This window comes from Streptomyces sp. M41 (assembly GCF_043673425.1).
In the GTDB taxonomy this organism is placed as follows: Bacteria; Actinomycetota; Actinomycetes; order Streptomycetales; family Streptomycetaceae; genus Streptomyces.
In genome coordinates, this window is sequence record NZ_JBIMKE010000030.1 from 1 (window position 1) to 94,269 (window position 94,269).

The 94,269-nt window shown below is 71.4% G+C and carries 96 protein-coding genes, 1 pseudogene and 1 riboswitch; of the genes and pseudogenes, 44 read left to right on the forward strand and 53 right to left on the reverse strand.

The window, feature by feature from the left end:
* Both ACHBTE_RS28780 and ACHBTE_RS28785 read right to left on the reverse strand, forming a co-directional pair.
* Window positions 1-103: pseudogene (locus ACHBTE_RS28780) on the reverse strand (ABC transporter); the annotation flags it as partial.
* 20 nt (window positions 104-123) lie between these two features.
* Window positions 124-795, reverse strand: a complete 672-nt coding sequence (locus ACHBTE_RS28785; RefSeq protein ID WP_394727302.1) for a DUF4097 family beta strand repeat-containing protein — start codon at window positions 793-795, stop codon at window positions 124-126.
* A gap of 221 nt (window positions 796-1,016) precedes the next feature.
* Here ACHBTE_RS28785 and ACHBTE_RS28790 point away from each other — a divergent pair, with 221 nt between their 5' ends.
* The 4 genes from ACHBTE_RS28790 (at window position 1,017) to ACHBTE_RS28805 (ending at window position 4,556) form a co-directional block, all read left to right on the forward strand.
* Window positions 1,017-1,724, forward strand: a complete 708-nt coding sequence (locus ACHBTE_RS28790; RefSeq protein WP_394727304.1) for a helix-turn-helix domain-containing protein — start codon at window positions 1,017-1,019, stop codon at window positions 1,722-1,724.
* 139 nt (window positions 1,725-1,863) lie between these two features.
* Window positions 1,864-2,457, forward strand: coding sequence for a TIGR03086 family metal-binding protein (locus tag ACHBTE_RS28795; RefSeq protein ID WP_394727306.1), 594 nt, complete (start codon window positions 1,864-1,866; stop codon window positions 2,455-2,457).
* A gap of 39 nt (window positions 2,458-2,496) precedes the next feature.
* The gene (locus ACHBTE_RS28800; RefSeq protein WP_394727308.1) at window positions 2,497-2,775 is read left to right on the forward strand and encodes a DUF6368 family protein; all 279 of its coding nucleotides are present in this window, start codon (window positions 2,497-2,499) and stop codon (window positions 2,773-2,775) included.
* A gap of 329 nt (window positions 2,776-3,104) precedes the next feature.
* Entirely contained in the window at window positions 3,105-4,556 is a 1,452-nt protein-coding gene (locus ACHBTE_RS28805; protein ID WP_394727310.1) for an NCS2 family permease, read from the forward strand.
* Between the two features lie 15 nt (window positions 4,557-4,571).
* Here ACHBTE_RS28805 and ACHBTE_RS28810 read toward each other — a convergent pair whose 3' ends face one another.
* The 6 genes from ACHBTE_RS28810 to ACHBTE_RS28835 form a co-directional block, all read right to left on the reverse strand.
* Window positions 4,572-6,017, reverse strand: a complete 1,446-nt coding sequence (locus ACHBTE_RS28810; RefSeq protein ID WP_394727312.1) for a penicillin-binding transpeptidase domain-containing protein — start codon at window positions 6,015-6,017, stop codon at window positions 4,572-4,574.
* Window positions 6,018-6,072: 55 nt separating this feature from the next.
* On the reverse strand, window positions 6,073-6,723 hold the full coding sequence (locus ACHBTE_RS28815; protein ID WP_394727314.1) for a response regulator: 651 nt from the start codon (window positions 6,721-6,723) through the stop codon (window positions 6,073-6,075).
* Window positions 6,720-7,973, reverse strand: a complete 1,254-nt coding sequence (locus ACHBTE_RS28820; protein WP_394727316.1) for a sensor histidine kinase — start codon at window positions 7,971-7,973, stop codon at window positions 6,720-6,722. The genes ACHBTE_RS28815 and ACHBTE_RS28820 overlap by 4 nt, the downstream gene beginning before the upstream one ends.
* Window positions 7,970-8,974 carry a hypothetical protein gene (locus ACHBTE_RS28825; RefSeq protein WP_394727318.1) on the reverse strand — a complete coding sequence of 335 codons (1,005 nt, stop codon included), beginning with the start codon at window positions 8,972-8,974 and terminating at the stop codon, window positions 7,970-7,972. The genes ACHBTE_RS28820 and ACHBTE_RS28825 overlap by 4 nt, the downstream gene beginning before the upstream one ends.
* 80 nt (window positions 8,975-9,054) lie before the next feature.
* A complete protein-coding gene (locus ACHBTE_RS28830; RefSeq protein ID WP_394727320.1) occupies window positions 9,055-9,525 on the reverse strand; it encodes a GNAT family N-acetyltransferase in 471 nt (156 codons plus the stop codon).
* A 40-nt stretch (window positions 9,526-9,565) separates the two neighbouring features.
* Complete coding sequence (locus ACHBTE_RS28835) at window positions 9,566-10,339, reverse strand: IclR family transcriptional regulator (RefSeq protein WP_037743746.1); 774 nt, start codon at window positions 10,337-10,339, stop codon at window positions 9,566-9,568.
* Between the two features lie 132 nt (window positions 10,340-10,471).
* Between ACHBTE_RS28835 and ACHBTE_RS28840 the strand changes: the two genes are divergently transcribed.
* Window positions 10,472-12,001 (forward strand): aldehyde dehydrogenase (NADP(+)), encoded by a 1,530-nt coding sequence (locus ACHBTE_RS28840; protein WP_394727323.1) that lies wholly within the window; start codon window positions 10,472-10,474, stop codon window positions 11,999-12,001.
* 81 nt (window positions 12,002-12,082) lie between these two features.
* On the opposite strand, the gene ACHBTE_RS28845 is transcribed toward ACHBTE_RS28840, so the two are convergent.
* The gene (locus ACHBTE_RS28845) at window positions 12,083-12,745 is read right to left on the reverse strand and encodes a response regulator (RefSeq protein WP_394727325.1); all 663 of its coding nucleotides are present in this window, start codon (window positions 12,743-12,745) and stop codon (window positions 12,083-12,085) included.
* Window positions 12,746-12,838: 93 nt separating this feature from the next.
* On the reverse strand, window positions 12,839-14,584 hold the full coding sequence (locus tag ACHBTE_RS28850) for a sensor histidine kinase (RefSeq protein ID WP_394727328.1): 1,746 nt from the start codon (window positions 14,582-14,584) through the stop codon (window positions 12,839-12,841).
* 211 nt (window positions 14,585-14,795) lie between these two features.
* Between ACHBTE_RS28850 and ACHBTE_RS28855 the strand changes: the two genes are divergently transcribed.
* The 3 genes from ACHBTE_RS28855 to ACHBTE_RS28865 all read left to right on the forward strand — a co-directional run bounded on the left by ACHBTE_RS28855 (window position 14,796) and on the right by ACHBTE_RS28865 (window position 17,621).
* Window positions 14,796-15,392: a hypothetical protein gene (locus tag ACHBTE_RS28855; RefSeq protein ID WP_394727330.1), complete on the forward strand. Its 597-nt coding sequence runs from the start codon at window positions 14,796-14,798 to the stop codon at window positions 15,390-15,392.
* Window positions 15,393-15,445: 53 nt separating this feature from the next.
* Entirely contained in the window at window positions 15,446-16,054 is a 609-nt protein-coding gene (locus ACHBTE_RS28860) for a DUF1349 domain-containing protein (RefSeq protein WP_394727332.1), read from the forward strand.
* Between the two features lie 511 nt (window positions 16,055-16,565).
* Window positions 16,566-17,621 carry an aminotransferase class V-fold PLP-dependent enzyme gene (locus tag ACHBTE_RS28865; protein ID WP_394727334.1) on the forward strand — a complete coding sequence of 352 codons (1,056 nt, stop codon included), beginning with the start codon at window positions 16,566-16,568 and terminating at the stop codon, window positions 17,619-17,621.
* Between the two features lie 102 nt (window positions 17,622-17,723).
* Here ACHBTE_RS28865 and thpD read toward each other — a convergent pair whose 3' ends face one another.
* From thpD to ACHBTE_RS28890, 5 genes are all read right to left on the reverse strand, one after another.
* Window positions 17,724-18,611, reverse strand: a complete 888-nt coding sequence (gene thpD, locus ACHBTE_RS28870; RefSeq protein WP_394727336.1) for an ectoine hydroxylase — start codon at window positions 18,609-18,611, stop codon at window positions 17,724-17,726.
* Between the two features lie 7 nt (window positions 18,612-18,618).
* Window positions 18,619-19,023, reverse strand: a complete 405-nt coding sequence (locus ACHBTE_RS28875) for an ectoine synthase (RefSeq protein ID WP_394727338.1) — start codon at window positions 19,021-19,023, stop codon at window positions 18,619-18,621.
* Window positions 19,024-19,052: 29 nt separating this feature from the next.
* Complete coding sequence (gene ectB, locus ACHBTE_RS28880) at window positions 19,053-20,324, reverse strand: diaminobutyrate--2-oxoglutarate transaminase (RefSeq protein ID WP_394727340.1); 1,272 nt, start codon at window positions 20,322-20,324, stop codon at window positions 19,053-19,055.
* Between the two features lie 35 nt (window positions 20,325-20,359).
* Window positions 20,360-20,866, reverse strand: a complete 507-nt coding sequence (gene ectA / locus ACHBTE_RS28885) for a diaminobutyrate acetyltransferase (protein ID WP_394727342.1) — start codon at window positions 20,864-20,866, stop codon at window positions 20,360-20,362.
* 381 nt (window positions 20,867-21,247) lie between these two features.
* On the reverse strand, window positions 21,248-22,342 hold the full coding sequence (locus ACHBTE_RS28890) for a pyridoxal-phosphate-dependent aminotransferase family protein (RefSeq protein ID WP_394727344.1): 1,095 nt from the start codon (window positions 22,340-22,342) through the stop codon (window positions 21,248-21,250).
* Between the two features lie 200 nt (window positions 22,343-22,542).
* Between ACHBTE_RS28890 and ACHBTE_RS28895 the strand changes: the two genes are divergently transcribed.
* The 5 genes from ACHBTE_RS28895 (at window position 22,543) to ACHBTE_RS28915 (ending at window position 27,397) form a co-directional block, all read left to right on the forward strand.
* Window positions 22,543-23,391 carry a basic amino acid ABC transporter substrate-binding protein gene (locus ACHBTE_RS28895; RefSeq protein WP_394727346.1) on the forward strand — a complete coding sequence of 283 codons (849 nt, stop codon included), beginning with the start codon at window positions 22,543-22,545 and terminating at the stop codon, window positions 23,389-23,391.
* Between the two features lie 5 nt (window positions 23,392-23,396).
* Window positions 23,397-24,239, forward strand: a complete 843-nt coding sequence (locus ACHBTE_RS28900; RefSeq protein ID WP_394727348.1) for an amino acid ABC transporter permease — start codon at window positions 23,397-23,399, stop codon at window positions 24,237-24,239.
* A gap of 8 nt (window positions 24,240-24,247) precedes the next feature.
* Window positions 24,248-25,039: an amino acid ABC transporter ATP-binding protein gene (locus tag ACHBTE_RS28905; protein ID WP_394727489.1), complete on the forward strand. Its 792-nt coding sequence runs from the start codon at window positions 24,248-24,250 to the stop codon at window positions 25,037-25,039.
* Between the two features lie 90 nt (window positions 25,040-25,129).
* A complete protein-coding gene (locus ACHBTE_RS28910) occupies window positions 25,130-26,221 on the forward strand; it encodes an amidohydrolase family protein (protein WP_394727352.1) in 1,092 nt (363 codons plus the stop codon).
* A 267-nt stretch (window positions 26,222-26,488) separates the two neighbouring features.
* Entirely contained in the window at window positions 26,489-27,397 is a 909-nt protein-coding gene (locus tag ACHBTE_RS28915) for an SCO1860 family LAETG-anchored protein (RefSeq protein ID WP_394727354.1), read from the forward strand.
* 171 nt (window positions 27,398-27,568) lie between these two features.
* Here the strand turns inward: ACHBTE_RS28915 and cobC are convergent, their stop codons facing one another.
* The 11 genes from cobC to ACHBTE_RS28970 all read right to left on the reverse strand — a co-directional run bounded on the left by cobC (window position 27,569) and on the right by ACHBTE_RS28970 (window position 39,363).
* A complete protein-coding gene (gene cobC, locus ACHBTE_RS28920) occupies window positions 27,569-28,684 on the reverse strand; it encodes an Rv2231c family pyridoxal phosphate-dependent protein CobC (RefSeq protein ID WP_394727356.1) in 1,116 nt (371 codons plus the stop codon).
* The gene (locus tag ACHBTE_RS28925) at window positions 28,659-29,909 is read right to left on the reverse strand and encodes a cobalamin biosynthesis protein (RefSeq protein ID WP_394727359.1); all 1,251 of its coding nucleotides are present in this window, start codon (window positions 29,907-29,909) and stop codon (window positions 28,659-28,661) included. The genes cobC and ACHBTE_RS28925 overlap by 26 nt, the downstream gene beginning before the upstream one ends.
* Window positions 29,906-31,285 (reverse strand): cobyrinate a,c-diamide synthase, encoded by a 1,380-nt coding sequence (locus ACHBTE_RS28930; RefSeq protein ID WP_394727361.1) that lies wholly within the window; start codon window positions 31,283-31,285, stop codon window positions 29,906-29,908. The genes ACHBTE_RS28925 and ACHBTE_RS28930 overlap by 4 nt, the downstream gene beginning before the upstream one ends.
* Window positions 31,279-31,887: a cob(I)yrinic acid a,c-diamide adenosyltransferase gene (gene cobO, locus ACHBTE_RS28935; RefSeq protein WP_394727363.1), complete on the reverse strand. Its 609-nt coding sequence runs from the start codon at window positions 31,885-31,887 to the stop codon at window positions 31,279-31,281. Before cobO ends, ACHBTE_RS28930 begins: the two co-directional genes overlap by 7 nt.
* Window positions 31,887-33,899: a putative cobaltochelatase gene (locus tag ACHBTE_RS28940; protein WP_394727365.1), complete on the reverse strand. Its 2,013-nt coding sequence runs from the start codon at window positions 33,897-33,899 to the stop codon at window positions 31,887-31,889. Before ACHBTE_RS28940 ends, cobO begins: the two co-directional genes overlap by 1 nt.
* Window positions 33,896-34,057 carry a hypothetical protein gene (locus ACHBTE_RS28945; RefSeq protein ID WP_394727367.1) on the reverse strand — a complete coding sequence of 54 codons (162 nt, stop codon included), beginning with the start codon at window positions 34,055-34,057 and terminating at the stop codon, window positions 33,896-33,898. Before ACHBTE_RS28945 ends, ACHBTE_RS28940 begins: the two co-directional genes overlap by 4 nt.
* Window positions 34,054-35,562 (reverse strand): cobyric acid synthase, encoded by a 1,509-nt coding sequence (locus ACHBTE_RS28950; protein WP_394727369.1) that lies wholly within the window; start codon window positions 35,560-35,562, stop codon window positions 34,054-34,056. The genes ACHBTE_RS28945 and ACHBTE_RS28950 overlap by 4 nt, the downstream gene beginning before the upstream one ends.
* Window positions 35,559-36,518: a cobalamin biosynthesis protein gene (locus ACHBTE_RS28955; RefSeq protein ID WP_394727371.1), complete on the reverse strand. Its 960-nt coding sequence runs from the start codon at window positions 36,516-36,518 to the stop codon at window positions 35,559-35,561. Before ACHBTE_RS28955 ends, ACHBTE_RS28950 begins: the two co-directional genes overlap by 4 nt.
* A 106-nt stretch (window positions 36,519-36,624) precedes the next feature.
* Window positions 36,625-36,768: riboswitch (cobalamin riboswitch) on the reverse strand.
* 129 nt (window positions 36,769-36,897) lie between these two features.
* On the reverse strand, window positions 36,898-37,119 hold the full coding sequence (locus ACHBTE_RS28960; protein WP_394727373.1) for a hypothetical protein: 222 nt from the start codon (window positions 37,117-37,119) through the stop codon (window positions 36,898-36,900).
* A 43-nt stretch (window positions 37,120-37,162) separates the two neighbouring features.
* Window positions 37,163-38,404, reverse strand: coding sequence for an inorganic phosphate transporter (locus tag ACHBTE_RS28965; protein ID WP_394727375.1), 1,242 nt, complete (start codon window positions 38,402-38,404; stop codon window positions 37,163-37,165).
* 164 nt (window positions 38,405-38,568) lie between these two features.
* Window positions 38,569-39,363, reverse strand: a complete 795-nt coding sequence (locus ACHBTE_RS28970) for a lysozyme (protein ID WP_394727377.1) — start codon at window positions 39,361-39,363, stop codon at window positions 38,569-38,571.
* A gap of 208 nt (window positions 39,364-39,571) precedes the next feature.
* Here ACHBTE_RS28970 and ACHBTE_RS28975 point away from each other — a divergent pair, with 208 nt between their 5' ends.
* The 3 genes from ACHBTE_RS28975 to ACHBTE_RS28985 all read left to right on the forward strand — a co-directional run bounded on the left by ACHBTE_RS28975 (window position 39,572) and on the right by ACHBTE_RS28985 (window position 43,189).
* A complete protein-coding gene (locus ACHBTE_RS28975; protein WP_394727379.1) occupies window positions 39,572-40,273 on the forward strand; it encodes a class II aldolase/adducin family protein in 702 nt (233 codons plus the stop codon).
* Window positions 40,274-40,466: 193 nt separating this feature from the next.
* Window positions 40,467-41,594: an alpha/beta hydrolase gene (locus ACHBTE_RS28980; protein ID WP_394727381.1), complete on the forward strand. Its 1,128-nt coding sequence runs from the start codon at window positions 40,467-40,469 to the stop codon at window positions 41,592-41,594.
* Window positions 41,595-41,785: 191 nt separating this feature from the next.
* Window positions 41,786-43,189 carry a hypothetical protein gene (locus tag ACHBTE_RS28985; RefSeq protein ID WP_394727383.1) on the forward strand — a complete coding sequence of 468 codons (1,404 nt, stop codon included), beginning with the start codon at window positions 41,786-41,788 and terminating at the stop codon, window positions 43,187-43,189.
* Between the two features lie 9 nt (window positions 43,190-43,198).
* Here ACHBTE_RS28985 and ACHBTE_RS28990 read toward each other — a convergent pair whose 3' ends face one another.
* A complete protein-coding gene (locus ACHBTE_RS28990; RefSeq protein ID WP_394727385.1) occupies window positions 43,199-43,612 on the reverse strand; it encodes a VOC family protein in 414 nt (137 codons plus the stop codon).
* Window positions 43,613-43,900: 288 nt separating this feature from the next.
* On the opposite strand from ACHBTE_RS28990, the gene ACHBTE_RS28995 reads away from it, so the two are divergent.
* The 3 genes from ACHBTE_RS28995 to ACHBTE_RS29005 all read left to right on the forward strand — a co-directional run bounded on the left by ACHBTE_RS28995 (window position 43,901) and on the right by ACHBTE_RS29005 (window position 46,988).
* Entirely contained in the window at window positions 43,901-45,499 is a 1,599-nt protein-coding gene (locus ACHBTE_RS28995; RefSeq protein ID WP_394727386.1) for an ABC-F family ATP-binding cassette domain-containing protein, read from the forward strand.
* Window positions 45,500-45,834: 335 nt separating this feature from the next.
* Window positions 45,835-46,053: a helix-turn-helix domain-containing protein gene (locus ACHBTE_RS29000; protein WP_019758351.1), complete on the forward strand. Its 219-nt coding sequence runs from the start codon at window positions 45,835-45,837 to the stop codon at window positions 46,051-46,053.
* 131 nt (window positions 46,054-46,184) lie between these two features.
* Window positions 46,185-46,988: an enoyl-CoA hydratase/isomerase family protein gene (locus ACHBTE_RS29005; RefSeq protein ID WP_394727388.1), complete on the forward strand. Its 804-nt coding sequence runs from the start codon at window positions 46,185-46,187 to the stop codon at window positions 46,986-46,988.
* 112 nt (window positions 46,989-47,100) lie between these two features.
* On the opposite strand, the gene ACHBTE_RS29010 is transcribed toward ACHBTE_RS29005, so the two are convergent.
* Window positions 47,101-47,859, reverse strand: a complete 759-nt coding sequence (locus ACHBTE_RS29010) for a nucleopolyhedrovirus P10 family protein (RefSeq protein ID WP_394727390.1) — start codon at window positions 47,857-47,859, stop codon at window positions 47,101-47,103.
* 87 nt (window positions 47,860-47,946) lie between these two features.
* Here ACHBTE_RS29010 and ACHBTE_RS29015 point away from each other — a divergent pair, with 87 nt between their 5' ends.
* Genes ACHBTE_RS29015 through amaP form a run of 5 tightly spaced genes read left to right on the forward strand, consistent with a single transcriptional unit; the run spans window position 47,947 to window position 50,319 of the window.
* Window positions 47,947-48,429 carry an Asp23/Gls24 family envelope stress response protein gene (locus ACHBTE_RS29015; protein ID WP_394727392.1) on the forward strand — a complete coding sequence of 161 codons (483 nt, stop codon included), beginning with the start codon at window positions 47,947-47,949 and terminating at the stop codon, window positions 48,427-48,429.
* 60 nt (window positions 48,430-48,489) lie between these two features.
* Complete coding sequence (locus ACHBTE_RS29020; RefSeq protein WP_394727394.1) at window positions 48,490-48,675, forward strand: hypothetical protein; 186 nt, start codon at window positions 48,490-48,492, stop codon at window positions 48,673-48,675.
* Window positions 48,672-49,058, forward strand: a complete 387-nt coding sequence (locus tag ACHBTE_RS29025) for a hypothetical protein (protein WP_394727396.1) — start codon at window positions 48,672-48,674, stop codon at window positions 49,056-49,058. Before ACHBTE_RS29020 ends, ACHBTE_RS29025 begins: the two co-directional genes overlap by 4 nt.
* A complete protein-coding gene (locus ACHBTE_RS29030) occupies window positions 49,055-49,735 on the forward strand; it encodes a DUF6286 domain-containing protein (protein WP_394727397.1) in 681 nt (226 codons plus the stop codon). Before ACHBTE_RS29025 ends, ACHBTE_RS29030 begins: the two co-directional genes overlap by 4 nt.
* On the forward strand, window positions 49,732-50,319 hold the full coding sequence (gene amaP / locus ACHBTE_RS29035) for an alkaline shock response membrane anchor protein AmaP (RefSeq protein WP_394727398.1): 588 nt from the start codon (window positions 49,732-49,734) through the stop codon (window positions 50,317-50,319). Before ACHBTE_RS29030 ends, amaP begins: the two co-directional genes overlap by 4 nt.
* 96 nt (window positions 50,320-50,415) lie before the next feature.
* Here the strand turns inward: amaP and ACHBTE_RS29040 are convergent, their stop codons facing one another.
* The 5 genes from ACHBTE_RS29040 to ACHBTE_RS29060 form a co-directional block, all read right to left on the reverse strand.
* Window positions 50,416-51,171: an SDR family oxidoreductase gene (locus tag ACHBTE_RS29040; protein WP_394727400.1), complete on the reverse strand. Its 756-nt coding sequence runs from the start codon at window positions 51,169-51,171 to the stop codon at window positions 50,416-50,418.
* Window positions 51,172-51,176: 5 nt separating this feature from the next.
* The gene (locus ACHBTE_RS29045; protein ID WP_394727402.1) at window positions 51,177-52,964 is read right to left on the reverse strand and encodes a glycoside hydrolase family 15 protein; all 1,788 of its coding nucleotides are present in this window, start codon (window positions 52,962-52,964) and stop codon (window positions 51,177-51,179) included.
* 402 nt (window positions 52,965-53,366) lie between these two features.
* A complete protein-coding gene (locus ACHBTE_RS29050) occupies window positions 53,367-54,161 on the reverse strand; it encodes an SURF1 family protein (protein ID WP_394727404.1) in 795 nt (264 codons plus the stop codon).
* Window positions 54,162-54,219: 58 nt separating this feature from the next.
* A complete protein-coding gene (locus ACHBTE_RS29055) occupies window positions 54,220-54,453 on the reverse strand; it encodes a hypothetical protein (protein WP_361343434.1) in 234 nt (77 codons plus the stop codon).
* A gap of 79 nt (window positions 54,454-54,532) precedes the next feature.
* Entirely contained in the window at window positions 54,533-55,543 is a 1,011-nt protein-coding gene (locus ACHBTE_RS29060) for a DEDDh family exonuclease (protein WP_394727406.1), read from the reverse strand.
* A gap of 195 nt (window positions 55,544-55,738) precedes the next feature.
* Between ACHBTE_RS29060 and ACHBTE_RS29065 the strand changes: the two genes are divergently transcribed.
* Window positions 55,739-56,449, forward strand: coding sequence for a VIT family protein (locus ACHBTE_RS29065; RefSeq protein ID WP_394727408.1), 711 nt, complete (start codon window positions 55,739-55,741; stop codon window positions 56,447-56,449).
* A gap of 19 nt (window positions 56,450-56,468) precedes the next feature.
* Here the strand turns inward: ACHBTE_RS29065 and ACHBTE_RS29070 are convergent, their stop codons facing one another.
* The 5 genes from ACHBTE_RS29070 to ACHBTE_RS29090 form a co-directional block, all read right to left on the reverse strand.
* Complete coding sequence (locus tag ACHBTE_RS29070) at window positions 56,469-57,479, reverse strand: CopD family protein (protein ID WP_394727410.1); 1,011 nt, start codon at window positions 57,477-57,479, stop codon at window positions 56,469-56,471.
* A gap of 349 nt (window positions 57,480-57,828) precedes the next feature.
* The gene (locus ACHBTE_RS29075) at window positions 57,829-58,038 is read right to left on the reverse strand and encodes a hypothetical protein (RefSeq protein ID WP_394727412.1); all 210 of its coding nucleotides are present in this window, start codon (window positions 58,036-58,038) and stop codon (window positions 57,829-57,831) included.
* A gap of 45 nt (window positions 58,039-58,083) precedes the next feature.
* Window positions 58,084-58,305 (reverse strand): hypothetical protein, encoded by a 222-nt coding sequence (locus tag ACHBTE_RS29080; protein ID WP_394727414.1) that lies wholly within the window; start codon window positions 58,303-58,305, stop codon window positions 58,084-58,086.
* Complete coding sequence (locus ACHBTE_RS29085) at window positions 58,269-58,610, reverse strand: hypothetical protein (RefSeq protein WP_394727416.1); 342 nt, start codon at window positions 58,608-58,610, stop codon at window positions 58,269-58,271. The genes ACHBTE_RS29080 and ACHBTE_RS29085 overlap by 37 nt, the downstream gene beginning before the upstream one ends.
* A 370-nt stretch (window positions 58,611-58,980) precedes the next feature.
* Window positions 58,981-60,519 carry a S8 family serine peptidase gene (locus tag ACHBTE_RS29090; protein WP_394727418.1) on the reverse strand — a complete coding sequence of 513 codons (1,539 nt, stop codon included), beginning with the start codon at window positions 60,517-60,519 and terminating at the stop codon, window positions 58,981-58,983.
* 465 nt (window positions 60,520-60,984) lie between these two features.
* Between ACHBTE_RS29090 and ACHBTE_RS29095 the strand changes: the two genes are divergently transcribed.
* From ACHBTE_RS29095 to moaA, 3 genes are all read left to right on the forward strand, one after another.
* On the forward strand, window positions 60,985-61,341 hold the full coding sequence (locus tag ACHBTE_RS29095; protein WP_394727420.1) for a DUF485 domain-containing protein: 357 nt from the start codon (window positions 60,985-60,987) through the stop codon (window positions 61,339-61,341).
* A complete protein-coding gene (locus ACHBTE_RS29100) occupies window positions 61,338-62,966 on the forward strand; it encodes a cation acetate symporter (protein WP_394727422.1) in 1,629 nt (542 codons plus the stop codon). The genes ACHBTE_RS29095 and ACHBTE_RS29100 overlap by 4 nt, the downstream gene beginning before the upstream one ends.
* Window positions 62,967-63,169: 203 nt before the next feature.
* Complete coding sequence (moaA, locus tag ACHBTE_RS29105; protein WP_394727424.1) at window positions 63,170-64,159, forward strand: GTP 3',8-cyclase MoaA; 990 nt, start codon at window positions 63,170-63,172, stop codon at window positions 64,157-64,159.
* On the opposite strand, the gene ACHBTE_RS29110 is transcribed toward moaA, so the two are convergent.
* Window positions 64,142-64,369 carry a hypothetical protein gene (locus ACHBTE_RS29110; RefSeq protein WP_394727426.1) on the reverse strand — a complete coding sequence of 76 codons (228 nt, stop codon included), beginning with the start codon at window positions 64,367-64,369 and terminating at the stop codon, window positions 64,142-64,144. The two genes, moaA and ACHBTE_RS29110, sit on opposite strands and share 18 nt — an antisense overlap.
* Window positions 64,370-64,581: 212 nt before the next feature.
* Window positions 64,582-64,980, reverse strand: coding sequence for a DUF3099 domain-containing protein (locus ACHBTE_RS29115; protein ID WP_394727428.1), 399 nt, complete (start codon window positions 64,978-64,980; stop codon window positions 64,582-64,584).
* Between the two features lie 245 nt (window positions 64,981-65,225).
* On the opposite strand from ACHBTE_RS29115, the gene ACHBTE_RS29120 reads away from it, so the two are divergent.
* The gene (locus ACHBTE_RS29120; RefSeq protein WP_394727430.1) at window positions 65,226-65,504 is read left to right on the forward strand and encodes a GlsB/YeaQ/YmgE family stress response membrane protein; all 279 of its coding nucleotides are present in this window, start codon (window positions 65,226-65,228) and stop codon (window positions 65,502-65,504) included.
* Between the two features lie 95 nt (window positions 65,505-65,599).
* Here the strand turns inward: ACHBTE_RS29120 and tyrS are convergent, their stop codons facing one another.
* From tyrS to ACHBTE_RS29135, 3 genes are read right to left on the reverse strand one after another with little or no spacing between them, the layout of a single operon-like run.
* A complete protein-coding gene (tyrS, locus tag ACHBTE_RS29125; protein WP_394727432.1) occupies window positions 65,600-66,868 on the reverse strand; it encodes a tyrosine--tRNA ligase in 1,269 nt (422 codons plus the stop codon).
* A 56-nt stretch (window positions 66,869-66,924) separates the two neighbouring features.
* Window positions 66,925-68,319 carry a metallopeptidase TldD-related protein gene (locus tag ACHBTE_RS29130; protein ID WP_394727434.1) on the reverse strand — a complete coding sequence of 465 codons (1,395 nt, stop codon included), beginning with the start codon at window positions 68,317-68,319 and terminating at the stop codon, window positions 66,925-66,927.
* The gene (locus ACHBTE_RS29135) at window positions 68,316-69,839 is read right to left on the reverse strand and encodes a TldD/PmbA family protein (protein WP_394727436.1); all 1,524 of its coding nucleotides are present in this window, start codon (window positions 69,837-69,839) and stop codon (window positions 68,316-68,318) included. The genes ACHBTE_RS29130 and ACHBTE_RS29135 overlap by 4 nt, the downstream gene beginning before the upstream one ends.
* Before the next feature lie 239 nt (window positions 69,840-70,078).
* Here ACHBTE_RS29135 and fabG point away from each other — a divergent pair, with 239 nt between their 5' ends.
* The 3 genes from fabG (at window position 70,079) to ACHBTE_RS29150 (ending at window position 72,069) form a co-directional block, all read left to right on the forward strand.
* A complete protein-coding gene (fabG, locus tag ACHBTE_RS29140; protein WP_394727438.1) occupies window positions 70,079-70,783 on the forward strand; it encodes a 3-oxoacyl-[acyl-carrier-protein] reductase in 705 nt (234 codons plus the stop codon).
* Between the two features lie 5 nt (window positions 70,784-70,788).
* Window positions 70,789-71,556 carry an enoyl-ACP reductase FabI gene (gene fabI, locus ACHBTE_RS29145; RefSeq protein ID WP_394727440.1) on the forward strand — a complete coding sequence of 256 codons (768 nt, stop codon included), beginning with the start codon at window positions 70,789-70,791 and terminating at the stop codon, window positions 71,554-71,556.
* Window positions 71,557-71,718: 162 nt separating this feature from the next.
* Window positions 71,719-72,069 carry a hypothetical protein gene (locus ACHBTE_RS29150; protein WP_394727442.1) on the forward strand — a complete coding sequence of 117 codons (351 nt, stop codon included), beginning with the start codon at window positions 71,719-71,721 and terminating at the stop codon, window positions 72,067-72,069.
* On the opposite strand, the gene ACHBTE_RS29155 is transcribed toward ACHBTE_RS29150, so the two are convergent.
* Window positions 72,047-72,739 (reverse strand): FadR/GntR family transcriptional regulator, encoded by a 693-nt coding sequence (locus ACHBTE_RS29155; protein WP_394727444.1) that lies wholly within the window; start codon window positions 72,737-72,739, stop codon window positions 72,047-72,049. The two genes, ACHBTE_RS29150 and ACHBTE_RS29155, sit on opposite strands and share 23 nt — an antisense overlap.
* A gap of 70 nt (window positions 72,740-72,809) precedes the next feature.
* Between ACHBTE_RS29155 and ACHBTE_RS29160 the strand changes: the two genes are divergently transcribed.
* The 4 genes from ACHBTE_RS29160 to ACHBTE_RS29175 all read left to right on the forward strand — a co-directional run bounded on the left by ACHBTE_RS29160 (window position 72,810) and on the right by ACHBTE_RS29175 (window position 75,408).
* Window positions 72,810-74,186: a CynX/NimT family MFS transporter gene (locus ACHBTE_RS29160; RefSeq protein WP_394727447.1), complete on the forward strand. Its 1,377-nt coding sequence runs from the start codon at window positions 72,810-72,812 to the stop codon at window positions 74,184-74,186.
* Window positions 74,187-74,269: 83 nt separating this feature from the next.
* Entirely contained in the window at window positions 74,270-74,386 is a 117-nt protein-coding gene (locus tag ACHBTE_RS29165; RefSeq protein ID WP_086021381.1) for an SGM_5486 family transporter-associated protein, read from the forward strand.
* A 231-nt stretch (window positions 74,387-74,617) separates the two neighbouring features.
* A complete protein-coding gene (locus ACHBTE_RS29170) occupies window positions 74,618-74,824 on the forward strand; it encodes a hypothetical protein (protein ID WP_394727450.1) in 207 nt (68 codons plus the stop codon).
* Window positions 74,825-74,889: 65 nt separating this feature from the next.
* Window positions 74,890-75,408, forward strand: coding sequence for a SixA phosphatase family protein (locus ACHBTE_RS29175; RefSeq protein WP_394727452.1), 519 nt, complete (start codon window positions 74,890-74,892; stop codon window positions 75,406-75,408).
* A 144-nt stretch (window positions 75,409-75,552) separates the two neighbouring features.
* On the opposite strand, the gene serB is transcribed toward ACHBTE_RS29175, so the two are convergent.
* A complete protein-coding gene (gene serB, locus ACHBTE_RS29180; RefSeq protein WP_394727454.1) occupies window positions 75,553-76,761 on the reverse strand; it encodes a phosphoserine phosphatase SerB in 1,209 nt (402 codons plus the stop codon).
* A gap of 146 nt (window positions 76,762-76,907) precedes the next feature.
* Complete coding sequence (locus ACHBTE_RS29185; RefSeq protein ID WP_394727456.1) at window positions 76,908-79,094, reverse strand: streptophobe family protein; 2,187 nt, start codon at window positions 79,092-79,094, stop codon at window positions 76,908-76,910.
* Window positions 79,095-79,345: 251 nt separating this feature from the next.
* Here ACHBTE_RS29185 and ACHBTE_RS29190 point away from each other — a divergent pair, with 251 nt between their 5' ends.
* Complete coding sequence (locus ACHBTE_RS29190; RefSeq protein WP_394727458.1) at window positions 79,346-81,913, forward strand: FHA domain-containing protein; 2,568 nt, start codon at window positions 79,346-79,348, stop codon at window positions 81,911-81,913.
* Window positions 81,914-82,046: 133 nt separating this feature from the next.
* On the opposite strand, the gene ACHBTE_RS29195 is transcribed toward ACHBTE_RS29190, so the two are convergent.
* The 3 genes from ACHBTE_RS29195 to ACHBTE_RS29205 form a co-directional block, all read right to left on the reverse strand.
* Window positions 82,047-82,823, reverse strand: coding sequence for a transglycosylase SLT domain-containing protein (locus tag ACHBTE_RS29195; protein ID WP_394727460.1), 777 nt, complete (start codon window positions 82,821-82,823; stop codon window positions 82,047-82,049).
* Between the two features lie 298 nt (window positions 82,824-83,121).
* Window positions 83,122-84,336 (reverse strand): S-adenosylmethionine:tRNA ribosyltransferase-isomerase, encoded by a 1,215-nt coding sequence (locus tag ACHBTE_RS29200; protein ID WP_394727463.1) that lies wholly within the window; start codon window positions 84,334-84,336, stop codon window positions 83,122-83,124.
* The gene (locus ACHBTE_RS29205) at window positions 84,333-85,031 is read right to left on the reverse strand and encodes an SDR family NAD(P)-dependent oxidoreductase (protein WP_394727465.1); all 699 of its coding nucleotides are present in this window, start codon (window positions 85,029-85,031) and stop codon (window positions 84,333-84,335) included. The genes ACHBTE_RS29200 and ACHBTE_RS29205 overlap by 4 nt, the downstream gene beginning before the upstream one ends.
* Before the next feature lie 274 nt (window positions 85,032-85,305).
* On the opposite strand from ACHBTE_RS29205, the gene ACHBTE_RS29210 reads away from it, so the two are divergent.
* From ACHBTE_RS29210 to chpE, 3 genes are all read left to right on the forward strand, one after another.
* Window positions 85,306-86,451 carry a GAF domain-containing sensor histidine kinase gene (locus tag ACHBTE_RS29210; protein WP_394727467.1) on the forward strand — a complete coding sequence of 382 codons (1,146 nt, stop codon included), beginning with the start codon at window positions 85,306-85,308 and terminating at the stop codon, window positions 86,449-86,451.
* Window positions 86,444-87,085 (forward strand): response regulator, encoded by a 642-nt coding sequence (locus ACHBTE_RS29215; protein ID WP_394727469.1) that lies wholly within the window; start codon window positions 86,444-86,446, stop codon window positions 87,083-87,085. The genes ACHBTE_RS29210 and ACHBTE_RS29215 overlap by 8 nt, the downstream gene beginning before the upstream one ends.
* Before the next feature lie 168 nt (window positions 87,086-87,253).
* On the forward strand, window positions 87,254-87,499 hold the full coding sequence (chpE, locus tag ACHBTE_RS29220; RefSeq protein ID WP_394727471.1) for a chaplin ChpE: 246 nt from the start codon (window positions 87,254-87,256) through the stop codon (window positions 87,497-87,499).
* A 197-nt stretch (window positions 87,500-87,696) separates the two neighbouring features.
* Here the strand turns inward: chpE and ACHBTE_RS29225 are convergent, their stop codons facing one another.
* Entirely contained in the window at window positions 87,697-88,485 is a 789-nt protein-coding gene (locus tag ACHBTE_RS29225; RefSeq protein ID WP_394727473.1) for a hypothetical protein, read from the reverse strand.
* A 136-nt stretch (window positions 88,486-88,621) separates the two neighbouring features.
* Between ACHBTE_RS29225 and ACHBTE_RS29230 the strand changes: the two genes are divergently transcribed.
* From ACHBTE_RS29230 to ACHBTE_RS29240, 3 genes are all read left to right on the forward strand, one after another.
* Window positions 88,622-89,419: an ABC transporter ATP-binding protein gene (locus ACHBTE_RS29230; RefSeq protein WP_394727475.1), complete on the forward strand. Its 798-nt coding sequence runs from the start codon at window positions 88,622-88,624 to the stop codon at window positions 89,417-89,419.
* Between the two features lie 57 nt (window positions 89,420-89,476).
* Complete coding sequence (locus ACHBTE_RS29235) at window positions 89,477-89,908, forward strand: NfeD family protein (protein ID WP_394727477.1); 432 nt, start codon at window positions 89,477-89,479, stop codon at window positions 89,906-89,908.
* A 133-nt stretch (window positions 89,909-90,041) separates the two neighbouring features.
* A complete protein-coding gene (locus tag ACHBTE_RS29240) occupies window positions 90,042-90,986 on the forward strand; it encodes an SPFH domain-containing protein (protein ID WP_394727479.1) in 945 nt (314 codons plus the stop codon).
* Window positions 90,987-91,122: 136 nt separating this feature from the next.
* Here the strand turns inward: ACHBTE_RS29240 and ACHBTE_RS29245 are convergent, their stop codons facing one another.
* From ACHBTE_RS29245 to ACHBTE_RS29255, 3 genes are all read right to left on the reverse strand, one after another.
* A complete protein-coding gene (locus ACHBTE_RS29245; RefSeq protein WP_394727481.1) occupies window positions 91,123-91,629 on the reverse strand; it encodes an HNH endonuclease in 507 nt (168 codons plus the stop codon).
* Between the two features lie 145 nt (window positions 91,630-91,774).
* Window positions 91,775-92,311, reverse strand: coding sequence for a YbhB/YbcL family Raf kinase inhibitor-like protein (locus ACHBTE_RS29250; protein ID WP_394727483.1), 537 nt, complete (start codon window positions 92,309-92,311; stop codon window positions 91,775-91,777).
* A gap of 43 nt (window positions 92,312-92,354) precedes the next feature.
* Window positions 92,355-93,137 (reverse strand): sporulation protein, encoded by a 783-nt coding sequence (locus tag ACHBTE_RS29255; protein ID WP_394727485.1) that lies wholly within the window; start codon window positions 93,135-93,137, stop codon window positions 92,355-92,357.
* A 141-nt stretch (window positions 93,138-93,278) separates the two neighbouring features.
* On the opposite strand from ACHBTE_RS29255, the gene ACHBTE_RS29260 reads away from it, so the two are divergent.
* A complete protein-coding gene (locus ACHBTE_RS29260) occupies window positions 93,279-93,929 on the forward strand; it encodes a DNA-3-methyladenine glycosylase (protein ID WP_394727487.1) in 651 nt (216 codons plus the stop codon).
* The last annotated feature ends 340 nt before the right edge of the window (window positions 93,930-94,269 follow it).

A 94,269-nucleotide genomic window follows, 5' to 3' on the forward strand; every position in this document is an offset into this window, starting at 1 on the left:
CGAACACGGACCCGCCCGGGATGCGCAGGTCGATACCGTCCAGCACGCTCTGCTCGCCATAGGACTTGCGCAGGCCGTTCGCCGCGATGGCCAGGTCGGTCATGAGGAGTTCTCCTTGTCGGGTCACAGGCTGCGGGCGGTGATGTCGCCGTAGGACGTGGTCGCGTGGAAGGCCAGCTCGGCGTCGGCGCCGTCGGCGTTCCTGAGGGCGTTGTGGATCCGGCCGTAGGAGGTGCCGGCGTCCAGGGAGGCGGAGACCCCGCGGGCGGCGCCGACCGAGATGTCACCGTGCTCGGTGCGCAGGGTGACCGTGCCGCGGACGGCCTCGGTGATGTCGATGTCGCCCTTCTGGGTGCTGATCTCTGCCGGCCCGCCCAGGCGGCCGACCATGACGTCGCCGGCCTGGAGGGCGAGACGGGTGCTCGCGGTCTCGTCGAGCTTGACCGCGGCCTGGGCGGCCTCGAAGTCGACGTCGCCGAGGCGTCCTACGCCCCGGAACTCGCCGGCGGCCACCCTCCCCTCGACGCGGGAGCCGGCGGGCAGCTGGACCGTCACCTCGACGGACCCCGGGTGGCCGAGCATCCGGTTCGGTGCCGCGGGGGCCGCGATCCGCAGGACGCCGTCGCTGTAGGCGACCTCGATCTGCTCCACGGCCTTCAGGTCGCGGCCCTTCGAGGCGTCGGCGGGCAGGACCTCGACCGTGACATCGGCCCGGTCGGAGGCGATGAGCTGGATGCGTCCGACAGGGATGTCGACGACGGCGGAGACGGGGGCGGTGGTGTCGAACGTGTGCATCGTGCGCTCCTTCGATCCGTTGTTTCTGATGGACGAAACGCTACGTTGCATTTACAAAACGAGCAACAGCATCGTTGCACCTGTACGGCATATCTGCAGCTCAAAGCATCAATTTCATTGCAATGGGATGAGGGCTAATGCAACACCCGCCCGCCATCTCATTGCAATGAGTTGACCGTGAACGCTATGCTGCGGGCAGCACGGACGCGAAGGAGGCCGCGATGCCGGGAGGCAGGCTCACTCAGCAGGAACGTCAGCAGATCGCGCTGGGGCTGGCCGACGGCCACGCCTATGCGGAGATCGCCAGACGGCTCGACCGCCCGACCTCGACGGTGACCCGCGAAGTCATGCGCAACGGCGGCCCCACCGCCTACCGCGCCGACCTGGCCCACCGTGCCACCGAACACCGGGCCCACCGGCGCAGGCAGGCCGCGCCCCGTGGAGCGCAGACGCCGCCGCGGGCCGACGGGCGTGACGCCCAGGCCGTACGGGAGTACGAGGAGACGTTGACCACCGTCTTCATGCAGTCGGGCATGTCCAAGATGACGGCCCGGGTGATGGCCTGCTTCACGGTCAGCGACACGGGCAGCCTGACCGCGTCCGAACTCGTCCAGCGCCTCCAGGTCAGCCCGGCGTCCGTCTCCAAGGCGATCGCGTTCCTCGAGAGTCAGGAGTTCGTCCGCCGGGAACGCGACGAGCGCCGCCGCGACCGCTACTTCATCGACGACGACATCATGTACGACTCGATGATGGCCAGCGCCCGAGCCACCGCCCACGTCGCCGAGACCGCCCGGCAGGGCGTCGGTGTCCTCGGCCCCGGCACCCCGGCCGCCGTGCGCCTGGAGAACATGGGCCGCTTCATGGACTTCGTGTCCGAGAGCATCGCCCGCGCCGCGGACCAGGCTCGCGCGATCCTCCACACGAAGTGAGGGGGGTGCAAGGGCGCGCAAGGGGGCAGGAGCGACGCGGACCGGCGGCAGGGAGCGGAGTTGCAGTCCCACCCCGCCGATGATTTCCGCCGCCCCCGCGAGTCCACCCTCCAGGACCAGATCTGTGAGGAGCCGGCTCATGACCGAAGAGACCCTCGACCTCGGACCGCAGGCCCGTATCGTGGCCCGCCTCGCGGACGGCGTCACGGACGACCAGCTCGCCGCGCCCACGCCCTGCCCGGACATGGCGGTGCGCAATCTGCTCGGCCACCTGCTCGGACTGTCCGTCGCCTTCCGCGACGCCGGTCGCAAGGACCTGGGTCCCACGACCGACACCAGCCCGGAGGCGGTGGTGCCCGACATCGGGCCCGGCTGGCGCGAGGAGCTGCCGAAGGTGCTCGACGAGATGGCCCAGGCATGGCGCGACCCGGCCGCGTGGACCGGCGACACCCGTGCGGGCGGGGTGCCGCTGACGGGCGCGGAGGCGGGCACCGTCGCCACGGACGAGCTGGTGATCCACGCCTGGGACCTGGCCCGCGCGACCGGTCAGGAGTACGAGCCCGACCCGTCCGCGCTCCAGCTGTCGTACGGCATGCTGCTCGCGGCTGCCGACGACCCCACCCGTGGCGGCGGTATCTTCGGCCCGGTCGTGCCCGTCCCTCAGGACGCCCCCCTGCTGGACCGAGCGGTGGGCCTCAGTGGACGCAACCCGGGGTGGACACCCGGGACATGAGGACGTGCCCGGCGCGGCACAGGAGGAGGGGGAGGCGTCATGACGGGGCCGGCCGTCGGGCTGTGGCTGTTCGGTGAGCGCAGGACGACCGAGGAGGTCAGGAGCGGGGTGGTCCCATGGCTTGCCAAGGTCGTCGAAATCTCGTACGACACGGGCGGCGGCGGGCGGTGGGTGCGGCACGTGGGCGACGCCGTTTTCCTCCAAGTCTGGCTACGTCACCCGCAGTTCGGTTGGCCAAGTAACCCTCGCTCGTCCCGACTGACAAGAGCGAACGCCCCGTCGGTCGTCACCGGCGGGGCGTTCGGTGCTGCCGGCTGAGGGGGGCTCTGGCCGGCAGGTCAGGGGAGTGCGGTCACTGCTTCGTGCTGTCAGATGCCGAGAACGGGCGGGAGGTTCCGCCCAGGGGATCAACAGGTGTGCCGGGCGGGGCGATTCGGCGTCGTGGGACGCGATGAGGCTGATTCCGTAACACGGGGAAAACCCTGAAACGGGTTCGACGGGGGAACAATCCAGCCAGCGTCCGCACATCAAGCACGCCGCGAACACCAAGCACGCCGCGCACGCCGCGAACACCAAGCACGCCGCGCACACCGAGCACACCAAGCACCCCGCGCACACCACACACAGGCACCGAGGAGCGAGCGAACATGTCCGAAGCGCAGAAGGTGACCGACCGGCCGAGCGCCACGCCACCCGGCGTGAACAGCCTCGACCGGTTCTTCAAGATCTCCGCACGGGGATCCACCTTCGCCCGGGAGATACGCGGCGGCTTCGCCACGTTCTTCACGATGGCCTACATCCTTGTCCTGAATCCCATCATCCTGGGCAGCGCCAAGGACAAGTTCGGCCACCAGCTCGACGCCGTCCAACTCACCACGGCCACCGCCCTGGTGGCCGCGGTCATGACGATCATCATGGGCGTCGGCGGCAATCTGCCGCTCGCGCTCGCCGCGGGCCTCGGCCTGAACGCCGTCGTCGCCTTCCAGATCGCCCCGCTCATGTCCTGGGACGACGCGATGGGTCTGATCGTCCTCGAAGGACTGCTCATCTGCGTACTCGTGGTCACCGGTCTGCGCGAGGCGGTCATGCACGCCATCCCGCAACCGCTCAAGCAGGCGATCAGCGTCGGCATCGGCCTGTTCATCGCCTTCATCGGCTTCGTCGACGCCGGATTCGTCAGCCGGATCCCGGACGCCGCGAACACCACCGTGCCCGTTCAGCTGGGCGGCGCCGGCACCCTCGCCGGGTGGCCGATCCTCGTGTTCTGCCTCGGCGTTCTGCTGACCGTCGCCCTGCTCGCCCGCAAGGTGAAGGGCGCCATCCTGATCAGCATCGTCACCATGACGGTCGTCGCGATGATCATCAACTCGATCGCCGACATCAAGGCATGGGGCCTGACCACACCCGCCTGGCCGGACCAGGTGGTCGACACCCCCGACTTCGGACTCGTCGGCGACTTCAGCCTGTTCGGCGCGTTCGGTGAGACCACCGCCCTCACCGTCGTCCTGCTGATCTTCACGCTGGTCCTGTCCGACTTCTTCGACACCATGGGCACGGTCGTCGGGGTCAGCGCGGAAGCCGGTCTCCTCGACGAGCAGGGCAAGGTACCGGGCCTCGGCCGGGTGCTGCTGATCGACGGTGCCGCGGCGGCAGCAGGCGGCGCTGCGTCGGCCTCCTCGGCCACCTCCTACATCGAGTCGGCGGCGGGCGTCGGCGAGGGCGCGCGCACCGGCTTCGCCAACCTGGTCACCGGAGGGCTGTTCGGACTCGCCCTGTTCCTGACCCCGCTGCTCACCATCGTCCCGCTCCAGGCGGCGGCCCCCGCCCTGGTCGCCGTGGGCTTCCTGATGATGACCCAGGTCAAGAACATCGACTGGGACAAGTACGAGATCGCCGTCCCGGCGTTCCTTACCATCGCCGTCATGCCGTTCACCTACTCGATAACCAATGGCATCGGGGCCGGGTTCGCCGCCTACGTCCTCATCAAGACGGTGCTGGGGAGGGCCAAGGAGATCCACTGGCTGCTGTGGGGGGCTTCGGCGCTGTTCCTCGTGTACTTCGCCATCGACCCGATCGAGCAGATCCTGGGCGTGAAGTGACCGTGAAGTGACCCCTCACCCCTGGAGCGCCGCCTCCATCACCTTCCGGGCGACGGGGGCGGCCAGCCCGTTGCCGCTGACCTCCGAGCGGGCCGCGTCCGACTGCTCGACGACCACCGCCACGGCGACCTCCTTGCCGTCGGCCTTCCCGTAGGAGGTGAACCAGGCGTACGGCGTCTTGCTGTTGTTCTCGCCGTGCTGGGCGGTGCCCGTCTTGCCGCCCACCGTCGCGCCCGGGATCTGCGCGTTCGTGCCCGTGCCCTTCTCGACGACCGTCTGCATCGCCGACTGGAGCTGCTCGGCGGTGTCGGAACTGACGATCTCCTCGCTCCCGGCGCTGTCGTCGTAGTTCTCCAGGACGTCCCCGCCGCCGTCGGTGATCTGGGACACCATGTGCGGGGAGACCAGCTTGCCGTCGTTGGCGATCGCCGCCGACACCATGGCCATCTGGAGCGGCGTGGCGGTGACGTCGAACTGGCCGATGCCGGACAGCGCGGTCTGCGCCCCGTCCATGCCCGTCGGGTACACGCTCTCGTACGCCCGCACCGGCACGTCCTGCTCGTCGTCGTTGAACCCGAACTTCTCCGCCGTCGCGCGGACCTTGTCCTGGCCCAGGTCGACGGCCAGGCTCGCGAAGACGTTGTTGCAGGAGTACTGGAGAGCCACCCGGATCGAGGCGTTCTCGCACGGCGCGGACGGGTTCTCGTTCGTCAGCTTGCTGCTCGACTGCGGCAGCGGAAACGGGTCGGGGCTGTCCGTCTTCTCGTCCACGGACGAGTACAGCCCGTCCTCCAGCGCCGCCGCCGCGACGACCAGCTTGAACGTCGAGCCCGGCGGCAGCGGCTGGCGCAGCGCGCGGTTCGTCATCGGCTTGTCGCTGTCCCCGGTCAGCTGCTTCCAGGCGTCGGAGTCACCGGTGGTGATCCGCGACGGGTCGTAGGACGGAGTGGAGACGACCGCGAGGATCTTCCCGGTCGCGGGGTCGATCGCGACGGCGGCGCCCTTGTTGTCGCCGAGCGCGTCGTAGGCCGCCTTCTGCACCGACGGGTCGATCGTCGTGATCACATTGCCCGGGTCGGACCGCTTGTTGGTGACGGTGTCCAGCACGCTCTTCAGGCGGTTGTCGGTGCCGTCGAGCAGGTCGCGGTAGACGCCCTCCAGCTGTGTCGCCCCGAACGCCTGTGAGCTGTAGCCGGTGACGGCCGCGTACAGCGAGCCGTCCGTGTACGTGCGCTTGTACGCGAGGTCGCCGCTCTTCATCGGCGCCGAGCCGGTGACGGCCTTGCCGCCCACGACGATGTTGCCGAGCGGCTCGCTGTACAGCTCGATCGTGTTCCGCCGGTTGTCCTTGTCGTCCGCGAGTGCCTGGCCGTCGTAGAACTGCACCCAGGTCGCCCTGACCAGCAGGGCGAGAACCAGGAGCAGTGCGAAGACGGACGCCCGCCTGATCGTCTTGTTCATCCCACTCCCAAGGACGAGCGGGATGGACCGGATCGTTCCCCTGCGCCCCGTTTTCTCATCGAGCGTTCATGAAGCCCGCCTCGTACGCGGCGATCACCGCCTGGGTGCGGTCGCGGGTGCCTGTTTTCGCCAGGACCGCCGCGACGTGCGACTTCACGGTGGCCGGCCCGACCTCCATGCGCCTAGCGATCTCCGCGTTGGTCAGCCCCTGCCCCATCAGCCGCAGCACATCGCTCTCCCGTCCTGTGAGCCTCGCCACCCAGGGCGCGGGCGCGGGACACGCGCGCGCGTGCTCGGCCGCGAGACTGCGCACCGCCGACGGGAACAGCACGGTGTCACTGTGCGCGAGAAGCCGTACGGCCTGCACCAGCGACTCGGCCTCCGCCCGCTTCAGCAGAAACCCGGCGGCCCCGACGCGCAGGGCGTCGTACACATAGGCGTCGTTCTCGAAGGTGGTCACGACGACGATCCTGGGCGGGTCGGCGAGCGTGGCCAGGATCTGCTCGGTGGCCCGGATGCCGTCGATCTCGGGCATCCGGACATCCATGAGGACCACGTCCGGCCGCTGCTCGCGCACCACGGACACCGCCTCGGCGCCGGTCGCCGCCTCCCCGACCACCTCCAGGTCCGGCTCGGCGGAGAGGATGGCGCGCAGTGCGGTGCGCACCATGCGTTCGTCGTCGGCGAGGACGATCCGGATCGTCATGCGGGCCCCTTCATGGGAAGTCGTACGTGCAGCCGCCAGGTCCCCCGGGCGGGGCCGGCCTGTGTCGTTCCGCCCAGCAGCCGGGCCCGGTCGGCGATGCCGCGCAGACCGTGGCCGCCGCCGGGGCGGCAGACGGGGGTGTGCTCCAGGGGGTTCTCGACGGTGATCTCCAGATGGCCGTCGGCGATCGCGATCCGCAGGGTCACGGTCACCCGTTCACCGGCGTGTTTGAGGGCGTTGCTGAGCCCCTCCTGCACGATGCGGTAGGCCTCACGGGAGAGGACGGGCGGCAGGGAGTCCGGGTCGGCGTCGACGGTGGCGGTCACCCGCAGCCCGCCCGCGCGGGTGCGGCGCAGCAGGCTGTCGAGGTCGCCGGCGAGGGTGGGCGCGGGGGCCGTGCCCGGCGCGTCGCCCTCGCGCAGCACGCCGAGGACGGCGTCGAGTTCACCGACCGTGCGCCGGGTGGTGTCCTCGATGGCGGCGAGGGCCTCACGGACGAACTGGGGGTCGGTGTCGAGGAGCCGGCGGGCCGCGCTCGCCTGGAGGGTGACGGCGCTGAGGGCATGGCCGACGGAGTCGTGCAGTTCGCGCGCGAGCCGGTTGCGCACGGCCAGGTCGGCGGCGCGTGCCTCGGCCGCGGCCAGCCGGTCCTCCCGGGTGGGCCCGAGCAGGAGGGGCGCCCACCGGGCGAGCAGCGCACCGCAGGCGGCGGCGCACAGGGCCAGCAGAACCAGCATCACCACGCCCGCGACCGGCGCGAGCGCCGTCACCCAGGCGTGGTCCAGGGCCGCGGGCAGCTCCAGCGGGTCGTGCCCCAGCCACTGGACGACCGGCAGCGCGACGAGGAACCCGGAGAACGGCGGAACCGCCAGCGACATCCCGGCGATGATCCCGCCGAACCCCAGATGCAGCGTGAACCAGGCCGCCGTACGCCCCTTCGCGCCCCGCGTCCGGGCCGGCCCGCCGGCCAGCCGGTCCCCGTCGACCCCGCACAGCCATCCCACGGCACCAGCCTCCAGCGGCCGGGTCAGCGGGAACAGCACGGAGGTGAGCGCGGCGAGGGGCAGGCCCACAGCGAAGGAGAGCAGCTGGAGGGAGAGGTCGGCGAACATGTACCGGGCGTCCGTGGCGGGCCCGATGATGATCTGGCCGACGAAGACGTACGGCATGGAGAGCGCGCCGCCGATGATCAGATGCAGCCATCGGCGCCGCGCCTGCCGGCCGAACAGAAAACGGATGAACCGGCTCATGCCGTACGACGGTTGCACCTGGCGGAGCGCTCCGCGAGGAAGTGGACGCCGAGGCAGGCGACGAGGATGCCGACGATCATCTGGCCAGCGTAGGCGAGGTTCGTCAGCGGTGCCGGGCCGTCGCCCACGTCGGTGAGCGGCGCGAGCGACAGCCAGCCCGCCCAGCAGGCGGTCGCGGCGGACCCGACCCAGGCCAGGGCGAGCGGGAGCGCGACGGGCAGGACCCGCCCGCGCCGGAAGGCGAGCAGCAGGCCGCCGGTCACGGCCATGGCGAGGAACGCGACGGACAGCGCCTCCATGATGTAGAAGCCGGTCGTCCGGTCGGCGGCCTGACTGCCGTCCAGCCCCGCGGTGCCGCCGCACGCCCACACGGCATGGGCGGACAGGGGCAGCAGCGCGAGTACTCCGGCCGCGACGGCGGCGGCGCGCTGGGCCGCCCCGATGACGCCGGTCGGCAACTCCCATACCCGGCCCGCCCACAGCCCGCCCCAGCGGTCACGGGCGTACAGCACGAACAGGGCGCCGAGGGCGAGCCCCTGCACGATGAACCCGGTGTAGACGACGCCGAAGACCCAGGCGTCGAGGAACGGCTCCCCGCTGCCGCCGGTGGTCTCCATGCTGCCGCCGAGCAGATCGGCGATCAGCTGGACCGGGAAGCCGGCCATGATCGGCGCCAGCAGCCCGGTGGCCACCCACGCCGGAACGGCGAGCAGCCATGCGGGCACCCGCAGCCCCCAGGGCCGGGTCAGCAGCAGCGCCAGCACGATCACGGCCCCGTCCATGAGGACGGTGACGCTGTTGGCGACGGCCATGGTCGCCCGGTGCTCCAGCAGCGAGCTCCCGTCCGGGATCCCGAGCCGACTGCCCGCGATCCAGGCGACCTTGAGCGACAGATACGGCACGCACGCGAGGACGGCGACGGCACGCAGGAGCCGGCGGGACCGGCCGGCGGCGACGGCGGCGGGGCCGGTTTCGGGGACGTGGGCGAGTGTCTGCGTCATGCGTCCACGCTCCCGCGAGGGCGGCCCCTCGCACCTCCTGCGCGCCGACGATCCGTCTCCGCCGGGCGGGGGAGAGCCCCTCACCCCTCCAGATGCAGCACGACCTCGTCGATCTCCTCACCCCGCGCGTTGGCGAAGCCCCGCGCCTGCGCGGTCACCCGGAACCCGCACTTGCGCAGCACCCGGATCGAGCCCTCGTTGTCGGCCGCCGCCCGTGCGTACAGCGGGCGTTCGGGAACCTCGGTGAGCAGCACCCGCAGCGCGGCCGTGGCGACACCCCGGCCCCAGTACGCGCGGTCCACCCAGTACGTCACCTCGCGCTCGCCCGGGTCCCCGTACACGGCGGCGCTGCCCACCACGTCACCGTCGGCCAGGATCGTGCGCAGGACGTCCGGCGAGGACCGGATCCGTTTCCAGTGGGCGTCGAAGGCGTCCCGGTCGGCCGGGTCCTTGGGGGTGAAGGCCGCCATGTGCAGGGCCTGCGGGTCGTTCATCTGCCGGTAGAAGACCGGCAGATCGCTGTCGTGCACCTCGCGCAGTTCCACATCCATGGCGTCAGAGCCTACGAGCATGTCAGAGCCGGCGAGCATGTCAGAGCCGGCGGGTGGCCAGCGTCAGCCTGTCCCGTGCGTCGAACAGCGCGTCCTTCACCATCTGTTCGTGCGCGGGCGTCAGCCGGGCCACCGGCACCGAGCAGCTGATCGCGTCCCGCGCCGGAGTGCGGTACGGGATCGCCACGCCGAAGCAGCGCAGGCCGAGGGTGTTCTCCTCGCGGTCCACGGCGAAGCCCTGCTCGCGGACCTGGTGGAGCTCCTCGATGAGCTTCTCCCGGTCGGTGATGGTGTTCTCGGTCAGCGCCGGCAGCGTCTCCGGCAGCATCTTGCGGACCTGCTCGTCGGTGTACGTGCTCAGCAGCGCCTTGCCGAGGGAGGTCGAGTGCGCGGGCAGGCGGCGGCCGACCCGGGTGAACGGCCGCAGATAGTGCTGGGACTGGCGGGTGGCCAGGTAGACGACGTTCGTGCCGTCCAGGCGGGCCAGGTGGATCGTCTCCGTCGTGTCGTCCGAGAGGCGGTCCAGGGTCGGGCGGGCGGCGGCGACCACCTCGTCGCCGTCGATGTACGAGGTGCCGACCAGCAGCGCCCGTACGCCGATGCCGTACCGCGTGCCCGTGGCGTCCGTCTCCACCCAGCCGAGCTCCACGAGCGTGCGCAGCAGCATGTACAGACTGGACTTGGGGTAACCGACGGCCTCCTGGACCGCTGCGAGGGAGTGCATGCCGGGGCGTCCGGCGAAGTATTCGAGCAGTTCAACCGTCCGCACCGCGGACTTGACCTGCGCCCCGCCGCCCGTCTCGCCAGCCGACATCGCCCTTGACCCCTTCGTTCGACGGGAAATAGTCTCCACAGCGCATTCATCATCGGAGACAGTGTTCAGTATATCGAACATCCCTGGTGGATGACCCCGTACTGCGGCATGACATGTGTGGAGGGACCCGCGGTGGCAGCAGCACCAGTCTGGAGTGTCGACCCCCGAACCGGGAAGCAGCGCGAACAGGTTGCGGTGGAGGCCACAGCCCAGGAGGTGGACGCCGCGGTCCGCGCCGCGCACGAGGCGCGCGGCTCCCTCGCCGACCGCCCGGTCCGCGCCGCTTTCCTGCGCACCGCCGCCGACAGACTGCGGGCCGCCGAGGACCTGCTCGTCGAGGCCGCCGACGCCGAGACCGCGCTCGGCCCGGTCCGCCTCACCGGCGAACTCGCCCGCACCTGCTACCAGCTGAGGGCGTTCGCGGACATCGTCGACGAGGGCGCCTTCCTCGACGTCGTCATCGACCACCCCGACGACACCGCCACCCCGCCGATCCCGGACCTGCGCCGCTACAAGGTGTCCCTCGGCGTCGTCGCCGTCTACGCGGCCTCCAACTTCCCCTTCGCCTTCTCCGTCGCCGGCGGCGACACCGCGAGCGCGCTGGCCGCGGGCTGCCCCGTCGTCGTCAAGGCCCACCCGGACCACCCGGGACTGTCGGAACTGGTCGCGCGGGTGCTCCGTACGGCCGCCGCCGAGCACGGCATCCCGGCGGGCGTCGTCGGTCTGGTGCACGGCTTCGAGGCGGGCATCGAGCTGATCGGGCACCCGCTGCTCGCGGCAGCCGGGTTCACCGGTTCCGTACGCGGCGGCCGTGCCCTCTTCGACGCGGCTGCCGCGCGTGCGGTCCCGATCCCGTTCCACGGTGAGCTGGGCTCGCTGAACCCCGTCGTCGTCACCGAGGCCGCGGCGGCGGAGCGGGCCGAGGCGATCGGCGCCGGCCTCGCCGGGTCCATGACGCTGGGCGTGGGCCAGTTCTGTGTGAAGCCCGGGCTCGTCCTGGTGCCGTCCGGCTCGGCGGGCGACGGCCTGGTCAAGTCCCTCACCGACGCCGTGAGCCGCACCGAGGCCGGGGTCCTGCTCGACCACCGGATGCGCGACAACTTCGTCGCCGGTGTGGCCGAGCGCGTGGCACTGCCCGACGTGGAGTCGCCGGTGACGCCGGGCGCGGGCGGTGAGCACACGGTCAGCGCCGGATTCCTCACGGTCGCCGCGAGCAAGCTGGCGCGGGAGGGCGCCCACGACCTGCTCCTGGAGGAGTGCTTCGGGCCGGTCACGGTGGTGGTCCGCTACGAGGACGAGGCCGAGGCGACGGGCGTGCTGTCGCGGTTGCCGGGCAACCTGACGGCGACCGTCCATCTGTCGGCCGAGGAGGCCGCCGGTGCGGGGCGCGGTGCGCGGCTGCTCCAGGAGCTGACGCCGCTCGCCGGACGCGTGCTGGTCAACGGGTGGCCGACGGGGGTGGCCGTGGCGCCGGCCCAGCATCACGGCGGGCCCTACCCCGCGACGACCTCGACCTCCACCTCCGTCGGCGGCACGGCCATCGAGCGGTGGCTGCGGCCGGTCGTGTACCAGGGGGCGCCCGAGGCGCTGCTCCCCGCGGAGTTGCGGGACGACAACCCGCTGGGGCTGCCCCGCAGGTTCAACGGCACGCTGGAGCGCTGAGGCGCGCCGCACCCCCCGCTCGACCCGAGCTCACCCCCACGCGATCCGTGCGATCCGTGCTCACGGCCGCTCGACCCGCGCTCACCCCGCGTCCGACTCCAGGCCCGCGTCCCGGGCCAGGAGCGCCGCCTGGACGCGGTTCTCGCAGCCGAGCTTGGTCAGGATCCGGCTGACGTACGTCTTCACCGTGGCCTCGCTCATGTGCAGCCGGGCGCCGGCGTCCGCGTTGGACAGGCCCTCGCCCAGCAGGGCCAGGACGTCACGTTCCCGTCCGGTCAGGCCGGCCAGACGGCGCCGGGCCTCCTCACCGCGCGCGGTGGCGGCTGGGGAGGCGAGGATGTCCACGACGTGCCGGGTGGCGGCCGGGGAGAGATAGGCGTTGCCGGCAGCCGCCGCGCGCACCGCGTGGATCAGCTCCTGCGGCGCGGAGTCCTTCAGCAGAAAGCCGGCGCCGCCGTGGCCGAGCGCCCGCAGGACGTTCTCCCGCTCACCGAACGTCGTCAGGATCAGTGCCCGGACGTCCGGCGCCGCCCGGCCGAGCTCGGCCAGCGCGGTCAGCCCGTCCATCACCGGCATCTGGATGTCCAGCAGGGCCACGTCCACCGCGGTGCGCCGGGCGGTCTCCACGGCCTCCCGGCCGTCCGCCGCCTCGGCCACGACGTCGATGTCGTCGGCCGAGGTGAGGATCATCCTGATGCCGGCCCTGATGAGCGGCTCGTCGTCGGCGACGAGGACCCGGATCACGCGGCCTCCTGCGCGGTGTGGGGGTGATGAACGGATGGCAAAGCCCCGCCATCATGCCCGATCCGGTCAGATGTGCGACCGCGTCGCCGTGGGTCAGACCTCGTCCTTGTAGGACTCCTTCGCGACGAGCTTGCCGTCGCGGAAGCAGAACCGGTAGACGATGTCGTCGTCGATGTCCAGGTAGTGACGGCACGTCGCACCCTCGGGGAGCGGCGGGCCGTGCTTGTCCTGGCCGCTGCTCAGCAGGGAACTGCCTTCCGGCAGCTTGGCCTTGACGTCCTTCTCGGCGTCGCCGACCTTGACCGACTTGTACTGGTTCGCCGATATGGTGCCGCTCTCCACCTCGTCGAACAACGCCATCAGCCCCCAGGCCCCTAGCCCGAGAACGCCCACGACGAGGACGACGGCGGTCACGGCACAGCCGAGGGCGACTTTCTTCTTGCTGCTCATGATGGCGGCGAACTCCCTTTGCGGATCCGAACGGTCGGTGACCGCTCCACCGTCACCCGCCGCGCCCGCCTCGATCTGCCCCCGAAAGTCGTCGTGCGGGGCGACGGAGGTCGCGCCGTCCGGGCGGGGCACGACCTCGCCACCGCTGTAGGGCAGCACACCGGCGAGCCGGAAACCGCCGTCCGCGGTGGGGCCGGTGTGCACCATGCCGCCGACCAGCCGGGCCCGCTCCCGCAGACCCGCCAGTCCCTGACCGCCGCTGACCGCGGGCGGCGCCGCCGGTGCCCCGGCCGGCACCGGCCCGTTGGCCACCTCGACCACCAGGCTGTCCGGCTCGTACCGCAGCGCCACCGAGATCGGCGCGCCCGGCGCGTGCTTGTGCGCGTTGGTCAGACCCTCCTGGGCGATGCGGTACGCCGCGTGGTCGGCGGCGGGCGCGAGGGACCGTACGGCTCCCGAGCGATGCAGCTCCACGGCCGCGCCCGCCGCCCGCGACGACTCCACGAGCCCGTCGACCGTCGCCGCCCCCCGGGCCGCCGGGGCCTCGGGGTCGGCCGGGTCCGGCCGCTGCCCGTCGGACGCCGCGACACCGTCGCGCAGGATGCCCACGGCCTCGCGCAGCTCCCGCATCGCCGTCCTGGACGCCTCCCGCAGGATGCCCACGCCTTCCCGCTGGCGGTCGCTGAGATCCGGGTCCACCTCCAGCGCCCCGGTGTGCACCGCGATCAGGGCGAGCTGGTGGCCGAGGCTGTCGTGCATGTCCTGGGCGATGCGCTGCCGCTCGAGGAGCCGGGCCTGTCCCGCCACCATCGCCTGCTCGCGCACCAGTTGGGCGTTGTGCCGGCGCAGGGCGTCGAGCAGCGCGTGGCGCTGGGCGCGGTAGCGGGAGGCGAGACCCGGCACGACCGCCAGCGCCAGGAACGAGCCCCCGGCGAGCACGGCCGTCATGACCAGCGACAACTCGACCGGCTGGTCGACCATGCCGTGGGCGGCGAAGGCGATGTGCAGCGCCAGCCCGGCGGCGTACGCGGCCAGTGCGCGGCCGGGCCGCATGATGCGGCTGCCCGCCGACCAGCTGGCGTAGATCAGCAGCGGAGTCACGCCGCCCAGCGTCCCGGCCATGGCCGCCGACACCACCAGCACGGTCGCCGGCAGCGAGCGGCGGACGAGCGTCAGCACCACCACGGCCAAGGCCACGGCGCCGGCCCGGGCCCCCGATGCGTCCTCCCCACCGTCGACGACCTCGGCGAGCCCGGCGAGCCCGGCCAGCCCGGCGAGCACGAGGGTGAGCACGACCTCCCCGACGATCCGCCTGCGCGGCCACGGGGAGGCGGCGGCGAGCCGGGACAGGAGCGGCCGGTGGGGGCGGGGTGTCTCACTTGGGTCCACGCGCAGACGATAGACAGCGGCCCCCGGGCGCCCGCATCCACCCTTCGGTGCACCCCCGAACGACGAAAGTCGACACGCCCCGACCGCCGCGCCCGTCATCTTTGGTCGCGGCGCTCGTCGACTTACGGAGACTGCCCCGGGCCGCGGCGCACGGCGACGATGGTCCCGTCGGACTCACCGGCAACAACTCACCGTCAGGGGGAGCGGCACGATGGACAGTGCACGGCAGCAGGCGAACGAGCGTTTCAGCATCCGGCAGAAGACGACGCTCATGATCAACCGCTACGTCGTGACCGAGACGCTGCCGGACGGATCCGACGGCAGGGTAGTCGCCTTCGCCGAGCAGAAGCGGATGACGCTCAAGGAGCAGATGACCTTCTACACCGACGAGTCCAAGAGCCAGGTCCTGTTCACCGCCAAGGCCCGGCAGGTCCTCGACGTCGGGGCCGTCTACGACGTCCGGGACGCGACGGACAACGTCATCGGCACGTTCCGCAAGAAGTTCGCGGCCTCCCTGCTGCGCTCGACCTGGGAACTGGACCAGCCGGACTCGGTCTCGGCCGTGGGGCGGGAGCGCAACCGGCTGGTGGCAGTCCTGCGCCGGGTCTGGGAGCTGCTGCCGCTCGACCTGGTGCCGTTCCTGTGGCCGTACCACTTCGACTTCACCTCGGACGACAAGCCGGTGATGCGGGTCGACAAGAAGATCGGGCTGCGCGACCGCTATCTGGTCGACGTGTCCTCGCCGGCTCTGGACCTGCGTCTCGCCCTCGCCCAGGCCGTCGCTCTGGACGCGCTTCAGTCCCGCTGACCCGATCGTCCGCGGGAGCCCCGGCGCCGGGCCCCGCCTGGAAGAATCCCCCCATGGATGTGGAACTCCCCGAACTGCCCTTCCTGCTGCGCACCTACGGCCCCGACGGCCACTGGTCCTACGAGGACGGCATGCTCTCCGGCTGGGCGGGTCCCCGGCAGGACCGCTTCGTGCCGCCCACCGGCGAGGCCCTGGACCCTGCCTCCGACGCGCCGCGGCTGCTCGGCGCGCCCGAGGGCGACTTCCAGCTGATCGCCCGGGTCACCGTCGGCTTCGCCGGGGCCTTCGACGCGGGTGTCCTCTACGTCCACGTCGGGGAACGGGCCTGGGCCAAGCTGTGCCTGGAGTACTCCCCGGACGTGCCCACCGTGTGCACCGTCGTCACCCGCGGCCACTCCGACGACGCCAACTCCTTCACCGTGGAGGGGAGTTCGGTGTGGCTGAGGGTGAGCCGCACCGGCCGTGCCTTCGCTTTCCACGCCTCCCGCGACGGCAAGCGCTGGACCTTCGTCCGGCTGTTCACCCTCGGCGACGAGAAGGAGACCGACGCCGCCCTCGTGGGCTTCATGACCCAGTCGCCGATGGGGGAGGGGTGCGTGGTGACGTACGACCACCTCGAGTTCCGGCCGACCTGGATGAAGGACCTGCGCGACGGAAGCTGACGGGCACGTCGCCACGGCGCGCGGCCCGGAGGCCGGGCCCGGGGTCTGACCTGCTCGGTCCACCCGCGTGGGGTGCAGACGGGGCCAGGCTGGGGCGCTATCCGGGATAGTCGGGATCGTCCTCAGCAGTTGGCAGCGCGGTGTGCCCTTCAGACCAGTTGTTGACCCATCCGCACACACCGCACGCGTACCTGCCATTGAGACCACTCACCATGGCGCCACAGCCACGGCATTCGGTCGTCGTGATCTCCGAACCGTTCAGCGCTGTAGCGGGGCTGCTCGACACGGGTTCCGGTCGTTTCTGAGGCATGTGCGCACAGTACCGGCGGAATCGGAACGAAGCCCGACGACCAGCCGCACTGGTTCGAACAGTGTGAGCCAAGGGTGTCTTTCTTCTTGCGGCGCGGGACGAGTGAACGCGCAGGTCGGAGAAGACGTATAAGAATTCCTTGGGGAGCATGCGCGAAGAATGACGATGGACTAATAGGTCGTCAGGGCTCACAGTGGAGCCATGGAGACCTTCGAGAGCCTCGTCCGCGCAGAGTTCGCCCCGAAGCACGTCTATCTCAACACCGCGAGCAACGGCCTGTTGCCGGCCCGCACCGTGGCCGCCCTGGACCGGGCGGTGCGGATGCGGGCCGAGGGCACACCGCTGGGCCCGCTGTACGAGGACGTGGAGGCCGTCCGCGCCTCGTTCGCCCGGCTGGCCGGCGTGCCCGTCGAGCGGGTCGCCACGGGAGCGTCGGTCGCCGAGTACGGCGGGCTGATCGCCGCCTCCCTGCCCGCCGGCGCCGAAGTCCTCACCGCCGAGGCCGACTTCTCCTCCCTCGTGAACCCCTTCCACATGCGCGGCGACCTCAAGGTGCGTGCCGTCCCGCTGGACCGGCTCGCGGAGTCCGTCCGCCTGGACACCGCGCTCGTCGCGGTCAGCGCGGCGCAGTCCGCCGACGGCCGGCTCGCCGATCTGCCCGCGGTGCGCGCCGCGGCCCGCGCGCACGGCGCCCGCACCTACCTCGACGCCTCCCAGTCGGCCGGCTGGCTGTCCATGGCCGCCGGAGAGTACGACTTCCTCGCCGCCGTCGGCTTCAAGTGGCTTCTGGGCCCGCACGGCGCCGCCTTCTGCGTCCTCCCCGAGGACTTCGGCGGACTGACGCCGCTGCTCGCGGGCTGGGTCGCCGGAGAGATCCCCTGGGACAGCTGCTACGGCCCCGTCCAGAACCTCGCCCGCTCCGCCCGCCGCTTCGACATCAGCCCCAGCCTGTTCAGCCACGCCGGCCTGCGCGCCTCCCTGGAACTGATCGAGGAGCTCGGCGTGGACGCGGTCCGGGCGCACAACCTCACCCTCGCCGACCGGTTCCGCGCGGGACTGGCGAGCCTCGGCCACGCACCCGTGCCCGCACCCGGCTCGGCGATCGTGTCCGTGCCCGGACTCGGCGACCGCCAGCCCGAGTTGAGCCGCGCCGGCATCGAGGTCTCCGACCGGGCGGGCAATCTGCGCGCCGCGTTCCACCTCTACAACACCACCGAGGACGTCGACCGGCTGCTGGACGCCCTGGTTCAGGAATGAGAACGGCGACGCGGCCCGCCGTACGAAACGTACTGGAGCGGGCCGCGTCGCTGCCGCGGCTGCGAGGTCCCCACCGAAGCGAGGCCCCTCAGCGCGGTGAGGTCACCTCACCGGCGTGAAGTCCCTCGCGCCGATGAACTCCGGCCGCCGGATGGGAGCCGCGAAGGGCTCGACGGCCTTGTTCTCCACGCTGTTGAACACGATGAACACATTGCTGCGCGGGAACGGCGTGATGTTGTCCCCGGAGCCGTGCATGCAGTTGCAGTCGAACCAGGTCGCCGAACCGGCCTTGCCCGTGAAGAGCTTGATGCCGTACTCGGAGGCCATCTTGGTCAGCGCCTCGTCGGACGGCGTGCCCGCGTCCTGCATCTGGAGCGACTTCTTGTAGTTGTCCTTCGGCGTGGCCCCCGCACACCCGAGGAAGGTCCGGTGCGAGCCGGGCATGATCATGAGCCCGCCGTTGGTGTCGTGGTTCTCGGTCAGCGCGATCGAGACGGACACCGTGCGCATGTTGGGCAGACCGTCCTCGGCGTGCCAGGTCTCGAAGTCGGAGTGCCAGTAGAACCCGCTCGCCCCGAAGCCCGGCTTGACGTTGATCCGCGACTGGTGGACGTACACGTCCGAGCCGAGGATCTGCCGCGCCCGGCCGACGACCCGCTCGTCGCGCACCAGGGAGGCGAACACCTCACTGATCTTGTGCACCTCGAAGACGGACCGGATCTCCTTGGACTTCGGCTCGATGATCGACCGCTCGTCCGCACGGATCTCCGGGTCGCTGACCAGCCGCTCCAGCTCCTGTGCGTAGACCGCGACCTCGTCCTCGGTGATGAGCTGGTCGATGGCGAGGAAGCCGTCGCGCTCGAAGGACTGCAGGTCGGCCGACGCGATCGGGCCGGGGGTGTCGGGGGCGCCCCACAGGACGGGGTCCTGACGCGGGGTCGACACCTCGGTGGCGCCGCGGCTGGGGTAGAGATCGGTGACGGTGGTCATGGGTTTCTCACACCTCCTCGGGCTCGGTGAGCAGCGGGTACACGCCGTTCTCGTCGTGGTCCTCCCGGCCGGTCACGGGCGGGTTGAACACACAGATGCAGCGGAAGTCCTCCTTGATCCGCATCGTGTGCCGCTCATGACCGTCGAGGAGGTACATGGTTCCGGGCGTGATGGTGTACTTCTGCCCGGTCTCGTCGTCGGTGAGCTCGGCCTCGCCCTCGACGCAGATGACGGCCTCGATGTGGTTCGCGTACCACATCGACGTCTCCGTACCCGCGTACAGAATCGTCTCGTGGAGCGAGAAGCCGACCCGCTCCTTGGCGAGGACGATGCGCTTGCTCTCCCAGGTGCCCGACGCGCCCTTCACATGCCGGTCGGTGCCTTCGATGTCCTTGAACGAACGGACGATCACGGTGCTGCGATGCCTCCTAGGCAGGTGTTTCAGATGGTTTCCCGGACGGACCGGGCGAGGATGCGAAGCCCCTCGTCCAGCTCCTCCGGGGTGATCGTGAGCGCCGGAAGCAGCTTCACGACCTCGCTCTCGGGGCCCGACGTCTCGATGAGCAGCCCGAGCTGGAAGGCGCGCTGCGCCACCCGTCCGGCGCGCTCCTTGTCGTGGAACTCCATACCCCACACGAGCCCGCGTCCGCGGTACTCCTTCACATCGGCGAGGTTCTCCTCGGTGATGGAGATGAGCGCCTGCTCGATCTGCTCGCCGCGCGTGCGGGTCTGCTTCTCCATCGCGGACCCGTCCGCCCAGTACGTCTCCAGGGCGGCGGTGGCCGTGACGAAGGCGGGGTTGTTGCCGCGGAAGGTGCCGTTGTGCTCACCCGGCTCCCAGATGTCCAGCTCGGGCTTGAACAGGCACAGCGACATGGGCAGCCCGTAGCCACTGATGGACTTGGACACCGTGACGATGTCCGGCGTGATGCCCGCCTCCTCGAAGGAGAAGAAGGCACCGGTACGGCCGCAGCCCATCTGGATGTCGTCGACGATGAGCAGCATGTCCTGCCGCTCGCACAGCTCGGCGAGCGCCCGCAGCCACTCCGGGCGGGCCACGTTGATGCCGCCCTCGCCCTGCACGGTCTCCACGATCACGGCGGCCGGCTTGTTGAGTCCGGAGCCCTGGTCCTCCAGGAGCCGCTCGAACCACAGGAAGTCCTCGACCGCGCCGTCGAAGTAGTTGTCGAACGGCATGGGCGTCCCGTGCACCAGCGGTATGCCGGCGCCGGCCCGCTTGAAGGCGTTGCCGGTGACGGCCAGCGAGCCCAGGGACATGCCGTGGAAGGCGTTGGTGAACGAGACGATGGCCTCGCGCCCCTTCACCTTCCGGGCGAGCTTGAGGGCCGACTCGACGGCGTTGGTGCCGGTGGGGCCGGGGAACATGACCTTGTACGGCAGGTCACGGGGCCGCAGCACGAGGTTCTGGAAGGACTCCAGGAAGGCGCGCTTGGCGCTGGTGGACATGTCGAGCCCGTGCGTGACGCCGTCACGCTCCAGGTAGTCGATCAGCGCGCGTTTCAGGACCGGGTTGTTGTGCCCGTAGTTCAGTGAGCCGGCCCCGGCGAAGAAGTCCAGATACTCGTGGCCGTCCTCGTCGTACATGCGGCTGCCGCGCGCCCGGTCGAAGACGGTGGGCCAGCCGCGGCAGTAGCTGCGTACCTCGGACTCCAGGGTCTCGAAGACGCTGAGGTCGGGCTGGGTGATGGTCACGACGAATCGCTCCTCGATGCGTGTGGGGGGGGAGGTCAGAGGGAGAGGGGACCGATGCGGTACAGGACTTCGGGGTCGTGCGGTCCGTCCGGGAACAGGCCCGCGGGGAACAGCACCTCGCGTTCCAGGGCGGCTCCGTGCCGCTCGGCGAACGAGCCGAACAGCCGCTCGGAGGCGGTGTTGCCGGGGGTGATCGTGGTCTCGACGCTGGTGACGCCGTACTCGGCACCGACGCGCGCGACGAGCCCGTCGAGCAGCGCGGCGGCGACGCCGCGTCCGCGCTGGGCGTCGTCGACGGCCACCTGCCAGACGAGCAGGGTGTGCGGACGCTCGGGCCGTACGTATCCGGTGACGAAGCCGACCGGCTCGCCGCGCTCGTCGCGGGCGACGGCCGATGTGCCGGCGAAGTCACGGCACCACAGCAGATAGCTGTACGACGAGTTGAGGTCGAGGGCCTTGGAGTCCCGGGCAATACGCCACAGCGCGGCCCCGTCGGCCACCGCCGGACGGTCGATTTGCAGGTCTGCTTGTGCGGCAGTCATGCGAATTGAATTTACCGAGGGAAAATTGAAATTGCATGGCCGTGAGGGGTTACGTATCTGGCCGAGGTGTGTTATCACGCGGGCGTGAAGGTCATGGCAAAGTGGCAGTGATTCGCCCGACTCTGTCCGGTTAATCCCCTACAAAACGGACGCGATGTGGAACGCGTCACAGCCATGTAACTCCCACACGGCCTGCCCGAATTACTCCGGTTGGTGTTCGCGGAATCTTTGCGTTTAGGACCGGCGAAACCGGGCAGAAGAGAATGGGAAGCTGCCACCGAAAGGAATTCGAGAATTACGTCGAATTTAGACCCGGGTAACTCCGTCGATGTGTTCTCGCAGCTATTTCGGGCTCCCGGGGCGCCCCGAGGCGGGGCCCTCTCACGCGGTGTCGACGGCCCGCAGCGCCCCCGCCACGTCCACGGCCAGCCCCTGCCCCGCCAGCACCGCACCCAGCGCGGCCACACACCCGCGCACCACCCCCACAGACGCATCGGCCCCGTAGTGATTGACCCGGATCATCTCCCCGGCCAGCCCCCCGCCCCCCGCGGCCAGCGGCAACCCGGGCTCGTCGGCCAGGGCCCGCGCCACCACCTCCGACGCCACGACCCCCGACGGCACCCGCAGCGTCGTGGCGACCGGGGCGGCGTCCCGCGCCTCGTACACATACGGCTCCAGCCCGCCGCCGAGCGCCCGCGCCCCGGCCCGCGTCGCCCGCGCCGCGCCCCGGTGCCGGGCCATCACCGCGTCCGGCCCGTCCGCCTCGATCCGCTCCACACACGCCTCAAGTGCCAGCATCTCCAGCTGTGCCGGAGCGTGCAGCAGGGCCCGGCGCCCGCCGTCGATCCACCGCTCCTTCCAGTCGAGCAGCGACAGATACGACCGCCGCGGCGCCCTGGGATTCGCCGCCATCCGCCCCCACGCCCGCTCGCTCACCGACACCGCGGACACCCCGGCCGGACCGCCCATCGCCTTCTGCGCCCCGATCACGCACAGGTCCACGCCCCACTCGTCCGGCAGCACCGGCTCGGCCGCGATCGACGCCACCGCGTCCAGGTAGAACAGCGCCCCGTGCGCCCGGACCACCTCGCCGATCTCCGCGACGGGGTTGGTGTTGCCGGTCGCGGCCTCCGCGTGCACCAGCGAGACGAAGTCGATCTCCGGGTGCTCGGCGAAGGCCGCCCGGATCTGCTCCGCCGTGACCGCCGTGTGGAAGGGCACCGCCAGATCGATCACGCTCGCCCCGCAGTCCCGCAGCCAGTCCCCGAAGGTCTGTCCGTACGGCCCGGTGATCACGTTCAGTGCCGTCGTGCCCGGCCCCGCCGCCCCCCGGATCGCCCCCTCCAGCGGCAGCAGCGCCTCACCCTGCATGATCACGACGTCCTGCCGGGTCCCCAGCAGCCGCGCCACCCGGTCCTCGATGGCGGCGAAACGGGCTGCGCCCAGCGGGGCCAGGTCCAGGAGGGGGTGGGTCACGACGCGGCTCTCTTCGTTCTGTGCGCCCCGATAGCTCCGGTCGCTCCGGGGCCGACGATCACGAGCGTAGCCGGGCGGCCCCCGCCCCCGCCCCCTCCCGACTTCTTAGGTCCAGCGGCCCGCTTACCATCGGTTTGGTTTGAGGATCCCAAACCTGTCCTTATAATCGGAACCCACAGTTCCCCTCAGGAGGCTCCCCCGTGAAGACGACCCTCGGGCGCCGGACCCGCGTCCTGGCCGCCACCACCGCGACGGCCGGGCTGGTGCTCGTGGCCGGCTGCTCCTCCGACGACAGCGGCGGCGGTGCGGCGAAGACCGCGGCCGGCGGCGTCGAAGTCGTCGAGGCGGGCCGGCTCACCACCTGCACCCACCTGCCCTACCCGCCCTTCCAGTCGGAGATCGACGGCAAGGTGCAGGGCTTCGACGTCGCGCTCGTCGACCTCGTCGCCCGGGACCTGGGCGTGAAGCAGGCGATCGTCGACCAGCCCTTCGAGAACTTCAAGACCGGTGGCTCCCTCAACGCCGGACAGTGCGACCTCGCCGCGGCCGGCATGACCATCACCGACGAGCGCAAGAAGAACGTCGACTTCTCCGACCCGTACTTCGAGGCCACCCAGGCCGTCCTCGTCGACAAGAAGAGCGGCATCTCCTCCTTCGCCGACCTCAAGGGCAAGAAGGTCGGCGCCCAGGCGCAGACCACCGGCGAGGACTACGCCAAGAGCAAGGGCCTCGACCCGGTCTCCTTCGAGTCCTCCGACGCCGTCCTCAACGGCCTGCGCACCGGCCAGGTCCAGGCGGTCGTCATCGACTACCCGGTCGTCCAGGGCTGGCTGAAGGACAAGGCCAACGCCGACGCCTTCCAGGTCGCCGAGCAGATCAACACCGGTGAGCAGTACGGCTTCACGGTGAAGAAGGGCAACACCAAGCTCCGCGAGGCCATCAACAAGGCGCTCGCGGACGCCAAGGCCGACGGCACGTACAAGAAGCTGTACGAGAAGTGGATCGGCCCGTACGACGAGTCCGCCGCCTCCGCGTCCCCCGCCGCCTGACCCCCATGAGCGGCTCTGACGTACCACTGCAGTCGAAGCAGCCCAAGAAGAAGGGCCTGACCCGGCGCCAGAAGCGCAGCCTGTCGCGCGGCATCCAGTACGTCGTCTTCGTCGCGGCCGTGATCGCCTTCGCGGTCGCGGCCGACTGGGGGCAGCTGAAGAACCAGTTCGCGCAAGGGGAGATCGCCCGGGAGATGTTCCCGGACGTCATCACCCTCGCACTGAAGAACACCGTGCTGTACACCTTGTCCGGCTTCGCGGTCGGACTGGTCCTCGGCATGGTGATCGCGCTGATGCGGCTGTCGTCCGTGGGCCCGTACCGCTGGCTCGCCGGTGTCTACATCGAGATCTTCCGCGGACTGCCCGCGCTGCTGATCTTCATCTTCATCGGCGTGGCCGTGCCGCTCGCCTTCCCGGGCACGGAGATCCCCGGCGGCACCTACGGCAAGGTCGCGCTCGCGCTCGGCCTGGTCGCCGCCGCGTACATGGCGGAGACGATCCGCGCCGGCATCCAGGCGGTGCCCAAGGGACAGATGGAGGCGGCGCGTTCGCTGGGGTTCTCGCCCGCCCGCGCCATGATCTCGATCATCATCCCGCAGGCGTTCCGGATCATCCTCCCGCCGCTCACCAACGAGCTCGTCCTGCTCTTCAAGGACTCCTCGCTGGTGCTGTTCCTCGGTGTGACGCTGGAGGAGCGCGAGCTGTCCAAGTTCGGCCGGGACCTGGCCAGCCAGACCGCCAACTCCACGCCGATCCTGGTCGCCGGCCTGTGCTACCTGCTGGTGACCATCCCGCTCGGCTTCGTCGTACGCCGCATGGAGGCGAAGGCCCAGGAGGCCGTGAAGTGACTGACCGAGTGACTGACAAGACCCTTGGCTCCCGACGTGAGATCGACGTCCGCGGCCTGCACAAGTCCTTCGGCGACAACGAGGTGCTGCGCGGCATCGACCTGGAGATCCAGCAGGGCGAGGTCGTGTGCGTGATCGGCCCGTCCGGCTCGGGCAAGTCGACGCTGCTGCGCTGTGTGAACCTGCTCGAGGAGCCCACCAAGGGGCAGGTCTTCGTCGGCGGCACCGAGCTCACCGACCCGGACGTCGACATCGACGCCGTACGCCGCCGGATCGGCATGGTCTTCCAGCAGTTCAACCTGTTCCCGCACCTCACGGTGACCGAGAACCTCACCCTGCCGCAGCGCCGGGTGCTGGGCCGGGACAAGGCCGCCGCCGCGAAGGTCGCCGCCGAGAACCTGGAGCGGGTCGGCCTCGCGGAGAAGGCGTCGGCCTACCCGGCGTCCCTCTCCGGCGGCCAGCAGCAGCGCGTCGCCATCGCCCGCGCGCTCGCCATGGGCCCCGAGGTGATGCTCTTCGACGAGCCCACGTCCGCGCTCGACCCCGAGCTGGTGGGGGACGTTCTCGCGGTCATGCGCATGCTCGCGAACGAGGGCATGACGATGATGGTCGTCACCCATGAGATGACCTTCGCCCGCGAGGTCGCCGACCGGGTCGTCTTCATGGACGGCGGAGTGATCGTCGAGGACGGCACCCCCGACCAGGTCATCGCGAACCCTCGGCACGAACGCACCCGCCACTTCCTCGCGCGGCTCCTGGACCCCGCCATGGCCGACGTGGAGGAGGACAACACCCCCTGAGGGGCACGGGGCGTTGTCGATGTGCGGCTACCGCCGCGCGGACGCGACCAGCCCTCACCGGCCCGCGGCCGACGAACTATCGTGCGTGGCATGAGCAATCATGCGGTGCTGCATGTGAAGGGCCGGGTCCTGGCCGGGCCCGACGACGTCCGGGACGAACTGTGGGTCGTGGACGGCCGGATCTCCTACGACCGTCCTGTCGGCGCCCGGGACGTCCGCCGGGTCACCGGCTGGGCCCTGCCCGGCCTGGTCGACGCGCACTGCCATGTGGGCCTCGGCGCGCACGGCCCGGTCGACGACGACATCGCGGAGAAGCAGGCGCTGACCGACCGCGACGCGGGCACCCTGCTGATCCGTGACGCCGGTTCGCCCTCCGACACACGCTGGGTCGACGACCGCGAGGACCTGCCGAAGATCATCCGGGCCGGCCGGCACATCGCCCGCACCCGGCGTTACATCCGCGGCTACGCGCACGAGATCGAACCGGAGGACCTCGTCGCCTATGTCGCCCAGGAGGCCCGGCGCGGCGACGGCTGGGTGAAGCTGGTCGGCGACTGGATCGACCGCGACCTCGGGGACCTCGCGCCCACCTGGCCGCGCGAGGCGGTCGAGGCGGGCATCGCCGAGGCCCACCGGCTGGGCGCCCGGGTCACCGCGCACTGCTTCTCGGAGGACTCCCTCCAGGACCTGGTCGAGGCGGGCATCGACTGCATCGAGCACGCCACGGGCCTGACCGAGGAGCTGATCCCGCTGTTCGCCGAGCGCGGGGTGGCGATCGTGCCCACCCTCGTGAACATCGCGACCTTCCCGAAGCTGGCCGACGGCGGCGAGTCCAGGTTCCCGCGCTGGTCGGCCCATATGCGCCGGCTCCACGAACGCCGCTACGACACCGTCCGCTCCGCCTACGACGCCGGGATCCCGGTCTTCGTGGGCACCGACGCCGGTGGCACCCTGCCGCACGGGCTGGTCGCCGCCGAGGTGGCGGAACTGGTCACCGCCGGCCTCCCCGCGGTGCAGGCGCTCGCGGCGACCACCTGGGCGGCACGCGAGTGGCTCGGCCGACCCGGGCTGGAGGAGGGCGCGGCGGCGGACCTAGTCGTGTACGAGTCCGATCCGCGGGACGACGTACGTGTGCTGGCGGCGCCTCGCCGGGTGGTGCTGAACGGGCGCGTCGTCGGCTGACGGCAACGGAGTGTGACGGCAACGGAGTGTGACGGTCCGTCGCCACCTGGGGCGTTGCGCACTCCGTCGCGCGCGCCGGGGCGCCGCCCCGCGTATGCGGAAAGATGCCGGCGCGACGGTGAAAGCATGGAACAGCCGTGCCGCACGATTCGAAAAGGTTCACGGAAACCCCACGTTGGAGTGAAGTCCCGGCGGATTGCTGACTGTTCACTCTGAGTGCGCGATTCTTGCCGGGTCCCGAGCAAGTCTCTTCTGGGGGTCCCCACCTTGAACGGCAAGAACTTCCGCCTGCCCGCACGCCGTCTCGCCGCCGTGGCGACGGCCACGGCCCTGACCGCCGCTCCCGCGGTGCTGGCCGCCGCCGGTCCCGCGCACGCGACCGGTGACGAGGGCCGCGCGAGCGCCGTCGTACTGCGCACCGGGCTCGACGTCTCCCTGCTCAACAAGACCGTGAACGTCCCGCTCGCGGTCTCGCTCAACGAGGTCGAGGCGCCCAGAAGCGCCGAGAAGGCGACGCTGACGGCACAGCTCGACGGCGTCGACGGCGGAAAGCCGTTCAGCGTGCTGAGCGCGAAGGTCGCCTCGGCCAAGGCGACGGTCGCCGACGGCAGGGCCGAGGGGTACACGAACCTCGCCGACGCCGAGGTCCATGTCCCCGGACTGCGGCTCCTGTCACTGATCGAGGTCGGCCAGGTCACCTCCAGGGCGACCTGCGAGGCCGGGAAGAAGCCGACCGCCACCTCCAACCTGCTCGGCGACGTCACCGTCCTCGGCAAGAAGGTCACCCTGACCGCAGGCGGCACCACGAACGTCCAGGTGCCGGGCGTGGGCGAGGTGCGGCTGGACTACTCCAGGACGCAGACCACTTCGGACACGGCCGCCGCCACCGCCCTCGAACTCAAGGTCGCTGTCGACCCGTTGAAGCTGAACGTCGCCGAGGTCGAGGGCACCCTGACCCTGGCGAAGGCGACCTGCGAGACCCCGGCCGAGCCCGAGCGGGAAGCCGCCCCGAGCACCGCCCCGGCCGGCGAGGTGGAGCCCCAGGGCGGGTCCTCCGACGAGGGTCTCGCCGAGACCGGCGGCAACTCCATGACGCCGTACATCGCGGGCGGTGCGGTCGCGCTGCTCCTCGCGGGTGGGGGAGCGGTGGCATTGGCGCGCCGCGACCGCGGCTGACGACGGAACCGGTCACCTCGGGCCGGGGTCCCCCTCGACCGGCTGACCTGGGCCCGTGCACGCCAGGGCGATCGCCTGCTCCAGCCGCGAGAAGCGATTCGGCCGTCGGGCGGTCCCGTACCGCCGGCGGTGGCATTGGCGCGCCGCGACCGCGGCTGACGACGGAACCGGTCACCTCGGGCCGGGGTCCCCCTCGACCGGCTGACCCGGGCCCGTGCACGCCAGGGCGATCGCCCGCTCCAGCGCCGAGAGAAGCGAGTCGGCCGTCCGGCGGTCCCGCACCGCCAGCCGCAGCCAGCCCTCGCCCAGCCCGGGGAAGGTGTCGCCGCGCCGAACCGCGAACCCGAGGTCGCGCAGGTGCCGGCGTACGGCGGTCGCCCGCGGCAGGCGTACGAGGACGAACGGGCCCTCGGCGGGCTCGGCGACCCGGAGTCCGGCCGACGCGAACGCGCCCAGCCCGGCGACGAGATGGGCCCGGTCGGCGGCGATGCGATGGGCCGCGTGGGCCGCCTCCGCCAGGGCCCGCGGGGACACACATGCCTCCGCGGCGGCCAAGGCGGGCGTGGAGACCGGCCACAGGGGCTGGGCGCGCTCCAGATCGGCGATGGTCTCCGGGGCGGCCAGGACGTAGCCGATCCGCAGACCGGCCAGCCCCCAGGTCTTCGTCAGGCTGCGCAGCACCACCAGACCCGGCACGTCCGTCCGATCTGCCAGCGCCTCCCGCTCACCCGGCACCGCGTCCATGAACGCCTCGTCCACCACCAACGTCCGCCCGGGACGCGCGAGTGCGGCCACGGCCCCGGCCGGGTGCAGCACCGACGTCGGGTTGGTGGGGTTGCCGATCACCACCAGTTCGGCGTCCTCGGGGACGGCCGCCGGATCGAGCCGGAAGCCGTCCTCCTCCCGCAACAGCACCCGGTCCACCGTGTGCCCGGCGTCCCGCAGCGCCGCCTCCGGCTCCGTGAACTGCGGGTGCACCACGACCGGCCGGCGCACCTTCAGGGCGCGGGCCAGCAGCACGAACGCCTCCGCCGCGCCCGCCGTCAGCAGCACCCGCTCCACCGGCAGCCCGTGCCGCGCCGCCACCGCCGCCCGTGCCGCCCGCCCGTCCGGGTAGGCCGCGAGCCCGCCCAGCGAGGCCGCGATGCGCTCCCGCAGCCAAACCGGCGGTGTGTCGGCACGGACGTTCACGGCGAGGTCGACGAGCGCCGCCCCGTCGTCGCGGACCTCGGCGTCGCCGTGATGCCGAAGGTCGTGCGGCTCAGCGGGCATGGGGGTGAGTGCCATGGCGTGGCCACCGTTCTTTCTCGCGGTCCGACGCCCCGGGGAGGCCACCTTGGGCGCGCTCGGTGTGCCTGGTGTGTCTGGTGTGCTCGGTTTGTCCGGCGTCCTCGGCGTCCTCGGAGTGCTCGGCGTGCTCGGCGTGCTCGTCGCCCTCGGCGTGCCCAGCCTGCCCAGTCTGCGCGGCGTGCCCAGACGGCGCGGCGTCCCCGGCGGACATCGGCACCAGTCGCCCCGCGCCGGAGGCGACCCCGGCGGGCACCGGCACCAGTCGCCCCGCGCCGGAGGCGACCCCGGCCGCCGTGAGCCATCCGTCCACCGGACGCCGTACGACGGCACAGGTCGCCCGCGCCGGCTGCCCGTCGGGACGACCCGACTTCCGCTTGGGTACGAGGAGTTCACCGCCGCGCGCCAGGGCGGCGGCCTCGGCGACCGAGGGGGCGCCGACCGCGGCGCCGGCCACCTCGGAGGGGTTGGGGACTTCGACCCCCGCGAGCCGCTCGGCGGAGTAAGTGACGAGCGGGACGCCGAGTCGCGCGGCGGCCCCGACGATGCCGGGCTCGTCGGACTTGGCGTCGACGGTGGCGAGTTCGGCGAGGGAGACGGGGGAGAGACCGGCCTCGCCGAGCACGCCCTCGACCAGCCCGAGGATCTCCTCCACACAGGCGCCCCTGGAGGCACCGACACCGACGACGAGGGACGGCGGACGCAGCACGACCTCGCGCTCGGCGGGTTCGACGACCCGGTCCGTCACCCGGATCGTGCACGCCCCCTCGGCACCGGCACGCGACGGCGGCAGCGGCTGGGCCACGCCCGCCAGCAGCACCACCAGCTCGCCGTCCACCAGGGCCCGCAGCACCCCGGCCACGTCGCCCTCCGCCGGGAGGCCGAGCAGGTCCGGACCGGGCTGATCCGGGGCGTCCGAGGCCGGGCTGACGACAGGTTCGGTGGCCGGGTGCGGGGCCGCGGGCTCCTCGACCGCCTCGGTCGCCAAGGGGCACACCATGCGATCGCCCTCCGCCGCGGACGCGGGGTGCGGGGCCGTGGGCTCCTCGACCGCCTCGGTCGCCAGGAAGCGCACCACGCGCTCGCCCTCCGCCGCGGACACGGCCCGTACGGCGTCCCCGATGGGACCGTCGTACGCCTGTACGCGGCCCGGCCATGCCTCGGGCGGCTCGGGTATGTGGGGCCGCGCGGTCGCCTCGGTCCGGCCCCGCTCCCGGTCGCTCATGGCGTGCGGCACCCTTCCACGAACCGTCGGGCGACAGCGGGGTGTGCGGCCCAGTGAGTGTGCAGATAGCTCGCGTGCACTCCCTGCTGGACGAAGCCCTCGAGGCGGCGCACCGGGCTGCGGACACCCCAGGCGGGGGACGCCCCCGCCCCCGGTTCGACGACGGTCCGATGGAATTCGTGCGCCCGCATCCGGGTCCCCGCCGCGGCCAGCGCACTGTCGCCCACGGCGACGGCGTCCCGGTACCCGAGCGTGAGCCGGCCGCTCATCCGGGCGGTCGCGTCGAGCACCCCGCACATGGGCTGCCCGTCCAGCTCACGGCAGAGATAGAGCAGCCCGGCACACTCGGCGGCGACGGGAGCGCCGCTCACCGCGAAGTCGCCGATGGCCTTGCGGAGCGGCTCGTTGGCAGACAGCTCCGCCGCGTACACCTCGGGGAACCCGCCGCCGACGACCAATCCGCCGGTGCCTTCGGGGAGTTGTTCGTCCCGCAGCGGATCGAAGGCGACGACCTCGGCGCCGGCCGCGGCGAGCAGCTCGGTGTGCTCGGCGTAGGAGAAGGTGAAGGCGGGGCCCCCGGCCACCGCGACCACGGCACGGCCGCCCGGCCGCCCGGCCGGGGCTGTCGCAGGAGGCTCCCACTGCCCCCGAGGCTCCCAGGGCTCGCAGTCCAGCGCCCCCGCGCTTCGCGCCAGCCCCAGCAGCCCCTCCAGATCGCACCCCTGGGACACCTGCGCGGCCATCGCCGCGACCGCCTCCACGGCCTCCCTCCGCCGTTCGGCGACCGGCACCAGCCCCAGATGCCGCGACGGTGTGTCGACCTGCGGCGCCCGCCGCAGCACCCCGAGCACCGGCACTCCCGTCGACTCCAGCGCGTCCCGCAGCAGCTCCTCGTGCCGGTCGGAGGCGACCTTGTTCAGGATCACGCCCCCGAGGCGCACCTCCGGGTCCCAGGACGCGAACCCGTGCACCAGCGCCGCCACCGACCGCGACTGCGACGCGGCGTCCACCACGAGCACCACCGGCGCCCGCAGCAGCTTCGCGACATGCGCGGTCGACGCCAGCTCACCCTCCTTCGCCGCCCCGTCGTACAGGCCCATGACCCCCTCGACGACGGCCAGGTCACACCCGCGCGCCCCGTGCAGGAACAACGGCCCCATCAGCTCGGGGCCGCACAGGTACGCGTCGAGGTTGCGCCCCACCCGCCCGGTGGCGAGCGCGTGGTACCCGGGGTCGATGTAGTCCGGCCCCACCTTGTGCGGGGACACGGTGAGCCCCCGCGCGGTGAGCGCGGCCATCAACCCCGTGGCGACGGTGGTCTTGCCGCTGCCCGAGGAGGGCGCGGCGATGACCAGCCGGGGCACAGCTGTCACCACTCGATGCCTCTCTGGCCCTTCTGACCCGCGTCCATCGGGTGCTTGACCTTGGACATGTCGGTCACGAGATCGGCGAAGTCGACCAGCTTCGCGGGCGCGTTGCGGCCGGTGATCACGACATGCTGGGTCCCGGGACGATCACGCAGCACGTCGACGACCTCATCGGTGTCGATCCACCCCCAGTGCAGCGGGTACGCGAACTCGTCGAGCACGTACAGCTTGTACCGCTCGGCGGCTAGGTCCCGCTTGACCTGCTCCCAGCCCTCCCGGGCCTTGGCCTCGTTGGTCGAGTTGTCACCCTGGATGTCGCGCTGCACCCATGACCAGCCCTCACCCATCTTGTGCCAGTCGACGGAGCCGCCCTCCCCGGACGCCCCCAGCACCCGCAGCGCGTTCTCCTCGCCGACCTTCCACTTGGCCGACTTGACGAACTGGAACACCCCGATGGGCCACCCCTGGTTCCAGGCCCGCAGCGCGAGCCCGAACGCGGCGGTGGACTTGCCCTTGCCGACCCCGGTGTGCACGAGGACCAGCGGCCGGTTGCGGCGCTGCCGCGTCGTCAGCCCGTCCTCCGGTACGACACTCGGCTGTCCCTGCGGCATTACGCGGCCCTCCTCGAAGTCCCCTGAACATCCCTGACCAGCCCGGCGATCGAGTCCGCCCGCAACTCGTCCAGCGTCACCGCAGTACCTCCCAGCTCACCCGCGAGCTGCCCGGCGAGCCCCAGCCGCACCGGTCCCGACTCGCAGTCGACCACCACGGAGGCGACACCGTCCGCCGCGAAGAGCCGGGCGGCCCGCCCGGCCAGCGCGACCGGCTCGGGCCCGCCGGTGGCCCGCCCGTCCGTCACCAGCACGACCAGCGCACGCCGCGCCGGGTCCCTGAGCCGCTCCACCCGCAGCACCTCGTGTGCCTTGAGCAGCCCGGCCGCCAGCGGTGTGCGCCCACCGGTCGGCAGCGCCTCCAGCCGGGCCGCCGCCGCGTCCACGGACGAGGTCGGGGGCAGCGCCACCTCGGCGCCCGCTCCCCGGAACGTCACCAGCCCCACCTTGTCCCGCCGCTGATACGCGTCCAGCAGCAGCGACAGCACGGCCCCCTTGACCGCGCCCATCCGCTGCCGGGCCGCCATCGACCCGGAGGCGTCCACGGCGAACAGCACGAGATTGCCCTCACGCCCCTCGCGCACGGCCTGCCGCAGATCGTCCCGGCGCACCACCAGCCCCGGCCCGGACCTCCCCCGGGCCCGCTGATGCGGCGCCGCCGCCTGCACGGTGGCCGCCAGATGCAGCTTGGTCAGGGCCCCGTGAGGACGCCTGGACCCAGTGGTCCGCCCCTGCTCGGTCCGTGCCCGCGAACGCCGCCCGGCGGCACCCTCGCCGACCCCCGGCACGCTGAGCACCTTCGCCCGAAAGGGCTCGGCGGCCCGTACGGGCGTCTGCTCCCCGGCACCGGAAGCCTGCGGCTGCCCGCCGGCGCCGGCCTCGTCCGACGCGGCCGGTCCACCGTCGTGCGGGCCGTCACCGGACTGCGGCGGCTGCCCGCCGCCCCCACCGGGACCGTCCGGCCCGGGGTCGGGATCCGGATCCGGGTCGTCGTCCTCGGAACCGCCGAACTCCTCCAGGGTGTCGTCCAGCTTGTCCTCGTCGAGCCCCGGCGCGTCGAAGGGGTTACGGCGCCTGCGGTGCGGCAGCGCGAGCAGCGCGGCCTGCCGGACGTCCTCGGCGAGCACGTCCGTCCGCCCGGCCCAGGCCGCCAGGGCGGTCGCCGTACGCGCCATCACGATGTCGGCCCGCATCCCGTCCACCTCGAAGGCGGCACAGGTCGCCGCGATCTGCCGCAGCGCCGCGTCCCCGAGCCGCACCGACGGCAGCAACTCCCGCGCCGCGACGATGCGTCGACGTACATCGGCCTCCTCCTCCGCCCAGCGGGCGGCGAAGGCGGTGGGGTCGTCGTCGTAGGCGAGCCGCCGCCGGACGACCTCCACCCGCTGCTCGGGCTCCCGCGACGCCGCGACCTCCACGGTCAGCCCGAACCGGTCGAGCAACTGGGGCCGCAGTTCACCCTCTTCGGGGTTCATGGTGCCGACCAGCAGAAAACGCGCGGCGTGCCGCACGGACACACCCTCGCGCTCGACGTACGACGCGCCCATCGCCGCCGCGTCCAGCAGCAGGTCCACCAGGTGGTCGTGGAGAAGGTTGACCTCGTCGACGTACAGGATCCCGCGGTGCGCGTCGGCGAGCAGGCCCGGCTCGAATGCCTTGACGCCCTCGGCGAGCGCCCGCTCGATGTCCAGGGCGCCCACCAGCCGGTCCTCGGAGGCGCCGACCGGGAGCTCGACCATCCGTGCGGGGCGCGGGACGCCCGCACCCGGCTCGTGCGGTCCGTCCGGGCAGGCGGGGTCGGGAGCGCCGGGGTCGCAGGAGAAACGGCAGCCGGGGACGACCGGCACCTGCGGCATCAGCGCCGAAAGTGCCCGCACCGCCGTCGACTTGGCCGTGCCCTTCTCACCGCGCACCAGCACGCCGCCGACCGCCGGGGACACGGCGTTCAGCAGCAGTGCGAGCCGCAGGTCGTCCTGGCCGACAACGGCCGAAAAGGGGAAGGGGGTGGTCACAGGTCGTCGCCCTCCAAGTTGCCCTCCAGCTCAAGACAGGTGGCGCGCCGCCGCTCCGGCGTATCGGCCGGCAGCTCCTCGTACATGTCGCACATCTCGTACGTCCGGTCGTCGATGTCCCCGGCCGCCGGGGCGCCGAGGGTGCGCGCGGCGCTCATGCGGGAGCCCCCGGGGGAATGAAGGGCAGTCCCTGCGGCGGCCCCGATTCGATGAGCCGCCACAGCGCGTCCGTGTCCGCGTGCTGCTCGATCAGATCACCGAGCCGGTCGAGCTGCTCCTCGCGCAGCGCGGCGAACGACGTATCGGCGGCCGGCACGAAGCGCCTCCCCGCGGCGAGCGCCACCTCCCGCAGGAAGGCCCGCCGGAATCCGTCCGACTCCAGCGAGCCGTGCCAGTGCGTGCCCCAGGTCTGGCCGACCCGGCAGCCGTCCAGGAAGGGGGTGCCGCCGTGTACGTCGGCGACGCCGTGGTGGATCTCGTAGCCCGCGACCCGCTCCCCGAGGGCCTCGCCCTCGGGCCGGGTGAGTGTCTTCTCCCGGGCGAACCGCACCCGCACCGGCAGGATCCCGAGCGCGTCGACCTCGCCGCTGCGGCTCTCGACGTCGTCCACGATGTGCTCGCCGAGGATCTGGAACCCGCCGCAGATGCCGAGGACGGGCCGCTGCTCGGCGGCCCTGCGGACCAGTGCCTCGGCGAGCCCCCGGGCACGCAGCCACTCCAGCGCCCGGACCGTCCCGCGGGTGCCCGGCACGATCACCAGGTCGGCGTCGGCCAGCTCCTCCGGCCGGTCCACGAACCGCACCACCACACCCGGCTCGGCGGCCAAGGCGTCCACATCGGTGAAGTTGGACATCAGCGGCACGGCGCACACCGCGATCCGCAGCACGTCCTCGCCGACGGGGGCGGACACCTGGGACTCCCGTACGGCACCGCGCAGGGAGACCCGCAGCCCGTCCTCCTCGTCGATGCCCATCCCGTGCCGGAAGGGCAGCACACCGTACGTCCGCCGCCCGGTGAGGTCGTGCAGCATGTCGAGGCCGGGCTCCAGCAGGCTGACATCTCCCCGGAACTTGTTGACCAGATACCCGGCGACGAGTTCCTGGTCCTCGGGGGAGAGCAGGGCCACGGTCCCGAAGAACGACGCGAAGACACCGCCGCGGTCGATGTCGCCCACCACCAGCACGGGCAGCCGCGCACTGCGCGCGATGCCCATGTTGACGATGTCCGTCCGCCGCAGATTGATCTCAGCCGGAGAGCCGGCCCCCTCACAGATCACCGCGTCATACGTGCCCCGCAGCTCGGCGAGACAGTCGAGCACGGTCCCCAGCAGCTTCTGCTGCCGTCCGCCGTGGTAGCCGCGCGCGCTCAGCTCGCCGACCGGCTTGCCCATCAGCACGACCTGACTGCTCTGCTCGCCACCGGGCTTGAGCAGCACGGGATTCATCAGCGCCGTCGGCTCCACACGGCACGCCTGCGCCTGCATGGCCTGGGCCCGGCCGATCTCCGCCCCCTCCCTCGTCACGAAGGAGTTGAGGGACATGTTCTGCGCCTTGAAGGGCGCGACCTTGACGCCCTGGCGTACCAGCCACCGGCAGATCCCGGCGGTCACGACGCTCTTGCCGGCGTCGGAGGTGGTACCGGCGACCAGAAGACCACCGCTCATACTCTCTGCCCCCTCTTCAGCGACCGCGCGTTCGTCAGCAGCCGCGCCCCGGCGCACACCCCGAGCGCCAGCCAGGTGACGCGCCGCGACAGCCGTACGGCCCGGTCGACGTCCTGGGTGACGACGGCCCGTCCCTGTGTGTTCAGCACGGGCCGGTGCTCCACCCGCCCCCCGTACGACAGCGTCCCGCCCAGCCGCACCCCGAGCGCCCCGGCGAAAGCGGCCTCCACGGGGCCGGCGTTGGGGCTCGGATGCCTCATCGCGTCCGCCCGCCAGGCGCTCACGGCACCGCGCGGATCCGGCCCGGCCAGCGCCGCGAGCACGGCCGTCAGCCGCGCCCCCGGCCACCCCGCCAGGTCGTCGAGCCGGGCAGAAGCCCAGCCGTAGCGCCGGTACTTGGGCGACTTGTGGCCCACCATGGCGTCGAGCGTGTTCACGGCCCGGAACCCGAGCAGCCCCGGCACCCCGCCCACGGCCCCCCAGACGAGCGCGCCCACGACCGCGTCGGAGGTGTTCTCGGCGACGGACTCCACCACGGCCCGGGCGATCTGGTCCGCGTCCAGCGCCTGCGGGTCCCGCCCGCACAGATGCGGCAGCCGCGCCCGCGCGCCCTCGATGTCTCCGGCCTCCAGGGCGCGCCCGATGTGCCGGGCCTCCCGGGCCAGCGAAGTCCCCCCGACCACCGCCCAGGTGGCGGCGCCGGTCAGGGCCAGGGATGCGGCGGGGGACGTACGGACGGCCCGGGTGGCGATGGTTCCGAGCGCCACGGCGCCACCGGCGCACACGGCCGTGTGCAGCGCACCCCACGCGCGGTGGTCACGCCACAACACACCTTCCACGGCAGCGGCGGCCCGCCCGAACACGGCGACCGGATGCCCCCGGCGCGGGTCGCCGAGCAGCAGATCACCGAGAAGTCCGGCGGCGGCGCCGTACGCGAAGACGCGATCGGCACGCATGGGCGTCAGCCGGCCGCGGGGGCGGGCAGCGCCCTGGTGCGGAACCTCAAGTTCGAACGGCAGCCGAGCATCGCGTTATGTCCTCACTCAGGGTGTCCGCGCCCTGGTTCGACGAGACCGGCGGTGAGAGTTCCTGGCTCCCGGGGGGTTTCTACCCCGGTGACAGTGGCGGGACCGCGCCGGATTCGCACCGGCTTCCTCTTCTGCCGCCGTAGATGGCTCCGGCAGTCCACCACGGGGTCGGAAGGGCCGTCAACTTGCTGTTGACCTGCGAAGGGAGAGTGTGCGGAGGCCCACACAGGCGTGAGGTGCGGGACGGTGTTCCGTCTCGCACCTCGATCCGTGACCGGCGTGCGTCAGCGCACGACGCGCGCGCGGGTCACGCCACGATCAGATAGATCCCGTAGCCCACGGCCGCCGCACACGCCGCGAAGCAGGCGTACGCGCCGGTGACCGCGAGCGTGGCCGAGTCGCCCTGGGCCACCGCGCGTTCGCGGCGGGACAGGCCGGTGATGCCCAGGGTGAACAGGCCCACCAGGGCAATGGTGACCACGAGGCTGACACCGAAGACGGAGCCGAGAGCCGCCCAGTCGATCTTCATGCTTCTGCTTCCTTGAGTAACCGGAGGAGTAACCGGGTGGGGGTCAGACGGCTGCCTTGGACGGCGCCGGCTCGGAGGCCTGAGCCGGGACGGTGGCCGTGATGTCCTCGGTCACCGTGCCCGCCGGCGGCGGCGTCACGGCGGCCATGGCCGTGGTCACCACGCCGGCCGGCTCGTCGGGGTCGTGGTCGTTGACGTTGGTGTGGTCGACGATCTCGCGGCGGGAGAGCTTCCAGATCACGGCGCTGGAGACGACCAGGAAGACCGCGACGAGGGCCGTGCCCCAGTCGCCGAAGCCGGTCACGTACTCCGCGAGCGCGCCCACCAGGGCGGCGGCCGGCAGGGTCAGGCCCCAGGCGACGAACATCCGGGTGGCCGTCGACCAGCGGACCACGCCGCCCTTGCGGCCGAGGCCCGCGCCCATGACCGCGCCGGAGACGGAGTGCGTGGTGGAGAGGGAGAAACCCAGGTGGGAGGAGGCCAGGATGACCGTGGCCGCGCTGGTCTGGGCGGCGAAGCCCTGCTGCGGCTGGAGGTCGGTCAGACCCTTGCCCATGGTGCGGATGATGCGCCAGCCGCCGAGGTAGGTGCCGAGGGCGATGGCGACGCCCGCGGAGAGGATGACCCACATGGGCGGGTCGGAGTCGGGGGCGAGGGTGCCGCCGGCGACCAGGGCGAGGGTGATGATGCCCATGGTCTTCTGCGCGTCGTTGGTGCCGTGGGCCAGGGAGACCAGACCGGCGGAGGCGATCTGCCCGGCGCGGTAGCCCTTCTTGGACGCCTCGCCGCCGTCGGCCTTCTTGCCGAGCTTGTAGGTCAGCCGCGTGGCGAACATCGCCGCGATGCCCGCCACCAGCGGGGCGGCGATCGCCGGGATCAGCACCTTGGTGACGAGCACGTCGCCGTGGACCGCGCCGACGCCGGCCGAGGCGACGGTGGCGCCGATCAGGCCGCCCATGAGGGCGTGCGAGGAGCTGGAGGGCAGACCGACCAGCCAGGTCAGCAGGTTCCAGAGGATCGCACCGACCAGCGCGGCGAATATGACTTCGGGACGGATGCCGGCCTCGTCGACGAGGCCCTTGGAGATGGTGTTGGCGACCTCCACCGAGAGGAAGGCGCCGACGAGATTGAGGACGGCGGACATGGCCACCGCGACCTTGGGCCTCAGAGCGCCCGTGGAAATGGTCGTGGCCATCGCGTTGGCGGTGTCGTGGAAACCGTTCGTGAAATCGAACGCGAGTGCGGTCACCACCACAATCGCGAGGATCAGCGAGAAGCTTTCCATTTACCCAGGCAATCGTTCGAGGTCATTGGCGCGATGAACGTAGGCAACCTGAGTGAACGGAAGATGAACTGGGGCGGGCCGCACGGTGTCCGGGAGGGAGGGTTTCTCCCATGGTGGCGGAGGCTTCCGTTCCGCTGGGTGGCGTACGGCCCGGGCCCCATGGGCTAGCGGCCCCGGGCGAACTTCCTCAGCTGCGCCATGGACCCGTTGAAGAGATTCTGGTCACCCGGCAGGCTGCCGCCGTTGTCGTACTGCCAGAAGGTCCACAACCGCCATCCGGCCGGCAGTGTTCCCGCGCTCGACGCGTTGTAGCGCGCCGCCCACAGCGCGTGATCGGCGGCGAAGGCGCGGTCGGCGCCGGTGCAGGTGTTCCACCAGTGGGTGGTCGTGTAGATCACCGGGCGGCGGCCGGTGAGCCGCAGCACCTCGTCGCTGAAGGACCGGATCCAGGCGGTCATCCTGGCCTTGGTCAGCCCGTAGCACTTCTGCCTGCCGTACGGGTTGTACTCGATGTCGAGCGCGGGCGGCAAGGTCCAGCCGTCGGGCCGCCAGCCGCCGCCGTTGCGCACGAAGTACGCCGCCTGGGTCCTGCCGGACGACCTGTTCGGCAGGGCGAAGTGGTAGGCGCCGCGGACCAGGCCCGCGTCGCGGGAGCCGTTGTACTGCTGGCCGAAAAAGGGGTTGCGGTAGGTGTGTGACTCGGTCGCCTTGACGTAGACGAACCGGGCGCCTTTCGCCTTGGCCTTCGGCCAGTTGACGTTCTTCTGGTGGGACGAGACGTCATGCCCCCTCGGCTTGCCGGCCGCCGAGGCGGGCGTCTCGGCGAGCGCGGTCGCGCCGAGGGCGAGTGCGGTCATGGATGCCGCTATGAAGCGCGAGTGGCGGCGGTAGCGGTGACGGGTGCGGCGACCGGAGTGGCGACCGGAGTGGCGGCGGGGCGGTTTGCGATCACGGGCCATGTGGTTCCCCCCGGAATGGCGACGTGCACGACAAATCCCCCAGAGATCATGGGAAGATCGTTGAATTCTGATCGATCTCAGGCCAAGTAGGGACGGAAGGTGCTATGTCCTCATCTGTGTACTTCCGGACGCTGGCCTTCCGTCCTAAAGTGCCCGGCCCCGGCGGGACTTGAGGCCGCGTGTGGACGCCGGCTGGCAGGATCGCCGTATGACTGAGGAGCGGCAGGGGCGGCAGGGGCGGCAGGGGCAGCGGAGCCGGAAGGTGCGTGCCGAGGAGGTCGACGCGTGGGAGGCCCTCGTGGCCACGGCGCGGCGGACCGTGGCCGAGGGGCTGGTCGTCGGCACGTCCGGGAACGTGTCGGTGCGGGTCGGGGACACGGTGCTGGTCACGCCGTCGGGGGTGCCGTACGACCGGCTGACCGCGGAGGACGTGACCGGGGTGGACCTGGAGGGCGGGCAGGTGCTGGGCACGCTGGTGCCGACGAGCGAGCTGCCGATGCACCTCGCGGTGTACCGCGCGACGGACGCCGGCGCGGTGGTCCACACACACGCGGTCCACGCGACGGCCGTCTCGACCCTGGTCCCCGAGCTTCCGCTGATCCACTACATGGCGGCGGCCCTCGGCGGTCCGGTCCGGGTCGCCCCCTATGCGACGTACGGCACCCAGGAGTTGGCCGAGAACATGCTCCGTGCCCTCACCGGCCGCACCGCCTGTCTCCTCCAGAACCACGGCACGATCGCCTACGGCGCGACCCTCGCCCAGGCCCACGACCGCACGGCCCAGCTGGAGTGGATGTCCCGCCTGTGGCTCACGGCCTCCTCGGTGCCGGGCCTCACACCGACGCTGCTGTCCGAGGAGCAGGTGGCCGAGGCGGGGGAGCGGTTGCGGGGGTACGGGCAGCGGGGGTGAGCGCGGGGCCGCGCGCAGAGCTGCGGGAGGGCTGCGGGGACGCGGCGGGCGTGCGGTGGGAGTACGGCGGGGAGTGCGGCGAGCTCGCGGCGGGCGTGCGGGGTGCGCGCGGTGGGAGTACTGCTGGAGGCCCGCCTCACTCCAAGTCGCCCTCCCACTGGCCCGGCCCCCCGTCCGCCAGGACACTGGACACGTGCGCACTGTCACCGCGACGGCCGCTGCCGTCACCGTTGCCCTTGCCGCCGGCGTGGCGAGCGTCGCCGCCGGGCGGTTCGCCAGTGGGGCCGCGCTGACGGCGCCCTCGGGCAGGCCGCTGCCCACCGAACCCCGGCTCACCGTGCATGCCACGGCCGCGGGCCAGATCGCCCTCACCCGCGACCTGGCCTCCCTGCGCCCCGGCACCTATGGTCTCTCCGGCGACGGCTCGCATGCCGTCGTGGGCCCCGTCCTCGCGTCGGCGAAGCACTCCGCCGACACCGTCGTACGCCGTCTGGAACGCGTCACCCACGGCACCCTCGACCCCGGCGACAGCGTCTGGCTCACCCCGAACGTCCACGTGGGCAACCCGAGCGCGGCCCTCGGCCTCGACCACGCCGACATCGACATCCCCGGCGAACTCGGCTCCCTGCCCGCCTGGTTCGTCCCCGGCAACCGCAGCACCTGGATCATCGCCGTGCACGGCCTCGGCACCACCCGCGAACACGCCATGAACATCATGGGGTTCCTCAGCGGGCGGCACTTCCCGGTGCTCGCCCTCGCCTACCGCGGCGACCTCGGCGCACCCCGCCCACCGGACGGCCTCAACCACCTCGGTGAGACCGAGTGGCGCGACCTGGACGCCGCGATGCGCTACGCCGTGCGGTACGGCGCCAAACAGTTCGTGCTGCTCGGCTGGTCCACCGGCGCGACGATGGCGCTGCGCGCCGCCGCGCACTCGGGCCTGCGTGACCGGGTCTCGGGGCTCGTCCTGGACTCCCCGGTGCTGAGCTGGGAGGCCACCCTGCGCGCCCTCGCCGCGGCCCGCCACACCCCCAGCGCGCTGCTGCCGCTCGCCGTCCGCGCCGCACAGGGCCGCACCGGCCTGGACGCCGGCCGGGGCACCGACGCCGGCGCCCCCCACCGGCCCGCCGTGCCGACGCTGATCTTCCACGGACCCGACGACAGGGTGGCCCCCTGGACCCTGTCCCGTCGGCTGGCCCACACCTACCCCGGTCTCGTGGCCCTCCATACGGTCGAGCGCGCCCCGCACGCGGCCATGTGGAACGCCGACCCCGAGTCCTACGAGGAGGCGCTGCGCCGCTTCCTCACCCCGCTGATGTGACGCCGGCCGGCACCGTCCCCGGCCCCACGGCGCGAGCGAGGGGATCCGGTCCCGCAGATTCCGTTTAAGGCCGTACCAGTGGCCTGTTATCGGCCCTCCGGTGCTCGCAGAGCCTCGTGCGTTGGCCATCCCCGTCGCCCCTCGTGACATTCCGTTTGGGTTTTCGGACCGTCAACCGGAAGACTGCACCCGTGACGTCCCGTATCCCGCGCGACTCCAGGCTTCGACTCGTCCGCCCGCGACCCCTGGCCGCCGCCCCCAGAGCCGTGAACCAGCGGCGCCCACGCCGCCCCGCACCGCGCCCCCCGGAGGGCACACCGGCCCGGGCCGAACTGGCCAGAATGGCGCGCTCCGGCCTGGCCGCCGCGGCCCGTGTCGCCCACTGGGCCGATGCCGCCCTGGGCCCCGGCCGGGCCGGGGGCACCTCCGACGGCAAGGGCACCCTCTCCGACGCGACCGCCGAACGAGCCGCCCTGGCCCTCGGTCTGACCGCGGCTCAGGTCCGCGCCGACTGGGACACCGCTCGCCTCGCCGGCCTCGTCGAGGTGCACGGGGACAGCGCCCGCCCCGGCTGGCGCCTGCGCGCCTGGGACCGCGACGACAGCGCCGTGCTGCGCGGCTGGGTCGCCCTCTTCGACGCCTGGTCGCTCGCCCACCCGGAACCCGAGCGACACGAGCACGGCGCCGTGGCCGACGTCGTCTCCGCGATGCCCCAGTTGCTCTCCTTCCTCCAGCTGTCCGCCGGATCCGTCCCCGTGGCACAGCTCCTGGACCTGCTGGAGCAGCGGGTCACCGAACTGCGCACCGAGAGATGCGAGATCCCCTACGGGCCCCGCCCCGAGCCGGTCACCGTCCCGGCCGCCGCCGAGGACCCCTCGCTCGCCCCCCTCCTGGACTGGGCCCTGCACGCCCTCGCCTCCGTCGGCGCCCTCACCTACGGCGACGGCCAGGCCACCCTCACCCCGCTCGGCAACTGGGCGGTCTGGGTCAAGCTCGAGCAGATCTGCGTAGCCGCCCAGAGCCCCGCCGGGAACATCGAGCAGTCCGCCGAGGGCATGCTCCGCGGCTGCGCCCAGCTGCGGCCCAACGCCGCCCGCGACGAGTACCGCGCCTGGCTCGCCGCCCGCCCCGTCGGCAGCGCCGTCACCGAACTCCTCGGCGCCGCCCGGGGCGACGACGCCCTGCTGCGCGGCCTCGCCTTCGAGGCGCTGCGCGTCGTCGGCGCCCCCGCCGAGCCCGACGTACGCGCCGTCGCGGACGAGCCGACCCTGCGGCCCTACGCCCTGCTGTGGCTGGCCGAGCACGACGGCCTCGACCCCGAGGACGCCCACGAGGTGCTCACCCGCGAAGAGGCCACCTGGCTGTGGGTCGACACCGCAGCCGCCGTCGCCGACCACGGCGAGGCCCCGATGCTGGTACGCCACCTGGAGTCGGCGGTGCAGCCCACCGTGCCGATGCTGCTCGACGAGGTGCGTGCCGTCGGTCACCCCCGCACCGTGCAGGTCCTGGTCGCGCTCGCCGCGGCCCACCCCGACCCCGCCCTGGCGAAGGCCGTGCGCCGCGCCGCCTTCCAGGTGCACACCGGGGGAAGCTAGGGCCCGTGCTCAGGCGCCCGTCTCGGGGGCATAGGTGCCGAAGCTCCACACGTTGCCCTCGATGTCCCGGGCCATGTAGTCCCGCGAGCCGTAGTCCTGGTCCGTCGGGGGCATCAGGATCTCGGCGCCGTGCTCCACGGCCCGTCGGTGGTGTGCGTCGACGTCCTCCACGACGACGTACACCCCGGTCGTGCCCGCGGCCTTCATCGCCTTGTCGAAGGCGCTGTCGGTGCCCTTCGAGCCGAGCATCACCGCGCCGTTGCCCTGCATCAGCTCGGCGTGGGCGACCTTGCCGTCCTCGCCCTCGTACACCGCGAGCTCCGTGAACCCGAACGCCTCCGTGAGCTGCTTGATCGCCGCTTTCGCGTCCGCGTACAGCAGCGTCGGGTAGATGCTCGGACGCCCACCGCTCGTACCTGCCATGCCGATCACCCCTTTGTGACCATCACCCTCGGGAAATCCGGAGAATCCTAGGAACGCCGCGCTCTGCCGCCCGCAGCGGCCGGAGTCCCGACCTGCTGCCAGTCTCGCAGCGACCACTGACAACGGCCCGCCGGTCGCCGCCGGGCCGCGGTCCGAACACATGAACCCAGAAAAAGTGGTTGCACGGCCCCGTTAGACTGAACCCCATGGCCATTCTCCTCGCGCATTAGACGGCGGGAACGTCCTCAGCCGCCCATCCCGCCACTACCCCTGCCCTGGAGTCTGTCCGTGATCTCCGCCTCCGGTATCGAGCTGCGCGCCGGTGCGCGCGTCCTCATCGAGTCCGCGACCTTCCGCGTCGCCAAAGGCGACCGCATCGGCCTCGTCGGCCGCAACGGCGCCGGCAAGACCACCCTCACCAAGTGCCTGGCCGGCGAGGGCATCCCCGCCGGCGGCACCATCTCCCGCTCCGGCGAGGTCGGCTACCTCCCGCAGGACCCCCGCACCGGCGACCTCGACGTGCTCGCCCGGGACCGCGTCCTGTCCGCGCGCGGGCTCGACGTACTGATCCGCAAGATGCGCGAGAACGAACAGCGGATCGCGAACGGCCAGGGCGCCACCCGGGAGAAGGCGCTCAAGCAGTACGAGCGCCAGGAGACGGAGTTCCTCACCAAGGGCGGATACGCCGCCGAGGCCGAGGCCGCCACCATCGCCGCCGCGCTGAACCTCCCCGACCGGGTGCTCGGCCAGCCGCTGCACACCCTCTCCGGCGGTCAGCGCCGCCGTATCGAGCTGGCCCGCATCCTGTTCTCCGACGCGGACACCCTGCTGCTCGACGAGCCGACCAACCACCTCGACGCCGACTCGATCGTCTGGCTGCGCGACTACCTCAAGACCTACCGCGGCGGCTTCATCGTGATCTCCCACGACGTCGACCTGGTCGAGACGGTGGTGAACAAGGTGTTCTACCTGGACGCCAACCGTGCCCAGATCGACGTCTACAACATGGGCTGGAAGCTCTACCAGCAGCAGCGCGAGGCCGACGAGAAGCGCCGCAAGCGCGAGCGGCAGAACGCCGAGAAGAAGGCCGCCGCGCTCAACGCCCAGGCCGACAAGATGCGCGCCAAGGCCACCAAGACGGTCGCCGCGCAGAACATGGCCCGGCGCGCGGAACGGCTGCTGTCCGGGCTCGAAGAGGTCCGCCAGTCCGACAAGGTCGCCAAGCTCCGCTTTCCCGAGCCCGCGCCCTGCGGCAAGACCCCGCTGACCGCCGAGGGCCTGTCGAAGTCGTACGGCTCCCTGGAGATCTTCACCGACGTCGACCTGGCCATCGACAAGGGATCGAGGGTCGTCATCCTCGGGCTGAACGGTGCGGGCAAGACGACCCTGCTCAGGCTCCTCGCGGGCGTGGAACAGCCGGACACCGGCGCGGTCGTCCCCGGCCACGGCCTCAAGATCGGCTACTACGCCCAGGAGCACGAGACCCTGGACCCGGACCGCACGGTCCTGGAGAACATGCGCTCCGCCGCCCCCGACATGGACCTCGTCGAGGTTCGCAAGGTGCTCGGCTCGTTCCTGTTCTCCGGTGACGACGTCGACAAGCCCGCCGGGGTCCTCTCCGGCGGTGAGAAGACCCGTCTCGCCCTCGCCACCCTGGTCGTCTCCTCGGCGAACGTCCTGCTGCTCGACGAGCCCACCAACAACCTCGACCCGGCCAGCCGTGAGGAGATCCTCGGGGCGCTGCGCACCTACAAGGGCGCGGTCGTGCTCGTCACCCACGACGAGGGCGCCGTCGACGCCCTGCAGCCGGAGCGGATCATTCTGCTGCCCGACGGTGTCGAGGATCTGTGGGGCGCCGATTACGCGGATCTCGTCGCCCTCGCTTGATCGAATGCGTGATCACCGGCGTATGGATCATTCGGCCCATCGGTGATCCATCATCTGTGTGAGATCTCCTCGTACCGAGGTGTGTACTACATCAATTTCGCGGCCGAGTCCTTCATCGACAAGGGCTCGGCCGCCGCGCGTCGCTGACCTGGTGCTTCGCAAAAGAACCCGTTCGGCGGTACGGACATCGCCTCTCGGAATTCCGTATTCCGCATGTGGGGACGCGCTCCTGTCGTCACAACCTTGTCTCACGGACCTTGCCGAATGGGTGGCCATGAAGCGCCGGAGGGGTGATCATGAGGAGACCAGAGCGCACTTCCCATGAGGAGGCACGGGTGGCCGAGACTCTGAAGAAGGGCAGCCGGGTGACCGGCGCCGCGCGCGACAAGCTCGCGGCAGACCTGAAGAAGAAGTACGACTCCGGTGCGAGCATTCGGGCACTGGCCGAGGAAACCGGCCGCTCGTATGGCTTCGTTCACCGGATGCTCAGCGAGTCGGGCGTCACGCTTCGTGGGCGTGGCGGCGCGACACGAGGCAAGAAGGCCGCAGGCTGATCTCGGGCGGCCCATCGCCTTCGATGGTGACCACCCGGTCGGTCTGCTGATCGCCCGGGTGGTTACTGTGCAGTCACTTAAGGGGTGCCCTGCCGGGCATCCCATGTGACCGCACGCATCGGAGGCACCCCATGGCTTCGCCCGACCAGGAACTCGCTCCCCTGCTCGACAAGAACGGCGTACGGCTCACCGTCGACGGCGCGATCGCCACGGTGACGCTGACGAATCCGGCCAAGCGCAACGCACAGAGCCCCGCCATGTGGCGGACGCTCGCCGAAGCCGGGCGGACCTTGCCGGGCAGCGTACGGGTCGTAGTGCTGCGCGGTGAGGGCCAGTCCTTCTCCGCCGGTCTCGACCGGCAGATGTTCACGCCCGAGGGGATCGAGGGCGAGCTCTCCTTCATCGACCTCGCGCGCAGCAGCGACGGCGAACTCGACGCTGCCATCGCGGAGTTCCAGGACGGCTTCAGCTGGTGGCGGCGCAACGACCTCGTGTCCATCGCCGCCGTCCAGGGCCATGCCATCGGGGCGGGCTTCCAGCTCGCGCTCGCCTGTGACGTGCGCGTCGTCGCCGACGACGTGCAGTTCGCCATGCGCGAGACCAGCCTTGGACTGGTCCCGGACCTGACGGGCACGCACCCGCTGGTCGGGCTGGTCGGATACGGCCGTGCGCTGGAGATCTGCGTGACCGGCCGGTTCGTGCTCGCCGAGGAGGCCGTCAGCAGCGGACTGGCCAACCTCGCCGTGCCCGCCGAGCAGCTCGACGCCGCCGTACAGGACCTCGCGGCGGCCGTCGTGGCCGCGCCGCGAGATGCCGTGATCGAGACCAAGGCGCTGCTGCGGGGTGCCGTCGACCGCACCTACGACGAGCAGCGCGGCGCCGAGCGGGCCGCACAGGCACGCCGACTGAGGGACCTGGCGGGCCTCGGCGAATGAGCGGGGGCCGGTGGGTCCGGGCGGGTGATTCGGGTGGGAGATTCGGGTCTGTGGTTCGGGCGGGTGAGCCGCGCGGCAGCCGCCGACCCCCGGCCACCGAGCCGTGCGCCGATCAGCCGACGGATGTGATCAGCACCGCCACCGTCGGGTGATCGGGCGACGCTGCTCCCACCCTCTCGCGCACCTCCCGGGCCACCTCCACGGCCCGGTGGTCCGCGCGCACCGCGAACTCCACCCGCACATGGCGACGCGGCAGGGCGGCCTCGCCCCGCCGCTCCTCGATGTGCACCGAACGGCCCAACCCGCCCGGCAGTCCCGTCAGCCGGACGACACCCGGGACCGCCGAGGCCACCGCGGCGATGCGCTCCTCGTCGGCGTCGACGTCGGCTCGGGCTACCGATGCGGCTTCGGCGTCGGCCGACTCGGCCGCCGTCTCCGGCTCCGGCGGGCTGACCGCGCCGGGCCCCGGGTCCTCGTCCAGCAGGGCCGTCACCCGCAGGTCCACCTCGGTCACCGTCAGACCGAGGCGGTCCACCGCCGTGGCCGCGAGCAGCGCGCGCAGCCGCTGCGCCGTCTCCGGCAGCGGCTGCGTCGCCGTGGTCGCGAAGTCCGCCGTGATCCGCAGCGGCCCCGGCGGCAGAGCACCGGGCGGCTGCGGTACGGCGGCCTCCTGCGCCTGGGCCGGATCGGTGAGGGCGATCCGCAGCGCCTCCAGCCGTACCCCGCGCATGTCCTTGGCCGCGCTCCTCAGCACCGCCGCGGACGCCTTCTCGGCGATCCACGCGCCGTCGCGCGCATCCCCCAGCGGCAGCAGTCTGCCGAGCCCCAGCTGCTGCCGGACCGTCTGCGTCCACCGATCCGCCGTAGTCATTCCTCCAGCCTGCCCCATCCCCGGCGCGGGATCGCGCAACCGTGCTTACGGTGGTCATGGGACGACGACCGAAAAGGACGAACGGCCATGACTGATGTGACGGAGCAGAACCGGGGGACGGAGGGCGAGAGCGCTCCCACCATGCGCAAGACGCAGGCGACGAGGCGGGGCGGGGGAGACCCGGGGTCCCGCGGTCGCACCACGATCGCGGACGGCGTCGTGGAGAAGATCGCCGGAATGGCGGCACGCGACGTGGACGGTGTGCACGCCATGGGCAGCGGCATCTCGCGGACCATCGGGGCCGTGCGCGACCGGGTGCCCGGCGGGACCACGAAGTCGGTGACCCGGGGAGTGAAGGCCGAGGTCGGCGAGGTACAGGCCGCGCTCGACCTCGAGATCGTCGTCGAGTACGGCGTGTCGATCGCCGATGTGTCGCGGGACGTGCGCGAGAACGTGATCACCGCCGTGGAGCGGATGACCGGTCTCGAAGTCGTCGAGGTCAACATCGCGGTGAGTGATGTGAAGCTGCCCGAGGAAGAGGAAGAAGAACCGGAGCGCCGGATCCAGTGACGCGCCGGCGTCCGGACGACGCAGCGGCCGGGGAGTTGCCGAGGAGCTGAGGAGCGCACCATGAGCATGGCCGTGGTCGGCATGATCGCCGGCATGGCATTGGGCTTCGCCGGGTATTTCGGCGGATTCGGCGCCTTTTTGCTGGTGGCGGCCCTGGGCGCCGTCGGCTTCGTCGTCGGGCGGTTCCTGGAGGGGGACTGGGAGCTCGGTGACTTCTTCCGCCACCGTGACGAACGGCGGCGGTGACGGCCGTGAGCGGTGGTGCCGCGGAGCTCCGCAAGCCGCCGCCCGCGGTCGCGGCGGGGGAGCGCGGGGCGACCTGGATCGCCGACCGGGTCGTCGCGAAGATCGCCTCCCAGGCCGCACGCGAGGCGGTGGGCAGGCTCGCGCGGGACGCCGACCGGCCCTACGCCAATGTCGTCGTGGCCCATGACACCGCCCGGGTCCGGGTTCACCTCGAACTCGACTACCCCACCGACATCGGCGCCCGCTGCGCGGCCGTGCGTCGGCACGTCACCGAGCGGGTAGTCGCGTTGGTGGGCATGGAAGTGCCGGAGGTCGTCGTGCATGTGGAGCGGCTGCACCCGGCGCCCGGGCAGGGCGCGGCACGGGGGAGGAGGACGCGATGAGCGAGTCCCAGGGCCCCGAGGGCACCACACAGCGACTGCCGGTCATCGAGAAGGAGACCGGACCCGAACCCCTCGACCAGTCGGCGTCGGCGGCGGACCAAGAGCCCCCGCCCGCCCTCGAGGACGAGCACGGCCGCGCCGGCCGCTTCTGGTCCGCCCGCCGGATCCCGGCCGCGCTCACGGCACTCGTGCTCTTCGTGGGCGCCGGCTTCTTCCTGTACGACATCGCCTCCGTACGCGCCGACCGCGCCGGCATGCGCTGGCGCCGGGAACTGGCCCACCAGCTCGCCACGCGCCCCCTGGACGACACATGGGTACTGCTCGGCGCGGGCGTCGCCGCCGCCCTCGGCCTGTGGCTGCTGGTCCTCGCCGTCACCCCGGGCCTGCGCTCGGTGCTGGCGATGCGGCGTACCCACCCCGATGTGCGCGCCGGGCTCGACCGCGACCTGGCCGCGCTGGTGCTGCGCGACCGGGCCATGGAGATCTCCGGTGTCCAGTCGGCACGGGTCCGGATGGGCCGGCGCCGGGCCGACGTGCGCGCCGTCTCGCACTTCCGCGACCTGGACGACGTACGCGCCGACCTCGACGTCACGCTCGCCGACGCGATCATGGGCCTGGGGCTGGCCCGCCCGCCGTCGCTGTCGGTGCGGGTACGGCGGGCCGGACGGAAGGGGTGAGGGCCGTGCCCAGGGTGCTCAACCGGGTGCTGATCGGGCTCGTCGGGCTGGTGCTGCTGGTGATCGGCGGTTCCGTCCTGGCCGTCGGGCTCGGCCTCGACCCCCCGTCCTGGTGGATCCACGACAGCCGGCACGACGTGCTGCTCAGCGATGCCGAGCGCACCCGCTGGCGGGACGAGGACTGGTGGTGGCCGGTCGTCATCGCCGTGCTGGCCGTCCTGGTCCTGCTGGCCCTGTGGTGGCTCGCCGCGAATCTGCGCCGTCGCCGCCTCACCGAGGTCCTGGTCGACACCGGCGACGGCGAGGGCGCGCTGCTGCGGGGCCGGGCCCTGGAGAGCGTCCTGACGAGCGAGGCGGCGAGGGCGGAGGGCGTCCAGCGCTCCCGGGCCCGTCTGACGGGACGGCGTCTCGCCCCCGAGGCCCGGGTGCGGCTCCGGCTGGAACCGCATGTGGACCCCGGGACGGCACTGGACGACCTCACCACACAGGCCCTGGCCCACGCCCGCGACTCGGCCGGCCTGGCCTCCCTGCCCACCGAGGTCCGGCTCAGGGGCGTCAAGCACGGGGCGGAGCGGGTCAGCTGAGGCGGCCTGATATGCGGCGGGACGTCGCGGACACGGCTGATGACGAGCCCCGTCCGTGGAGTCCGCCTGCCCACGACGGGACTTTGCCGACGCGCCCTAGAACCCGTGCCGGGCCCCGCCGTCCACCGACAGCATGACCCCGGTGACATAGGAGGCGGCCGGGGACAGCAGGAACGCCGCCGCGCGGCCGAACTCCTCCGGTGCGCCGTACCTCCGCAGCGGGATGCGGGACTCGGCGGCTGCCCGGGTCGCCTCGGGGTCGGCGGACAGCGCGTCGAGCTCGCGCACCCGGTCGGTGTCGATGCGCCCGGGGAGCAGTCCGACTACGCGGATGCCTCGGGGCCCCAGCTCGTCGGAGAGGGACTTCGCGAACCCGGCGAGCCCGGGGCGCAGCCCGTTCGAGATCGTCAGTCCCGGGATCGGCTCGTGCACCGACCCGGAGAGCACGAACCCGATGACACCGCCCGACTCGAGCTCCGCCGCCGCGGCCCGCGCGAGCCGTACCGCGCCGAGGAACACCGACTCGAACGCCGCCTGCCACTGCTCGTCGGTGCTGTCGGCGACGAAACCGGGCGCCGGCCCGCCGACGCTGATGAACACGCCGTGGAAGCCGCCGAAGTGCGCACGGGCGGCCTCGATCAGCTGCCCGGCCGCCCGCGGATCGGCGTTGTCCACGGCCATCCCGACCGCGTTCGGGCCCAGTGCGGCCGCCGCGTCGGTGACGCTCTTCTCGTCCCGTCCGGTGATGATCACCTTCGCGCCGTCGGCCACGAGCTCACGCGCCGCCGCGTTGCCCAGTCCGCGCGTGGCGCCGGTGACGACGTACACCCGGTCCTTCAATCCAAGATCCATGGCCCCTATCCTGCCCGGTCGCCCCCGAACAGGGCGAGGGCGGTGTTCACCAGGCCGATGTGGCTGAACGCCTGCGGGAAGTTGCCGAGCCCGCGCTCGGCGACGGGGTCGTACTCCTCCGACAGCAGCCCCACGTCGTTGGTGAGCGCCACCAGCCGTTCGAACAGCTCCCTGGCCTCCTGGGTACGGCCCGTCATGTGCAGCGCGTCCGCGAGCCAGAACGAGCAGACCAGGAACGTGCCCTCGCCGCCCGGCAGCCCGTCGACGGTTTTCCCGTCCGCGCTGTAGCGGCGCAGCAAGCCGTGCTGGCCGAGCTCGGCGCGGATCGCGTCGATCGTGCCGACGACGCGTGGATCGTCGGGCGGCAGAAAGCCCACGCGCGGGATGAGCAGCAGCGCGGCGTCCAGCTCACGGGAGCCGTAGGACTGGGTGAAGGTGTTCCGCTCGGCGTCGTAGCCCTTCTCGCACACCTCGCGGTGCACGTCGGCGCGCAGCTCCCGCCACGCGTCGAGATCGCCGTCCAGCTGGGGGTTCCGCTCCAGGGTGCGTACGGCCCGGTCCGCGGCCACCCACACCATCACCTTCGAGTGCACGAAGTGCCGGCGGCCCCCGCGCACCTCCCACAACCCCTCGTCGGGCTGCTGCCACTGGGTCCGCAGCCAGTCCACGAGGGCGGTCTGGATCGCCCAGATCTGCGGCTTGGCGGACAGACCCGCTTCCCGGGCCAGCGCGAGGGTGTCCATCACCTCGCCGTACACGTCCAACTGAAGCTGCCGTACGGCGTCGTTGCCGATGCGTACGGGGGTGGAGCCGCCGTATCCGGACAGCCAGGGCACCTCGAACTCGGGCAGCCGTCGCTCACCCGCCAGGCCGTACATGATCTGGAGGTCGGCCGGGTCGCCGGCGACCGCGCGCAGCAGCCAGTTGCGCCATGCCTCGGCCTCCTCCTGGTAGCCGGCCGCCAGCAGCGCGTTCAGGGTGAGGGTGGAGTCACGCACCCAGCAGTAGCGGTAGTCCCAGTTGCGCACGCCGCCCAGTTCCTCGGGGAGGGAGGTGGTGGGGGCCGCGACGATGCCGCCGGTCGGACGGTAGGTGAGGGCCTTGAGCGTGATCAGGGAGCGGACGACCTCATCCCGGTACGGGCCGTCGTAGGTACAGCGCCCCGCCCACTTGCGCCAGTCCCGGACGGCGGCGTGCAGCGCCTCGTACGGGTCGATGAGCGGCGGGCGCGGCTCGTGAGAGGGGTGCCAGGTGAGGACGAACGCGACCTTCTCGCCCTCCTCGACGGTGAACTCCGAGTGCGTTCCGTACTTCTCGCCCCAGGTGTGCACCTCCGGCTCGCTGCGCAGCCACACCGAGTCCGGTCCGGCCACGGCCACCCGGTGTCCGTCGGACCGGCGCACCCACGGGACGATCGAGCCGTAGTCGAAGCGCAGCCGCAGATCGCTGTGCACGGTGACCCGGCCGCGGACGCCCTCGACGACGCGCACCAGGTCGGGGGCGCGGTCGCGTTGCGGCATCAGGTCGGTGACGCGGATCGCGCCCTCGTCGGTCTCCCATTCGGTGTCCAGCACCAAAGTGTCCGGGCGGTAGGCACGCCGGGTGCAGGCGCCCTGCGCGTCCTTGGGGGCGATGCGCCAGTAGCCGTTCTCCTCGTCGCCGAGGAGCCGGGCGAAGCAGGCGGCGGAGTCGAAGCGGGGCAGACACAACCAGTCGACGGATCCGTCCGTGCCGACCAGGGCAGCCGTCTGCTCGTCGCCGATAAGGGCGTAGTCCTCGATACGCGGGTGCACGAAGTGCGGGTTCCCTGCGGGCCGGTGGGCCAATCCGGGGTGTGGCCGGAGTGACACACCCGCCGGGAGTCGGTGCCGGAGAAGATCACGCCGGGAGCCGCCGGGAGCCGCCGGGAGCCGCCGGGAGCCGCCGGGGCCCGGTCGAGCCCCACGGTTCGGTCAGCGTGGCCGGGGCGAACACGACCATGACGAGTACGGCGAGATCAGCCGGCGTCGGCGCTCCCCGCGTCGGCGTTACCTGTGTCGGCGGTCGCCGAGCGCCGTCCGGCAGGCGCCGAGCGCCGGCTGCCCCGCGCCGGCGAGCGCGCCGCGGCCCTCCCGCAGGTCCCGCTGGTGAGGTCCGCGCGTTGCGACGCGACCCGGCCGCGTGTCGGTGCGTCATGAACTCCCGCGGCGAGATCGCTACACAGCGGCCGGGGCCGACTCCGATTCCTCCGGCGCGGCGGCGGCCTCTGCGCGCTCCCTCGCCTCGCGGCGGGCCAGCACGAACCAGCCGAGGGGGACGGCCGCAGCGAACAGCCACCACTGGATGGCGTACGCGTAGTTCAGCGGGGCGTTCTCGTCGTCGGGCCTGCCGATCAACTCCGGGAGGTCGCCCTTCGGCTTCGGTGTCGTCAGCGCGATGTAGCCGCCGAGCACGCGGGCGTCGAGGCGGCCGGCCTCCTGCTCGCTGTTGATCAGCATGACCTGGCGCTCGGGGAGGCCCTTGAGGTTCTTGATGCCGCTCGCCTCGGTCGTCTCGTCCGGCATCAGCCGCCCGGTGACTGTGACCCGGCCGGCCGGCGGGGCGGGAATCTTGGGGAACGCCGTCTGGCTCGGGCCGTCGGCGGGGATCCAGCCGCGGTTGACCAGCAGTACCTTGCCGTCCGTCAGGACGAAGGGGGTCAGCACATGGAAGCCGACCTCTTCGTCGGCGTTCACGCGCCGCCGGACGACCTGTTCCCGGTCGGTGTCGAAGTGGCCCTCGGCGGTGACGGTGCGGTACCGCTGCTGTGTGGTGACGGTATGCCCAGGGGAGGTCAGCTTCTCCACGGGCACCGGCTTCGCGCCCAGCGCGTCCGCCACCAGCTGGTTGCGGGCGTCACGCTCCTCGTAGCGGTGAAGCTGCCAGAAGCCCAGCCGGATCATCGTGGGGATGAGGAGCAGGGCGACCAGCGTGAGGATCACCCACTGCCGGGACAACAGGAAGCGGTACACCCCACGACCGTACAACTCGGTCGTGGGGTGCCTTCACCCGGGTACCGGGTCAACCGGGTCACACCTTGTCGACGATCCCGGCCTTTCCCTCGGCGCGGGCGCAGTGCGCGCCGCAGTACCACTGACCGTCGACCTCGACGCCCTGCCCGATGATCTGGACCCGGCAGTGCTCGCAGATCGGGGCCATGCGGTGGATCGCGCAGGAGAAGCAGTCGAAGACGTGTACCGCGCCCTGCGCGTGCACCTCGAAGGTCATTCCGTAGTCATTTCCGCAAACTTCACATGTCGCCATGCGCCACAGGGTGAGCCGTCACCGCGGTCCGGGCGAGGGGGCTCCGGGCGAGTCGCGCCGCAATCACCCGTCCGTACGGTCACTGCTGCGATGCCGGCTCCACGTCCCGCAGGAGCTGCCCGAACGCGGCCTCGTCGACCACCGGCGTCCCGTACTGCCGGGCCTTGACCACTTTCGACGTGCTCGAGTCCGGGTCGTTCGTGACGAGCAGGCTGGTCAGCCGGGACAGGCTCGTCGCCACATGGAGCCCGGCCTCGATCGCCCGGTCCTCCAGCAGGTCGCGCTCGATCGAGGTGTCCCCGGAGAAGGCGATCCGCATGCCCTGCTTGAGCCTCCCGCCCTCCTCGTAGCGCCCCGGGTTGGGGTAGGGGCAGGCGGGCCGTTTGCGGGACGGCCGCCAACTGGTCGGCCGGTAGCTGCTGTAGGCGCTGTAGCCGCCGCGACCGCCGGCCTGCTGTCCGATCCGGGGCGCGGATGTGTCCCGCCACTCGGTCAGCGGCAGGCACTCCTGGAGCGGCAGCCGCACCCTGCCCGCCGCCGCGGCCCGCAGGCTGGGCCGGAACGCCTCCGCCAGCACGCGCGCGTCGTCCAGCGCGTGGTGCGCGCGCTGCTGGATCACACCGAAGTGCGCGGCCAGCGACTCCAGCTTGTGGTTGGGCAGCGGCAGGCCGAGCTCCTTGGACAGCGCGATGGTGCACAGCCGCTGGCGCACCGGGGCCTCGCGCTCCGCGCGCGCGTACTCCCGGGCGATCATCTGCCAGTCGAAGACGGCGTTGTGCGCGACGAGCACCCGGCTGTCCAGCCGGGCCGAGAACTCTTCGGCGATGTCCGTGAAGAGGGGAGCGCCTTCCAGTGCCTCGCTCGTCAGACCGTGGATCCAGACCGGGCCCGGGTCCCGCTCCGGATTGACCAGCGTGTACCAGTGGTCCTCGACCTCGCCGAGCGCGTCCAGCCGATAGACGGCCGCGGAGATTATCCGGTCGTCCCGGGCCAGGCCGGTGGTCTCCACGTCAACGACCGCGTATCCCTGGGGATACGCGGTCGGCCACGCTGTGGGGGAGGACGCTGCGGCAGTACGGTCTTCGAGCATGGTCACTGAGGATACGGGCCGGCACTGACAGTCCTGACCGTCAGGTGCCTTGCCCCGCCAGCCTGTTCGAGGCCTGCGAACGCCAGGACGCCAACCGGGCTCCGCCCACGGGCCGTTGCCCGCATCCGCCCGCGACGCCCCGCACCCAGAAGCGTCGATTATCCGGGATGTCCCCTGTGGTGCGATCCTCCGCATGTGACCCAACCCACGGATGACGAGGCCCACGGCGGCACGCTGGGCGGACGGCTGAACTGGCTGCGTGCCGCCGTGCTCGGGGCGAACGACGGCATCGTGTCGACCGCCGGGCTCGTGGTCGGCGTGGCCGGCGCGACGGACGACCGCTCGGCCCTGCTGACGGCGGGACTGGCCGGGCTGCTCGCCGGTTCGATGTCGATGGCGGCGGGCGAGTACGTCTCGGTCTCCACACAGCGCGACTCGGAGCGGGCCGCGTTGGCCGCCGAGCGGCGGCAGTTGCGGGAGCGGCCGGAGGCGGAGCTTCGGGAGCTGGCCCAGATGCTCGAACGCCGAGGGCTCTCGCAGGACGTGGCCCTGGAGGCGGCCGTCCAGCTGACGGAACGTGACGCGCTGCGGGCGCACGCGCGCGTGGAGCTCGGTATCGACCCGGACGACCTGACCAACCCCTGGCACGCGGCGTGGGCGAGTTTCCTGGCGTTCACGGCCGGGGCGCTGCTCCCGCTGCTCGCGATCGTGCTGCCGGCCGCGGAATGGCGGCTGGCGGTCACCGTGGCCTCCGTCCTGGCCGCGCTCGCCCTGACCGGTTTCTCGAGCGCCCGCCTCGGCGCGGCTGCCCCGCCCCGCGCGGTGCTGCGCAACGTGGCCGGGGGCGCGCTGGCCATGGGCGTCACCTATGCGGCCGGATCACTGCTGGACGCGGCCGGGGCGTAGGCCCCCGTAGGGACCGGGCTCACCAGCGGATCGGCAGCGGCAGCGCCGTGAGCAGCCCCGACAGCGCGACCACCGCGCCCAACGCGACGACCTCCGCGCGCGCGGGGGAGCAGGCGCTCAGCGGGTCGGCGGCCCGGCTCAACCGGATCCGCGCCCACAGCGCGAGCCCGGCCACGGCGACCACCAGGAGCACCTTGGCCAGCAGGGCCCGCCCGTACGCGGTCTCCGTCAGCTGCTGAAGGATCGTGTCCGAGGGCATCCGGCGCAGCGAACTCCACACACCGGTCGCTGTGATGGCGGCGAGCAGAACGGCCGCCACGCGCGCGTAGAGGCCCAGCAGCGCCGCGCCCGCCTCCCTGTCGCCGGGACCGCGCAGGATCCGCAGCGCGTACAGCAGGCCGCCCACCCACAGTGAGGCACAGGTCAGGTGCACCAGCGTCAGCCCGGAGCCGAGCAGCGGGCTGTACTCGGTCGTCGGGTGCGCTCGCAGTGCCTCGGCGCACACGATCGCCGCCAGGGGCCAGACCTGGGCGGCGGGGCGGCGCGAGAGGGCGCACAGCCCCGCCGCGGCGAAGGCGTTGACCTCCAGCAGGGCGAGCCTGCCGTCGCGCGACCCGTACAAGCCGCCGATGTCGAGGTCGGAGGGGCTGTCCGGCACGAGGTTGCCCGTGGACACGACCGAGGCGAGAGCGAGGGCGGCGACGAAACCGGCGGCTGCCGCGTGCGGCGCCCAACTGCGCGGCAGGACAAGGGTGGTGCTGCCGGGCAGGGAACGGGCCAGTCGGCGCACGAACAGCTCGCCCAGCGGGACGCACAGGGCCGCGAACAGCACCGTGCGCAGCAGCGCGATGCCACCGGTGCCGGGCGCGGCGGCCTCCCCGGTGCCGTGCAGCGCGGCGGACGGCCCGAGCAGCGGTATGAGCGCCGCCGCCCCCACCAGGACGAGGACGGCGACGGCGGGACCGACACCGGGGCGGGATTCCGGCACACTCCCGTCGGACCCGGCGAGGGAGGGTTTCGTCAACGTCACCTCAAGATCATCACAAGCCGTCACAGAACAGGCAAGTACAGGTAAGTAACGGAAAACAAGGGGTGTACGGCATTCCGCCCGTAGGTACGCGGAGCGCGACCAGGGTGCTCACCCCCCGGCCGCGAGGCTCGGCTCGACCCCGAGGCTCCAGGCCACGAGGGCCCCGGCTCGCCCCATCCGCACCCAGACCCCGGGCGCCCGCGCCCAGTCCACGGCCCCCCCGGGGAATGACACCGGCGGCAAGGCGCGCCGCAGCCGCCCGAGCGGGCCGTCCGCTCGGCGAGCCAGGCATCGGGCCCCTCGTACGCCGGGGTGCCCTCCGGATCGCCGCCCGACCGGATCCCGTCCGTCAGCCACCGGGCCGTACGGGCCGCGGCGACAGCCACACGCACCGGCCGTACCCGGGCTCCTGCCGCTCGGTCAGCGCCCGCAGCACGGCCGCCCCCGGCAGATGGCCCGTCCCGTGGTCAAGGGCCTGCGCGGGCGGCGCGCCGGGTCGCCGGGCCGGGCCGTCGGCCGTGGCGCCCGCGATCGCGGCGGCACCGGCGGCGGCGTCCACAAGGCTGTCGAAGCCGCGCTGCCCACCCCACGGCCCGCACCACCACTATGCCGACAGCTGTGTCACGATCCTGGCCGAGCGGCGGCCGTCCAGCTTCGCCGAGCGTTTCCCGAAGCCCGTGTCGGCGTGCTGGTCGGGGAGTTCGGGGTACCGCGGCGGGTCCACGCGCAGGAGGTCCGCGGCCGGCAGCGCCGACGTGCGGGTGGCGACGGGTCCCGCGATGACCCGCGTCAGGTCCAGTACGCGTACTCCGGCGGCGGGCGGCACGGGGAGCCGCCGAGCGACGGCAGCGTTCGCGCGCGTGCCTCTGTTCGACGGGCACGCGCGCGTGCCTCGTCGAACCGTCCGTGCCCGCCGACCGGCCGGCGGGCCACCGCGGCGGTCTGCTGGTGGGCCGCCCGCCCCTCGGGCGTACCCAGCGCCACGGCCGGCCCGCCGGCCGTATACACGGCCTCCTCGACCTCGTGTGCCGACCGCACGGCGTCGTCGGACGCGACGGCGTCCGGCCGGGTCCTCCTTCGGCAGGTCCAGGGCGGCGGGCAGCCGGGCCCGGTGATGCGGGTGGTTCGCATGCGTGCGCACCCAGCCGTCCGCCGGTCGCCAGAAGGCGACAAAGGCGCGAAGGAGATCGGCGCGTGTCCGTCGACCGCAGATGCCGTTCGCTCGTGAACGCCGTGGCGTCGCCCCGTCGCCCCGTCGCCCCGTCGCCCCGTCGCCCCGTCGTCCAGCCGCACCTCCGGCACCTGCGCGAGCCCGGCCCGTCGCGCGCCCAGCTCGGCCGCGGTCGACGCGCACGCACCGACGCAGGCGCGCGCCGCGGGCCAACTCCCGTACCGGAAGGCGTGCTTCGAGAGCGCCCGTCCTTCCGTCACTCACCATCGAGACGGTCGAGAGGCCGGGCGGTAACGCCCGCCCGGCCCGAGCACGCTCAGAACCCGCGCGTCACTCGACCGCGTCCAGCGCGTCCACGACGCCGAACCCGTAGAACCCGTTGAGCCGCTTGCCGCCCTCGCACACCGCGTTCGGTGTGCCGTCACCGTCCGGGTCGTAGGACTCGGGGCAGCCCGGGTTGTCGGCCTGCGCCATCAGCAGCGCCTTCAGCTGCGCGGGAGTCGCGTGCGGGTGCCGGGACTTCAGCAGCGCGGCGACGCCCGAGGCGTGCGGGGCGGCCATCGAGGTGCCCTGGAGGAAGCCGTACTTGCCATCCGGGAGGGTGGACAGGATGCGGCCGTTCTTCGACGGGGTGTCCGGGATCTGGTAGAGCCGGTCGCCGCCCGGCGCCGCGAGGTCCACCACGCCGTAACCGTACGAGGAGTAGTACGACTTGACGTTCCGCACGCCCGTCGCGCCGACCGTGACGACACCCGGCAGCTGCGTCGGTACGTCGAAGCACTCGTGCGGGTCGACGGTGCGCTCGACCGGCGTCGAGTCGTCCGGGCTGCTGTCGTCGACGAGCGCGTCGGAGTCCAGGTCGTGGTTGGAGTTGCCGGACGACGCGAGGTTGAGCGTGCCCTTGCGCTGGGCATACAGCTGCGCCCTGTTGACCGCGTCGACGATGGCCCGCTGGTCCGGCTGATCCATGCAGTTGTACAGCCATGGGTCGACGTAGTAGCTGTTGTTCGTGATCTCGACGCCGTGATCGGCGGCGAACACGAAGGCGCAGACCACGCTTTCGGGGTAGTAGAGGCCGTTGACCGGGTCGCTCACCTTGATGGCGGAGACTTTGACGCCGGGGGCGACACCGGCGATGCCGACGCCGTTGCGGGGCGCGGCGATCTCGCCCGCCACATGGGTGCCGTGGCCGATGTCGGAGGTGTACGGCCGCCAGGCGCCGGCACGGGTGTCCGCCTTGCCGCCCGCGCAGTTCGCGGACTGGGCGGCGGAGAAGTTCGGCGCCAGGTCCGGGTGGGTGTCGTCGACGCCGTTGTCGATCACGGCGACGGTCACCTTCCGGCTCCCCGGGGCGATGCCGGCGGCCCGGTCTGCGCCGATCGCGCGCAGATTCCACTGATCGGCCTCGAGGGGCTCCGCTCCCGCCTTCGCGGTGCTCGCCGTCTTCGCGGCCTGCTGGGCCGTCAGGGGCTGGACGGGCCCCTCGTCGGTGGCCCCGGCGGCGGACAAGGGCGCCGTACGCGTCGCACCCGCCGACTGGACCCCGCGCACCGCGCGCATGGTCTCGGCGAAGCCGGGGTTCGCGGAGTGGACGACGATCACGCCGATCTTCCGGTACGTGACGACGACCGTGCCGTCGGCCGCGGTGATCGCCTCGGTCACCGACTCGATCGTGCGGCGGTCCGTCCCGGTGTTGACGACGTATGCCAGGCGCGGCGCGTCCGCCGTCCGCGCGACGGGCTCCGTGAGCGGCTCCGCGGGCGGCGCCGCCGCCGAGGCCACCGTCGGCAGCATGCCGAGCGAGGCGGTCAACGACAGCGCGAGGGGTACGGCGAGACCGAGCCTGCGTCTGAACCGCAGATGAGCCATGGGATCTCCACATCATCCGGACGGGCACCGCCCGGAGCGCGGGTGGGCGCACGGGCAGGTACATGACGAGTGGTGCAGGGTGAAGCTATCCCTGAACCTCCCGCCCAGCAATCGCTGATCCGGGCGACTTCGGAAAGACGGGCGGGCGGTTGAACCGGTCCTCGCGTGGCGCCGTGACGTTGGACAGGAGGCGCGAGCACGATCGAGCCCCCCTTTTGGATCACGCACCAGGGCCCTACCATCGCCACCCGGCTCAAGTGATCCACGTCACCACAAGGAACAGAGCCGTCCATGTCCGTACCCGACGAGTCCGTACCCGACCAGTCCGTACCCGACGAGTCCGTACCCGACCAGCCGCCGACCCCCGCACCGCCCTCCGTCCCAATCCCAACCCCCACCCACACCCCCACCCGCGCACCGTCCCCGTCCACCGTCGCAACAGCGCCCGCAACGCGAGGAGACTCCGTGGCAACCGACGCACCGCCCCCCTCGAAAGAGACACGCAAACTCCCCTCCACCGAGGAGTTCACCGAGGTGCAGCAGAGCGCGGAGTTCGCCGAACTGCGCCGCTCCTACCGCTCCTTCGCCTTTCCGCTGACCGTCGCCTTCATCGTCTGGTACCTGCTGTACGTCCTGCTCTCGAACTACGCGGGCGACTTCATGGGCACCAAACTGTTCGGCAACATCAACATCGCGTTCGTCTTCGGTATCGCCCAGTTCATCACCACGTTCCTCATCGCCTGGTGGTACGCGCGGCACGCAGGCGCCAAGCTCGACCCCAAGGCCGAGGCCATCAAGACCCGTATGGAGGGCGGCGCATGAGCCCCGCGATGACCCAGGTCCAGCTCGCCGCGAACGAGGCCAGCGAGCACCGGCCGCTGATCATCACCCTGTTCGCGCTCTTCGTGGTCGCGACCCTGTTCATCACCGTCTGGGCGGGCCGCCAGACCAAGGACGCCGCCGACTTCTACGCGGGCGGCCGGTCCTTCAGCGCCTTCCAGAACGGCCTCGCCGTCTCCGGCGACTACATGTCCGCCGCGTCCTTCCTCGGCATCGCCGGCGCCATCGCCCTCTTCGGCTACGACGGTTTCCTGTACTCCATCGGCTTCCTGGTCGCCTGGCTGGTCGCGCTGCTCCTGGTGGCCGAACCCCTGCGGAACTCCGGCCGCTACACCATGGGTGACGTCCTCGCGTACCGCATGCGCCAGCGCCCGGTGCGCACGGCGGCCGGTACCTCCACGATCGTCGTGTCGATCTTCTACCTGCTCGCCCAGATGGCGGGCGCCGGTGTGCTGGTCTCGCTGCTGCTCGGCATCACCTCCGACGCGGGCAAGATCCTCATCGTCGGTCTCGTCGGCGTCCTGATGATCGTGTACGTCTCCATCGGCGGCATGAAGGGCACCACCTGGGTCCAGATGGTCAAGGCCGTGCTGCTCATCGGCGGCACGATCCTGATTACGTTCCTGGTGCTGCTGAAGTTCAACTTCAACATCTCCGATCTGCTCGGCAAGGCCGCCGAGAACAGCGGCAAGGGCGCCGCATTCCTGGAGCCCGGCCTCCAGTACGGCGCCACCGGCACCTCCAAACTGGACTTCATCTCCCTCGGCATCGCCCTGGTCCTGGGCACCGCCGGTCTGCCGCACATCCTGATCCGCTTCTACACGGTGCCCAACGCCAAGGCCGCCCGTAAGTCCGTGAACTGGGCCATCGGCATCATCGGCGGCTTCTACCTGATGACCATCGCCCTCGGCTTCGGCGCCGCCGCGTTGATCTCCCAGGAGGAGATCATCACCTCCAACCCGTCCGGCAACACGGCCGCACCCTTGCTCGCCCTGCATCTGGGCGGCGTGGACTCGGCCTGGGGCGCGATCCTGCTCGCCACCATCTCCGCGGTGGCCTTCGCGACGATCCTCGCGGTCGTGGCCGGTCTCACGCTGGCCTCGTCCTCGTCGTTCGCCCACGACATCTACGCGAACGTCATCAGGAAGGGTCAGGCCACCGAGAAGGAGGAGGTCCGGGCGGCCCGCCTCGCCACCATCGGCATCGGCGCCGTCTCCATCCTCCTCGGCGCCCTCGCCCGCGATCTGAACGTCGCCGGTCTGGTCGCCCTGGCCTTCGCGGTCGCCGCCTCCGCCAACCTGCCGACGATCCTCTACAGCCTCTTCTGGAAGCGGTTCACCACCCAGGGCGCGCTGTGGTCGATCTACGGCGGTCTGATCGTCGCCGTCGGCCTGGTGCTGTTCTCGCCGGTCGTCTCCGGCGACCCGAAGGCGATGTTCCCGGACGTCGACTTCGCCTGGTTCCCGCTGAAGAACCCGGGCATCATCTCCATCCCGTTCGGCTTCCTCATGGGCTGGCTCGGCACGGTCCTGTCCAAGGAGGAGCCCGACGCCGGCAAGTACGCGGAGCTGGAGGTCCGGTCCCTGACCGGCACCGGCGCCCACTGAGCACGACTGAGCACGAGTGGGCACGGCTGAGCACGACCGAGCACGGCCTCTCGGCTGAGCACAGCCCCTCGGCGGTCGCGTCGTAGGTCTCTACGACGCGACCGCGTCCTACGTCGTGGGATCGGGCTCTGTTGTTGTCAGTGCGTTCACGTAGGCTCACAGGTGACGGAAAAGAAGTGCTCCGTGACGAGGGAGGGGGCCCAGTGCTCATCGACACCTACGGCCGGGTGGCCACCGACCTGAGGGTTTCCCTCACCGACCGCTGCAACCTGCGGTGCACGTACTGCATGCCCGAGGAGGGGCTGCAGTGGCTGGCCAAGCCCGACCTGCTCACGGACGACGAGATCGTCCGCCTGATCGACATAGCCGTCACCTCCCTCGGTATCGAGGAGGTCCGCTTCACCGGCGGCGAGCCCCTGCTGCGCCCCGGACTGGTCGGCATAGTCGAGCGGGTCGGGGCCCTGGAACCGCGCCCGCAGATGTCCCTGACGACGAACGGCATCGGCCTCAAGCGCACCGCGACCGCCCTGAAGGCGGCGGGCCTCGACCGGGTCAACGTCTCCCTGGACACCCTGCGCCCGGACGTCTTCAAGACCCTCACCCGCCGGGACCGCCACAAGGACGTCATCGAGGGCCTGGAGGCCGCCCGCGAGGCCGGCCTCACCCCCGTCAAGGTCAACTCGGTCCTGATGCCCGGACTGAACGACGACGAGGCCCCCGACCTCCTCGCCTGGGCCGTCGAGCACGACTACGAACTGCGCTTCATCGAGCAGATGCCCCTGGACGCCCAGCACGGCTGGAAGCGCGACGGCATGATCACCGCCGGCGACATCCTGACCTCCCTGCGCACCCGCTTCGAGCTGACCCCCGAGGGCGCGGAGAAGCGCGGCTCGGCCCCGGCCGAGCGCTGGGTGGTGGACGGCGGCCCGCATGTGGTCGGTGTCATCGCCTCGGTCACCCGTCCGTTCTGCTCCGCCTGCGACCGCACCCGTCTGACGGCCGACGGCCAGGTGCGCACGTGCCTGTTCGCGACGGAGGAGACGGACCTGCGCGCGGCCCTGCGCTCGGGCGCCCCCGACGAGGAGATCGCCCGCATCTGGCGCCTGGCGATGTGGGGCAAGAAGGCCGGCGCGGGCCTGGACGACCCGACGTTCGTGCAGCCGGACCGGCCGATGTCAGCCATCGGCGGCTGACGACGCCTCTTCCCACTCCGTCAGCAGGACGACGTCCTTCAAGAACCCCCGCACCCCGAGGAACTGCGACAGATGCTCGCGGTGCTCCTCACAGGCCAGCCAGGTCTTGCGTCGCTCCGGCGTATGGATCTTCGGGTTGTTCCACGCCAGCACCCACACGGCGTCGGCACGGCAGCCCTTTGCGGAACAGATGGGCGTCTCGGCACTCACGAATTCGTCTCACAATTTGGCGCACAAAAGGCGACGCCGAGCAGCCACGGGGGGAGCTGCCCGGCGTCGGTCCATCGCTCCGACGGGGGATGCGGAGCGTCCACGAAGTATGTCACGGGTAGCCCGTCCCCCGGCACCGGAACAACACTATTGATCTGAGCTTTTCCTGAGCTTGGCGCGGAGTCGCCTGCGGAGGACCCGCCTCCGCACGATCACGTGCCGTCGCCTGGTTTGCGTTGTCCGCCGGGCGCGGAGTCACCCACGACATCTTCCGGACCGGATTCCGCGAAACCGTCGTTCGTCCGCGGCGGCGAGATCATCGGCCGCGTCGGCGCCGTCACGAAAGTCGACGGCAGCGACGGCGCATTCTCCCGCCCCGCGTTGGCGATCACCACAGCGATGTAGGGCAGGACCGCGCCGAGCACCAACGCCACGATGGCGACATGCCGTTCGACGTTCCACAGTGAGGCCGCGAGGATCACCGACACCGTACGGATCGACATCGAGATGACGTACCGGCGCTGCCGGGCCCGCACATCGTCCTGGAGGCCCGCCCGGGCGCCGGTGATCCGGAACACCTGGCCGTTGCCCTCGCCATGCAGCTTCCGCATCACATTCCACCATCCGCCCGCATCGGACTCTCCCCCTGCCCGCACCCGTCCGCCCCCGGTGGAGGGGCCGGGCCGCGACACCTCCCACGGTACGCCCCGCCTGCGTCGCCTACGAGACCGGGGCCCCTGCCACCTGGGGGAACGGCGTCAGCCGTAGCGCGGACGGCCGCACCCGGCATGCGGCGTACCGGGGCCGGACGGAAACTGGGCGTAATGCTCACCTTGAGCCGTACGAGGAGGCAGCCATGGGCTGGTTGTGGGCGATCATCGTGGGTTTCGTGCTGGGCCTGCTCGCCAAGGCGATCATCCCGGGCAAGCAGCACAGCCCTCTCTGGCTGACCACCATCTTCGGCATGCTGGGCGCCGTCGTCGGCAATGCCGTCGCCCGCGGGTTCGGCGTCGAGGAGACCAGCGGCATCGACTGGAGCCGCCACATCTTCCAGGTCGTCGCCGCGGTGATCATCGTGTACGCGGGCGACATGCTGTACATGGCGACGCTGGGCAAACGAAAGCAGCGGACCTGAAACCGGGGTGACGAAGGGGCAGCCTCCTTCTCAGGAAGCCGCCCCTTCGCCGAGCCCCGGCCGGGTCCCGCGGGTCGTCCAGGTCCGAGGACCGCTCAGACGCCCGTGACCTCGACCGCCGCCAGGTTCTTCTTGCCCCGGCGCAGCACCAGCCACCGTCCGTGCAGCAGGTCCTCCTTCGCCGGAACCGCGTCCTCGCCGGCGACCTTCACGTTGTTCACGTAGGCGCCGCCCTCCTTGACGGTGCGCCGCGCGGCCGACTTGCTGGCCACCAGGCCGACCTCGGCGAAGAGGTCGACGACCGGGCCGAGCTGCTCGACCCGGATGTGCGGCACCTCGGACAGGGCCGCGGCCAGCGTCCGGTCGTCCAGCTCCGCCAGCTCGCCCTGGCCGAAGAGGGCCTTGGACGCGGCGATCACGGCGGCCGTCTGGTCGGCGCCGTGCACCAGCGTCGTCAGCTCCTCGGCCAGCGCACGCTGTGCGGCGCGGGCCTGCGGACGCTCCGCGGTCTGCCGCTCCAGCTCCTCCAACTCCGCACGGGACCGGAAGGACAGGATGCGCATGTAGGTGGAGACGTCCCGGTCGTCCGCGTTCAGCCAGAACTGGTAGAACGCGTACGGCGTCGTCATCTCCGGGTCGAGCCAGATGGCGCCGCCCTCGGTCTTGCCGAACTTGGTGCCGTCCGCCTTGGTCATCAGCGGCGTCGCCAGGGCGTGCACATTCGCGTGCGGCTCCAGCCGGTGGATCAGGTCCAGACCGGCCGTGAGGTTGCCCCACTGGTCGCTGCCGCCCTGCTGGAGCGTGCAGCCGTGCCGCCGGTACAGCTCCAGGAAGTCCATGCCCTGGAGCAGCTGGTAGCTGAACTCCGTGTAGCTGATGCCCTCTTCGGACTGGAGCCGGCGGGCGACCGAGTCCTTGGTGAGCATCTTGTTGACGCGGAAGTGCTTGCCGATGTCCCGCAGGAACTCGATGGCCGACAGACCGGCCGTCCAGTCCAGGTTGTTCACCATCGTGGCGGCGTTGTCGCCCTCGAAGGACAGGAAGGGCTCGATCTGCGCGCGCAGCCGGTTCACCCAGTTCGCGACCGTCTCCGGGTCGTTCAGCGTGCGCTCGGCCGTCGGGCGCGGGTCGCCGATCTGGCCCGTCGCGCCGCCGACCAGCGCCAGTGGGCGCAGGCCCGCCTGCTGGAGGCGGCGCATGGTGAGCACCTGGACCAGGTGACCGACGTGCAGGCTGGCCGCGGTCGGGTCGAAGCCGCAATAGAACGTGACGGGACCGTCCGCGAGCGCCTTGCGCAATGCGTCCTCGTCAGTGGACAGGGCGATCACGCCGCGCCACTTCAGCTCGTCGACGATGTCCGTCACGGTTCTCGTGTCTCCTTGAAGATCCTCGGGCAGTCGGGTGACAGCCGCCTACGAGGTTATACGCCCTGACTGACAGAGCTCATGTTGAAATCGGGGATGCGCAGCGCCGGCATGGCCGCCCTGGTGAACCAGTCGCTCCACTCCCTCGGCAGCGTCTTCTCGGTACGCCCCGCCTCCGTCGCCCGCCCCAGCAGCCCCACCGGCGACTCGTTGAACCGGAAGTTGTTGACCTCGCCGGTCACCTCACCGTTCTCGACCAGGTAGACGCCGTCCCGGGTCAGCCCGGTGAGCAGCAGCGTCGCCGGGTCGACCTCGCGGATGTACCACAGGCAGGTCAGCAGCAGCCCCCGCTCGGTGTTCGCGACCATCTCCTCCAGCGAGCGGTCCTCGCCGCCGTCCAGGATCAGGTTGTCGGCACCCGGCGCCACCGGAAGACCGGTCAGCCCGGCGCTGTGGCGAGTGGTCATGAGGTGCCGCAGTTCGCCCTCGCGCATCCACTCGGTGGCCGCGAGCGGCAGCCCGTTGTCGAACACCGACTGGTCGCCGCCGGAGGAGTGCGCGATCACGAAGGGGGCGGACTCCAGACCCGGCTCGTTCGGGTCGCTGCGCAGGGTCAGCGGCAGCCCGGTCAGCCGCTCACCCACGCGCGTGCTGCCACCGGGCTTGGAGAACACCGTGCGGCCCTCGACCGCGTCCCGCCCGGACGCCGACCACATCTGGTAGATCAGCAGGTCGGCCACGGCGGTCGGCGGCAGCAGCGTCTCGTACCGGCCCGCCGGCAGCTCCAGGCGCCGCTCCGCCCAGCCGAGGCGTACGGCCAGCTCGGCGTCCAGCGCCGTCGGATCGACGTCCTTGAAGTCCCGCGTGGAACGCCCCGCCCAGGCCGAGCGGGTGCGGTCCGGGGACTTGGCGTTCAACTCCAGCGTGCCGTTGGGCTGGTCGTGCCGCAGCCGCAGCCCCGTGGACGTGCCCACATACGTCGAGACCAGCTCATGGTTGGCGAAGCCGTACAGCTCCCGCCCGCCCGCACGCGCGCGTGCGAACGCCTCACCGAGCGCCGGGGCGAAGTCGGCGAACACGGTGGACGACGTCTCGGCCGGGGCGTCCGTGAAGTCCGGCGACGCCGGTACGCCCGTCACCAGCGGCTGCGCGTCCTCGGCGGGCCCGGCCCCGCGCGCGGCGGCCTCGGCGGCCCGCACCAGCGGCTCCAGCTCGTCGGCGGTCACCGCGGACCGGGAGACGACGCCGGAGGCGGTGCCCTCCTTGCCGTCGACGGTCGCGACGACGGTGAGCGTCCGCCCGCGCGTGACGCCGTTCGTGGTCAGCGCGTTGCCGGCCCAGCGCAGGTTGGCGGTCGACTGCTCGTCGGCGATGACGACACACCCGTCCGCCCGCGACAGCTCCAGGGCCCGCTCGACGATCTCGTGCGGCTTGTTGGTACGGGCGCTCATCGACCGGCCTCCTGCGTCGTGTTCAGAATGTTGACTCCCTTGAAGAGGGCCGACGGACAGCCGTGCGAGACCGCCGCGACCTGCCCCGGCTGCGCCTTGCCGCAGTTGAAGGCGCCGCCCAGGACATACGTCTGTGGGCCACCGACGGCTGCCATCGAGCCCCAGAAGTCCGTGGTCGTCGCCTGGTAGGCCACGTCTCTCAGCTGCCCGGTGATCCGCCCGTTCTCGATCTTGAAGAACCGCTGCCCGGTGAACTGGAAGTTGTAGCGCTGCATGTCGATCGACCAGGACCGGTCGCCTACGACATAGATCCCACGGTCCACGCTCCCGATCAGATCCTCGGTCGACATCCCGGCCGGATCCGGCTGGAGCGACACATTGGCCATGCGCTGCACCGGCACATGTCCGGGGGAGTCGGCGAACGCGCACCCGTTGGACCGCTCGAAGCCGGTCAGCTTCGCGATCCGCCGGTCCAGCTGGTAGCCGACGAGGGTGCCGTTCTTCACCAGGTCCCAGGACTGGCCCTCGACGCCCTCGTCGTCGTAGCCGATGGTCGCGAGGCCGTGCTCGGCGGTGCGGTCACCGGTGACGTTCATCAGGTCGGAGCCGTACCTGAGCTTGCCGAGCTGGTCGAAGGTGGCGAAGGAGGTGCCGGCGTAAGCCGCCTCGTAGCCGAGGGCGCGGTCCAGTTCGGTGGCGTGGCCGATCGACTCGTGGATCGTCAGCCACAGGTTGGACGGGTCGACGACCAGGTCGTACGGCCCCGCCTGCACGCTCGGCGCCCGCATCTTCTCGGCGAGCAGCTCCGGAAGCTGCGCCAGCTCGGACTCCCAGTCCCAGCCGGTGCCCGTCAGATACTCCCAGCCGCGTCCGACGGGCGGCGCGATCGTGCGCATGGAGTCGAACTCGCCGCTGGACTCGTCCACTGACACGGCGGTCAGCTGCGGGTGCAGCCGTACGCGCTGCTGCGTGGTCACGGTCCCGGCGGTGTCGGCGTAGAACTTGTTCTCATGGACGGTGAGCAGCGAGGCGTCGACGTGATCGACTCCGTTCGCCGCGAGCAGCCGCGCGCTCCAGTCGGCGAGCAGCGCGGACTTCTCCTCGTCGGGCACCGTGAAGGGATCGGTCTCGTACGACGAGATCCACGTCTTGTCGGTGTGCACCGGCTCGTCGGCCAGCTCGACCCGCTCGTCCGACCCGGCGGCCTTGATGACCTGCGCGGACAGCTTCGCCATCGCCACCGCCTGCGAGGCGACCTTGGCGGCGGCGTCCAGCGTCAGGTCCACCCCGGACGCGAAACCCCAGGTACCGCCATGCACCACCCGCACCGCGTACCCGAGGTCGGTGGTGTCCGACGACCCGGCGAGCCTGGCGTCCCGCAGCCGCCAGGACGCGCTGCGCACCCGCTCGAACCGGAAGTCCGCGTGCTCGGCGCCCAGCGCACGCGCGCGTGCCAGCGCCGCGTCGGCCAGAGGGCGTAGCGGAAGCGCCGTGAAGGCTTCATCGATCGTATGGGGCACGGAAGGTCCTCCTGCTGTCGTGGCCGGTGGCACCGATCATGTCGCGCGGGCAGGGCGGCGGACCACACGTTTCCGGCTGGAGTCCGTATCTTTCTGTAGGGACCCGACAGTGACTCCCGTGTGCCACTGTCGGTGCCCGAATGTCCGGGCGCGGGACGGGACCGATAGGTTTTCGGAGAAGCCGCCTGTCATCCAACTGTTCGGGCGGGTGTTCAGACCCCTACCGAAAGGGTGATCCGTTGAGCCGCTCGGTTCTCGTCACCGGAGGCAACCGGGGCATCGGCCTCGCCATCGCCCGCGTATTCGCCGATGCCGGCGACAAGGTCGCCGTCACATACCGCTCGGGCGAGCCGCCGGCCGGCTTCCTCGCGGTCAGGTGCGACATCACCGACCCCGAGCAGGTGGAGCAGGCCTACAAGGAGATCGAGGCCGAGCACGGCCCCGTCGAGATCCTGATCGCCAACGCCGGTGTCACCAAGGACCAGCTCCTGATGCGCATGACCGAGGAGGACTTCACCTCGGTCATCGACACCAACCTCACCGGCACCTTCCGGGTCGTCAAGCGCGCCAACCGCGGGATGCTGCGGGCCAAGAAGGGCCGCGTCGTACTGATCTCGTCGGTCGTCGGTCTGCTCGGCTCCGCGGGGCAGGCGAACTACGCCGCCTCCAAGGCCGCCCTGGTCGGCTTCGCGCGCTCCCTCGCCCGTGAGCTGGGGTCGCGCAACATCACCTTCAACGTCGTCGCGCCCGGCTTCGTCGACACCGATATGACCAAGGTGCTCACCGACGAGCAGCGTGAGGGCATCGTGAAGCAGGTGCCGCTCGGTCGTTACGCGCAGCCGGAGGAGATCGCCGCGGCGGTGCGGTTCCTCGCCTCGGACGACGCCTCGTACATCACTGGAGCCGTCATCCCCGTTGACGGCGGACTGGGAATGGGTCACTGATCACCATGAGCGGAATTCTCGAGGGCAAGCGCGTCCTGATCACCGGTGTGCTGATGGAGTCCTCCATCGCCTTCCACGCCGCCAAGCTGGCCCAGGAGCAGGGTGCCGAGATCATCCTGACCGCGTTCCCGCGGCCCACGCTGACCGAGCGCATCGCCAAGAAGCTCCCCAAGCCCACCAAGGTCATCGAGCTCGACGTCACCAACGACGAGCACCTGGGCCGCCTCGCCGACGTCGTCGGCGAGGAGCTCGGCGGCCTCGACGGCGTCGTGCACTCCATCGGCTTCGCCCCGCAGGACGCGCTCGGCGGCAACTTCCTCAACACGCCGTTCGAGTCGGTCGCCACGGCCATGCATGTCTCGGCGTACTCCCTGAAGTCGCTGACCATGGCCTGCCTGCCGCTGATGCAGAACGGCGGCTCGGTCGTCGGCCTCACCTTCGACGCGCAGTACGCCTGGCCGCAGTACGACTGGATGGGCCCGGCCAAGGCCGCCCTGGAGGCCACCAGCCGCTACATGGCCCGTGACCTGGGCAAGCAGAACATTCGCTGCAACCTCGTCTCGGCGGGCCCGATCGGCTCCATGGCCGCCAAGTCCATCCCGGGCTTCAGCGAGCTGGCCTCCGTCTGGGACACCCGCGCCCCGCTGGAGTGGGACCTGAAGGACCCGGACCCGGCCGGCCGCGGCATCGTCGCCCTGCTGAGCGACTGGTTCCCGAAGACCACCGGCGAGATCATCCACGTGGACGGCGGTCTGCACGCCATCGGCGCCTGATCTCCGGGTACGTCCTCGACGCCCCGTTTCCCGCATGGCGCGGGGAGCGGGGCGTCACCCGTTCGGCCTACCAGTCCGGGCGGGGGAGACCCACAACTGCGCACTCTGGATTACGCGTTCACCACGCGAGCCCCTCCCCATTACGGCCGAGGAGGTCCCCTTGTGCGCTTGTCCCGTCGCATGGCCTCAACGACCGTCGCCCTCGCCCTCGTACTGCCCCTGTCGTACGACGCGATGGCCCACGCGCGCGTGCACGTCACCGAGACCGACCCGGACGACCTGTTCGGCGCTGCCTGCCGGGTCCGGATCACCGGCTCCGAGGTGACCGCGTACTGCCACAACCCGTATCCGGAGACCGACCGGGTGAGCCTGCACGTCGAGTGCGCCCGCTGGTGGGACCTCGACAGCGACGGCGCCCCCGTGGCGGCCGGGCCCGCGCAGACCGTGCGGCTGACCGGGCGCTGCTGGAAAGAGGTCGGCTCGGTGTGGGTCAGCCACCGGCGGGGGGACTGAGGCGCCCCGGACGGCACAGGAACGGATAGCCGGCCGCCTCGGTGGCCGCTGCCTGGGCGTCCCCCGCGCGGATCGCGTCCACCAGCCGCGCGTGGTCCATGTGCGTCTCCGGTGTCAGCTCCTCGCCGACGTCCTCGCGCAGCCAGTCCCGCAGCACCTCGCCCAGGTCGGCGTACATCTCGATCATCACGTCGTTGTGGGACGCCGACACCACCGCCAGATGGAAGGTCGTGTCGGCCGTCACGAAGGCCTCCGCGTCGCCCGACTCCCAGGCTTCCTCCCGCCGCGCCAGCAGCACGTCCAGCTGCTTGAGGTCCTTCTCCGTGCGCCGCTCGGCTGCCAGCTTCGCGGCGGCCGACTCCAGCGTGGAGCGCAGCTCGGCGATGTGCCGGGGATCGGCGTCGGCGAACCGGCGGTGCATGACACCGGCCAGCTCACTGGTCGCCACCACATAGGTGCCGGAGCCCTGGCGGATGTCCAGCAGACCGTTGTGCGCGAGCGCCCGGACCGCCTCGCGGACCGTGTTGCGGGCCACGCCGAGCTGCTCGACCAGCTCGGGCTCGGTCGGAATGCGGGAGCCGACCGGCCACTCGCCCGAGGTGATCTGGTTCCGCAACGCCGCGATGACCTGCTCGGACAGCGCCGAGCGGCGCGGGTGGCTCAAGGGCATGGCACACCTTCGCACGTGAGGGCCGGGACCGGGCGGCCCGGGAGTGGACAACCAATCATCCCATGATTCTATGATGGTCGGCATGGCAAGCGAGGAAACCCGGACGGTGGTGTCCATGCCGATACGCACCCCACAGACCCGTACGACCGCTGAGCCCGCCACGCGCGCGTGGCCCATGCGGCTGCTGGTGCTCGGCATCGTGCTCACCGCGCTGAATCTGCGCCCCGCCATCACCAGCCTCGGCGCCCTGCTCGAAGAGGTCCGTGACGCGCTCGGCATGAGCGGCAGCGTCGCCGGACTGCTCACCTCCGTGCCCCCGCTCTGCTTCGCCGTCTTCGGTGTGGCCGCCCCGCGCCTGGCCCGCCGCTTCGGCCCGGCCGCGGTGGTGTGCGCGGGCATGGTCGCCATCACCGCCGGGCTCGCCGTACGGCCCTACGTGGGCGGCACGCCCGGATTCCTGGCCGCCACCGCGCTCGCCCTCATGGGCATCGCGGTCAGCAACGTCCTGATGCCGGTCATCGTCAAGCGCTGGTTCCCCGACCGGGTCGGCTCCATGACCGGCCTGTACTCGATGGCCCTCGCCCTCGGCACCGCGTCCGCGGCTGCGGTGACGGTGCCGATGACCGACAGGCTCGGCGGGAGCTGGCAGACCGGGCTCGCCGTGTGGGCCGGGCTCGGTGCCGCGGCCGTGGTGCCGTGGATCCCGTTCGTGCGGGACCGGGGGACGGCGTCCGCCGCTTCCGGGCACAAGCCTTCAGCTGCCGCGCAGAAGCCTGCCGCTGCCGGGCAGGAGCCGCCCGCTGCCGGGCAGCACCCTGCCGCCTCCGCGCGGGAGAACCACGCGCGCGTGGACGCACCCCGGCTGCGGATCACCCGGAGCCGCACCTCCTGGGCGCTCGCCGTCTACTTCGGCCTCCAGGCCACCGGCGCCTACATCACGATGGGCTGGATGGCGCAGATCTTCCGGGACTCGGGAGTGCACGCCGGCACCGCCGGGCTGCTGCTCGCCGTCACGATGGTGATGGGCGTGCCGCTGGCCTTCGTCATCCCGCGCCTCGCCACCAGGCTGCCCCACCAGGGTCCGATCGTCGTCGCGCTCGGCCTCTGCGGACTCGCGGGCTATGCCGGCCTCTACCTCGCGCCGGCCGAGGGCGCCTGGGTCTGGGCCGTGCTGCTCGGCGTCTCCAACTGTTCCTTCCCGCTCGCCCTCACCATGGTCGGCATGCGCGCCAGGACCAGCGGGGGAGTGGCCCAGCTGTCCGCCTTCGCGCAGAGCACCGGCTACCTGCTCTCCATCCCGGGCCCGCTGCTGGTGGGCGTGCTCTACCAGCACAGCGGCGGCTGGGGGCTGCCCATCGCCCTGATGGCCGGGCTCATGATCCCGCAGATGGCGGTGGGCGTCCTGGCGGGCCGCAACCGCACGGTGGAGGACGAGGCGGGCCGCTGAGCCCCGTCCACCCCCCACGTCGTCTCACACCGCCACCTCACCCCGGCGCTCGCGCCGCAGACGGGGGGTGCGAGACTGGCCGTATGCCAGTGCTCGATCCGAACCCCCAGAACGGCCAGAAGAAGATGCTGCTGGTCTTCGGCGCGTTCTTCGCCATCTTCGTGATCATCGGGATCATCGCGACGATCGCCTCTCCCTGAGCTGGGGCCGGGGCCGGGGCCGGGGCTGGGGCCGGGGCCGTAGGCCCGTCGGCGCCCGCCGACGCGACTCGTCACGCCGATGGTGGGGCTAGCACCACCATCCCCTAGGGGGCGAGTGTCAGGGTCAACTGGGTGGATCACCGGATGGGTTGAGGGCCGAGAACTCCGTAACTTCGAAGTGTGACCGCGAGAGCGCGGACACGGACGGTTCGAGGACCCCACGGAGGCATCATGTCGGCCCGCACCCACACCCCGCCCCACCCGGCGTCCACGGGCCGTGCCGACATCCGGCTGCCTTGGTGGGCCCTCGCCCTGCCGACGCTCGCCTTCATCACGCTGCTGATGCTCATACTCGACCCGGCCGAGGCGCACGCGGCACCCGCCGAGCCCGCGATCACCCAGCTCTTCGAGCGCATACAACAGCTGATCACACGCTGAGCACCCCCGAAGCCGCACGTCAACTCCCTGCGCCTCGTGGCCTGTTTCATGCGAAGCTGGGTCTCATGAGCGTCGCAGAATCCCGCAGGATCGTCCTCTTCCGGCATGCGAAAGCCGACTGGCCACAGGTGACCGACCACGAGCGGCCCCTCGCGGACCGGGGCCGAATGGACGCGGCAGAGGCCGGGCGCCGGCTGGCCGACACCGACATCCCCTTCGATCTGGCCCTGTGCTCCACCGCGACCCGGACCCGGGAAACCTGGAAGCTCGCCGTCCATGAGTTCCCGCACCGGCCGAAAACCATCTACGAAGAGCGGGTCTACGAGGCCTCGCCCGGCGAGCTGATCGCCCTGCTCAACGAAACCCCCGACGACGCGCAGAACGTCCTGCTGATCGGCCACAACCCTGGCGTACAGGGGCTCGCCGACGTCCTCTCCGGCTCCGCCGAGGGCGACGCGCGCGACAGGATGAGCCGCCGAGGTTTCCCGGCCGCCGCTTTCGCCGTGCTGTCCTTCAGCGGTACCTGGAAGACGCTGGAGCCCGGCGTGGCCACGCTGCTCGACTACTGGGCGCCTTCGGAGTGACCGACCCCGCATGCGCAGGGCCCGCCACCGCGACGGCGCCGGGCCTTGCGCATGCGGGACGTGTGGTGCGGGGCTTGCCGGAGGTGTTGTGCGGCCTCGTGCCGACGGTGTGGGGCGGGCGGGCCGGAGATGTGGGGCGGGCGGTCAGTCCTCGTCGTGCATGTCGGCCGCCTCGACCTCTTCGCGGGTGACGCCCAGCAGATACAGCACGGTGTCCAGGAACGGCACGTTCACCGCCGTGTGCGCGGCCTCCCGCACCACCGGCTTGGCGTTGAAGGCGACGCCCAGCCCGGCCGCGTTCAGCATGTCCAGATCGTTGGCGCCGTCACCGATCGCCACCGTCTGGGACAACGGCACCCCCGCCTCGGCGGCGAACCGGCGCAGCAGCCGCGCCTTGCCCGCCCGGTCGACGATCTCACCGGTGACCTTGCCGGTCAGCTTCCCGTCGACGATCTCCAGCGTGTTCGCCTGGGCGAAGTCGAGCCCGAGCCGCTCCTTCAGATCATCGGTGACCTGCGTGAATCCGCCGGAGACGACCCCCACTTGGTAGCCGAGCCGCTTCAGCGTGCGGATCAGCGTGCGCGCCCCCGGCGTCAGCCGTACCTCGCTGCGCACCTTGTCCACCACCGAGGCGTCCAGCCCCTCCAAGAGCGCCACGCGCGCGTGCAGCGACTGCTCGAAGTCCAGCTCGCCGCGCATGGCCGCCGCGGTCACCTCGGCGACCTTGTCCTCGCACCCGGCGTGCGCGGCGAAGAGCTCGATCACCTCGTCCTGGATGAGCGTGGAGTCGACGTCCATGACGACGAGCCGCTGGGCGCGCCGGTGCAGTCCGGCGGCGACGACAGCGACGTCGACACCCAGTGCCGCCGCCTCGGTCACCAGGGCCGTGCGCAGCGGCTCCGTCTCCGCGCCGGACACCGCGAACTCCACGGCCGTCACGGGGTACTTGGCCAGCCGGAAGATACGGTCGATGTTGGCGCCGGACTCGGTGATCCGGGCGGCGATCGCGGCCGTCGCCTCGGCGGTGAGCGGATGTCCGAGCACGGTCACCAAGGACCGGCCGAGCCCACGGGGCCGGTTGTCGCCGCGGCCGGAGATGATCTCCGCCTGCATCTTCATCGACTCCGCCCAGCTGTGGACGGTCGAGCGCAGATCCCCTTCCAGACCGGTCGGCGGCTGCGTCACGAGCACGCACAGCGTGATCCGGCCACGGGTGACGACCTGCTCGATGTCGACGACGTCCACGGAGTAGGCGGCCAGCGTGTCGAAGAGGCCGGCCGTGATGCCCGGCCTGTCCTTCCCGAAGATCTTGACGAGAAGGGTGGGGATGTCAGAGGTCTGCGAAGCGCTCATGATGGTTCCACCGTATCCGGCACGCAGTGCCTGCCGCCCCTGAGGTCCGCCAGGCGGACACGGAACACTTGGTGTCGACCGGGTGGCGTCGGCCTTACGTTCCGGCCACGCCCGCCCGTCTTCGTGATGCGGCTCGGCGCCGCTGGCTAGCGCCCCTCGGGCCTCCGCGGTGGCGGGGGAGGAGGCGGCGGCGGGGGTGGCGGAGGCGGAGGCACGTCATCCGCTCCGGACACCGGCCGGTTCCCACGCCGGCCCGGCGGGCGAGGCGACCTCGGGGGCGGATCGATCGGCCGCACGACGGTGGGCGCGCCGTACACGTCGTCGTCATCCGAAGGCGGCTCGGCGGAGATTCGCTCACCGGTGGGCGGCTCGCTGAAGGGCGGCTCACTGGCGGGCGGCGCACTGGAGCGCGGCGGCTCGCTGGAGAACCGCCGATCAGCGGAGTACGGCTCCTCACCGGGCCGCGCGTCCTCCGGCTCGCGCAGTGAGTCGGGCACGCGCAGGTAAGGGTTCGTCGCCGGGTTGGGCGGCCGGTACGGGGCAGCGGGGGTGTACGGCCCGGACGGGGTCGTGCGCGGCGAAGCCCCGGAACTTCCGGAAGCCTGGGCGCCCCCGGAAGCCCCGGAAGCCCCGGAAGCCCCGGGACCCCCGGAACCCCAGGAACCTCCGGTACTTCCGGCGGCCGGCCCTGCCGGACCCGTACCGCCTGCCGGCCCCAACGCCGGCCCTGGACCCGCAGCCCGCCCCGGGCCCGAGTCGCCCCTTGGACCCGTAGAACTCGCCGGCCGCGCGGGACCCACCGACCCTGCGGCCCACGTACCCGTCGCCGCACCCAGAGCCAGCGGTGCCGCCCGCCTCCCGGCCGCCCCGGTCGCGCGAGCCAGCAGCGCCCCCACGCCGCCCGCCGCCGCGCCCCAGACCGCCCCGAGGGCGAGCGCCATGCCTAGGTTCCCGCGCAGCTCCACCCCGGCGTCGAAGGCGTCGAACCCCAGCACCGACAGGGAGGCGTTGACGGACAACTCGGTCAGCAGGACGAGCAAGGGCAGTGCCAACGCCGTAGCGACCGCGAGCCGCAGCGCACACCACCCGACGAATCGAAGGGTCCCGCCACCGGCCCAGGCACCTTCGTCGCCCGCGTTCCCGCTTCCGCCCCCGCTAACGCTCCCGCCTTCCACAGGCGTCCGCACCGCCGTGAGCACCCCCGCGAGCAGCATCATCAGTGCCGCCGCGACGCCCAGCAGCCACACCCTCCCGTCCAGCTCCGCCAACCCGCCCAGGGTCACGGACTGGTCGGCGTCGCCGGTCAGCAGGTCGTCCAAGGGGTCCGGCAGCACGCTCGCCAGCACTCCCGTCGCCCTGCCGTCGAACGGCACGAACAGGCCGATCGGGATGCCGAGCCACACGCCGTTCGGGGCGCCGAGCAGGGCCGCGCCCGCGATGCGCTCGGGATGGTCGTCGCCGATCGCCGCGTACGCCGCCGCCGCGAGCCCGGCCGTGACCGCGAGGAGCAGGACCGCGACGAGGGCGGACACAGCCGGCCGCACGACGCGGTGCACCGCCTCCCAACCGCGCGGCAGCGGGCTGTGGCGCGAGGCCAGCAGCGCGATCAGCAGGATGCCCGTGGACCAGCCCAGGCCACCGAGCAGGGTCGGCGCCGTGTCCACCGTGAAACCGACCGCGGCCTTCGCGTCGATGAGGTCGCCGATCCGATCGGGCAGCAGCCCACCGATGTCCCCGGCATCGCCGATATCCCCGATATCCCCAATGTCTCCCAAGCCGGGGATCTCGATCCCGCCACCGCCACCGTCACCGCCGGCTCCGTCGCCTCCGCCGGCACCCGGCAGGTCGTCCAGCCCCAGCTCGCTCCCGTCGATGGTGATGACATCGTGCCCCGCCCAGGCGAGCCCGCCCAGCGCCGCCACGAACAGCGCGACCACCGCGCCCGCGCGGGCCAGGAGTTCGGACGGCGCGATCACAACTCCCGCGCGCCGCAGGGACCGTAAGAAGAACCACGACAGCAGGACCGCACCGACCAGGCCGACCCCGAGTGGCGTGATCTCGATGGCCGTCGTCGCCTCCGCGCCTGTCAACCCGAAAGCGGACACATCACCGGACGGCGTGACGGAACCACCCGCCCCGAGGGCCACCACCGCTGCCGTCATCGGACCGAGCGAACTCGCCGAATCCGCCTCCAACAGATGCAGCCCGAGGGCTGCCGTGCCCGCCATCCCGATCAACGCCCAGCTCACGGCGACGATCGCGGACAGCAGGATGTCTCCCCACGGCAGCCGTGTGCCGTGCCTCGTGGTCTCGACGTTCCTGGACGGGCTCATGGCAGACCCCCCGATCCGCGGCGCGGCGGCTTGCCGCGCATGTCCCCCTCGCGTGGATTACCACTTTCCGGGCTGGTTTCAACCCCGTCAACGGAACCAGGGGAGGCGTGTGCGCGTGATCATCGTCGTGGTCTTCATAAGGCCCGACTTTCAGACAGGGGGCGGAGCCTGAAATAGTTCCCGACGATGTTCGACATCCCTAGACTCCCTGTGATGGGGGTAACTCGGGGGACTACTCAGTGGGGCATGGAGTGCCGGAACTCGTACTGGAATTGAATGGACGGACTTGGACGCTCGATCCGTCCAGGGCCTACACCCTCGGACGCGATCCGCAGGGCGACATCGTGTTCGACGACGCCAGGGTGTCCTGGCGGCACGCCACGATCACCTGGAACGGCCGTAGTTGGGTCCTCGAGGACCACGGCAGCACCAACGGCACGTTCGTGCAGGGGCAGCGGATCCATCAGCTGGAGATCGGCCCCGGCTCGGCCGTGCACCTGGGCAACGCGACCGACGGACCGTGCCTGAACCTCTCCGGCACCGGTGCCGCAGCCGCGCCGCAGGCCCAGCCGCAGCAGCAGCCGTACGCCGCGCAGGGCGCCCAGGCAGGCTGGGGCCAGCAGGGACCGGCCCAGCAGGCTCCGGCGCATCAGGCACCGGCCAACCAGGTTCCGCAGCAGGCGCCTCAGCAGCAAGCCCCCCAGGCCGGCTGGCAGCAGCAGCCGTCCGTCGCGAAGGTGCCGCACCAGCAGGGCGGGCCCGGTGGTGGCGCGGGGGCGCCGCCGGTCTACGGCGACCGCAGCCCCACCACGTTCCACCAGTTCTCGGTCGGCCGCGTGATGCGCATCGGCCGTGCCCTGGAGAACGAGCTGGTCGTCTCCGACCTCCAGGTCTCCCGTCACCACGCCGAGTTCCACTCGACGCCCGACGGCCGCATGGAGATCCGCGACCTCGGCTCCCACAACGGCACGTACGTCAACGGCCAGCCGATCGCCAAGGGCGGTGCGCAGCTGCTCGGCCCGACCGACATCGTGGGCGTCGGCCACTCCACGTTCCGTATCGTCGGCGACCGTCTCGAGGAGTTCGTCGACACCGGTGAGGTCTCCTTCTCGGCCCGCCATCTGACCGTCACCGTCGACGGCGGCAAGCAGATCCTCAAGGACGTCTCCTTCGGTGTCCCGGAGAAGTCGCTCATCGCGGTCATCGGCCCGTCCGGCTCCGGCAAGTCGACCCTGCTCAAGGCGCTCACCGGCTACCGCCCCGCCAACCAGGGCGATGTCCTCTACGACAACCGCAACCTCTACAAGCAGTTCGCCGAGCTGCGTCAGCGCATCGGTCTGGTCCCGCAGGACGACATCCTGCACAAGGAACTGACCGTCAAGAAGGCCCTCAAGTACGCGGCGAAGCTCCGCTTCCCGGCCGACACCACGGCCCGCGAACGCGAGCAGCGCATCGACGAGGTGCTGCGCGAGCTGAAGCTGGACATCCACAAGGAGAAGAAGGTCACCTCCCTCTCCGGTGGCCAGCGCAAGCGCGTCTCGGTGGCCCTGGAGCTGCTGACCAAGCCTTCGCTGATCTTCCTGGACGAGCCGACGTCGGGCCTCGACCCGGGCATGGACCGCGATGTCATGCAGCTCCTGCGCGGCCTCGCCGACGACGGCCGTACGGTCCTGGTCGTCACCCACTCGGTGGCCGAGCTGGCGCTGTGCGACAAGCTGCTGGTGATGGCGCCGGGCGGCGCGGTCGCCTACTTCGGCCCGCCCGAGGAGGCGCTGAACTTCTTCGGCTACGACACCTGGGCCGACGTCTTCTCCGCCTTCGAGAACTACCGCGACTACGACTGGGCGGGCCGCTGGAAGGGCTCGCAGCACTACCAGATGTACGCCGCGGACATCGACGCGATCGCCCCGCAGTCCGTAGCGATGCCGCAGATGCAGGCGATGAAGCCGCCGAAGCCACAGGGCTGGATGTCCCAGTTCGGCACGCTGGTGCGCCGCTATGTCTCGGTCATCGCCTCCGACAAGGGCTTCCTGGCCCTGACGGTGATCCTGCCGCTCGTCCTGGGCTCGGTGAGTCTGCTGATCGACTCCGGCAAGGACCTCCTGGTCAACACGGAGATCAACCCGAACACCGGCAAGCCCGTCGCCAACGGCACGGCCCTCACCGTGCTGCTGATCCTCGCGGTGGGCGCCTGTTTCGCCGGCGCCGCCAACTCCGTCCGTGAGCTGATCAAGGAACGGGTCATCTACGAGCGGGAGCGCGCGACCGGCCTGTCCCGGTCCGCGTATCTGATGTCCAAGGTGTTCGTGCTCGGCCTGATCACCGTGTTGCAGGGCCTGATGGTCGGTGTCATCGGCTTCTCCAGCCGCACCATCCCGGACGAGGGGCTGATCCTCGGCAGCCAGATCCTGCTGGAGCTGTGCATTCCGATCATGGCGCTGGGCTTCACCGCGATGATGTTCGGCCTGATCATCTCGGCCCTGGTGAAGACCGCCGAGAAGACCATGCCGCTGCTGGTCATGTTCGCGATCGTCCAGGTCGTCTTCACCGGCTGTCTGTTCCCGCTGGCCAACTCCATCGGGGTCAACGAGCTCTCGTACCTGATGCCGTCGCGCTGGGCGGTCGCCGCCGCGGGTGCCACGCTCGACTTCAACCAGATCAGCCCGCCCGCCAAGGGCGACAGCAACGACCCGCTGTGGGAGCACACCGTCGGCGCCTGGTCCATGGACATGCTCGCCCTGATCGTCCTCGGCGTGATCTGCGGCTTCTTCGTGGCCCGCTTCCTGCGCCGCCACGAGCCCGAAGTCATGCGCAACTAGTCCCCGTCACGTAGGCCCCGGCAGGTGCTCCCGGGTCACGTGAGCCAAGTCATGCACTACGCCCGAAGGGCGGCACCTCGTCAGGAGGGTGCCGCCCTTCGGCGTACGGATCAGAGGCCCGCGCCTACCTCGCTCAGTACGCGCTGTTGACGTTGTCGATCGAGCCGTACCGGTCGGCCGCGTAGTTGGCGGCGGCGGTGAGGTTGGCGACCGGGTCCCACTGGCTCTTGGGCGTGCCCGGGACGTGGTACGCGTCGAAGGTCGGCTTGATGACCTGGAGCAGGCCTATGGACGGGACGCCGTTCTGGGCGTTGATGTCCCAGTTGTTGATGGCGTTCGGGTTACCCGAGGACTCTCGCATGATGTTCTTGTGCAGACCGTGGTAGGTGCCCGGGATGTCGTGCTTCTTCATGATGTCCAGGGCCTCACGGATCCAGCCGTCGAGGTTGTTCGGGTAGGTCTTGGCGGCGACCGCCTTGACCTGGACGCGCTTGGCGGACCGGCTCGCGGCCTCCTTCGCCTTGCGCTCCGCCTCGGCCTTCTTCTTGGCGGCCTCGGCGGCGGCCTTCTTCTTCGCGGCGGCGTCCGCGGCCTTCTTCTTGGCGGCGGCGTCGGCGGCCTTCTTCTTGGCGGCGGCCTCGGCGGCGGCCTTCTTCTTGGCCTCGATGGCGTCGGCCTTGACGCTCGCGGAGGCGAGCTGGTCGGTGACGCTGCCCTTGACGTCCTTGATCTGCTCGCTGCTGTAGGCCACCTGGCCCGTGGAGGGCTCGGCCGTGGTCGTCTGGGCATTGCCGGGTACGGCGGAGAAGGCCAGGGCGGCGGCACCGAGCGTGGTGACACCGGCGATTGCGATCTTGTTCCGCTTGGTCAGTGCACGAGTGAGACCGCGGTTCTTGGTGTTCTTGAGCATGGCAGTGGGACCTCTTCGAGTAGCGCGGAGGTCGCTCGCTGTCCGTCAGTGGACACGGGTGCTTCCTGCACAAACGCCGCGGACTGATGCCACGGCGCTGAGCGACGGGAGCAATTCTTAGCTGCCGCAAAATGGACAGGCAAAGGTGTGACGTACGATCCCGGGTAGTTGACCCATGAAGGGCAAATTGGGACAGATAGGGCCGTCCGTCCCGCTCAAAAGGGGCGCCTCGTCTCCTATGGGTCTTCGTACGTGACCTGCGCCCTATGCGCGGGCTCACATCAGGCCCCTATCAGTCTCACCAGCAGTTGCTTGCGCAATGCACAGAGTGAGGACCCTCCGCCGGGAGGATGAGATGCAGGTCGCCGAACTCGTGCCACAGGTAGAGCCCTTGCAGGGCCGCCTCGTAGCTGCGGTCGATCGCCGCCCGCCCCGCGACCGCCTCCAGCATCAGCAGATGCGAGGCCTCCGGCTCGTGCAGCCCGGTCAGCAGCCCGTCCACCACCCGCACCCCGCGCTCAGGAGTGACGACCAGATCCGTCCACCCTGCACGCGCGCGTACGACCCCGTCGGCGTCCGCCGCCGACTCCACGGCCCGCACCGCCGTCGTCCCCACCGCGACGACCCTGCCGTCCCCCGCCTTCGCCGCGTTGATCAGCCGCGCCGACGCCTCCGGTACGGCGAACCGCTCCGGATACGGCGGCTCGTGCGCCTCCATCGAGGCGACCCCCGTATGCAGCGTGATCGGCGCGAACTGCACCCCCCGGCTCACCAGCTCCGTCACCAGGCGCAGCGTGAAGGGCCGCGCCGCGCTCGGCATCTCCGCGCTGCCCGTCCCGTCGGCCGACGGGAGCGCGAACACCGTCTGATGGGCGGACAGCGGCTGGTCCCGTTCCGTATAGGCGTACCGAATCGGCCGCCCGTGCTCACGCATCAGCGCCGGCACCGCCCCCGGGCCGCCCCCACGGCTCCCGGCCCGAGCCACCCCCCGCGCCCCGCCCACCCGAGCCCACCACAGCCGCTCGCTCCCAGCGCTCAGCGGCTCCTCCAGCACCAGCCGCACACCGTCGGGAAGCCGCACCTCGGTCCCCGCGGGCCCGCCCTCCCGCCGCCCGCCACCACCCTCCCGAGGAGCGCTTCGCGCGCTGCCCCATATATGCGCGCGCGTGGTGCCCCGCCCGTCCGGATCCCGCAGCTCGACCGCCCACCGCCCGTCGTCCCCGCGCGTGGAGAAATGCACCACCACGCGCGCGTGCCCGATCCACCCGTCCACAGCCGCCGCCAACGTCTCGGAGGTGTTGACGACCAGCAGATCCCCGGGCCGCAACAGCCGCGGCAGCTCACCGAACGTGTGATGCGACACCTCTGTGCCACGCGACACCAGCAGCCGTACGGCATCCCGGTCCTGCCCCGGCCCCCGCTGCTCGGCCGGCACCCGGGCCGACAACTCCCGCGGAACCTTCCCGGCCACCCGGCCCCGCCCGGACGGGGGCACCCCCATCGCCGACGTCATCGCCGTCCCTCCAGCAGTGACGGGGCCCCATAGCGCCCGCTCGCCGGACGCTCGTCCAGCAGCCGCAGGAACGCCGGCACCACACTCTCCGGCGCCGGCCGCGGATCCCCGTCCTCCGGTACGGCCGCCGCGTACAGGTCCGTGGCCATGTCCCCGGGGTCGACCGCCCAGATCCGCAGCCCCGGCTCCTCCACGCCGAGCACCGCCGAGAGATGGTCCAGCGCGGCCTTGGACGCCCCGTAACCGCCCCATGTCTCATACGCCTCGGCAGCCGCGTCCGAGCTGACCGTGATCACCGCGCCCGATCCGGACGCCCGCAGCAGCGGCAACGCCTCCTGCACCAGGCCCAGCGCGGCGACCACGTTCACCTCCAGCGCCCGCCGCAGCCCCGCCGGCGGCAGCTCGTCCAGCCGTACCAGCGGCTCGGCCCCCAGCGCGCTGGCGTTGCTCACCAGCAGATCGACGCCGCCCAGCCGCCAGGCCGCCGCCACCAGCTCGGACCGGTGCCCGGCGTCCGTGACGTCTCCCGGCAGGGCCGTCACACGCGTGCCGTACGTCCGCAGCCCGGCCGCCGTCTCCTGGAGGGCCTTCGCCGTCCTGGCATCGAGCACCAGATCCCAGCCGCGCGCGGCCAACGCCTCGGCGAGCGCCCGCCCCAGTCCCTTCGAGGCCCCCGTGATGATCGCTACCGGCATGACAACCGTCCCCTCGTCCGTCCGAGCCGCCGGTGCCCACCGGCGGTGCCCTCAACGTAGGAACGGCAAGGCCCACCGCACCTCGGACGCGGGCCTCAGAACCACGGGGCCCTTCGTCCTACGCCGCACACCCCCCGCCTTCCGGCCCAGGACCCGCGCCGGACACCCCCGGCCCCCTCGCCGACCCCGGGACCACAGACCTAGGTCCCGCGCCTCACCCGGCCGCCGCCACTGGTCCGATCCGGCTGTCACACCCCGCCGGTACGGTGAGGGCATGAGTCAAAGGCCCAGGTCCGGCCTGGCGGCGGTGAGCTCCGCGCTGCTGGCCATGAGCAGGCATCTCGAGGTGCGCGACGTCCTCAAGACGATCGTCGCCTCGGCCCGCGAGCTGCTCGACGCGCAGTACGCCGCCCTCGGAGTGCCGGACGATCACGGCGGCTTCGCCCAGTTCGTGGTCGACGGCGTCAGCGACGACCAGTGGAAGGCCATCGGCCCCCTGCCCCGCCAGCACGGCATCCTCGCGGCGATGCTCCAGGAAGCCAAGATCGAGCGGCTCGCCGACGTCCGCAAGGACCCACGCTTCGAGGGCTGGCCGTCGGCCCACCCCGACATGTCCGACTTCCTGGGCCTGCCGATCCGCGACGGCGACGAGGTCATCGGCGCGCTGTTCCTGGCCAACAAGAACTGCCCCAAACCCGACGGCAGTTGTGGCTTCACGGCGGACGACGAAGAACTGCTCTCGATCCTTGCCCAGCACGCCGCGATCGCGCTCACCAACGCCCGTCTCTACGAACGCAGCCGTGAGCTGACCATCGCCGAGGAGCGCTCCCGCCTGGCTCACGAACTGCACGACGCCGTCAGCCAGAAGCTGTTCTCCCTGCGCCTGACCGCGCAGGCCGCCACCGCCCTGGTCGACCGAGACCCGTCCCGCGCCAAGGGCGAACTCCACCAGGTGGCCGCGCTCGCCGCCGAGGCCGCCGACGAACTGCGCGCCGCGGTCGTCGAGTTGCGCCCGGCAGCCCTCGACGAGGACGGCCTCGTCGCCACCCTGCGGACCCAGATCCAGGTCCTCGACCGCGCCCACACCGCACGCGTGACCTTCGCCGGCCATGGTGTGAAGGCCCTGCCCGCCGCCCAGGAGGAGGCCGTGCTGCGCGTCGCCCAGGAGGCCCTGCACAACGCCCTGCGGCACTCCGCGGCCGAACACGTCGACGTGACACTGGACCGACGCGGCAGCGCGGCCCTCCTGCGCGTGACGGACGACGGCACCGGCTTCGACCCCAAGGCGATACGCCGCGCCGGACGCCACCTCGGCCTGGTCTCCATGCGGGACCGGGCGAGCGGGGTCGGCGGCACGCTGACCGTGGAATCGGCGCCCGGCAAGGGCACCGTGATCGAGATGGAGGTTCCCGGTGGCTGACCCGATCAAGGTGCTGCTCGTCGACGACCACCAGGTCGTCCGCCGGGGCCTGCGCACCTTCCTCGAAGTACAGGACGACATCGAGGTCGTCGGCGAGGCGGCCGACGGCGCGGAGGGAGTGGCGCGCGCGGAGGAACTGAAGCCCGACATCGTGCTGATGGACGTCAAGATGCCGGGCATGGACGGCGTCGACGCCCTGCGCAGGCTCCGGGAACTGGACAACCCCGCGCGCGTGCTGATCGTCACCAGCTTCACCGAACAGCGCACGGTCATCCCGGCCCTGCGCGCGGGCGCCGCCGGGTACGTCTACAAGGACGTCGACCCCGATGCGCTCGCCGGAGCCATCCGCTCGGTGCACGCCGGCCACATCCTGCTCCAGCCCGAGGTCGCGGGGGCCCTGCTGTCCCAGGAGGAGGCCAACTCCGGGCCCGGCAGGGCGGGCTCGCTGACGGAACGCGAGCGCGAGGTGCTCGGCCTGATCGCGGACGGCCGCTCGAACCGCGAGATCGCCAGAGCCCTGGTCCTGTCGGAGAAGACCGTCAAGACACACGTCTCGAACATCCTGATGAAGCTCGACCTCGCGGACCGCACCCAGGCCGCGCTGTGGGCCGTACGCCATGGCGTGACCGGCTGAGACGCTCTCCGCAGGGCATGACGGACGGCAATACGGAGGGTTCCGCTCCGGACTGAGATTCATACCGTCGTGGGAATGTCCCCCGGATGGCGCATCCTCCCGTGGCCCCCGCCGTTCTCCATGGCGTGCTGCGGCGACTGCCGCGGCGATCGCAAGGAGGGCTTAGAAGTGAAGAACCTGAAGAAGGCAGCGGCCGTGACGATGGTGGCCGGTGGCCTGCTGGCAGCCGGTGCCGGAGTGGCCTCCGCCACCGACGGCGCGCACGCCGACGGCAAGGCCGTGGGCTCCCCGGGTGTCGCCTCGGGCAACCTCGTCCAGGCCCCGGTGCACATCCCGGTCAACGTCTCGGGCAACAGCGTGAACGTCGTCGGCATCCTGAACCCGGCCTTCGGCAACCTGGCCGTCAACAAGTGACGACCCCCCGAAGCGAGCAGTGACCTCCGGCCTCCCGGGTATCCCGGGAGGCCGGTCTGCCGTGGGGGATCGCCCGGGGCACCCGCTCCACCCGCTCCACCGGCCAGGGCGCCCGCTCCACCGGCCGGGTCACCCTGCGACGCCGGGCAGCGCACACCCCGGCCCGCCCCAGCGCGGGGCACCGGCCCGGCCGGCGCTCACCGAACCCCGCGCTCCCGCTCCTCCACATACGCGTTGTACGCAGCCACCTGCGCCCGCCGAGCCACCCGCTCCACCGGCCGCAACGCCTCCGCCCGCGCCCCCATCTCGGCGGAGCTGACCGCACCCCCGTGCCCGTTCTCATACGCCAGCGACACCAGCAGCCCCACCCGCTGCGCCAGCTCCAGCACCCGCACCGCCCTCGGCGGATACCCCGGCGCCAACACCTCCCGCCCCCGCTCGGCCCGCGCCCGGTACGCATCGATCGCCGCCTCCGCCACCGGCCCCGACCCGGCCACATCCAGCCGCGCCAACACCGCGGTGGCCTCCCGCAGGCCCTCCGCCAGTTCCCGCTCGGCCTCGCCCAGCGACGGCACATCGGCGGGCGGCGCCTCCCGTACGGCCAGGCAGTGCCACACCACCTCGACATGGACATCGCCGTCCGGCCCGGCCTCGTACACCTCCGGCACCAACCCGAACGCGGCGCCGTGACAGATCACCGCCTCCTCCGCGTCCAGCGCTCGCGCATTGAACTCCGGCGGCCCGCTCAACCCCAGCGGATGCCCCGGCGCCGGCAGCGCCACCCGCAGCCCGCTCACCCCGAGCGCTCGCAGCCGCCCCAGCGCCAGCGTGAGCCCGACCGGCGCGGACTCACCCGGCAGCCCCTCCACCCGGTGCACGGCATCGTCGCCGACGATCTCCAGCACGGCGTCATCCGGCGAGACAAGTCCGGCCAAAAGGGCATTTCCCCAAGCCGCGAGGCGTCCTGAACGTGGTTCCGAGAGCATGCCACCACCCTAAGGACCGGACCGATGGAATGATGCGCCGGACCGGTGGCGTAGATTTCCTAGAGGGCTGCGCCCACAGGGGCACGCGACCACCGAGACGCCGAGACCGGTCACAGCAAGGGGAGACAACGCGCTCATGAGCGATGTTCTGGAGCTTCAGGACGTATCCGTGGTCCGCGAGGGCCGGGCTCTGGTGGACCAGGTCTCCTGGTCGGTCAAGGAGGGCGAGCGCTGGGTCATCCTCGGCCCGAACGGAGCCGGCAAGACCACCCTCCTGAACGTCGCGTCCAGCTACCTCTACCCGACCACGGGCACCGCCACCATCCTCGGCGAGACCCTCGGCAAGCCCGGCACCGACGTCTTCGAGCTGCGCCCGCGCATCGGCGTGGCCGGCATCGCCATGACCGAGAAGCTCCCCAAGCGCCAGACCGTCCTCCAGACCGTGCTGACCGCCGCGTACGGCATGACAGCCACCTGGAACGAGGACTACGAGGACATCGACGAGCAGCGCGCCCGCGCCTTCCTCGACCGCCTCGGCATGAGCGACTACCTCGACCGGAAGTTCGGCACCCTCTCCGAGGGCGAGCGCAAGCGCACCCTGATCTCCCGCGCCCTGATGGCCGACCCCGAGCTGCTCCTCCTCGACGAGCCCGCCGCCGGCCTCGACCTCGGCGGCCGTGAGGACCTCGTCCGCCGTCTCGGCCGCCTCGCCCGCGACCCGATCGCCCCCTCGATGCTCATGGTCACCCACCATGTCGAGGAGATCCCCCCGGGCTTCACCCACGTCCTGATGATCCGTCAGGGCAAGGTGCTCGCCGCGGGCCCGCTGGAGCTCGAACTGACCTCCCGCAACCTCTCCCTCTGCTTCGGCCTCCCGCTCGTCGTCGAACAGGTCGGCGAGCGCTGGACGGCACAGGGCCTCCCGCTCTCCTGACCTTTCGGACGATCGGCGCCCTGTCCGCGACGGGGCCCGCGGTCCTACCATGACCATGTGGAAATCGACGCGTGGGTTTGGTGGTTGATCGGCGCGGCAGCGCTCGGCATCGGGCTCGTGATCACCGCGATGCCCGAACTCGGCATGCTGGCGGTGGGGGCCGTGGCCGCCGCCCTGGTCGCCGGCGTCTTCGGCGCAGGCGCCGTCGTCCAGGTCATCTCCTTCGTCGTCGTATCGACCGCACTCATCGCCGTCGTACGTCCCATCGCGAACCGACACCGTGCCCAGCGGCCCCAACTCGCCACCGGCATCGAGGCGTTGAAAGGCAGACAGGCAGTCGTACTGGAACGCGTCGACGCGGCCGGCGGCCGGATCAAGCTTGCCGGAGAGATCTGGTCGGCCCGCTCCCTCGACACCGACCGCGCCTACGAAGTAGGCCAGGAAGTGGACGTCGTGGACATCGAGGGGGCCACGGCCATCGTCATGTGACCTCGCACGACGTAAGTGGCGCGAACGCGCCACGGGGCACGCGACGGTCTGTCAGACTCGACCAGCAAGATCTTCAACAACCATAAGATCTGCCGAAGTTGCCGCAGCGGAGAAGGGGTACGGGGAAACGACGATGGAACCGGTCATCATCGTCCTGATCATTCTGGTGGTGTTGGTCTTCATCGCCCTGATCAAGACGATCCAGGTCATCCCACAGGCGAGCGCGGCCATCGTCGAACGCTTCGGCCGCTACACGCGGACTCTCAACGCGGGCCTCAACATCGTGGTCCCGTTCATCGACACCATCCGCAACCGCATCGACCTGCGCGAACAGGTCGTACCGTTCCCGCCGCAGCCGGTGATCACCCAGGACAACCTGGTCGTGAACATCGACACGGTCATCTACTACCAGGTGACCGACGCCCGTGCCGCCACCTACGAAGTCGCCAGCTACATCCAGGCGATCGAGCAGCTCACCGTCACCACGCTCCGCAACATCATCGGCGGCATGGACCTCGAACGCACCCTGACCTCCCGCGAGGAGATCAACGCGGCCCTGCGCGGCGTCCTCGACGAGGCGACGGGCAAGTGGGGCATCCGCGTCAACCGCGTCGAACTCAAGGCGATCGAGCCCCCCACCTCCATCCAGGACTCGATGGAGAAGCAGATGCGCGCCGACCGCGACAAGCGCGCCGCGATCCTCACCGCCGAAGGTACGCGCCAGGCCGCCATCCTCACCGCCGAGGGCGAGAAGCAGTCCCAGATCCTGCGCGCCGAGGGCGAGGCCAAGGCCGCCGCCCTGCGCGCCGAGGGCGAGGCCCAGGCCGTCCGTACGGTCTTCGAGGCGATCCACGCCGGCGACCCCGACCAGAAGCTCCTCAGCTACCAGTACCTCCAGATGCTCCCGAAGATCGCCGAGGGCGACGCCAACAAGCTCTGGATCGTCCCCAGCGAGATCGGCGACGCCCTCAAGGGCCTGTCGGGCGCGATGGGCAACCTGGGCGGCCTGGGCGGCGGTTCGGGCAACGGAGCCTCCGGCACAGGAACGGAGCGCCGAGAGAAGCCGTCGATCGACTGACGCGCATACGGCCGTACGACGATGGGGCTCGCCCGCCAAGTGAGGCGAGCCCCAAAGGCTTCAAGGCGCGGGGAACTGCGCGACCAGCCACCCACAACCCGCAGCCTACGAACAACTGGCCGCCCCCGGCGACGGGTCAGGCCGCATCCGCCGCCAGCCAATCCGGCAGCGCAGCGAACTCGTCGGCCCCCAGCGCCAGCAACATCGCATCCGCAGGCGTCGGCTCGAACGGCTCCCGCAGCAACGGCATACCCGCCTGCTCAGGCGTCCGGTCCGCCTTCCGATGATTGTCCTCCGCACACGAGGCGACCGTATTCAGCCACGTGTCCTGCCCACCGTGCGACCGCGGCACCACATGGTCCACGGTCGTCGCCCGGCGCCCGCAGTACGCGCACCGGTGCCGGTCCCGCACCAGCACACCCCGCCTCGACCACGGCGCTTGTCTTCGGAACGGCACCCGTACATATCTGCACAACCTGATCACCCGGGGCGCCGGTATGTCGACCTCGGCTCCCCGCATACGGAGCTCGGGGTGGGACTGCTCGACGACGGCCTTGTCCTGAAGCACCAGAACGACGGCTCGATTCAACGTCACCGTCGACAGCGGCTCGAAGCTCGCGTTCAGTACCAGCGTGTCCCGCATTGCAGCCCACCTCCCGTGCGCACCTGCCCACCCCCTGGCGGACTGGGATCAACTCTGGCCGGGCACGCCGAGATGGACAACGAAATAAAAAATGCCCGCCCCCGATCACTTCCATGACCGGGGGCGGGCAAACGTTCCATGAACGTCAGGCTTCGGCGGGCACCTCGTACTCGGCGATCACATGTGCACGGGCGATCGTGTGAAACCGCAGGTTGAACCCGACGGCAGCCGGGCTCGCGTCCGAGTCCGGACCGAGCTTCTCCTGATCCACGGCGTACACCGTGAACACATAGCGGTGCGGCCCGTCCCCCGGCGGCGGCGCGGCACCGCCGAACTCCTTCGACCCATAGTCGTTACGAGCCTGTACGGCGCCCTCCGGCAACCCCTCGAACTTGCCGCTGCCTGCACCGGCCGGCAGCTCGGTCACCGACGCCGGGACGTCGAAGAGAACCCAGTGCCAGAACCCGCTGCCCGTAGGCGCGTCGGGGTCGAAGCAGGTCACGGCGAAGCTCTTGGTCTCGGCCGGGAAACCCTCCCAGCGCAGCTGCGGGGATGTGTTGCCGGCCGCGTGGACCTGAGCGTCCTTGAGGATCCCGCCCTCCTCGACGTCCTCGCTCGCGACCGTGAACGACGGTACGGGCGGATGGAAGTCGTGGGGCAGCGGCCTCTTGAGCTCGGTCACTTCGATACCTCCTGACGAAACAGTGGAATCAGCGGTTCCGAGCCTAGAACCAGTTGCGCTTGCTGCCGACCTCGGACAGCCACTGGTTGAGGTACGCCGCCCAGTCGGTCCCCTGGAAGTCGTTCAGACCCACCTGGAAGGACCGGAAGGTGTCGCTGCCCTCGCTGAACAGACCGGGCTTCTTGTCCATCTCGAGGACGACGTCCATCGTGTTCGCGTCCGCGACGAAGCTCAGCTCGACCTGGTTGATCCCGCGGTACTGCTGCGGCGGGAAGAACTCGATCTCCTGGTAGAACGGCAGCTTCTGCCGCGTACCGCGGATGTGACCGCGCTCCATGTCCGCGTTCTTGAAGCGGAAGCCCAGCTGGATGAAGGCGTCGAGGATCGCCTTCTGCGCGGGCAGCGGGTGCACATTGATCGGGTCCAGGTCGGTGGAGTCCACGGCCCGCGCGATCGACAGCTCCGTCGTCACACCGATGTTCATCCCGCGCAGGGTCTGACCGTCGATCGTGGTGATCGGCGTCTCCCACGGGATCTCCAGCCCGAAGGGCACCGCGTGCACGGCCCCGGCCTGAAGCTCGAAGGCACCGCCGAGCGGCATCTTCGTGAACTCGATGTCCTGCTTGTACTCCGAGTCCTGGGTCTCCACCTCGACCCGCGCCTGGAGCCCCACGGACAGACCCTCGATGTTCTGGGCCACGGACCCGCCCTGAATCCGCACCTCACCCTGGACGACACCGCCCGGAACGACGTTGACCTCGGTCAGCACCGTCTCGACCGAAGCCCCGCCGGCCCCCAGGCTCGCGAGCAGCTTCTTGAACGCCATGACTCTCCTTATGTTCAGAGTGGATCCCTGATCCCTACCAACGCGATCCGACCGTGGCCGGTTCCGCGCCCCCACCCTGGCAAGGCGCACGCTCCCTGACCACCCCGTCGCCATGACCCGTCTCCAGTACCCTCGGACGGCATGATCGCGACCCCCGACCGTACGCCCCTGCCCCGAGACTTCTTCGACCGGCCCGTCCTGGAGGTAGCCCCCGACCTCCTCGGCCGCATCCTCGTACGCAGCACCCCGGACGGTCCGATCGCCCTCCGCCTCACGGAGGTCGAGGCCTACGACGGCCCGAACGACCCCGGTTCCCACGCCTACCGCGGACGCACGCCCCGCAACGACGTGATGTTCGGTCCCCCCGGACACGTCTACGTCTACTTCACCTATGGCATGTGGCACTGCATGAACCTGGTGTGCGGCCCCGACGGCCGGGCGAGCGCGGTCCTGCTGCGCGCCGGGGAGATCGTGGAGGGCGCCGAACTCGCCCGCACCCGTCGACTCTCGGCCCGCAACGACAAGGAACTGGCCAAGGGCCCGGCCCGCCTGGCCACGGCCCTGGACGTCGACCGGACTCTGGACGGCACGGACGCCTGCACCGCGGACGAGACCCCGCTGAAGATGCTGACCGGCACACCCGTCCCCTCCGACCAGGTACGCAACGGCCCCCGGACCGGCGTGGCCGGCGACGGCGGCAACGGCGACGTCCACCCCTGGCGCTACTGGATCGCCAACGACCCCACGGTGAGCCCCTATCGGGCCCATGTCCCGAGGCGCCGCCGAAGTTGACGCGTCTGGGCGAGGGGCGTAACGTAGCCCGAGCCGCTGAACCGGGTACTGCGAAGTCAGCAGCCGGAGCGGCCAACCCACTACCTGCGAAACACCCTCAACCGGGTCGATTTTGGCGTGCCCGCATGCTCGAATTCGCGTCCACGGAGCCCGATTATGAATCGGGCGGGGGAATCCGCTAACGTAGTGAATGTCGAAAGGCCGACGGGCGAAAGCCCAAAGGCCCAAGACAATCCCGCCGACAGGGAATCGGATCGGAAAATGATCTGATAGAGTCGGAAACGCAAGACCGAAGGGAAGCGCCCGGAGGAAAGCCCGAGAGGGTGAGTACAAAGGAAGC

Excerpts from the sequence above, each read along its gene's own strand:
- ACHBTE_RS28815 (WP_394727314.1), bottom strand. The coding sequence starts at position 6,723 with ATGACGATCCGGATCGTCCTCGCCGACGACGAACGCATGGTGCGCACC.
- ACHBTE_RS28955 (WP_394727371.1), bottom strand. The coding sequence starts at position 36,518 with ATGCGTGCCGATCGCGTCTTCGCGTACGGCGCCGCCGCCGGACTTCTC.
- ACHBTE_RS29260 (WP_394727487.1), top strand. The coding sequence starts at position 93,279 with ATGATCGCGACCCCCGACCGTACGCCCCTGCCCCGAGACTTCTTCGAC.
- ACHBTE_RS28965 (WP_394727375.1), bottom strand. The coding sequence starts at position 38,404 with ATGGAAAGCTTCTCGCTGATCCTCGCGATTGTGGTGGTGACCGCACTC.
- ACHBTE_RS29210 (WP_394727467.1), top strand. The coding sequence starts at position 85,306 with ATGAGTCAAAGGCCCAGGTCCGGCCTGGCGGCGGTGAGCTCCGCGCTG.
- ACHBTE_RS29060 (WP_394727406.1), bottom strand. The coding sequence starts at position 55,543 with ATGCTCGAAGACCGTACTGCCGCAGCGTCCTCCCCCACAGCGTGGCCG.
- ACHBTE_RS28830 (WP_394727320.1), bottom strand. The coding sequence starts at position 9,525 with ATGGATGTGGAACTGCGCGAGGTGCACGACAGCGATCTGCCGGTCTTC.
- ACHBTE_RS28960 (WP_394727373.1), bottom strand. The coding sequence starts at position 37,119 with ATGAAGATCGACTGGGCGGCTCTCGGCTCCGTCTTCGGTGTCAGCCTC.
- thpD (WP_394727336.1), bottom strand. The coding sequence starts at position 18,611 with ATGACCACCGTCACCGATCTCTACCCCAGCCGCGGCGCCACCGAGGTG.
- ACHBTE_RS29200 (WP_394727463.1), bottom strand. The coding sequence starts at position 84,336 with ATGACGTCGGCGATGGGGGTGCCCCCGTCCGGGCGGGGCCGGGTGGCC.
- ACHBTE_RS28950 (WP_394727369.1), bottom strand. The coding sequence starts at position 35,562 with ATGAGCGGTGGTCTTCTGGTCGCCGGTACCACCTCCGACGCCGGCAAG.
- ACHBTE_RS29040 (WP_394727400.1), bottom strand. The coding sequence starts at position 51,171 with ATGGATCTTGGATTGAAGGACCGGGTGTACGTCGTCACCGGCGCCACG.
- ACHBTE_RS28945 (WP_394727367.1), bottom strand. The coding sequence starts at position 34,057 with ATGAGCGCCGCGCGCACCCTCGGCGCCCCGGCGGCCGGGGACATCGAC.
- ACHBTE_RS28785 (WP_394727302.1), bottom strand. The coding sequence starts at position 795 with ATGCACACGTTCGACACCACCGCCCCCGTCTCCGCCGTCGTCGACATC.
- fabI (WP_394727440.1), top strand. The coding sequence starts at position 70,789 with ATGAGCGGAATTCTCGAGGGCAAGCGCGTCCTGATCACCGGTGTGCTG.
- ACHBTE_RS29225 (WP_394727473.1), bottom strand. The coding sequence starts at position 88,485 with ATGCTCTCGGAACCACGTTCAGGACGCCTCGCGGCTTGGGGAAATGCC.
- serB (WP_394727454.1), bottom strand. The coding sequence starts at position 76,761 with ATGAGCGCTTCGCAGACCTCTGACATCCCCACCCTTCTCGTCAAGATC.
- ACHBTE_RS28990 (WP_394727385.1), bottom strand. The coding sequence starts at position 43,612 with ATGGCAGGTACGAGCGGTGGGCGTCCGAGCATCTACCCGACGCTGCTG.
- ACHBTE_RS29020 (WP_394727394.1), top strand. The coding sequence starts at position 48,490 with ATGAGCATGGCCGTGGTCGGCATGATCGCCGGCATGGCATTGGGCTTC.
- ACHBTE_RS28910 (WP_394727352.1), top strand. The coding sequence starts at position 25,130 with ATGAGCAATCATGCGGTGCTGCATGTGAAGGGCCGGGTCCTGGCCGGG.
- ACHBTE_RS28835 (WP_037743746.1), bottom strand. The coding sequence starts at position 10,339 with ATGTCGGCTGGCGAGACGGGCGGCGGGGCGCAGGTCAAGTCCGCGGTG.
- ACHBTE_RS29130 (WP_394727434.1), bottom strand. The coding sequence starts at position 68,319 with ATGAGCGCCCGTACCAACAAGCCGCACGAGATCGTCGAGCGGGCCCTG.
- ACHBTE_RS29170 (WP_394727450.1), top strand. The coding sequence starts at position 74,618 with ATGTCGGCCCGCACCCACACCCCGCCCCACCCGGCGTCCACGGGCCGT.
- ACHBTE_RS29115 (WP_394727428.1), bottom strand. The coding sequence starts at position 64,980 with ATGCGGAAGCTGCATGGCGAGGGCAACGGCCAGGTGTTCCGGATCACC.
- ACHBTE_RS29005 (WP_394727388.1), top strand. The coding sequence starts at position 46,185 with ATGGCTTCGCCCGACCAGGAACTCGCTCCCCTGCTCGACAAGAACGGC.
- ACHBTE_RS28975 (WP_394727379.1), top strand. The coding sequence starts at position 39,572 with ATGACTGAGGAGCGGCAGGGGCGGCAGGGGCGGCAGGGGCAGCGGAGC.
- ACHBTE_RS29160 (WP_394727447.1), top strand. The coding sequence starts at position 72,810 with ATGATGGTCGGCATGGCAAGCGAGGAAACCCGGACGGTGGTGTCCATG.
- ACHBTE_RS29240 (WP_394727479.1), top strand. The coding sequence starts at position 90,042 with ATGGAACCGGTCATCATCGTCCTGATCATTCTGGTGGTGTTGGTCTTC.
- ACHBTE_RS28860 (WP_394727332.1), top strand. The coding sequence starts at position 15,446 with ATGGATGTGGAACTCCCCGAACTGCCCTTCCTGCTGCGCACCTACGGC.
- ACHBTE_RS29205 (WP_394727465.1), bottom strand. The coding sequence starts at position 85,031 with ATGCCGGTAGCGATCATCACGGGGGCCTCGAAGGGACTGGGGCGGGCG.
- ACHBTE_RS28795 (WP_394727306.1), top strand. The coding sequence starts at position 1,864 with ATGACCGAAGAGACCCTCGACCTCGGACCGCAGGCCCGTATCGTGGCC.
- ACHBTE_RS29245 (WP_394727481.1), bottom strand. The coding sequence starts at position 91,629 with ATGCGGGACACGCTGGTACTGAACGCGAGCTTCGAGCCGCTGTCGACG.
- ACHBTE_RS29120 (WP_394727430.1), top strand. The coding sequence starts at position 65,226 with ATGGGCTGGTTGTGGGCGATCATCGTGGGTTTCGTGCTGGGCCTGCTC.
- ACHBTE_RS29165 (WP_086021381.1), top strand. The coding sequence starts at position 74,270 with ATGCCAGTGCTCGATCCGAACCCCCAGAACGGCCAGAAGAAGATGCTG.
- ACHBTE_RS28900 (WP_394727348.1), top strand. The coding sequence starts at position 23,397 with ATGAGCGGCTCTGACGTACCACTGCAGTCGAAGCAGCCCAAGAAGAAG.
- ACHBTE_RS29185 (WP_394727456.1), bottom strand. The coding sequence starts at position 79,094 with ATGAGCCCGTCCAGGAACGTCGAGACCACGAGGCACGGCACACGGCTG.
- ACHBTE_RS28825 (WP_394727318.1), bottom strand. The coding sequence starts at position 8,974 with ATGACGCAGACACTCGCCCACGTCCCCGAAACCGGCCCCGCCGCCGTC.
- ACHBTE_RS29100 (WP_394727422.1), top strand. The coding sequence starts at position 61,338 with ATGAGCCCCGCGATGACCCAGGTCCAGCTCGCCGCGAACGAGGCCAGC.
- ACHBTE_RS29195 (WP_394727460.1), bottom strand. The coding sequence starts at position 82,823 with ATGCTCAAGAACACCAAGAACCGCGGTCTCACTCGTGCACTGACCAAG.
- ACHBTE_RS28805 (WP_394727310.1), top strand. The coding sequence starts at position 3,105 with ATGTCCGAAGCGCAGAAGGTGACCGACCGGCCGAGCGCCACGCCACCC.
- ACHBTE_RS29030 (WP_394727397.1), top strand. The coding sequence starts at position 49,055 with ATGAGCGAGTCCCAGGGCCCCGAGGGCACCACACAGCGACTGCCGGTC.
- ACHBTE_RS29255 (WP_394727485.1), bottom strand. The coding sequence starts at position 93,137 with ATGGCGTTCAAGAAGCTGCTCGCGAGCCTGGGGGCCGGCGGGGCTTCG.
- ACHBTE_RS28820 (WP_394727316.1), bottom strand. The coding sequence starts at position 7,973 with ATGAGCCGGTTCATCCGTTTTCTGTTCGGCCGGCAGGCGCGGCGCCGA.
- ACHBTE_RS29055 (WP_361343434.1), bottom strand. The coding sequence starts at position 54,453 with ATGGCGACATGTGAAGTTTGCGGAAATGACTACGGAATGACCTTCGAG.
- ACHBTE_RS28865 (WP_394727334.1), top strand. The coding sequence starts at position 16,566 with ATGGAGACCTTCGAGAGCCTCGTCCGCGCAGAGTTCGCCCCGAAGCAC.
- cobO (WP_394727363.1), bottom strand. The coding sequence starts at position 31,887 with ATGCCGCAGGGACAGCCGAGTGTCGTACCGGAGGACGGGCTGACGACG.
- ACHBTE_RS28925 (WP_394727359.1), bottom strand. The coding sequence starts at position 29,909 with ATGAGCGACCGGGAGCGGGGCCGGACCGAGGCGACCGCGCGGCCCCAC.
- ACHBTE_RS28855 (WP_394727330.1), top strand. The coding sequence starts at position 14,796 with ATGGACAGTGCACGGCAGCAGGCGAACGAGCGTTTCAGCATCCGGCAG.
- ACHBTE_RS29155 (WP_394727444.1), bottom strand. The coding sequence starts at position 72,739 with ATGCCCTTGAGCCACCCGCGCCGCTCGGCGCTGTCCGAGCAGGTCATC.
- ACHBTE_RS29090 (WP_394727418.1), bottom strand. The coding sequence starts at position 60,519 with ATGGCTCATCTGCGGTTCAGACGCAGGCTCGGTCTCGCCGTACCCCTC.
- ACHBTE_RS29175 (WP_394727452.1), top strand. The coding sequence starts at position 74,890 with ATGAGCGTCGCAGAATCCCGCAGGATCGTCCTCTTCCGGCATGCGAAA.
- cobC (WP_394727356.1), bottom strand. The coding sequence starts at position 28,684 with ATGGCACTCACCCCCATGCCCGCTGAGCCGCACGACCTTCGGCATCAC.
- ACHBTE_RS28800 (WP_394727308.1), top strand. The coding sequence starts at position 2,497 with ATGACGGGGCCGGCCGTCGGGCTGTGGCTGTTCGGTGAGCGCAGGACG.
- ACHBTE_RS28790 (WP_394727304.1), top strand. The coding sequence starts at position 1,017 with ATGCCGGGAGGCAGGCTCACTCAGCAGGAACGTCAGCAGATCGCGCTG.
- ACHBTE_RS29010 (WP_394727390.1), bottom strand. The coding sequence starts at position 47,859 with ATGACTACGGCGGATCGGTGGACGCAGACGGTCCGGCAGCAGCTGGGG.
- ectA (WP_394727342.1), bottom strand. The coding sequence starts at position 20,866 with ATGACTGCCGCACAAGCAGACCTGCAAATCGACCGTCCGGCGGTGGCC.
- ACHBTE_RS29230 (WP_394727475.1), top strand. The coding sequence starts at position 88,622 with ATGAGCGATGTTCTGGAGCTTCAGGACGTATCCGTGGTCCGCGAGGGC.
- ACHBTE_RS28970 (WP_394727377.1), bottom strand. The coding sequence starts at position 39,363 with ATGGCCCGTGATCGCAAACCGCCCCGCCGCCACTCCGGTCGCCACTCC.
- ACHBTE_RS28810 (WP_394727312.1), bottom strand. The coding sequence starts at position 6,017 with ATGAACAAGACGATCAGGCGGGCGTCCGTCTTCGCACTGCTCCTGGTT.
- ACHBTE_RS29015 (WP_394727392.1), top strand. The coding sequence starts at position 47,947 with ATGACTGATGTGACGGAGCAGAACCGGGGGACGGAGGGCGAGAGCGCT.
- ACHBTE_RS29085 (WP_394727416.1), bottom strand. The coding sequence starts at position 58,610 with ATGCGAACCACCCGCATCACCGGGCCCGGCTGCCCGCCGCCCTGGACC.